A 115343-nucleotide genomic window follows, 5' to 3' on the forward strand; every position below is an offset into this window, starting at 1 on the left:
CTGATACTTTTTTGTGTCAGGAATGATACTGACTTTACAATTAAAAGGAAACGAAAAGGAAAGGTTAAGATTGCGTTAGATCAGGCTCCAGGAGAAAGCAGATGTTTCTCATACCACATACTGAAGATTCGGCGGTGAAAGGCAGGTAAGGGCAGTGAAAAAAAGTGACTTAACCCAAAGGGATAGCCATTGAGTTACTCCAGCCATACTCAAAACCCAGCCCATCACACATCGCACTGCCGTCGATGATTTTTCCGACATTTCCCAGGGGATCGGCAACGAATGTCGGCGATGTCAGGTCAAGATGATTGCGGAAGTACTGCGTGGCCAGGCGGAACGTTTGATGCCTTCGCCAGATTGCCTCCCCTGCCCTTTCCGGGCGGCAGACGTTTTAAAATCCCCCTGACGGCGATGGGTGCGGCCTGGGATACGTTAAAAGGACAGATTGGGAGTGTAAAAAAGGGAGCGGGAGCTCCCTCAGCCTCAAGTGACCCCATGCACCTTGGTGAAATGATAACCTGCATTAACAACCCCTTGCTTCAGTTCCAGGCAAGTGTAAAGATCTGCACCTCACTTGCTACAGAACATTGCCATGCTGAAACTCTTTGCAAGATACACATCGGTAGGTGTGATCAACACGTTAATCCACTGGATCACCTTCGCCATCTGCGTCGAACGGGGTCTCCAGCAATCTTTGTCCAACTTCATTGCATTTCTCGTTGCTGTAACCTTCTCATTTTTCGCTAATGCCAAATGGACGTTCGGCTCAAATGCGACCACCATTCGCTACATCATGTATGTGTTCTTCATGGGAATGGTCGCCGTGATGATAGGTTCATATGCTGACAGAATGAAAATTAACCCGGTGGTGACGCTAGTCGTCTTCTCCGCAACAAGTCTGGTATGTGGATTTATCTATTCTAAATATATTATTTTCAGAGAACATAAATGAAAATATCTCTTGTTGTTCCTGTTCTTAACGAAGAGGAAGCACTGCCAGTTTTTTACCATGCCATCCGCAATTTTCAGGGATTTGGCCATGATGATGTTGAAATAATCTTTGTCAATGATGGCAGCACCGACAATACCGAGACGTTACTTCAGCAAATTGAAAAGACCGACCCCCTCGTTAAACATATCTGCTTTACACGTAACTTTGGTAAAGAACCTGCATTATTTGCCGGACTTGAATCATCAACGGGTGACGTGGTTATTCCTATCGATGTGGATCTCCAGGATCCGATCGATGTCATACCTCGTCTCATCGCAAAGTGGCAAGAAGGGGCTAACGTCGTTCTGGCAAAACGTGTTGATCGTTCGTCCGATAGCCACCTGAAGCGCAAAAGTGCTGAATACTTTTATAAATTGCACAACATGATTAGCAAGCCGAAGATTGAAGAGAATGTGGGTGATTTCCGCCTTATGTCTCGTGAAATCGTTGATAATATAAAACTGCTGTCTGAGAAGAATTTGTTCATGAAGGGCATTCTTTCATGGGTCGGTGGTCGAACTGCAGTCGTGGAATATACCCGTGCCGAGCGGATTGCCGGTGTGACAAAGTTTAATGGCTGGAAGCTATGGAATCTAGCGCTTGAAGGGATTACCTCGTTCTCCACTTTCCCTTTACGTATGTGGACATATATTGGCTTCTTCGTCGCCGGATTATCATTCCTTTATGGCATATGGATGATTATTGACAAACTGGTTTGGGGCAACCCTGTGGCGGGTTATCCCTCCATCCTCGTGTCGATTTTGTTTCTTGGTGGCGTTCAGTTAATTGGTATTGGGGTACTAGGTGAGTACATCGGAAGAATTTATGTCGAGGTTAAGCAAAGACCGAGATATATTATTAAAAATAAAAATAACAACTCATGAAAATATGTTCACGTGTCACACGCTGAAAAATCGGCGGCGACACGTCAAGGAAGACCGTGAAATAAAGTGACTTAACCCAAAGGCATCGTCATGGGGTCACTCCAGCTATATTCGAAACCGAGCTCATCGCAAATTGCCCTGCCGTCGATGCTTTTTCCGACATTCCCCTGGGTCTCGGCCACAAATGTCGGCGGTATCAGGCCTAGCTGACGTGCCACAGTGGGGTAAAACTCACTTCGCGTCGGATGCTTCGGCGCACACAAGTTGTAAATATGCCCACCTTTCGGTGTCTGCAACAACAGCACAATGGCATCCACCACATCATCCAGGTGCACCAGATTGACCACGTGGGCACCATCGCGTAAGTCGGTTTTTCCGGCGAGAAATCGCCCCGGATGCCGATTTGGCCCCACCAGCCCGGCAAGACGAACGATATCTACCGATGTTCCCGGTAAATCGTGTAGCCAGTTTTCCAGCGCCACCAGCGTGTTACCCGCCACAGTTTCTGGTCGTAACGGGCTATGTTCCTTCATCACCCCCGGGCCAGAACCATACACCGAGGTCGAACTGGTGAAAATGATCCGCGGCACTTTAAAAGCCAGCGCGGTATCCACCACGTTTTGTACCGCCTGCATATAATCTTCACCGCCCTGCACCGTTCGACTGGCAGGTAAGGTCACCACCAACGCGTCTACCGACATCAGCGCCTCCAGATCCTCAGCCTCACACTCCAACTCAGGTGTCAGCACCAGCTGGCATGCTTCGATGCCACAGCGACGTGCCGCATCCACACCGTCTGGAGAGGTTTTGCTACCCTTCACCTGCCAGCCGCGTGCTGCCAGCGCCATCGCCAGCGGCATGCCCAGCCATCCCAGCCCTACAATCGCGACCTTTTTCATATCGACTCCTGGCTTCGCTACTCAAAGACACTTCATTTTAGTGCTGTCGCAGGTGTCAAACCAGCGCTAACTGTTGCGGGAGATTCTGGAAACTGACATTAAAAAAGGCTTGCCACAGGGCGCTATCTTCGCTAGGTTAATCAGCACGCAAATGAATACCCATTCAGCAACGGAATTTTTTATGACACGCGTTCAGTTCAACCACCATCATCACCATCATCCTGACTAGTCTTTCAGGCGATGTGTGCTGGAAGACGTTTAGGATCTTCCAGTGGTGCGAGCGCAAAGAAAGCCCCCGGAAGATCATCTTCCGGGGGTTTTTTTATGGGCTAACGCAACCCAACTGAGTTCAGACAGGAATGAATAAGAGGACAGGAATCATGTTAGATAACACCCGTTTACGCATAGCTATGCAGAAATCTGGCCGTTTAAGTGATGAATCACGCGAACTGCTGGCCCGCTGTGGCATCAAAATCAACCTTCAGCAGCAGCGTCTGATTGCGTTTGCGGAAAACATGCCGATCGACATCCTGCGGGTACGCGATGACGATATTCCTGGCCTGGTGATGGATGGCGTGGTGGATCTTGGCATCGTGGGCGAAAACGTGCTGGAAGAAGAACTGCTGACACGCCGTGCCCAGGGCGAAGACCCGCGTTACTTCACCCTGCGTCGCCTCGATTTTGGTGGTTGCCGTCTGTCGCTGGCGATGCCGGTTGATGCCGAATACACCGGCCCACAATGCCTTGATAAATCCCGTATCGCTACCTCTTACCCTCACCTGCTGAAAAAGTACCTCGATAAACAAGGTGTTGCTTTCAAATCCTGTCTGCTGAATGGCTCAGTGGAAGTCGCACCGCGTGCCGGTCTGGCCGACGCCATCTGTGACCTGGTGTCCACCGGTGCCACACTGGAGGCCAATGGCCTGCGCGAAGTTGAAGTGATCTATCGCTCCAAAGCGGTATTGATCCAACGTGACGGCGAGCTGTCCGGTGCCAAACAAGAGCTGGTCGACAAACTGATGACGCGTATTCAGGGTGTCATCAAAGCGCGTGAGTCCAAATACATCATGCTGCACGCGCCGAGCGAGCGTCTGGAAGAAGTGATTGCCCTGCTGCCGGGTGCGGAGCGTCCGACCGTCCTGCCACTGGCCGGTGAAGTGAGCCGTGTGGCGATGCACATGGTAAGCAGCGAGACGCTGTTCTGGGAAACGATGGAAAAACTGAAAGCCCTGGGTGCCAGCTCAATTCTGGTGCTGCCGATTGAAAAAATGCTGGAGTGACCAAATGAGCACCCTGATGACCCCGATTGACTGGCAGCAATGCAGCACCGAGCAGCAACAGGCGTTACTGATGCGTCCGGCGATTTCCGCCTCCGACAGCATCAGCCAGGTGGTGCGTGATGTGCTGGCACAAGTAAAAGAAAACGGTGACGCGGCGCTGCGTGAATTCAGCGCGCGTTTTGATAAAGCGCAGGTGGAAAACCTGCGTGTGACCGCCGAGCAGATGCAAGCCGCCAGCGGCCGCCTGAGTGATACGCTTAAGCAAGCCATGGCCGTCGCCGTGGGCAATATCGAAACCTTCCACAACGCGCAGATTTTGGGGACGGTGGATGTGGAGACCCAGCCCGGCGTGCGCTGCCAACAGATTACGCGCCCGGTGCAATCGGTTGGCCTGTATATTCCAGGCGGTTCTGCACCGCTGTTCTCCACCGTATTAATGTTGGCAACCCCGGCACGCATCGCCGGTTGTGGTCGTGTGGTACTGTGCTCGCCGCCGCCGATTGCTGATGAAATCCTCTATGCTGCGCAGCTGTGTGGCGTGCAGGAAGTGTTCCAGGTGGGTGGCGCGCAGGCGATTGCTGCGCTGGCCTTCGGTACGGACACCGTGCCGAAAGTGGACAAGATTTTTGGCCCGGGCAACGCGTATGTCACCGAGGCCAAACGCCAGGTCAGCCAACGTCTCGATGGCGCAGCGATTGATATGCCTGCCGGTCCGTCTGAAGTGTTGGTGATTGCCGATGAAGGGGCAACGCCAGCCTTCGTGGCATCGGATTTGCTGTCCCAGGCGGAGCACGGCCCGGATTCTCAGGTGATTCTGCTGACACCCTCGCTGGAACTGGCAAACGGGGTCGCAGCCGCCGTTGAGGAGCAATTGGCACAATTACCGCGTGCGGCGACGGCACGCCAGGCGTTGGAAAGCAGCCGCCTGATTGTGGCACGCGATTTGGCACAGTGCATAGCCATCTCTAACCAATATGGCCCTGAGCACCTGATAATCCAAACCCGTACCCCGCGCGATCTGGTGGATAGTATCAGCAGCGCCGGTTCGGTGTTCCTCGGTGACTGGTCGCCAGAATCAGCCGGTGATTATGCCTCCGGCACCAACCACGTGCTGCCGACCTACGGCTACACGGCAACCTGCTCCAGCCTTGGTCTGGCCGATTTTCAGAAGCGCATGACCGTGCAGGAATTGACGCCACAGGGTTTCCTTAACCTCGCGGCCACTATCGAAATCCTGGCCGCCGCTGAACAGCTGGAAGCCCACAAAAATGCCGTTACCCTGCGTGTTGCGGCCCTGAAGGAGCAAGCATGAGCCTGAATGTTGAAGATTTGGCCCGCGCCAATGTGCGTGCGCTGACGCCGTATCAGTCTGCCCGTCGTCTGGGGGGGAATGGTGATGTGTGGTTGAACGCCAACGAATTCCCGCTGCCGGTGCCGTTTGAGCTTTCACAGCAAACCCTGAACCGTTACCCGGAATGTCAGCCGAAGTTGGTGATCGAACGTTACGCCGGTTATGCCGGTGTCAGCCCGGAGCAGGTACTGGTAAGCCGTGGCGCGGATGAAGGTATTGAACTGGTGATGCGCGCTTTCTGCGAGCCTGGCAAAGACGCGATTCTGTTCTGCCCGCCAACTTATGGCATGTACAGCGTCAGCGCCGAAACCATCGGCATTGAATATCGCACCGTGTCAGCCCTGGACAACTGGCAACTGAATCTGCCCGCCATTGCGGATCAGCTGGACGGGGTGAAAGTGGTGTATATGTGCAGCCCGAACAACCCAACCGGAAACCTGATCAACCCGGATGATATCCGCGCCTTGCTGGAGATGACTGCCGGTAAAGCGTTGGTGGTGGCGGATGAAGCCTATATCGAATTTTGCCCGCAAGCGACACTGGCAGGCTGGTTGAAAGATTATCCACATCTGGTGATCCTGCGTACCCTGTCTAAAGCCTTTGCACTGGCGGGCCTGCGCTGCGGCTTTACGCTGGCGAATAAACCCGTGATCGATCTGCTGCTGAAAGTGATTGCGCCTTACCCGCTCGCCACTCCGGTGGCCGATGTGGCGGCCCAGGCGCTGAGCGATCAGGGACTGGCGCTGATGCGTGAGCACGCGCTGCAACTAAATGCCAACCGTAGCTGGCTACTGGAACAGCTGCCGCAGATCGCTTGTGTGGAAGCGGTCTTCCCGAGCGAGACCAACTATATTCTGGCGCGCTTCACCGATTCACCGAAAGTGTTTAAAACCCTGTGGGATGAAGGCATTATCCTGCGTGACCAGAATAAAAACCCCGGCCTGGCGGGATGTCTGCGCATCTCTATTGGCACCCGTGAAGAGTGCGAGCGCTTGATCGCCGCGCTGCAAGCCTTACCTGTGGAGCAAGCATGAGTCAGAAGACCCTTTTTATCGACCGCGACGGCACCATCATCTCTGAACCCCCGGTGGATTTTCAGGTGGATCGCATGGACAAGCTGGCCTTCGAGCCAAACGTGATCCCTGCCCTGCTGGCGCTGCAAAGCGCCGGTTACCAGCTGGTGATGATCACCAATCAGGATGGTCTCGGCACCGACAGCTTCCCGCAGGCCGATTTTGACGGGCCGCACGACCTGATGATGCAGATCCTGACGTCGCAGGGCATCCGTTTCAGTGACATTCTGATCTGCCCACACAAACCGGAAGACAACTGCGATTGCCGTAAGCCTAAAACCAAAATGGTTGAAGCCTGGCTGTCAGAAGGCGCGCTGGATGTGGCTAACAGCTATGTGATCGGTGATCGTCACACCGATATCCAACTGGCGCAAAATATGGGTATTCAGGGCCTGCGCTACGGAGCGGAAGGCGAGGACTGGAACGCCATCCAGCAACGTCTGACCAAGCGCGATCGCTATGCACTGGTTAATCGCAACACCAAAGAGACGCAGATTAAAGTTGAAGTGTGGCTGGATCGTGAAGGCGGCAGCAAGATCAACACTGGCGTCGGCTTCTTTGACCATATGCTGGACCAGATTGCGGTACACGGTGGCTTACGCATGAATATTGATGTGAAAGGCGACCTGTATATCGACGATCATCACACGGTAGAAGATACCGGACTGGCGCTGGGTGAAGCCCTGTTAAAGGCGTTGGGTGACAAACGTGGCATTGGTCGTTTCGGCTTTGTGCTGCCGATGGACGAATGTCTGGCACGTTGTGCGCTGGATATTTCGGGCCGTCCTCACCTCGAATACAAAGCCGAGTTCAGCTATCAGCGTGTCGGCGATCTCAGCACGGAGATGGTCGAGCACTTCTTTAGCTCACTCTCCTACGCCATGATGAGTACCTTGCATCTGAAAACGAAAGGTCGCAACGATCACCATCGCGTGGAAAGCCTGTTCAAAGCCTTTGGCCGCACCCTGCGCCAGGCGATTCGCGTGGACGGTAACACCCTGCCGAGCTCGAAAGGAGTGCTGTGATGAACGTGGTGATTCTCGACACCGGCTGCGCCAACCTGTCGTCGGTAAAGTGGGCGGTTGAGCGCCTCGGTTATACCCCGGAAGTCAGTCGTGACCCTGATGTGGTACTGCGCGCAGATAAACTGTTTCTGCCTGGTGTCGGCACCGCTCAGGCGGCCATGAACCAGCTACAGGAACGCGATCTGATCGAGCTGGTAAAAGCCTGTACGCAGCCGGTGCTGGGCATTTGCCTCGGTATGCAGTTGCTGGGACGCGGCAGCGATGAAAATGGCGGCATCACCACTCTCGGTATACTCGATGAACCGGTAACCCTGATGGATACCAAAGGTTTACCTCTGCCGCATATGGGCTGGAATCAGATCACCTCGCAGGCCGGAAACCACCTGTTTCGCGGTATCGACGACGGCAGCTATTTCTACTTCGTGCACAGCTACGCTATGCCGGTCAACGCCAATACCATCGCTCAGTGCGAGTACGGCTTGCCGTTCACTGCCGCATTGCAAAAAGATAACTTCTTCGGCGTGCAGTTCCACCCGGAGCGTTCCGGTAAAGCGGGTGCGCAACTGCTGAAAAATTTCCTGGAGATGTAATGATTATTCCCGCTTTAGATTTAATCGATGGCAAAGTGGTGCGTCTGCATCAGGGCGATTATGGCCAGCAGCGTGACTATGGCAGCGATCCGCTGCCACGTTTACAGGATTATGAACGCCAGGGAGCACAGGTACTGCATCTGGTGGATTTGACCGGCGCAAAAGATCCGGCTAAACGTCAGATCCCCTTGCTGCAAACCTTGCTGCGCGGCGTCAGCGTACCGGTGCAAGTGGGTGGCGGTATCCGTAATCGTGAAGATGTCGCGGCGCTGCTGGCGGCAGGTGCCAGCCGCGTGGTGGTGGGTTCCACTGCTGTGAAGCAACCGGAAGAGGTAAAAAGCTGGTTCCGCGAGTTTGGCGCGGATGCCATCGTGCTGGCGCTGGATGTGCGTATTGATGCCGACAATCGCAAAGAAGTGGCGATCAGCGGCTGGCAGGAAGCGGCAGGCGTGACGCTGGAAGAGGTGATTGGCTGGTATCAGCCGGTTGGTCTGAAGCATGTGCTGTGCACCGATATCTCGCGTGATGGCACGCTGAGCGGTTCCAATGTCGCCCTGTATCAGGAAGTGTCTGATGCGTTCCCGGATATCGCGTTTCAGTCATCCGGCGGCATTGGTTCGCTGGACGATATCGCCGCCCTGCGCGGTAGCGGTGCCCAGGGTGTGATTGTCGGTCGCGCACTGCTGGAAGATAAATTTACGGTTTCGGAGGCCATTGCATGCTGGCAAAACGGATAATTCCCTGTCTCGATGTGCGTGACGGGCAGGTGGTGAAAGGGGTGCAGTTCCGCAATCACGAAATCATCGGCGACATCGTGCCACTGGCGCAACGTTATGCGCAGGAAGGGGCCGATGAACTGGTGTTCTACGATATCACCGCCTCGTCTGATGGCCGTGTGGTGGATAAAAGTTGGGTATCGCGCGTGGCAGAAGTGATTGATATTCCCTTCTGTGTGGCGGGTGGTATCAAGAGTGAAGCGGATGCCGCACGCATTCTGGAATTCGGTGCCGATAAAATCTCCATCAACTCACCTGCACTGGCCGATCCCTCGCTGATTACCCGTCTGGCTGACCGCTTCGGTGTGCAATGTATTGTGGTGGGAATCGATACCTGGTTTGATGAAGCGACCGGTAAATATCACGTGAATCAGTACACCGGCGATGAATCCCGCACCCGCGTCACCCAATGGGAAACGCTGGACTGGGTGCAGGAAGTGCAGAAGCTGGGTGCAGGCGAGATCGTGCTTAATATGATGAACCAGGACGGCGTACGTAACGGCTATGACTTGGTGCAGCTGAAGAAAGTTCGTGATGTCTGTAAGGTGCCGTTGATTGCTTCCGGCGGTGCCGGCACCATGGCACACTTCCTCGAAGCCTTTGAACAAGCTAATGTCGATGGCGCGCTGGCGGCGTCGGTGTTTCACAAACAGATTATTAATATCGGCGAGCTGAAAAGCTTCCTGATTGACAACGGTGTGGAGATTCGCGCGTGTTAACTGCAGAACAACTGACCCGTCTGGATTGGGTCAAAACCGCGGGCATGATGCCCGTTATCGTCCAGCACAACGTCTCTGGCGAAGTGCTGATGCACGGTTATATGAACGAGGAAGCGTTGCAGAAAACCCTTGCGGAGGGCAACGTCACCTTTTTCTCACGCACCAAAAATCGTCTGTGGACCAAAGGCGAAACCTCTGGTCATTTCCTGCAAGTCGTGAGCATTACGCCAGATTGCGACAACGATACGCTGCTGGTGTTGGCGAACCCGATTGGCCCCACCTGCCATCTCGGTACTTCCAGCTGTTTCTCTCCGGCAGCACCGGACTGGACTTTCCTGTATCAACTGGAGCAACTGCTGGCTGAACGCAAGAATGCAGACCCGGCCAGTTCCTATACCGCGAATCTGTATGCCAGTGGCACCAAGCGTATCGCGCAGAAAGTCGGTGAAGAAGGCGTAGAGACTGCACTGGCTGCGACCGTCAATGACCGCCATGAGCTGACCAACGAAGCCTCGGATTTGATCTATCACCTGTTGGTACTGTTGCAGGATCAGGATCTTGATCTGAGCACTATTATCAACAACCTGCGCGCACGTCATAAGTAAGCGACTGTGCAGTATGCTGCTCAAAATCATCAATGATGAATAAAATTGAGCAGCATACTTCTCAAAAATAATAAAGCTGACTAAAATTGAGCACTATACTGCTCAATTGAGACTCGGCATGTTAACTATTCAAATACACATCGATGGTCGCTGGCAGGATGCTGCCATACTGGATGTGAAAACGCCGCGTAAAGGTCGTGAGAGCGCAGCATTGCTCGCTTATGATTTTAACTACGCTACGCAGTATCTCGACCGAGATGATCTCGCCAGTTGCAGTCTGAATGCCGCAGTGATGCTGATTGGCAGCCACTTTTCCCAGCCCTGGTTTAGTTTTCTTGACGATATCATGCCAGCAGGTGCCAGCCGACGTTACTGGGTTGCACAACTGGGTCTGCAATCAACGTCTCCCGCAGAGCAGGACTATGACTTACTAAAAGCAGGCACGATTGCGCCTGTCGGCAATCTGAGAGTGAAAGAATCGTTATCTCCACTCCCAGAGGGAAGCCAGCTCAAAACTCGTCGCTTCCCTGCTGAATGGGCAATTGAGCGAGATACTGATTTTCTCGAATACGCTCAACAAATGGGAGCGGCCAGCGGTGGTGCAACCGGGGCTGGTGGTGAAGCACCGAAACTGCTATTGCGGCGTACAGAAAATAGCGAAGTGTGGATTGATACCTGGCAAGATGATTTACACACGCAGGATACGCATTATCTGGTGAAATATCCGCGTGGTTCTCGCAGTGCGATAGATTGCGATATTCTGCGGGCTGAATATCATTTCTACCATGAGATACATTCCCTTGGTATAGACACCATCAGCACCGATAAAATGCTGCTATGCGAAGGTGAACGCTATCCCTCTTTGTGGCTTCCACGCTTTGATGTGGACTTTGTTGCAGGGACCAAGGTGCTATTTGGCCTTGAGTCTGTCTATTCAATTATGCAAAAACCGCCTGGCAGTTATCTCAACCACTTTAACGTGATTCGCGCATTGTTTGATAAGCTGAAACTCACTGGTGCCGAACGTAAGCGACTGGTTATCGAATGGGTGCAACGTGACATGCTCAATATTGTTTTTGGCAATTCGGATAATCATGGCCGTAACAGCGCGATAATCAAAAAGCCTGAGGGTATGTGGCTGGCGCCAGTATATGATTTTGCACCGATGAAGGCTGATCCGGAAGGTGTAGTCCGTACTACCCAATGGGGATCACCTTATGAAGAGGGAGGGAATTTTCAATGGCACTTGATTGCCATGCAGCTTGACGAATTTATCCCTCAGGAAGAATTACTGCAAGCAATGAAAACGCTGGCAGATAAGTTGCGAGGACTAAAAACACGGTTGGCCGCACGCGGTGTGCCCGAATCGATACTGGAAATGCCGGGAATGGGTTTTAACTTTCTTGATCAACGTATTGCAGGGTGGCAGCTATGAAAGCAAACATTTCGCCATTCGAACGTGAAGCCATGTTACTCAACCTGGTGCAGAAATTTATCGAAGAGCAAATGACGCAGGGAGAATTACTGATGCAATTGCGTAAAAAGGTTCTTGGTTTCTCTCAGGAACGCTATGCAGCCTTGGCGGGCATCAGTCGGCGCACTCTCTCTGACGTTGAACAGAATAAAGAGGGCATCACTCTGACGACGTTAAATCGCGTATTTAAACCATTAGGGCTAAAGGTTGGCGTGTTACCGCGCCAACACCATATGATGCAAACGCTGTTAACTCAACTCGCTCGTCACGGAGATAGCCATGACCACCCATGAAAAACTGCTCGCCCTGCTCGATCAACATGGTGCCCGCTACCAGTTGATGGTGCATGAAGCGACCGGGAAGTGTGAAGCAGTGGCCGCCATCCGCGGCACTGAAGTTGGTCAGGGCGCGAAAGCGCTGGTGTGTCATGTTAAAGGGAATGGCATCAAGCAGCATGTGCTGGCCGTTCTCCCTGCTGACCAACAAGCAGACCTGAGTAAGGTTGCGGAGGCCGCAGGGGGGCGCCGCGCCTCACTCGCCAGCCCGGCAGAAGTCGATGTGCTCACCGGTTGTGTGTTTGGCGCTATTCCGCCGTTCAGCTTTCATACCGACTTAATGCTGGTGGTTGATCCCTTGCTGTTTGAACGCTACGACGAAATTGCGTTTAATGCCGGGGTGTTGGAGAAATCAGTGGTATTGAATACCGAGGACTATAAAGCGATACATAATGGTAACGTGATGAAAATAATCCAGTAATTGATATAACTTTCTCTGGACGGTACTCTGCGTGATTCCACATCACGAAAAAAGAAGACCGTTTTATGGCAAGTTCACGTTTTACCGCCCGTTTGCGTCAGACGCTGGCAATGGCTGTGCTGGCAAGCTGCGCGTTCGGCGCACAGGCAAAAATTGACCAGGTTCGTTTCGCCGTCGATCCCACCTACCCTCCTTTTGAATCCAAAACCCCGCAGGGTAAGCTGGTCGGTTTTGATATCGATCTGGGCAATGCGCTTTGCGAACAGATGAAAACCAAGTGTGTGTGGGTAGAAAGTCAGTTTGACGGCATGATCCCGGCCCTGAAAGCACGAAAATTTGATGCCATCCTTTCTGATATGGGTGTGACTGAAGAACGTCTGAAGCAGATCGATTTCACCGTGCCGCTTTACGACACCAAGACTCAGCTCATCGCGCGTAAAGGTTCTGGCTTGTTGCCAACCGCTGAATCGCTGAAAGGCAAGACTGTCGGTGTCGAGCAAGGCACAGTGCAGGAACGCTATGCGCGTGCAAAATGGCAACCTAATGGTGTCAACGTCGTCCCTTATGGCGACCAGGCACAAGTTGAAAGCGATCTGGTTTCTGGTCGTCTTGATGCCGTGTTTACCGATGCAGCACAAGCCGCTATCGGCTTCCTGAAGCAACCGCAAGGTAAAGATTTTGAACTGGCTGGACCGACTGTACAGGACCCTATTATCGGTCCGGGAACGGCAATTGGCCTGCGTAAGGGTGACGCTGAGCTGAAAACTGCACTGGATGACGCCTTTGCTGAAATCAAAAAGAACGGCACCTTCGATAAGATCCAGAAAAAATACTTCGCGACAGACATCTCCATTCAGCAGTAAATCTGGGGCGGCATTAGCCGCCCTTCTTTTCAGTCGCACTATAATAATTGCCATTCGAAACACGATTGCCTGCATAGAGATCATGCGAGGCCGATAACAGGACATCATTAACGCCATGCAACAACAACATCACCCTCTCTTGAGCGCTTCGCTGGGTACACAGCGTGAAATCTATAGTTTTCACTTCAGCGGTGGCGACACACACAAACGTGTCTATATTCAGGCTGCTTTACATGGTGATGAACTGCCGGGCATGGCGGTGGCCTGGTATTTGAAACAGAAGTTGCTGGAGTTGGAATCCGCCGGACAGCTCAAGGCTTCCTTTACGCTGGTGCCGGTGGCTAATCCGCTGGCATTGGGACAGCACTGGCATGGCACCCACCTGGGCCGATTTCATACGCTTTCCGGACAGGACTTTAACCGTCGCTTCCCAGCTCTGGGGGAGACGTTAGTCTCAGAATTAGCCGGTTCACTGACGCAAAGTGAGTATGAAAACAAACGGCTGATTCGGGATGCCATCGACCGCCACTACCGCGATAGAATTGCCAAAAATGAACTGGATGCACAACGTTTCACCTTGATGCGTATGGCAAGCCAGGCCGATTTGATGATTGACCTGCATTGCGACTGGGATGCCGTCCCCCATCTTTACACCACGCCTCACGCATGGCCGGATATTGAACCGCTGGCACGCTGGCTGGGAAGTGAAGTGCAACTGCTGGCACAAATTTCCGGCGGCGAACCCTTTGATGAAGCCTGCTGCGAGCCGTGGCTAACGCTGGCAGCACGTTACGGTGATGAATTTCCCATGCCACGTGGATTATTGCCCGTGACACTCGAATTGCGCGGTGTGGCTGATGTATCGCCAGAACAGGCGGAGAAAGATGCAGACGCGATTATTCATGCGCTGATTGAAGGTGGTTATATTGCGGGTGAGATTGGCGAGTCCCCTGCCCTGATCAATCCGGCAACAGAGTTGGCGGGTTGTGAGTATATTTTTGCACCGCATTCGGGGCTGATTCTCAATCGTCGGAAGATTGGGGAGAAGATTGCAGCGGGTGAGGTAGTCGCGGAGATTATTGATCCCATCACGGATCAGGTGACACCACTGCTGGCCGAATTCGGCGGCATTTTATATGCACGTAATCTGCTGAAATTTGCGACGGCAGGGATGTTGGTGGTGAGGCTGGCAGGTGAAAATGCCGGGCGTGAAGGTGATTTACTGGTAGGGTAAAGAATTAAGGCTTCCCGCAGGAAGCCTTATGACTATTAGTCCAGCCACTCGGTGTGGAACACACCGTCTTTATCGATACGCTTATAAGTGTGCGCACCGAAGTAGTCACGCTGAGCCTGGATCAGGTTCGCAGGCAGCACTTCTGAACGATAGCTGTCGTAGTAAGCGATAGCTGCTGAGAAGGTCGGTGTAGGGATACCGTTCTGTACAGCGTAAGCCACGACATCACGCAGCGCTTGTTGATATTCATCAGCGATGTTTTTGAAGTACGGTGCCAGCAACAGGTTAGCAATGTTCGCGTTTTCAGCGTAAGCATCGGTGATCTTCTGCAGGAACTGAGCACGAATGATACAACCCGCACGGAAGATCTTCGCAATCTCACCGTACTGCAGATCCCAGTTGTACTGCTCAGAAGCAGCACGCAGCTGAGAAAAGCCCTGGGCGTAAGAAACGATTTTACCCAGATACAATGCGCGACGCACTTTCTCAACAAACTCGGCTTTATCACCGCTGAAGGCTTTTGCCTGCGGACCGCTAAGCACTTTAGAAGCGGCGACACGCTGTGTTTTCAGAGAAGAGAGGTAACGAGCAAAGACTGACTCGGTGATCAGCGACAGCGGCTCACCCAGGTCCAGCGAGCTTTGGCTGGTCCATTTACCTGTACCTTTGTTGGCCGCTTCATCCAGAATCACATCAACCAGGTATTTACCGTCTTCATCTTTTTTGGTGAAGATATCTTTGGTGATGTCGATCAGGTAACTGCTCAGCTCACCGTTGTTCCAGTCGGTGAAGGTTTTCGCCAATTCTTCGTTGGTCAGACCCAGCGCGCCTTTCAACAGTGCATAGGCTTCTGCAATCAGCTGCATATCACCGTATTCAATGCCGTTGTGCACCATTTTAACGTAGTGACCAGCACCGTCCGGACCAATGTAAGTCACACAGGCTTCACCATCTTCGGCACGTGCTGCAATTTTATCCAAAATCGGCGCAACCAGTTCATACGCTTCTTTCTGGCCGCCAGGCATGATAGATGGGCCTTTCAGTGCCCCCTCTTCACCACCTGAAACACCGGTGCCGATAAAGTTAAAGCCCTGATCAGACAGTTCTTTGTTACGACGGATGGTATCTTTGTAGAAAGTGTTACCACCATCGATCAGGATATCGCCCTTATCCAGATGCGGGGTCAGCGAAGCAATGGTTTTATCAGTCGCTTCACCAGCCTGTACCATCAGCAGGATACGACGGGGTTTTTCCAGTGAGTCAACAAACTCTTCAATGGTGTAGTAAGGCGCGAGTTTCTTGCCCTGATTCTCAGCAATGACTTCGTCAGTCTTTTCGCGAGAACGGTTGAAGATAGATACAGTGTAGCCGCGGCTCTCAATGTTAAGCGCAAGGTTACGGCCCATTACCGCCATACCAACAACACCGATTTGTTGCTTGGACATTTATTACTCCTGTCTGGATATAAAAGCTCTAACAGCTTTGGCCTTATCTAAGGGAAGTATCGATTACATTATCAATGACTGCACCATCATACATCACCAATGATGCTAAGTGCTCTCCCAAAAAACACGAATCGATAATTTCAAATCACTGATAAAAATGAGGTTTTAATTTGTACAATCTTGACCATCATGAGATTTTATCGTCCATACAACCTCTTATTATCAGGATGACTTGTCAAACATTTCGTGCCTGAGGAAGCTCTGATAAACAACGCGTGTTCAACGCATCGCGGTCAGTATCCAGGAACCATCCCCACTTATTAAAGTAGCGAACAGCAGAAAAAACATGGTACATCAGGAACTTGATATCACGATATGAGCGTCGCTGCGATTCATGCACCACGGTTGAACCAGGGTAATATTCAACCGGCAATGCCGATGTACAGACCCGACGGCTGAGATCAACATCTTCCAGATAGAGGAAAAAACGTTCATCGAAGCCACCGGTCTTTTGCAGGGCGTGCCGACTGATCAGCATAAAGCAACCTGACAATGAGGGTGCAAAAAAAGAGCAGCTGTAATCAGCCTGGCGCAGTTCGTAATCCTGATTCATTTTGTCAGCAAGTGACGAACCAAAGCGACGAACAAAAAGCTGCCATGGTGTAGGCAACAGCTTACAACCGTGTTGCAAACTGCCATCGGGATAGACAACTTTAGGTATGGATAGCCCTGTTTGTCGCTGCATGCTGAAACTATAGAGCTTATCAACCTGCCCGGTAGTAAACGAGATGTCTGGATTACATACCAGAATGTAGTCGCAGTCCTGGTTGAACTTTTGGAATACCGCATTGTGACCGCTACCAAACCCACGATTGACCGCCAGCTTGATCACTTCAATTTTAGGGTGGGTTAAACCTTCCAGCCAGCTGCAATGACCACCATTATCGACTATGCAAATCTTATCGATACTTTGCTCGGAAGATAACGATTTCAGCGTTTTTTCGATATCGGCCTGGCTATGGCGATATAAAACTAAGGAGGCAATAATTTTCACTCAAACACCAGTTGGTTACATACGGTTCAATAGTGTGTAAGACACAGTGGTTAGCGTACCAGCCAACTGTTGGTGATAGACACCAGACTTCCTGAGCAAACATAAACGCTGCATTACTGAGCTATCGCGGATAGCGAAAAAATCATTCAGTCTGCGTTGGTTGTCAGCAGTCATCTGCCCACCTATTAACCTCATCATGGCAATATTAGTATCATTCCAGGCGGCCTTTCGACCATGGTGTGCTTTCCGAAAATTAGCCATACGCGTCATAAGGCCCATGCCATTACCAATGACGTTGTTATCGTGCTGACGGTACAAAACGGTTGGTTCACGATCAAAGAAAACGCGGCCACCGCAGGCTGTCACGACGAGGTACAATGCCCAGTCATGAATCACCATCTCGCCACCAGCTGCCTGCCTCAACAATTCGCGTGCCTTATTATTAAACACCATGGTATTACCGCTGGCGATATTCTGCAGTAAAGCATTAGAGAATGAAGGGGGTTTAGCATAATCAGGAGAAAAGCCAATTTTTTCCCCGTCAGTGTTGATAAGTTCTGTCCGACTGCAATAGAACGCTGGAATCTCTGGATCAACTGCATCAAGCCAGTTCACGGCCCGTTCTAACTTATCATTTATCCAGATATCGTCCTGATCAGAAAAAGCATAATAGGACGCATTAATATTTTTATTATTAATTAATGAAACAAAATTGCGACAAACGCCTTGCCGGGGACCTTCCAGCAGGTTAATAGGCTGCGGCACAGACAGGGAAAAATCTTTAATAGCACCTAAGCCCTGATCTGTGGATCCATCGTCTGAAGCCCATAAAGACCAGTTGCTGTACGTCTGTCGCTTATAGGAATTCAGTTGCTGATTGATGAAATGGGCACCATTATAGGTGCCCAGCAGAATAGCAACAGAAGATGAAGAGTTATTCATCATTAATATTTATGGCTTCTTGAAATAATCTGCAAATTTCACGGTTTGATTGCGAGAACTCCCCCAGGAATCAAAATTCTCAACCTGCTGAAAAAGTGGATTCTGGCGCCAGCTATCTTTAGTTACCAGCTCGACGAGAGGAGAAGATAACTGCAATGGAGTCAGGCTGACCTGAAGTTTGCCAATCAGATTATGGTAACCGTTGCAAAAGGCATCGACACCAATATTGAGCTTATCATTAATAAGGTTATGATCTTTTGCCTTGGAACGCCCCACATCGGTAACAGGAATTACACACTTCCCAACCGGTTTATAACCAATAACTGTATTATGTGGTGCAGAGAAGAAGAGTTCCACTGCAACGCGGTTTTCATAGACTTTATCAATAACGGCCTGTGGGAATGATTCGGCATTAATCAATGCCTTCATATTCATATGTGAATCACGGCGTCTACGTTCAATGGTATTGGCAAGGCAAAAATAATAACCCACCACATTAATATTGAGGAAGGACTTCACTGTTTGCTCAAATGCTTCCTGAGTCGTGCCACTCCAACCCACGTCTACAAGGGCAACTGTATCGCCTGGTTTAATGCCAAGATTATTGAGATAAATAAAGAGCCCACGGCGATTACGCTGACAAACTTTTAAAATCTCAGCCTTATAACCATGAAGGAATTTTTGGACTAAGGCATAATTCTCTGGTTTTATGATCATTTGTGGCGGCACACCGAGGGAATACATCACATTATCGGTGGGCGGCTCAATCCCAATACGTTCCAATAACTCACCAGGTGACAAGCCATCGGAGCCTGACATCAGAAAATTGATATGTTGGCCAAAATTATCTTCTGTCATCAGTGCCAGATTGAACGCAATGCGAGACCCCATGAAATAAGAAAAATCAGGGAGCCGATCGCTAAAATAGTTCCGGGCCAGACGTTCGAGTGAAAACCCATCGCGGGAGACGAACAGAAGGTTATCAACTTCGTCTTTAATACATTGTTTTCTAATCCACTCAAGAAAACCTAGCGTTGCAGACCCCTGATAGACATATCCTAACTGCTGAAAAGTATGATTGGGCACTTCTTCAGGCGCACTTGTCCGATAGAGTCCCTCGATCAAAGAGGTGCCAAGCGACTGGCCTTTGAGCTTAGAACGCAGATGTTTAGTACGAAGATGTTCAGGTTGGTAATGCCAGACCTTTAAGCCCTTCTCGCGCGGACGAACCACATCGGCAAGTTCATTGTCGCCGATATGCAAAATGTCCTCTGGCGCGACTTCGCACTCCTGAATAATGAAGTCGAAAATCTCCCCCGTATCACGTTTGGTTGCATTTCGTGTTGCAGAAATATAAAGAGGAACTTGTGGAATATTATATTTCTCTAATGCCGCACGGAAAAAATCTTCGCCAAGATACATGTCTGAAGTAATGACAACCGTCTTTCCAGCTGCCAGCATGTCGTTAAAAAATGTCAGAAAGAAAGGGTTCGGTTCTACAAGTGCAAGTTCAATATCGTATTCTGCACGAGCTAAAGCACCAAGATCGCTTCTTACGTCAGGAAATTGATTATAGATATTCTCTAATGTAATTTCCTTCCTTCCCTCTTTAACCATTTGTTTGAAAGCAAAAGCCTGGGCCTTCCTGCGTAACTGGCGGAAGTTATCAAGGCCAAATTTACAACCAACAAGGTCAAAAGCATCCTCTGGATCATTAAGAGGCCGAACAAACAGGGTATCAAAAAAATCAAAAGAAATAACTCTGGCCTGCTTAGCCTGGTGGCGTAATGATGCCAATTCCATTTCATCATCCTTAAAGTTTATCGTCTTTAATATGTCTTCATCATTCATTTCATGATCTCAAAATTATAACCATTAGATGAAAAATTGATATTAAAAAATGGATCATACTGATAATACTGCGGGTGTTTATTATTGAGTCGACTTAATTCATTCATCAGTCGATTGTATTTTTCAGCATTCATATGATCCAGGCCACGCGATAACGACTCATGATGAATCAGCGTTACAGCCTGGCACATTACATTGTAATATCCTTCTTCAACCAGAAGCATGCAAAGATCAACATCGTTGTATGCAACCGGGAAAGTCTCATCGAAACCACCGATTTTTTCATATTTAGCTCTCTCAACCATTAAACAGGCACCGGTAACAGCAAGCCAGTTATACTCAATTTGGTTTCGCAGGAAATAGCCTGGATGATCTTTATGCTGACGCAAGTAAGCATGCATCGGACCCGAGTGCAGGTTGATAATGCCAGCATGCTGCATACTATGTCCGTCAGCATAGAGTAACTTAGCACCTACCGCACCAATATGTTTTTGCTGGGCGTAGCCGCCGAGGCGCTCCAGCCAATCGGCCTGCATCACTTCAGTGTCATCATTCAGAAATAGCAACAGTTCGCCTGATGAGTTCGCCACACCAATATTATTGAGTTCAGAAAAATTGAATGGTACATCATGACGAATGACTTTTACACCTTCACGCTTATTCAGTGTTGCTAAATAATCAAGCGCAGCTGGCTGCTGAGAACCGTTATCAACAACCACAATCTCAAAATTATGCCAGCGAGTCTTCTCGAAAATAGAATCGATACAGCGTGCAAGTACTTCATGGTTATCCCGACTAGGAATAATGATCGATACTAGAGTATTATCTTTAATATGATAATTAACGCGAAAATAACCTAAATACCCGTTAAGCTCTTCAACTTCACCTTTGACACCACGACGCTCAAGTGCGGCTTCACGTACTGCCTTCGATGCAGCAAGAACGTAAGGTTTTGCCGTAATATCTGATGCTACAGAAGCAGGAATAATACGCCAGTGATAAAGGATTTTGGGAATATGGCTAATTTTATCGGTAATTTCACTGAGACGTAATATGAAATCCCAATCCTGACAACCATTGTATTCCGAACGCAATCCACCTAACTCGAGCGCTTTACTGCGGCGAACGCAAGCTGCATGGCAGGTATACATCGTGCCCATCATGGTATCAGGTGACCAATCTGGTTTGAAATGAGGTTGTGAGAAATCACCTTCTGGCGTGAATTTATCTTCATCGCTGTAGATAAAGTCGGGATCTTCCTCATTGATGCATTGCACGAACTCGTACAGGCAATCATCGGTCAGTTCATCATCATGATCCAGGAAGACAATATAATCACCCGTAGCGGCCTCAATTGCCACATTTGTCGCGCCCGCAATCCCCTGATTTTCAGGCATATGAATAACCTTAATACGAGGATCATTAAACGCATCTAACGCTGGGGCAATCTCAGGCATCGGACTGCAATCATTGGCTAATACCAGTTCCCAGTTTTCATACCATTGATTTTTTACCGAATTAACCATTAACTCTAGAAGATCTAACGGTGTATTATAAATTGGGACAATGATACTAAAGGTTGGCTTAATTTCCAGCTCAGAAATTAAATCCTCATAATGGTGAGGTTTTCTCGCCGGAATATAAACATACTCATCCGGGCGCTCGGAAAAATAATAAGTCCCATCGTTATGGTGACTTATAAAGACCGGAGGACGGGACGCATCAATCGGATTTTGCAGTTGCTGGTCATAAGCAGCCTGCATGAAAGATGGATGGTGAGCGAACCAGCTCGGGCGAATTTTCATTGCTAGCGTTAGCGCTTTCGCCTTGTAACGCTCAGGTAAACGATAATAGAGGGAACGGGCGCTGCTCCGTAAATTACGCTTCAGTTCAGCTACTGCTGAATGTTGTAATGCTCTTCTCAGCATTTGTCCGGCCTTAACTTTAATACGTTGACCAAGATAAAAACAGCGGAAAAATATCCGTTTGACAGGTCCGCGCACAGCAAATGGGACGTGTCGACCCAACACACGGAAAGGTGCTGATATTTTCCAACTGGCAGAGGTCAGAAGACTATCCATATCATGCTTGTACTGCGCCAGTAAATTGACATCATGCAGATGAGCAGCCTGAATTGCCTGCAGTTGTTGACGTAATTCAGCCGAAATTGCTTCTTCGCGGTTCAGTGATGTCTTTAATTCGTCAATTTGTGTACTATCATTATTATGCGTAGTTTGAGCATGTCCTTGTAATGAAGCGAAGTCTTCAGCACTTATCCAATATTCAGCACGTACTGTAAGATTTAATGCCTTCAGCGTAGTATAAATTTCTTGTTCATCTTTATGTTGCACCTGAGAAAGAAAGGAGGCCTCTTCTTTCAAATATTTTCTCAGATCTTCACCATCTACCTGAAAACCTACCGCTTTTAACACTGCGAGACACAGTTCTGATATATTGTTGGTCAAACAATAGCGGCTATTACCTACCGATGTGATACGCAGGAATGAATGGAAAACACCACGGAATGCCAAATAACCTAATGTGACCTTATCAGCAGCCTCCCATTCCTGATCAAAAAATACATAATTGCCAGAACTATCCAGAATAATATTAAATGGTAGTGCATCTAAATATTCTACGGGCAATGAGATCGCAGGATCAAGCTCTAATGATTTTCCAGTACGAAGCAAAACCTGATTAATCCACCCTCTCGCCCAGTCGGCAACCTCTTCAATTCGCCAATGTGGACGATTGATTATATGCACGAAGTCGACCCATAATGACTGACCTTTAATAAAGACCTCTGAATGTTTAACAGGCACAATATCGGTGGTTAAATGACCACTATCCTGAATAATGCTTGTCGTTAATTCATTATCATTACTAACAAAAGCAATGGTTTTTCGCAGCGCGACCTGGCGGCTGTCAGAGTAATGGAAAGCCGCAACACCCTGATTCAATTCTGGCTGAATCTGAACACTTGCTACCATAAGAAATGAGCTTGACATATCTGCAGCCAGCCCGTTATCCCAGATATTTTTAATACCCTGTTCAAGAGAAAACAAATGCTCAGGTACAGCCTGCTTATCTTTGTGTGCACTTTCAAGCGCCAACTGACTTAACTCTCTGGAATACTTTTTCCATCCAAGTGGCGTTACGACAGTGCAAGGTAACTTATAATCCGGTAACGGAATATACTCTTCCTGGTGAGAAAAACCACAATCACCCAGCAGCCTGATTAACTCCTGACGACCAAAGGTTACTACCCCTTTTTCATTATAACTATTGTTAATGCCAAACATGGGCAAATTAACATGGTCTTCGCATGCGCCAGAAAAATACTTAATCCCTAATTTGTTTTCGATAGCAACAAATAATTTTCCGTCACTATTTAAGCGCTTACGGCAATCTTCCAGCAGAGCATATTCACCATTTTCAGCCACAAAGACTCTGGCATACTCAAGTACACCAATCAAAAGAACCGCATCAAATTCGCCCAAGTCAGGCAAAGTATCAGCAGGTGCACAAATCACTGTTACATTCGGAAGGTCGCGGCTGCGTGAACGTGCTATTGATGCACGTCGCAGGCTCCCTTCAACAGAAACCACCTGTGCTCCGCATTCCCCCAAAAATCGGGTTATCGCGCCGCAACCGCAGCCAATCTCTAAAACACGCTTGTTTTTGAACCATGAACTAAAGGGTTTGAGCAAGTTGGAACGAGATGAACTCAAATGATAAATCGATGGCCAGTCAACCATCTTTGCCTCAAGTTCTTCAGAATTGATGCTCAAATCACTGACGCTTGCAATGGCTTCAGCAATATAATTTTCTGCATCATCGCCATCACTGTAGCCAAATTCATTGTGCTCAGCCGGATACCAGAGTTGATTATCTTCATGTTGCCTGAAGCCTGAAGTTGACAATATTTCAATCAAATTAGTCTTGTTCAATTTTAATTCTCGCGTTCAAATCGGCCAAACCAGTAAAAGTACCAACCGTGCCTACAGCTAAATGAATGGAATCATATCTGCGATCATGCGGTATTACTTCTCCATGAATATTGCTACTGGCAATTCCCACTGATAAGAAGTAGTCACCTTCGAAGAGAAGATTTGGTAGAGAAACAGAGACTATTATTTCCTGTCCCTTTTTCCCTTCATCGATTAACGCAACAGACTGCCATTCGCTGTTGGTGTTATAGATGGTTACCCCCTCTTTGGTTTTAACAGCGAAACCCAAAATGGGTCGAAATACCGTATCCTGAAATTCAATTTTAAAATAACAGTCAATCTGCTTGCGTGGTTCTAAACTACCTGGAAATGCTTCACCAGCTTGCTCAAGATAAAAGTCTGTAATTTTCGCCGCCCCATCACCCCATCGATACTCGGCGGGGTTATAGTTTGGTCGCTGGTCATATATACCGTGTAGTTTTGCATGAGAAGATGTTTCGCCATCTTTTTCAGTTGCTACACCCGATTCACGTTCGAGGCGTTCTTTTTCACCTGCGGATGCCTGCTCAATTTGACGATCAACTTCATCACGCTCGCTGTCATTATTCTTTTTCTTACCAAAAAGAATATCCAGATAACGGTTAACAATATCGCGCGGTTTGCCGTTAGCCTGACATACCCCGCCATCCAGTAAAATTGCACGATCGCAGTGCGTGACGATTTGCTCTGTTGCATGGGAAACAAAAAGTATTGACGTCCCATTTTCCTTCAATTTTTTCAGTCTGGCGAAACATTTAGCCTGAAATTTGGCATCGCCCACAGCCAATGCCTCATCAACAATTAAAATTTCAGGGTCGATTTGTGCCTGAACGGCAAAGGCCAGACGTACCAGCATACCACTTGAATACGAACGGACAGGTGAATCAATAAAACGTCCAATATCGGCAAAGGAAAGAATATCGTCTAATTTCGCATCCGTTTCTTCACGAGAAAGGCCAAGAAGTGAGGCATTCAGATAAACGTTTTCCAGACCTGAAAAGTCACTATTAAATCCAGCACCAAGTTCCAGCAACGCTGCAACGCGCCCATTAACCACCACATGGCCTGCAGTTGGCGTTAACGTACCAGCAATAATTTGCAGAAGCGTGGATTTACCCGAACCATTTCGCCCTACAATGCCCATCGTTTCACCCTTGGGTAAAACAAAGGACACATCATTAAGTGCCCAGAAATCCTCATGATAGACACGCGCTTCACGCCCAACCAGATTATCTAAACGGGGCATAATGAACTGTTTTAGGCGGCGTGTGGGATTCTCATACACCTGGTAGCACTTGCTGACATTGTGAATTTCAATTGCATTGTCTTTAGAGGACATCAGCAAATCCTTTTCTTGTTTTCTGGAACCATGCATAGCACAACCACATAATCACCAATGAAATTAAAGTATAAATACCTAGCCCGGAAAACGAGGGAAGTTTACCCCAAATAAGTACAGCGCGAGCTTGTTCAATAATGAAGGTCAGTGGATTTAACATGATAACTGGTTGAAGATTTTTCGGCAGTGAACTAATAGGATAGAACACCGGCGACAGAAACATCATAACCGTCATGATAATTGTGATTGTTTGTCCAACATCGCGCAAATACACACCTAATGATGCGAGGAACCATGAAAGTCCCAGAATCAGCAGAACCAAAGGAAGCAACACTAAAGGAATAAAGACCATAGTCCAATGAATAAAACCATTGAAAATAAAGAATGCAATCAATAAAACCAGAAGGCTAATAAAACTGTGGAACAGTACGGAGCCAAGGTTAATAATCGGCAGTATTTCTAATGGGAAAACAACTTTCTTAACATAGTTTACATTAGCAAGAATCAACGTGGGTGCCCGGTTTAACGTCTCTGCAAATAGACTATGGACAATCAACCCAACAAATAAAATTACGGCAAAGTCTGTTCTCGATTCCTGAACAGCTGAAGCTCCCCAGCGTGCTTTAAATACCACGGAGAAGACAAACGTGTAGACGGTCAGCATAAACACAGGGTTAATAAATGACCACAGCAGTCCCATTGCTGACCCGCGATATCGTCCAACAATTTCACGCTTAGTCATCTGGTAGATAAGATTTCTATTTCTCCAGGAATGAACGATCAATGAGCGCAAGGATGAGGGTTTCGAAATATGAGGATCCATGAATAGTCTCTTATAAACACTGGCACCATTAGGTTAAAGATACGTGCGGTACCATCTGGATTTTACGCAAACACTTCCGTAAGCAATACAAAAATAAAAGCCTCAACTTCTGAGGCTAATTAACATATCAAACTAATTCAGACAATAGTTTGCCCTGAATATCCTTTGCAGATAGCAGAGGTTCAGTAATCGGCCACTCAATTCCGACTTCTGGATCGTTCCACAGTAAGCAACCTTCGCTGCCTGGGTCATAATAGTTCGTACATTTATATTCAAAGTCAGCGAAGTCAGAGATCACCACAAAACCATGCGCCAGGCCCGGTGGAATCCAGAATTGTGTTTTATTCTCTTCAGAGAGATACACTCCAACCCACTGTTTAAAGGTAGGTGATTCAGGGCGAATATCAACTGCTACATCAAATACTTCGCCTCGCACCACTCTCACCAGTTTTCCCTGCGGATTTTCACGCTGGAAATGTAGTCCGCGCAAAACACCTTTAGCGGACCGCGAATGGTTATCCTGAACAAAATCACCCTCAATATTCAGAGCTGACAGGTAACGTTCTTTCTGAAAGGTTTCCAGAAAAAATCCACGCTCATCGCCAAATACTTTCGGCTCAATAATTTTTACATCCGCAATTTTCGTGTCGATAATTTTCATACTAACTTACCTTCATATAGCGCCATCAGATATTGGCCATATTTATTTTTCATCATAGGTTCGGCCAATGCTTTTAGCTTATCTCTTTCAATAAACCCCATGCGATAGGCAATCTCCTCCGGACATGCAACCTTCAATCCTTGACGTGTCTCGATGGTTTGAATAAAGTTATTTGCCTCAATCAAGCTTTCATGCGTCCCCGTATCTAACCAGGCATGTCCACGTCCCATGATGGAAACCTGTAGCTCACCTTTTTCAAGATAAAGATTGTTGATATCGGTAATTTCCAGCTCGCCACGCGGTGACGGTTTGAGATTTTTAGCCATCTCGACAACACTGTTATCATAGAAATACAGACCGGTTACCGCATAATTACTTTTTGGCTCTTTGGGTTTTTCAACCAGTGAGATTGCCTTGCCGGTTTTATCAAACTCAACAACGCCATAACGCTCAGGATCATGAACGTGATAAGCAAACACCGTTGCGCCTTTCTCTTTATTAGATGCTTCTTCGAGCTGCTTATAAAGATCATGTCCGTAAAAAATATTGTCGCCAAGAATCAACGCACAATTATCTTCACCCACAAAGTCTTCACCCAGGATGAAAGCTTGAGCAAGACCATCAGGGCTTTCCTGTACTTTGTATTGCAGATTTAAGCCCCACTGGGAACCATCGCCAAGCAGACTTTCAAAACGAGGAGTATCTTGCGGAGTACTGATAATTAAAATATCCCGAATTCCCGCTAACATCAGGGTGCTGAGCGGGTAATAGATCATCGGTTTATCATATATAGGCAATAACTGTTTACTTACGGCCATTGTCACAGGATAAAGGCGTGTTCCTGATCCACCAGCAAGAATTATTCCTTTTTTACTTTTCACTACGTTTACCCTTCATTTTGTTAATCTGATTTCATTCGTCTCAGTTGTATAGCTCGTCAAGCATACGTATCACACCAAGTTTCCAATCCGGCAGGTTAAGCTTAAATGCTGAAGTGAACTTTTCAGTGTTGAGTCTTGAATTTGATGGTCGTTTTGCGGGGGTCGGGAAAGCCGACGTTGCAACTTTGTTCACGACCTCAACTTTTAACGGCAACCCTTTTTGCTTTACGTAGTCAATCACGGTTTCCGCATAGGCGTGCCAGGTGGTAATTCCCGAAGCAATAAGGTTATAGACACCTGATTTTTCGGGAGCAGCTAATGTGAGTTGAATGGCATGAGCCGTGCAATCTGCAATTAGCTCAGCACCGGTTGGTGCACCATACTGATCATCAATAACCGATAACGCCTCGCGATCCTGGGCGAGTCTAATCATGGTTTTCGCAAAGTTATTACCCTTTGCGGCATACACCCAACTGGTACGGAAGATAAGATATTTTTTTGCTGTCGCAATAATCGCCTCTTCACCTTCACGCTTGGTCAATCCGTAGGTGTTCAATGGCGCGGTGGGATCCGTTTCCTTCCAGGGCGAATTACCACTGCCATCGAAGACGTAGTCTGTTGAGTAGTGAACCACCAGCGCATTAATTTTATCGGCCGCTTCAGCCAGCGCTTTCACACTGGTCGCGTTAACCAGGCGCGCTTTCTCAACTTCGCTCTCAGCTTTATCTACGGCGGTATAAGCTGTCGCGTTGACGATCACATCAGGCTTAATTTTCAGAATACTTTCGGCAATACCTGCTGGATTTTCAAAATCGCCACAGTAATCAACAGAATGGCGGTCAAGCACGATAACATTGCCCAAGGGCGCAAGCGAACGTTGTAACTCCCAGCCGACCTGACCATTTCTACCAAATAGCAAAATATTCATTATTTGCGATTCTCATAGTTTTCTTTTAACCAATTCTGATAAGAGCCGCTTTTGACATGCTCAACCCAGGTTTGATTATTCAGATACCACTCAACCGTTTTTCTCAAACCACTCTCAAAAGTTTCCTCAGGTGACCATCCCAGCTCTTTCTTGATCTTATCGGCATCGATTGCATAACGACGATCATGGCCCGGGCGATCCTGAACATAGACAATCTGTTCAGCATAGGCCGTATCTTTTGGACGCAACTCATCAAGCAACTCACACACCTTCAATACCACATCGAGATTTTTCTTTTCGTTATGCCCACCGATGTTATAGGTCGTGCCTGTCGCCGCTTTGGTTACTACGGTATAGAGCGCGCGGGCGTGGTCTTCCACATACAGCCAGTCGCGAATCTGGTCACCCTTGCCATAAATTGGCAACGGTTTGCCTTCCAGCGCATTGCTGATAATCAGGGGGATCAACTTTTCCGGGAAGTGATAAGGACCATAGTTGTTTGAGCAGTTGGTGACGATTACCGGCAAACCATAAGTACGGCCCCAGGCTCGCACTAAATGATCGCTGGCGGCTTTGGTCGATGAGTATGGGCTGCTTGGTGCATAAGGGGTGGTTTCGGTGAAAAGCGGCAGTTCACCCGCCATTTCATCGGGGTGCGGCAGATCGCCATAAACTTCATCCGTCGAAATATGATGGAAGCGGAAGGCGGCCTTCTTATCAGCAGGTAATGCGGACCAGTACTGACGGCTGGCTTCCAGTAACGCATATGTCCCGACGACATTGGTCTGGACGAACTCCGCCGGTCCGGTAATGGAGCGGTCGACATGACTCTCGGCCGCCAGATGCATTACCGCATCCGGTGCAAATTCGTTAAATACCGCCTGTAACGCAACCCCATCACAAATATCAACTTTTCTAAAGTTATAACGCTCGCTCTGGCTGATTGCATCAAGAGATTCGAGATTGCCGGCATAGGTTAATTTATCAACGTTAATCACTTCATCATTCGTATTGTCGATAATGTGGCGAACCACAGCTGAACCGATAAACCCTGCACCACCTGTAATTAAGATTTTCATAATGTCTCGTTTATCCCGACTTACTCAGTAAGACTTACACCAATTGAAATGGAAAATTCCTGTGCAACAGGCATGCTACCGCCCCTGGGTTTACAGCTCCCACGTAGCTGAGACAGAGTCAAAATGTCGAGACGGCGCTTCTAACTTATTCAAAGCTATCTTTCTGAATAATCGCTCATTTATCAATGAAATTAATAAAGGAGGATTATCATTAAACAGTTATGAATTCTACCACCCACGCAGATCAATGACGAATAAATTGCAATTTTCAGCGGGTAGTTAGTGTAAATATTGACCGTTGCACAGGGAGCAAGATGGTTACTGAGTCACAAAACCAACTCAATCAGATTTTGATGAAAGAGGGATTAATAAGACACTGCGGGGAAAATGGGAGATGGGCGGGCTAAAAGCCCGCCAGCATGAAGGGATTACTTAAACCCATTAGGGTTTTTTGACTGCCAGTTCCAGGTATCGCGCATCATCTCATCGATACCCCGCGTCACACGCCAGTCCAGCTCGGTATTCGCCAGTGATGCATCAGCCCAGAATGCAGGCAGGTCGCCATCACGACGCGGCTTAAACTCAAAAGGAATTTGTTTACCGGAAGCTTTCTCAAAAGCGTTGATCATCTCCAGCACCGAGAAACCTTTCCCGCCGCCCAGATTGTAAGCTTTATAGCCGGTCACTTTTGGCAGATGGTCCAGCGCTTTCAGATGGCCTTCGGCCAGATCCACAACGTGAATGTAATCACGCAGGCAGGTGCCATCCGGTGTATCGTAGTCATCACCAAACACGCCCAGCTTGTCGAGACGGCCAATGGCGACCTGAGCAATGTACGGCAGTAAGTTGTTTGGAATACCGGTGGGATCTTCACCAATCTCACCCGATTCATGCGCGCCTACCGGGTTAAAATAACGCAGAGCAATCGCATTAAAACGATTATCCGCTTTAGCGAAATCGCGCATCACCAGCTCAATCATCAGCTTTGACGTACCGTACGGGCTGGTGGTGCCACCAATCGGTGTCGTTTCCACATAAGGAACCGGCGCATCAGCGCCATAAACGGTGGCAGAGGAACTGAAGATAAAGTTCCATACGCCCGCGCTGCGCATCTCTTCCAGCAACACCACGGTGCCCGCTACGTTATTCTCGTAGTACTCCAGCGGCATACGGGTGGATTCACCCACCGCCTTCAGCGCGGCAAAATGGATGACAGCTGAGATGTCATTGGCGGCGAACAGATCGCGCAGGCAAGCACGATCGCGGATATCGCCCTCAACAAATACCGCCTTTTTACCCGCCAGTTTTTCCACGCGATTAATCGCTTCACGCGAAGCGTTGCAGAGGTTATCAAGCACCACAACATCGTCACCACGCTGCAACAGCGCCAGCACCGTGTGAGAACCGATGTACCCTGCCCCACCCGTTACCAAAATAGCCATGCGTACTCCTTTAAGCCGCGCAACGGCGCGGCGCATCATGAGAAAAGTTATTTCGCCAGGATTTTCTGAATAGCTGCACGGAAGTCACGGCCCTGGCTGTTGTTACGCAGGCCATAAGAAACGAATGCCTGCATATAGCCAAGTTTACGGCCACAGTCGTAGCTGGTGCCAGTGAGCAGCGTCGCATCAACCGGTTTTTTCTTGCCGAGTGCAGCGATGGCATCTGTCAGTTGGATACGACCCCAGGCGCCCGGTTCGGTACGCTCCAGTTCTGCCCAGATATCCGCAGAGAGCACATAGCGGCCTACCGCTGCGAGGTCAGAATCCAGCGTGTTCGGCTCGTCTGGCTTCTCGACAAAATTGGTGATGGTGCTAACGTCGCCCGGGTTATCCAACGGCTGTTCCGTGGTAATCACCGAGTATTCAGAGAGATCGGCACCCGGCATATGTTTTGCCAGTACCTGGCTACGACCGGTTTCCTCAAAGCGTGCCACCATCGCGGCAAGATTGTAGCGCAGGTGATCGGCGGTGGAGTCGTCCAGCAGCACATCCGGCAGCACGACGACAAACGGGTTATCACCAATCATCGGACGCGCGCACAGAACCGAGTGGCCCAATCCCAGCGGGTTAGCCTGACGCACGTTCATGATGGTCACGCCCGGAGGACAGATTGATTGCACTTCGCTCAGCAGTTGACGTTTCACACGCGCTTCAAGCAAGGCTTCAAGCTCATACGTGGTGTCAAAGTGGTTTTCCACTGCATTTTTGGAAGCATGAGTGACCAGCACAATCTCCTTGATGCCTGCAGCCACGCACTCATCAACGATATATTGGATCATCGGTTTGTCGACGACAGGCAGCATCTCTTTCGGAATGGCTTTCGTCGCAGGGAGCATATGCATACCGAGACCCGCAACCGGGATTACAGCTTTAAGCTTGGTCATATTTATTCCATTTCATGAAGTGAATACGTGGGTCGATTATGCAGGATCGGCCGGAACAGCAAGTATAATCTTTATCTGAAAAACCGGCACTAACTCTCTGTCACAGCATCAAAAATCGCTTTTTTCGGCACCCACCGATGCGCCAGTTGGCAGGAAAATTAAAACGCTAAACCACTGTAAAACAGCAGAAGGGATCAGAGAAAGTCAGATTTAATAAGACCAGTCATTTTCAGACAGATCGTGAGGTCGCGGCGCGAAAAATCGCGCCGCCAGATTACAGCCAACCTGCAAACCATTCTGGCATCACGAACAGGTTGAAATGGTTTACCAACAACATCAGACCCACAAATACCACCGAAACCGAGACCCACTGGCGGGCATAAGGCATAAAGCGGATGCCAATCACCGGTTTGATGAAGAATGGGTGGGCAAAGGCTGAAATCAACACCTGAGAAATCGATAACGTCAGCGCTACATAGATTACGTTCGGCCAGATCAGGGTAGTTGCCAGGACTGCCACCACCACCAAACTGGCGACAATATTCCAGTAAAACTCGACGTTGGTACGTCCATTAGCCTGAGAAATCGCGCCGGTCAGGCCGCCCATGGGACGCAACATGCCGAACAACAGCATCAGTGGGATCAGATGGTAAACCTGTTCATGGGCAGCACCGTACAGCACGCGGACAATCACTGGTGACAGAATGCCAATCGCCAGATACATCACGCTGCTAAACAGCATGATGACGAATGTGCCTTTCAGGAACAGTTTCTTCAGTTGTTCAGGATCATGCTGCTTCTCGGCAAAGCGCGGCAACGCCAGACGGTTGATCACCGGTGAAACCAACTTCAGCGGTTGCAGAATCAGTTCTTTAGCCAGCGAGTAGATCCCCAGCATATCGGCCCCCATCACCTTGCCGACAATCAACGCATCCGCCTGTGTACGCAGTTGGTTGATGGTTTGCGATCCCAGCTGATAAATACCGTAGCGCACCGCTGCAATGAAGGTTGCCCGGTCAAACTCCCAGGTTGGACGCCAGGATTTCTCCCCGAAGCCAATCATGCAGAGAATACGCGTGAAGGCGTTGATAAACAGGCCGAGGATTGCCGCCGCAACTGTCAGGGTGGTGAAGTACAGCATCAACACGGTGCAGAGGAAGGCAAACAGCTTGGTCACCATCTCAATCTTCGCCAGCGTCACCATGCGTTTGGTTTTGACAAAATGGGCCTGATATTGCGAGAGATGCCCCAGCACGAGGAAGTTAAGGCTGGTTAGCATAATCAGCCCGGTCAGTTCCGGCAGATGGTAGAACCAGGAAACCGGCCAGGCAATCATCAGCATGATTAAACCGGTACAGAAACTGAGCGAGACGTTGACCCAATAGATGGTGCTCTGCTCACGGCGCGTGATGTTCTGACGATGCACGATGTAGCTGCTCATCCCCATGTCCTGTAGCACCGAAGCAACCGCCAGAATCGCGTTAATAATTGCCAACAACCCCAGCTCATGCGCCTCCAGCTTCCGCGCCAGAACGCTGAGCTGTAACACCTGTAACACCGCAGCAAAACAGGTGCTGCCAAATAACCAAATGGCCTGTGACTTTAATCCACTCACACCATGCGCTCCAGAATTTTTGCCAGCTCACCATAGGCGATATGCTGATTGAACTCGGTTTCCACTTTGCGGCGGGCAGCGGCGACAACCGGTGCAATGTCCACATCACCGCGTGACAGGCGCAATAAGGTTTGCGCCAGTTCATCGGGGTTGTTCTCAGCAACCAACCAGCCACTCACGTTATTCTGGATCAGCTCAGGGATACCGCTGTGGAAGGTAGAAACCACCGGTAAACCCACCGCCATCGCCTCCATCAGTGCGACCGGAATCCCCTCCATATCGCCATCGGCTGCGGTTTTGGATGGCAGCAAAAAGATGTCGGCTTCATTCAACGCCTGGCGAATCTCCTCCTGAGGTTTGAAGCCCGGCATACTGACGCAATCTTCCAGACCGGCACGGGCAATATGTTCACGCATCATGCCGTCCTGCTCTCCGTTGCCGATGATGGTGAACTGGAACTGACCGCCCTGATCGCGCAGGATTTCACTGGCTTTCACCGCCACATCCAGTCCTTTTTTCTCGGTCAGACGCGCCACAGACACGATGCGCAGCGGCGAATGGAAAGCAGCGCGCGGGCGGAAATTAAACTTTTCTGGTTCAATGCCCATGCGCGTGACGTGGATCTTCTCCGCCGGGCAGCCCATCTCAATCAGCTTGTTTTCCCACAGATGGCTAATCGGTAACATCAGTTCGCTCTGGCGGAACAGGTTGACGTAATCCAGCTTGTGCTCTTCGAGGATATGACGACGCGAGATATCAGCACCGTGGAACACCGTGGCCTGCTTGCCCTTCAGTACACCAAGTTCGCGCAGTTTATTCGCCAGCGCCCCGGCATAACCGAAGTGCACCAGGAACACGTCGGCGACAAAGGGTTGTTTGGCATTGGCGACAATTGCCGGTAGCAGCAGCTTGCTGGACTGTGCGCCATAGCGGCGCACATTGAGGGATTTGATCAGCGAGGGTTTAGCAATTTTGGGCAGCATTAAGCCAATGCGCTGCGTGAGCTTATCAAGATTCGATACTTTCTCTTCCGGCAGCAGATAGTGGGTTTTCGCGGCCAGATTGTAATCATCGAACGCGGCATGACGATTAATCATGTCACCCGGAAACACGGAGATCACCTCCACGTCATAACCGGCATCAATAAAATGCGTCACCTGATTGAGGACAAACGTCTCAGAGGCAACCGGGAAACGCATGGTGAAAAAGGTTAGCTTCATCACTTCACCCTAAGACGTTGAGAATTTCTTCAGTGATTCGGTTACCAATCTCACGTTCCTGCGCCACCGCTGCGTCAACTTTCTGTTTCACGTTGTCGTAATCCGCCAGTACCGTCTGCACTTTATCGATGAGCGAGCCATCCATCAGGCTTTTCACATCGCTCGCCATTTGCGGCAAGCCAAGCTGGTTCATTACCCCCAGCGACTTGTGCTCATAGTTGATAGCAACGGCAGGTGTACCGAAATTCATCGAGATAATGGCGGAATGCAGGCGAGTGCCGATCGTCAGATGGCAATGACTTAATAAGATACCGAGTTCGAGGTCGTTAAACTCGTCCATAATCACATGATAATGCTCGGGATGATCGACACGATCGCGCAGTTGCAGCGCAACCATACGGTCATCTTTGGCATAGCTGTCGATACCGGTACAGGTCGAGAAGGCCACCACCTGATAACCCTCGGCGATCATCGCGTTGATCACCCGACCAAACGCAGCTTCATACTCTTTCTGCGTTACGCCAAGGCGTTTGTCGAACGGTGCCAGCTCACGCACGGTGATGGCGATAGTTTTGCGCGCACTGATAATTTCTTTCCAGTGCAGCAGGTTATGGCTGGGATTCGCCACTTCGCGGGCCTTGACCAGAAAGGCCGTGTCGACGCCCTTTTTCACTTTGCTGGTGGTCACACCATCCTGCTTCAGGCGGTCGTGGCTCACCTCTTCGCGCAGCACCAAGCTATCAACACGATCAAACACAAAGTTGGCCAGCGCATTGACGCGCGGATTTTCAAACGGCCCGACCGAGTGTCCGATCATGTGCAGCGGTTTTTTTGCCATCAGCGCACACAGCGCATGGTCGAACTGCGTCACTCCATACAGATCAACAAAGAAAGAACCGCCAACCTGAATAATGGCGTCATAAGAGGCAAGGCTTTTGGTGAATTCCGCCAGATGTGGCGGAACGGAGAAGGATTTATATAATCCGCCCTTCCCGAGGTGCGCCATCATGATATCCGGCATCAGCCGGTTAGCCACTTTACGCTTTACACTGCCCACCAACCCTTTCGCTGATTTGCTGTTGTGCAGAAACAGGGAATCCTGTTGAATTTCCTGCTGTAATAAGTACCCGGAGCTGGTTGGATAACGACTGATAACGTCAATATCCAGATCACCACGCGCAGACTGAAGTGAATCGATCAGCCCACGTAAAATCGCGCCATCCCCACGATTTCCACAGGTATGGTTACCCACCAATAAAATCTTCATAAAAACTCCAGATAAATTTTTGTAATTCTACAAGCCGCCATTTCCTGAACTGGCAAGGTGAACTCTGTATAAAAAAGACTGCAATAGAGGCGAAACGCCTGGAAAAGACCTGCTCCTGATAGCCCGGCCGCGTCCCGGTGCGGCCGGTTTGATCATGACGACTTAATAGCGAAATACGGCAGTGCGCACGGCTCCCCATTAATCACCACGGAGACATAACCTTTTGGCTCGCGCGTATCGACCTGCTCAGGCTTGAGCGGGCGTGATGCCATCAGCAGATCGCCTTGTTCATTACCACCAATCCCGGCTTTGCCGTTATGCAGGCTGAAACGCTGTGGAGCGGGCGTGCTAGCACTGGTTGGCTTGCCCTGCGTCATGGTGGCATCCACCCGCGCACAGCGACCGGCGAGGAAGCGATCTTTGCCGGTGCTTTTGATCAGCACGGCGGTGGTCGGTGTCCAACCCGCCAGTTTGACGAACACTTTGGTGTCCGTGTCGGTACGCGGTTCAAAGCGCACCTCCACCACGGGCGAGCTGCCTTCCGCCGACCAACTGGCCTCGGCCTTGCTGGTCTTGCGTTGCAGATGGATAACCGCCCTGCCACCGGTCCCTTTGCCGTCGATGGGGTTCATCAGCGGTTGATTGTCAGTACCATTGTTAAACTGCGACTGACCAAAGACTTCAATTTCCCAGCTGTCCCCCACCGTGGGTGAATAGAAGTTACCCAGCTCAAACCAGGTCTCCTGGTTAGTGTTGTTAGTCAGGCGAAAGCGTGACGTGATGTAGTTGTATTTCAGGCTGCCGTCGATGGCGACGCCGTAGGATTCCACCCGCGTGGAACCCATCTCCCAGATATTCAGCCAACGCTCGCCTTGCAGCGAATTATCGATCCAGCTACCGGCCTGCAAATTGGTCTGACGCATATTGAGGCGCGAGTTATGGGCAATCAGCGGATTTTTACAATCCTCAAGGCTCAGCGCATCAATGATCCACTGCCCATTGGAGATATCTCCGGGGTGTTCAGTGTGCTCGATCCAGCCGTTATGAATAATCGATTGGCTACAACGCGGCAGATTCAGCACCATGCCGCCTTTACAATGTTGAGCATTGAAGTTGGAAAGCTCGATCGCAGTGCTGTGATCCCAGTTACCGGCCTTCTGTCCTGACCAGCTAGCTTTAATCACATCACCGGTACAAGCGTTGGCGTACCACTGGTCGATTTTGCAATCCAGCGTATCGAGCAGGCTAATCGAGACACCACCTACCTGATTAAAGCGCAAACAGGCCCCACGAAAGAACTGGCCGCCAGGACAGGTATTGCGGAACAAACCCTGCTTATTCGGCCGCTTATCGGTGTTGCCGTTAAAAATCAGGTTCGAGATTTCGGTCCAGCGCGCATTCACCTGGAACAAAAAGTCGGAACGCCCGTCAGACACCAGGGTGGTGGCCGGAAAATAGCCGAAGTTGACCATCGCACCGGAAATACGGAAGAAGCGCTGCTGCTGGTCACCAAAATCGCAGCCAGAAACGAAGAACGTGCCTGCCGGGAACTGCACACATATTGGTTGTTTCGCATCCTGCGACCATTGATACATCGCTTTGATGGCGGGTGCGGCATCGGTTTTACCGTCGGCAATTGCGCCGAAATCAAACAACGTCAGGCGGTTAACATCGTCCACTACGCGACGCCAGGTGAAACCCTCACCGGCAAACATCACGCCGTTATCGTCTTTACCCGCGCCAAACGCACCGACAAACTCACCGCCTCCCACTTCCAGCCCCTCATGCCAGCTTTTCAGCTTGATTTTGGCACCGGCAAACAATGGACGGGTTTTGCGCAGCTCCTCCACCGAAGGGATCTCGCCAATCAGCTGATAACCGTTCGGCTGTGCCAGACGCTGGCTGAAATTGCTTTGGTTCGGGCGGCTGACGTCATTGATGGAAAACAGCGTGTTACCGCTGCTGTCTTCCACCGCCATCGAATGGGCAGGATCGGCAATTAATGCCGCATTATCGTGAATAAATTGCGCAAAGTTGCCCTTATTCAACGCAATCGGCTGACTAATTTGTGACACTTTGCCACTGGCATCGCGCAGATATACCGGGATTTGATTTCCCGCTTTACTGGCATCGCTCCCGGCTTTACCAATCCACAATTTACCCTCGAAGTTCTGCCAGAACTGTGGCGGCATGGTGTAAACATTTTCCGGGGTGAGAATCGGCACATCCCCCTGCGGCACGCTGGAGGGATCTACTGTTTTCAGTGCCGGCTGGCCATTTTTTGCTGCGTAACTGGAGAACGCACTCACCGAGAGTGCGGCAACAATGGAGGAGGCTGCGGTTTGCAAGACTTCTCTTCTTTTCATGCGTCAAATCCCGTGGTCAATGGGCGGTGAAGGTATCCCTGAGGCACGACAATCGTTACGGCTTGCTAAACAAGCGCCAGCCAACTTTGTTTGATCTGTTTACCGTCAAACTTCAGCGCTGTGTCTTTGGTTTTCTCGCTCATGGCATAGAACAGGGCATCATCGCTGGCAAGCTGTTCCATGCGTGCGAGGAAAGCGGCCTTGTCATTCATCGGCACCAGAAAACCATCTTCACCTTGATTGATGATCTCCTGCGGTCCGGTCGGGCAGTCATAAGCCACCACCGGTAACGACCAGGATTTCGCTTCCAGCAGCACCAATGGCAATCCTTCATAGCGCGAGGTCATCAGCGCCATGTCACTGTCGCGGTAGTAATCATTGATATTGCTGACTCTGCCGACAAAATTGACGCTGTCGTTGAGACCAAGCTGTGTGGCCTGATCCTGCAACGGCTGACGCAGTTCGCCATCACCGGCAATCACCAGCTTCCACTCCGGGTGGGTTTTGCTGAAGTCAGCCCAGATATCCAGCAGCAAATCGAAACCTTTCTGGTGTTCGAGACGCCCAATCGCCAGTGCCTGGCGGCTGCGCACGTTACGCTGGAATGATTTGTACACCACCGGATTTGGGATTTGCTGGCTGGGGATGTTCCAGCGACTGAAGACCTGATGATCTTTGTCTGTCAGCACAATCACCTGGTCGTAGAAGCGCAACAACAGCCATTTCAGCAGTTTGATCGGTTTACTGAATGAGTTAATGGCGATGTGTTCACAGGCATAGGCTTTGAAGGTTTTTTTCTTCAGCGACATCAGATTCCAGAACGCAAACATCACGCTGAGGCGACCCATGCTGATCAGGAAAACGCTGTCGAATCCTTCCTGTTGAATACGTGCCACTGCGCTTTTAATCGGGTTGCTATGCCCGGCAAAGCTGACGATGTCTTTAGCATGGGTGAACGGATAGAACGGCTTACCACTCCCTTCCAGCGAATAAACGGTGACATCATGCTGCTCGCCGAGACACTCGGACATAAAATTGCAGATGTTTTCCGTCCCCGCGTACGAATAAGCATCCTTAATCACCAGAACAATTTTTTTCATGAAATGCTTTCCACCTCAAGGAGACCGGTTAATCAAAATCCAAACCCTTCGCGTTGCAGCAAGGCGGCAAGGACGCCCATCCCTGGGAGCTTACTGAAGTAAGTGACCTGGGTGGACGTACGCAGCCAACGAAGCTGCGGCGTGAAGGGTGCCGGATTTCAACGATGTTTCAGGGTGAAAAGCACACCATTCACCATATACCAGCCGTAATAGTAATAAATTTTTAACGGATTGTTTTTATAGATAATTCTTAATAATTCCAGATGCCATTTCGCCGCTTTGTTTTTATTACGAGACAACGAATCACCCAACTCGTAATAGTTGACCAGCGTTTTTTGGATCACCCTGGCTTGCTTGTAGCGGAGAAACAGTTCGTAGAGGAACAGGAAATCTTCATGGCCTTTACGCTGGAAGAAGATGCCCTGCGGGGGACGGCGAAAACAGACGGAAGAAAAGCAGACGCGATACTGCTTCTTTACGAAGTTTTCCTGTTGCAGATAGGGCTTGCTGTAGTTGATATCGTGATCAGCACTTTGGGTTTTGTAGTGGTAATGGGTAATAACGAAATCATCACCTGTCGCCAGCGCTGCGGCCTGTTCGGCCAGTTTTTCCGGGTGCCACTCATCATCACTGTCGAGAAAGGCAATGATCTCTTCCTGCGCGGCACGCAATCCGACATTACGGGTTTCAGCTGCCCCGAGGTTCATCTCATTATCCAGCAGCGTAATGCGTGCGTCCTGGCAGTGTTCACGCACCAGCGCCAGTGAGTCGTCGGTCGACTTATCGTTGATGAGGTAGATGTGCCAGTCGCTATAGCTTTGATTGATTACCGACTGCACTGCACGCAGTATGGTCTGACGTGCGTTATACATCGGCATGACAATGCCGATGGTGCCAACATGATTTTTCATCTGAATACCCGTGAGAGGAGATGACAGGAACCAAAAAATGCTCCAGAGATCGGAGCCAATAAATACGCAATCAAGAAACGGCCCTGCTGCCGAAAAAACGGGCTTTTACTTTATCCAGCAAACGGCTCATAAAGTAGGCCTGGTTGTCCTTGTTGGTCAGGAAGAAATAACGCGCAAAACTGAGGCTCGCCTGCAATGAGTTGCCATCCATTTTGTAGCGCAATGGCAACTTAAACGCTTTGTAAGTGTGGATATCACGCGCCGTCAGATAGGGTTTCATGGTGTCGAGCCAGAAGAAGGAGTATTTCACTGACTCCCCTTTATGCTTCGAACCGAATTTGGTCACCAGATGATAGGTCGCCAGTGGTTTATCAATCATTACAAAGGCGTAACCCATACGGTCGGCGCGAATGCAAAAGTCATAATCCTGGTGACGGATATAACGGGCATCAAACTTGATCTTTTCAGCATCGGCACGTTTCAGCACGATGGTGCTGGTCTGAATAAAGCCATAACAACCAAACAAATATTCAGCTACCGTCTCGTTTTTACCGGGCGGCTGCATCGGCATCACTTTCAGGAAACTGTCATCCTGATGGATGTTTACCTGGCTGAAGATGACATAGCGGGATTTTCCCTGTGCCTCAAGGTTGGCGATGGTGCCACTGACTTCCAGCAGTTTGTCCGGATGCCATTCATCATCCGCATCAAGGAAGCTGATAAAATCACCGGTGGCGAGTTCAATGCCCTTATTGCGTGCACCTGCGCCGTTCAGTTTGACGTCAGACAATTCCAGCCTGATGTCCAGATCCTGATAGCGATCGCTACGTACCACCTGTGCCAGTTCGGTCGCATCAGCCGATTTGTCATCCACGATGATGACTTCAAAATTGCGATAGCTTTGCGCATTGACGCAATCCAGCGTGGTCACAATCGACTTCGACGCGTTATAAGCGGGAATTACAATTGAGAAACGGATGTCCTGCATTGCCAGCACCTCTTAAACAGCTGTTCCTGGTTTAACGGTAATCTCCGCAGGCTGAAGGGGGGAATCGGCTTTATTCCTAAAAAACATACCGTTAGTCCCATTCTTCATTAAGCAGATGCGTACCATTACGGAATTACCTAAGCCTGTGCTGTGTGTAAATGACATGCCAAAACGGCATCAAAAAATTGGGTGCTCTGCACCAGTGCCACGATAAAAACGGGGCGGTTAAACCGCCCCGGAATTTTTGTTTTAATTAACTTTTCGTTTCTTTGCCGTATTCATAGTTGTAGTAGTCGTAACCATATCCATAGGCATTCGACGCTTTACGTACCACGGCATTGAGGATGACGCCTTTGATTTCGATACCGTTCTGTGCGAAGCGACGGTAGCTGACATCCAGCTCCTTGGTGGTATTGGTTTCGAAACGCGCCACCATCAGTGAAGTACCAGCCAGCTTACCGATAATGGAAGCATCGGTGACGGCCAGAATCGGTGGGGTATCGATCAGCACCAGGTCATAGTTCTTGCCAGCCCACTCCAGCAGCTCGCTCATGCGACGGTGCATCAGCAATTCAGACGGGTTCGGCGGCACCTGACCACGCGGCAGGAAGTCGAAGCCATACACGCCCTTCTGAATCATGGCTGGCGAGAATTCGCTCTTACCCGACAACACGTTAGAGAGGCCAACTTTATTCTCCGCGCCCAGCAGTTCATGCGTATAACCACGACGCATATCACCATCGATGAACAGTACGCGCTGACCGGCTTTTGACACCAGGGTCGCCAGGTTGGCACAGATAAAGGTTTTACCTATACCGGGACTGGCACCGGTGATCATCAGGATGCTGTTCTTCGCTTCCATCATGGCGAAGTGCAGGCTGGTGCGCAGGCTACGAATCGCTTCAATGGAGAGGTCGGTTGGGTTACCCAGTGCCAGCAGCGTATTGTGTGGGTCGCTTTTCTCTTTGTGACCACGACGCGCCAGCGCTTCGGTGTCCTTTTTACGCTGCCAGTCTGACAAGGGCACGCTGGCGTAGACATTCATGCCCAGCTCTTCCAGCTGTTCCGGGTTCTCGATACCGTGGTGGAACAACGCTTTGAGCAGTACCAGACCGACCGACAACATCAGCCCCAAAATCAGGCTGGCGGCAATAATCAACAGCTTCTTCGGTGCCACGGGTGAAGCGGCCGTTTCTGCCTGGTCAATGATGCGCACATCGCCGACGGTGCTGGCTTTACTGATCCCCAGTTCTTGCTGACGGTTCAGTAACTGCATGTAGATTTCCTGCCCTGCCTGCACATCGCGGGTCAGACGCAGAATCTCCTGCTGGGTTTGCGGCATCTGGGCAATTTTCTTGTTCAGATTGGCCTGCTCATTTTCCAGCGTCTTGCGTTTCTCCAGCAACGCGCGGTACGTCGGGTGATCTTTGGTATACAGCTGCGATACTTCTGCTTCACGGAAGGTCAGCTCGTTGAGCTGGCTCTGCACGCTGACCGAAGAATCCAACGCGGATTTCGCTTCCAGCGACATATCAACCGATTCGTTTTCACGACGGTAGGCGTTCAACTTATCTTCTGCCACATTCAGGCTATCACGCACTTCCGGCAGTTGGTTCTTCAGGAACTCGAGACTCTTCGCCGCCTGCTCTGATTTGCGATCAACGTTCTGTAACAGATAGTTGTTCACAATCTGGTTCAGTACACGGCTGGCCTGATCCTGATCTTCATTCTGGTATTCCAGACCCAGCACACCGGTATCTTTCCCTTTGTCAGCCACGGTCAGGTTAGCCAGCACCGCTTTGATCGCCTGCAGATCGCTCAGCTTGGTGACATCAAAGCTGGTGCCGGTATCAGCCTCAATACCGCTTACCAACATGGTCACTTCGCCGTGCTGCTCCAGCTGGCCCACGCGGCCTTTGAATAACTCATCGCCATCACTGGTCACGGTGTAGGTCTGAGGACCGGTCACTTCCAGCTGTACGGTGCGTTTTTCAATTGAACGCGGGATTTCCAGACGGGTAATGGCGATTTGCGCCGGTTTGTTGCCCATCAGGCGCGACAAACCTTTACCAATAATCGGGAAATAGTTTTGCTGTACCACGGTATCAAGACCGAGGTCATTCACCGTCTTACCCAGCACCATCCGAGATTCAAGAATCTGAATCTCGGTATCCGAAGCGGGGGTTGAAGGAATAATGTCCTGTAGGTCATTCAATACCGAGTTGGTATTTTTTTGCTCGACCTGCACCATGGCATCGGCGCTATAGATCGGTGTCGCGAACAGTGTGTAAAGGGTGCCCGCGAGCATGAAGAAGGCGGTGACCGCAACAATGATCCAGCGATGATCAATGAGCTGTCCCACAAGATGCGCCAGATCCCATCCATTCGAATCCTCTTTCGGCGCTGTCATAACCTTGTTTTTTATATTCATGGATAATCCCAACTATCGGCTTAGTACGTTGACCCATTTCTGGGTAGCGTTTTCCAGTAACCCGTAAACCTCTTCGAAAGCCTCACGGCTTTTTTTGTACGGGTCCGCTATTTCCTGTTGGTTGAGCCAGTGCCCAAGCAGCATGGTTTTACCGCGAGCGGCCGGATCGATGCGATTTACCTGTTCAACATGACGCTTTTCCATCACCAGGATCAGATCATAGTCACGGCACATATCGGCCGTTAACTGCTGAGCATGATGCCCCGCCAGGGAGAGGCCGTGTTTGGCGGCCACATCGCTGGCGGTCTGATCTGCCGGGGAGCCACGCAAGGCACCCAACCCGGCAGACGCTACCCGGGTTTCAGGTAAAGCGCGTTGGAACAATCGCTCCCCGGTAGGGGAGCGGCAAATGTTGCCGACACAGACGACTAACACGGACGTAATCATGGTTAAACCTTAGTCTGACCAGTTGCGGAAACGCAGTGCTGCGGAGCTGGCATCGTCGATACCCACAATGGTCGGTAACAGCGCGGAAATCACACGGTTCCAGCGGGTGAGCGGAGTGGAGGTGACATACACAATGTCATACGGCTCCAGTTGGAATTCGGTTCCCATCACCATTGATGCCGCATCTTTGGTATTCAACTGATAGATGTTGGCAATCTTGGTGCGGTTGGTGCCGCGAATTGGACGAATCACAAACACGCCGGTGGCATCGGATGTGGTCTGATCCATACCCTGCGCATTACCCAGGGCTTCAGCCAGCGTCATACCGCTGCGGTCCATCTTCAGCGTGGTTTGTTGCTTCACTTCGCCCATCACGAAAATCTTCAGATCATCGTTACGCGGTACGTAGAGAATATCGCCCGGATACAGCAGATGGTTCTGACTCAAGTCACCATTTTGCATCAACGCCTGCAACGAAATACGCTGCTCGCGGCCATTGTGGGTCAGCACCACGTTGCGCCAGTCAGCATCCGCTGTCAGGCCACCGGCGGCATTGACGGCATCGAGGACGGTAAGCGGTACGTTGGTGATCGCCTGCTGACCTGAGGTGGTTACGGAACCACTGATGTAGGTTTTTTGTGAGCGGAAGGCGGCGACGTTCACATCCACCTGCGGACTTTCGATGTACTGCGCCAGACGGCGCGCGATTTCCGCACGGATTTCGGTCACGGTTCGACCGGCGACGCGCACCTTGCCAATATACGGGTAGAAGATAGTACCGTCGGCCTGCACCCAGTTACCGGTGTCGCTGGCGCTACGATACTGACCCGCCGGGGTGGTCAATTCCGGGTGATCCCAGACGGTCACGTTAAGCACATCGCCAATGCCGACACGATATTCATAGCTCTGAATTTCGTTCTGCAACATCGGGTTGGCCTGCGCAACCAGCGGTTTCGGACGCATCTGTTCAACCAGACGCGGTGTTAAAGGAAAGACGTTAACGTATTTGTCGATGTCAAAATTGCTATCCTGTTGTTCAATGACATCTTTTCCGCTAGTGGAAAGGCGCTGACCTGGTTCGATCGTGCACCCGGAGAGAATAGTGGCGGATACCAGTAACGGTATCATTTTAATTTTCATTGTAATCATCTGGATCTTCGCTATCAGTTAATGATTGATAGAGGCGAAAACGCCGCTGTGTAAGCGTCTTACAAAACAAAGTCTGACGGGTTAAACACCGAAACTGTGGGTCATTATCATTTGCTCCCTATGCTTTCTGTTGTCACCCTGCCCTCGCGTCTATCAATAGGCGCCATCGCGCTTGAGCACTACGCCAACGGTCTTAAACAAAATCGCGATGTCATTCCACAGCGACCAGTTTTTGACGTACCACGAATCGAAATAGACACGCGTTTCATAGTCAACGTCGTTACGACCGCTGACCTGCCACAATCCCGTCATGCCTGGTTTCGCCATCAGGTAATAATCAACGTCACCGGCATAACGGCAGAGTTCATCTTCGATAACCGGACGTGGCCCTACCAGGCTCATATCGCCACGGACCACGTTCCACAACTGCGGCAGCTCATCCAGGCTGGTTTTGCGAATAAAGTGACCGACTTTGGTAATACGCGGGTCATTTTTCAGTTTGAAATCTTTGTCCCACTCAGCTCGGGCCACCGGGTCAGTGCGTAGCACCTCCTCCAGCACCTCTTTCGAGTTGATCACCATTGAGCGGAATTTCAGACATTTGAATTTGCGACCATTAAAACCCACACGCTCATGACCGTAAATTGGATTGCCCCCATCACGTCCGACAAGGAAACCCAACACCAGCAAGGCTGGCGACAGCGCAAGGATAATGCTGAGCGCACCGACAATATCGAACGCGCGTTTCAGGCAGCGTGACGTGCGTTTTGCCAGGTTGTTGTTAACCCGTAAAATCATCACTTCGTGGCTGAAGATATACGCCATATCCGTGCCGTAGAGCGGGACGCCACGCAGGGTCGGGATGACCGACACCGAACGACAGTTATGCATGGCAAGCCGTTTCAGCCAATTATCGCGATGCTGACTCTGCTCAAACTCAACCGCGACAATAAACTGCGTTTCATTATTGGTCAGTTGCCAGAGTTCTTGTTCACTGCGCAGTACCGGCACGCCTTCAAGACTGGCTTGCGGGCAGCTGCCATCAACATCGAAAAAGGCAATGACATCAAATCCCATCACCTCTTCGCTTTGCAGCGCCTGCCAGGCTTCTACAGCATTCTTGCTGCTGCCGATGATGATGGTCTGCTTTTTCCACAGCCCAAAACGGTTCAATACACGTTTTGCCATGGCACGTCCCAGCGGGATCAGTATTAACGCCATCAGCCAGGTCAACATCCAGACAAAACGCGACATTTGCCATTGTGACAGCGCGGTAATGGACAAATCGATGACAGAGAAAATAAGAATGGTACGAAAGATCTCTTTCAACTCGAACCAAAAAGGTTTGCGATAGGTGAAATGACGCAGCCGCACCCAGAACCAGCCAACACAAATAACCGACAGGCAGATGTGCGTGACGACTTTTAAATTGAGGTCTTTTTCAGAAATATCTGCCAGTGGGGAATTCGTGAGCGAATTAATGAGCGCCAGAGCAATAAACAACGCCGCGTTGAAAAAAATTAAATCCGAGCACGCCAGTAAAATTTTAGTGAGAAGACTTTTATAGGTAAATTCGTTATCGCGCATAATTAACTCTTTATTTTATTTCCCTAATCCTTAACGCCTCAAGCTTGTGTAATAAACGAGCAATATTGAAACTATCTAAGAACAAGCAATCTGCGGGGGAAATCTTCGGCGTTTATGTCAATCCTCTTACGCGCCATGCAAGAAAATTGTGATAAACACCAACAGATTAGTCTGACTTCCTTCAACATATCTGTAGACCAGATTCCCGGTAAAAAAACCACTTCGGACACGCTACCGCCCTTGGCTGTCGCTGCCAATACCGCTTTACTTGCCCTAATTCCCTGTCTGTGGTTACCGGTTTGCCATGACAATAACTGGCCTTAACCGGGACACGATCACAATTCTCAACATTAAGATGCTAAACAAGACGCTATTAACTACATAAGCGCAGACATTTACTAACACGTTGCTATACTAGTTATTACTGGCTTGTTTACAAGTAGACCCCGTGTTCCCTGCTCTATTTTAGGAAAAAGACTACCAGTCATTAGTATTGATGCCATCCCTTTCAGGCCATTCCCACCTAAAATTCAGAAAAGTTCGATATTCAAATTCTGAGCTATCCGCATTAAAAACGAACGCTGTCATGCATCAGAAACAATTAATCCCAGCAAATTCAGATGAGGCGTGTTTATCCATACATTCAACTTATCCGTCAAAAGAACCTCTCGGATTATTCCTTATTACGTTGCGGCCCCAGATAACACCGCAACTTCTGGGTATTTGTTCCCCTCGCAGGATTAACTATGATAAGACTAAGCTCATTCTCAGACATTCAGGTGATGAAAGCATGTTGGAGTGGATCGCTGATCCCTCGCTCTGGGCAGGATTAGTCACGCTAATCGTTCTTGAGCTGGTACTTGGCATTGATAACCTGGTTTTCATTGCTATTCTGGTGGAAAAATTACCACCTGTGATGCGCGATCGCGCCCGTGTGATTGGCCTGCTGCTGGCGTTGCTGCTACGTCTGGTCCTGCTGGCATCGCTTTCATGGCTGGTTACCCTGACACAGCCACTGTTTACCCTGTGGCAACACAGCTTCAGCGCACGCGATTTACTGCTGTTCTCCGGTGGGGTTTTTCTCCTGTATAAAGCCACCACCGAACTGAATGACCGTCTTGAAGGCAGCGATGAGGACAACGGTCAAACTAAAAACGGCGCTAAGTTCTGGCCGGTGGTCGCGCAAATTGTGGTGCTGGATGCCATCTTCTCACTGGATGCAGTGATTACCGCCGTGGGGATGGTAAATGAATTACCGGTGATGATGACAGCGGTAACCATTGCCATCCTGCTGATGTTGCTGGCCAGCAAGGCGTTGACGCGCTTCGTGAATAGCCACCCTACCATCGTGATCCTCTGCCTCAGTTTTCTGCTCATGATTGGCTTCAGTCTGGTCGCTGAAGGGCTTGGTTTTATCATTCCGAAAGGTTACCTGTACGCAGCCATCGGCTTCTCGATTCTGATCGAGATGTTTAACCAACTGGCGATGTTTAACCGTCGCCGTTTCCTCACCGCAGGCCGCCCCTTGCGCCAGCGCACCGCTGAAGCGGTGTTGCGCATCCTGCGTGGTGAAGCACAGCGTGCAGAGCTGGATGCCGATACCGCCTCATTACTCAGTGATAGTGAGGAAGGCGCGCTGTTTAACCGTCAAGAGCGGCGCATGATCGCGCGCGTACTGGGGCTGGGACAGCGTCAAATCAGCAGCATCATGACCTCGCGTCACGATATCGAGCATATTGATCTGAGTGAAGATCCGGCTGAAATCATGGCGAAGCTCGATCGTAATCAACACACACGTATTCTGATTACCGAAAAGGGCAACGAACCACTTGGTGTCGTCCATGTGATTGATTTAATGCATCAGTCGCTGCATGCAAAATCGCTGGATTTGCGTTCACTGATCCGCCAGCCGCTGGTATTTCCCGAGCGTGTCACGTTATTACAGGCACTGGAACAATTCCGTCAGGCGCGAACCCATTTTGCCTTTGTGGTGGATGAATTTGGCTCCGTGGAAGGGGTAGTCACCCTGAGCGATGTGATGGAAACCATTGCCGGCAATCTGCCTAATGAAGGGGAAGAGATTGATCCCCGCTACGACATCCAACCTCGTCCACAGGGCGGTTGGATTGCCAACGGACATATACCGCTGGAAGATCTGGCGGTCTACGTGCGTCTGCCGTTGGATGAAAAACGCAGTTATCACACGCTAGCCGGGTTGCTGATGGATAGCCTACAACATGTGCCACAGGAAGGTGAGGAGTTACAGGTGGGGGATTACTTATTGCGAACATTGCGGGTGGAAAATCATCGCGTACAGAAGGTCGAGATTGTACCGCTGGACAGAATTACTGACCCACTTTCGTAGCGGCGCGATTTATCGCGCGCCTTCTACAAAAAAACAGCGCGATAAATCGCGCCGCTTGTATGTTTGGAGGGTCAGATTATGATTTCCCTGAAATCAGTTCTGATAACCGGGAAGCCGTGCGCCGCTGGAAGCAGCTTTTACAGTGACTTCGTACGTAGAGTGGCTCCCGCCTCCTTGTTCAGGCCGAAGAGTACCAGGAAGCTTTCTCTCGCGAGACTGACTTCGCATTACAAGGCAGGCTGAACAATCTCAGATGACGAGGTCGGGAACCGGTTAACAGTTTACGCTATTTTGCCTTCCGGAGGCCACATGACCTGTTTTGCCGGGATCGATATTTCTGCCAGAACCTTTACCTTTGCCGTACGCGTTAACGGTAAAACAACGCTGGTTTCTGAGCTTAATCAGACACCTGAGGACTATCAGGCTTTTGCGAAAAAGCTGATATCGCTGTCCCCCGAACGCATCGTTATGGAAGCAACCGGTGTCTACCATTTTGACCTTGCGGTGGCTCTTGTCCGTGCCGGGCTGCCCGTCTGCGTCATTAATCCCGCCAGTTATCACCACTATGCCGCCATGCGCCTGAACGCTGCCAAAACTGACGCCCGTGATGCGGTACTGCTGGCTGAATATGGAGAAAGCATGAGGCCTGCACTCTGGCAGGCTCCGGATGATGACTGCATGGCGTTGCGCGATATCGCCCGCATGATGACGCGAGCCGTTCAGTCCCGGACACGTTCAAAAAACCGTCTTCATGCGCTGGAAACCCGCGCCGGAACTGCCGATGTCCTGCTGGAGCTGGAAGAAGAAGACGTGGAATATTACAGCCGTAAGGTAGAGAAGCTGCACGCGCTGGCGCTGAAAATCATCGCGAAAAATAGCGCCCTGAAAGCGGCGTTCATGTGCCTGTGTTCAGCCAAAGGCGTCGGAGAGACAACGGCCATTACTGTACTGGGCGAGCTGAGCCTGCTGCCCCGGGATATGAAGGCAAATCAGGTAAGCCGTCATGCGGGCCTGCATGTGAGGCAGAGCCAGTCGGGCAGCAGCGTGAACCGTCCGGGACGTCTGGGTAAAGCGGGCAACGGTCATCTGCGTAGGGCGCTGTATATGGCCGCGCTGAGTGCTGCGCAGCATGAACCCCGCGCCGCGATGTTTTATCAGGGGCTGATAAAAAGAGGTAAGAAGAAAATCCAGGCGATATGCGCAGTAATGCGGAAATACCTGACCGGCTTATGGAGCTGTATAAAGCACGGTCAGGATTTTGATTCAGCGAGACTTTTTAGTACCAAGCATCGGGAAAGTGTTGATGCTTAACAGAGTATCTACGTTGGCTTAAGGTTTTGATTTAGAGGATTGCTGCCGATCCAGCCACTGCTCCAGTCGGCTTTTCGCCTCACTTTGCAACTGCTGACGCAATACCTGATCCACCGGCAGCGAATACTGCAAATTATCCCACCGTCCGTACATGCGTAACGGGATGGTCTGCTCATTCATCACCGCAGCCAGCTTCTCATCGCCTTTCCAACCACGCAGCATCATATTGATGGTCACGTCCAGTTGACGGGTGAGCAGATTAATATTGCCCTGGCTTTGCACCGCCAGATGATTGCTCCCACCTTGTAAATCAGGCAGCGTAACAACACCTTTATTCAGGCTGACACGTCCGCTTAATTGCTGGATGCCTTGATCCTCACTCTCATCGTTGCTGACCCGATTGCTGACGCGCGCCACAGCACGGCTAATCATCTGTTGCAGATTAAGTTGCGCCAGTTGCAGGTTATTGGCCGTCAGCTCTGCACTCCCCTGCCACTTCTGCTTAGCATCATCAAGGCTTAAACCGCTACCGCTCAAATCTCCTTGCAGCGATATCGTCCCCTGTAGCGCCTCCGGCAATTGAAACGCTTTCAGCAATGGCGCAATCGCCACCTGTTGGAGTTCTGGTTGTAGCGCCACCGTGGTGATCGGATGACGAATATCTACCGTGCCCGGAATAGAAAACTGTCCATCGCCCAACTTACCCTGTAGCTGGCTCAGCGTCATTAAACCTTCCTGATTGCTGGCCTTAATTTGCAGGTTGTTGAGTGTCAGGCCACGCCATACCGCCTGCTCCGCCGTGAGATTAAGTGTCAAATCCATCATATTCAGCGGCGAATCACTGTTATCCCGCTCACGAGGTTCTGCAATCACCGGAGTACGAATCACGCTGGCATGTTGCGGAGCGCTGCTGTCACTGACCGGGGCGCTCGCCATCAGGTTATCGAGGTTAAGTGCCGTCGCGTGCAGTTGCAAATTGAGCTGCTGTGGCAGCATCAAACTCCCTGCGGCACTGCCATCAAGCACGCTGTCATTCGCACTCAGTTGCAGTTTGTTTAACGCAAATTGCTGGCGGTCGTTGTTCCACTCGCCATCGCCACTTAAGGTGCCTTTGATCCCCTGCGTCGGCAGATTCGCGCCATCAATAGTATAATCCAGCGCATCAATGCGGCCTTTGAGACGGTGCGGATACTGCGCCGCATCAAGCTGGCCCTTCAGACCGACCGTGAGATTACGTTGATTACGTGAAATGCGCGTGCTGAGATCAATGCTGGCTTGCTTGCTGGCATCCTGATTCAGGCTGAGGTTGAGATCGCGAAAGTTGTACTCGTCACCACCCTGCTGTTGCCAGATGAGCAGGCTATCAGCAAGCCGCAGTTTACCGATATCTAACGACCAGCCATTGCTGCTGGCCGGCGGTTCGGCATCACGTGGCCCCACCGGCGATCCACTGGGCCTTTGCGCATCACTCTCAGGGGTCACTCGAAGGATGGCGTTCTTCAGCATCACCTGACTGACGCTAAGTTGATGAGACAGTAACGGCCAGAGGTTCACGTCAAGACGCATATTCTCGGCGGTAATCACCGGCTGGCTGGCACCTGGTGCGGTCAGGCTCATGCGACCCGCCAGAATACTGAGCTGCGGCCAAACATGCCAACGCAAATCACCGTTAACCTGAAGCCGATAACCACTGCGTTGTTCCACCTGTTGTACCATGTAGGTACGAAAGTCGTTGGGATTCACCAGCAACACCAGTGCGGTCATTCCCGCGACGACCACCACTAACAGGATGGCCAGCGTGGTTATCAATCTTCTCATTACATCCTCAAAGTTTGACGATCAATCTTTGTCGATACGACTGGCATCAGCACCCTGCTGACCACGATATTTCGCATCTTCACGGCGATTATACGGGCGAGCTGCCGGACCGGAGAGCGGTTCAAAGCTCAATGCGCCAATCAGCATACCGGGACGCAGTGCCAGCGGCAGCTTACCGGAGTTGTAAAACTCCAGCACAATACGCCCCTGCCAGCCAGGGTCAATACGGTGCGCGGTCACGTGCACCATCAAACCCAAACGCGCCAGTGATGAACGCCCATCCAGCCAGCCAACCAGATCATCTGGCAGCGTCACCGACTCCAGCGTGACTGCCAGCGCCAGTTCACCTGGATGCAGGAAGAAGGCTTCCCCTTCCGGCAACACAATTTCATCGCTCATCACGCGGTCCAGCGCAGCACTGACTTCATGCTTTGGACCACTTAAATCGATAAATGCAGCGGTGTGACCACGAAAAGTGCGGAACTGATTACCCAGGCGCACATCCACGGTGGCCCCATTAATACGCTCAACCGGTGGGCGCGGCGAAATTGCCAGCTTACCGCTGTCCAGCCAAGTTTCTATATCGCGATCGCATAATCTCATCGCTGTGACTCCATGATTTAAGTGTAGCGAAAGGTTGCCGCTGTTGTGACAACCTCAGGCGCGCACGCCCATCCGGACGCGGTTTATTCGAAGAACTGGTTAATTTTTGCCTTGAGGATATCAATAGCAATACGATTTTTCCCACCGCGCGGCACAATAATGTCGGCGTACTGCTTGGAAGGCTCGATAAATTGCAGGAACATCGGACGCACCGTTTTCTGATACTGGCTCATCACCGAATCCATCGAACGGCCACGCTCGTTGACATCACGCTTCATACGACGCATCAGGCAAATATCCAGCGGGGTATCGACAAAGATGGAGAAATTCATCTCCTGACGCAAGCGCGCATCGGTAAGTAACAAAATCCCTTCCAGAATGATCACTTTCTTTGGTTTCAGGTGGATGCATTCGGTGGTACGGGTGTGTTCAACATAACTATAAACTGGCAGATCAATGTTTTGCCCCGCCTTCAGCGCCTGCAAATGTTGCAGCAGCAGGTCATGATCCATCGCACTGGGATGGTCATAATTGGTTTTTACCCTCTCTTCCATGGTGAGGTGACTTTGATCTTTGTAGTAAGCATCTTCCGGGATCACCCCGATATGCTCGTCACCGACCTGGTCACGGATTTCACGATAGAGCGTGCTGGCAATAAGACTTTTTCCGGATGCGGATGCACCTGCAATGCCAACGATCACGCACTGATGAGACTTGTCAGTCATACTTTTTTAAGACCTGATAACTGGAGCCTGTTGAAGCATATGCTTCGACCGGCCGATAATGAGAGGGTTTGGTTGGCGGCAATTATAGGGATTTCACCGGTTTGATGCCAGAGAAATGCAGCCGACGCCTTTTCAGATTATCCCCTTTTGCAGCGGGACAGTTAATCGATACACTGTAATCTGGCGACTCTGTATCCAGAGTTGTGCCTGTTCGATAGTCATCCCGCAAGGAGAAGTATGAGCTGGAAAACCCTGACCTATTTTGGTGACAGTATGTTGCTGATCCCCACTGCGGTGATCATCGCACTGGTGTTGCCGTGGAAAAGCGACAACCAACGTACCGTCTGGTATTGGTTGTTGGCGTTTGGCCTTGCGGGTTTGCTGGTCAGTATTTCTAAAATCCTGTTTCTCGGCTTTGGCATTGGCAGCGCAAGATTTAACTTCACCGGATTTAGCGGCCACAGTGCGATGTCAGCCACGCTCTGGCCGGTCATGATGTGGCTGGTTTCCGGCCGCTGGTCTACCCTCTGGCGGCTATTTACCATCGGTATCGGCTATTTGATCCCGCTGATGGTCGGGTTTTCGCGCCTGGTGATCCACGCGCATTCGCTCAGTGAAGTGCTTGCCGGTCTGATGCTTGGCTTTACCCTTAGCAGCGCGTTCCTGCTGAGCCAGCGCGACACCGCGCTGAAAGGCTTTAGTCTGGCGCAACTGGGTGTCGCCTTTCTGGTACCACTGTTACTGATGAGCCACGGTCGTGTTGCCACCACCCAGCAATTTCTTGAGCGCTTCTCCGCTGACCTCGCCGGACTGGAAAAACCCTATACCCGCGCGGACCTGTTTCGTCAGTGATCAGTCAGCCCTTTGTTAACAAAGGGCAATTCAATGCATTGAATAAGGTACAAAAGTGAATTCGCGGCAGACATCTTTGTCAGATGTGCTAGCATGCCAGTTAGAGAATGACTGGCGCATTTTTCGTCGTGTTGCGGATGCGCGCTGCTGGATTCGTGCATGACCCTCGAAATATTGACCTCGCAGGATGGCTCAAAGAAACATTGGCTCAATACCCTCTACCTGGGGGTTATTTCGTTTCTGCTGACGCTGTTTTGTCTGGAACTGATCATCGTCAGTGGGCGTATTTCCCCGTTGTGGTTTTCCACCGCGTTAATGACCATTGTGGTGTTCCGCGCCCCGGTGCAACGCGTGCCGCTGCTGCTGTTGGGTTGCCTGGTGGGCACGGCGCTAGCCAATCTGCTGGTGATTGGCCCGGCGATCAGCAACCTCAAATTTGCCCTGCTTAACATGTTACAGGCGCTGATGGGCGGCATCATGCTGCGTTTGCTGCTCGATCGTCGTGCCCCCCTCAATTCATTACTTGATTGGGGTCGCTATGTGATCAGTGCCGGTATCATCGCCCCTTTTGCCGGTGGTTTGCTGGCACTGTGGTTGTTACACGTCAGTGGCACCGCTTCGCTGCCATTTTTCTCCACGTGGGTGATTTCCGAGGTCATCGGTATGCTGGCACTTGGCCCGGTATTGCTGCTGTGGCCGTTAGGCAAGCAGGAAAACCCGGTGGCCCGCCATCGCAGTATCGAGACCATTCTGACCCTGGCGTTTACCCTGTTCGCCAGCTACTTTATCCTGCGCTATCTGCCGTGGCCCTTTACGTTTATTGTAGTGATCCTGTTTTGGTGCGCGATCCGCCTGCCGAAGTTTGAAGCCTTTTTACTTTTCCTGCTCAACTCCAGCTTTATTTCGCTACTGCTGGCATTCAACCTGGTCAACCTCGGCCATGATGACCGGATGCTGAGTCAGGCCGGCACCTGGCTTCCTTTTCTGTTGGTGTTAATCCCGAGCCATGTCATGGCCCTGGTGATGGATGCGTTCCAGCGCGAAAAAAATCATATCGCGGAGAGCGAAACCCGCTTCCGTAATGCCATGGAATATTCCGCCATTGGTATGGCCCTGGTTTCACCACAGGGTAATTGGTTGCAGGTCAACCAATCGTTGTGTCGGACCCTGGGTTTTCCGGCGGAGGAATTGTGCAAGCTGACGTTTCAGCAAATTACCCACCCTGACGATCTGAACAACGATTTGCAGCAACTCAAGCGGCTGTTAGGCGGGGAAATCATGACTTACACCCTCGAAAAACGGTATTTCCGCAAAGATGGCGAAACCGTCTGGGCGCGTCTCACGGTCTCCGTGGTACGCGATGCCCAGCAACAGCCACTCTATTTCATTTCGCAAATCGTCGATATTTCTGAACTAAAGCAGAGCGAGCAGGTGAATCGACGCCTGATGGAGCGAATCACGCTTGCCAATGAAGCCGGTGGCATTGGCGTATGGGAATGGAACCTGGTGACGGGCGAGTTGATGTGGGACAAACGCATGTATGAGTTGTTTGCACTGGCACCGCATGAAGTCCCTACCTACGATCTCTGGTTACAGCGAGTGCACCCGACAGACCAGGAATACGTTGCCCTGACGGTGCAGCAGGCCATTGAACGCCGCAGCGCGTTTCATATGGAATATCGCATTGGCGTGCCAGGCAGCATCCGTTATGTCCGTACCGAAGCCAACCGCATCCTCAGCCAGGATGGACAAATCGAACGTATGCTGGGTATCAGCCAGGATATCACCCACTTGCGCGCCCTCAACGATGCGTTATTCCAGGAAAAGGAACGCATGGCCATTACCCTGGATTCGATTGGTGAAGCGGTGATCAGCACCAACGATGAAATGCAGGTCACCTTTATGAATCCAGTGGCGGAAAAGATGACCGGCTGGACGCAGGATGCGGCGGCAGGGATGGCGATCTCCGAGCTGCTCAACATCACACACGGTCCGGACGGGCCAAGAATCCAGAATCTGCTGCTGTGCCAGCTGCCTGCGGAAAAAACCACGCCAGATCTCGAAGAGGAGCTGGTGCTGCACACCGCCGACGGCGGGGTATTCGAGGTCCACTACAGCATCACGCCATTGAAAACGCTGACCGGCGAAAGCATCGGTGCGGTGATGGTCATTCAGGATGTCAGCGAATCACGTAAAATGATGAAGCGCCTGAGCTACAGTGCGTCTCACGATATGCTGACACGCCTGCCCAACCGACTCAGCTTTGAAAGGCAATTGAAGCGTCTGCTCAGTGATGCGGCCGTGAATCAACACCAGCACGTGCTGGTGTTTATCGACCTCGATAAATTTAAAGCGGTCAATGATACCGCAGGCCATGCAGCAGGCGATGCGCTGTTGCGCGAGCTTAGCGAACTGATGCAGCACCATATCCGCAGCAGTGATTTCCTTGCCCGCCTCGGTGGTGACGAATTTGGCTTGCTGTTGCCTGACTGTGACGTTGATGACGTGCGCGAGGTGGTACAACGGCTGGTGACGGCGATCAATCAGTATCGTTTTATGTGGCTGGATGGCATCTATCAGGTCGGTGCCAGTGCCGGTATCACGCAGATCGACGAGCATAACTGCATCAGCAATCTGGTGATGTCACAAGCCGACGTTGCCTGCTACAGCGCCAAACACGCCGGGCGTGGTCAATATCATGTGTATCAGGAAATACAGATGTAATCTGCCTTGCCTGCCCGCGCGAGCTGCGCTAAAGTCGCCCCCTTTTTTCCGGCATGGGGGACAATGATGTTTATCGGATTCGATTATGGCACCGCCAACTGTTCCATCGCAGTCAGCGATGCGGGCACACCACGGCTGCTGACGCTGGAGAATGGCCAGCGCCTGCTTCCCTCCATGATTTGCGCGCCAACGCGCGAAGCCATCAGCGAATGGCTTTATCGCCACCATCAGGTGCCGACCCCCGATAGCGAAGGCCAGGCGTTGCTGCAACGCGCGCTGCGTTTTAACCGCGAAGAAGACATTGATGTGACCGCCAGCAGCGTCCAGTTTGGCCTTACCGCGCTGCAAAATTACATGGTCGATCCCGAAGAGGTGTGGTTTGTTAAATCACCCAAATCCTTTCTCGGTGCCAGCGGCCTGAAACCCCAGCAGATCGCGCTATTTGAAGACCTGGTGTGCGCCATGATGCTGCATATCCGCCAGCAAGGTGAAAGCCAACTGGACCAGCCGATTGAGCAGGCGGTGATTGGCCGTCCGATCAACTTCCAGGGACTGGGCGGCGATGAGGCGAATGAGCAGGCGCAGGGAATTCTGTTGCGTGCAGCCAAACGCGCGGGCTTCCGCGATGTGGAATTTCAGTTTGAACCGGTCGCCGCTGGGCTGGATTTTGAAGCCACCCTGACCAAAGAGACACGGGTGCTGGTGGTCGATATTGGCGGCGGCACCACCGACTGCTCCATGCTGTTGATGGGGCCAGAGTGGCGCAATAAAGCCGATCGCCGCGCCAGTTTACTGGGCCATAGTGGCTGCCGTGTGGGCGGAAACGATCTGGATATTATGCTGGCGTTCAAAACCCTGATGCCGCTGCTCGGTCTTGGTGGTAGCACGCAGAAAGGCATCGCCCTCCCCGCCCTGCCGTGGTGGAACGCAGTGGCGATCAACGATGTCCCGGCACAAAGCGAGTTCTACTCAACCGCCTGCGGCAAGCTACTGCGTGATTTAATACGCGACGCTCAGGATCCTGAACAGGTCGCACACTTGCTGAAGGTTTGGCAGCAGAAGCTGAGCTATCGTCTGGTGCGTGCCGCAGAAGAGAGCAAAATCGCGCTTTCCGATCAACCTGTCACCTCCGCCTCGCTGGCATTTATCGCCGCGCAATTGCAGACGGAAACCAGCGCAGCACAGTTGGAAGAAGCGATCAATCAGCCGCTGGAACGCATTCTTGAACAGGTTCATCTGGCACTGGCGACCTGCGCCACCAAACCAGAAGTGATCTATCTGACTGGCGGCAGCGCCCGTTCACCGGTGCTCCGTGCGGCCTTACAACAGGCTTTACCGGATACGCCGATTGCCAGCGGCGACGACTTTGGCTCGGTCACCGCCGGTCTGGCCCGCTGGGCTGAAATTATGTTCAGTTAACCGAATATAAATCCGTAGCGGCGCGATTTATCGCGCGGAATGTGAGGCGTCCCTCAGGACGCCTCATTGGCAAGCTATCAATCAGAAATTGATATTCGCCGCAATACCGCCGATAAACGCATCTTTCACTTCGCTTACCGCCCCCGGAGCCACAACATATTGCAGGTTCGGACGCAGTTGCAGCCATTTGGTCAGCTGAGCGTTGTAATAGATTTCATAGTTATATTCAGAGCCATCCTGAATCGGCAGATAAGTTGGGCTGTTGTAGTCCGTTTCACCATTCGCGGCATTCTGCTGACGTAAAGCTGTGGTATAAGAGCTGTTCACATGAATTCGTGCCGCACCAATACCAATTTCATCGGCAGGACGTGCATCAAACGGCCCTTTCCAGGTAAAACTGATAGATTGATAGTTATCGGTTTTCGAGGTTTTATGGTCGTTCATCACCGCCTGCACCGTAACACCCAGACCACGGCTGGCATCGCCGCCCTGCGCAGTCAGCTGTTGTTGCAACAGCACATAACCACCGTAGGCGTGAGCCTGATCCTGGTAAGCTCCGTTACGCCAGCTGCCGTACACATCGCCATCAACCGATGAGTAGTAATAACCGATACGGTAGTTACCCGGCAGTTTGTCCGATCCAAAGGTCGGTTTCCAGCCCAATTCCACCGGCACCATGTTGCCGAGTGAGTTGTTCATATCAAGACGGAAGCCATTGCCGGTATCGTAGTTTTTCGGGTTATCGTTATAGAAGCCCACCAGGAAGAACACTTCCGGCGTAAAGTTAACTTTGATGCGGCCGCCCCATTGGGAAACTGGCCAGTTGTACCAACGGTCACCACGCCAGTTACCGGCCTGCCCGCTACCGAACGCCAGGTTCTGGAACTTACTGTCGAAGTTATCGAAATCTTCACCGACGGTGACACGACCCGCTTTGATATCGACCACATCATTAAACAATCCCTGACGTAACCAGAACTGAGTTAAACGCCAGGTCTGACCGCGACCGTATACTTCCTGAACAGACGAGAGCATGCCGCTGCGTGGGTCGCCGACCTGATCGGAGATGTTGCGGCCATTACGGTCGGTAATGGTCATCTGGAATTCAGCATCCTGCCAGTTCAGCAGTTTTTCCAGGTCGAGATTGACGCCAAATGCCCACTGGTCGCTGTAACGCATTGAAGTGTTTTTGTCATAGCCGCCGCCAAGGTTGGAGGCACTTTCCATCGTATAGTTAACATCGAATTTGACGCCGTCATTCTCAAGCTGCGTTCGGTAACCGCCCCAGTCGCCAAACATATAGGGTGAATCGTAGCTGAATGCATCCGCTGCCACGGCAGATGCACTCAGCAGAGCGAACATAAGGGTACCCGCGGCCAGACGGCTCGGGATGCGCTGCACTGCTTCTTTTCTGTTCATGATGATTATTCTTTTGTGAGTTACTGGAAAGATCGAGCAGAGAATAGTGCTGAGGCGGGGGTGGTTTTTGCAAATATGTGCTCAGAGTTCCGTGAGGTGACAGTTAATTAACTCAATTGTGACAGCGATCGATGAATGAATATCTTTTGATGAAAATGGCATTTTTTGACTGGCAGAAATTATGCGCCAGTTATAATGCGCAACTGACTGTAGCGGCGCGATTTATCGCGCGGTTTTTAACAGACGCGCGATAAATCGCGCCGCTACCAAAAACAATTATCACTCGGCACTGGCGCGAGACAGTTCTTCAATCTCTTGCTTACTTAACGTGAGTTGGGTGGCTTTAACCAGCTCATCAATCTGCGCCAACGAGGTCGCACTGACAATCGGTGCGGTAATACTCGGGCGGGCAATCTGCCATGCCAGGGCTACCTGAGCGGGCGAAACATCATGGGAATCGGCTACAGTGTCCAGGGCTTCAAGAATGCGCACGCCACGCGGATTAAGGTATTTTGCGACCACTCCCTGACCACGCGCACTTTTGCTGGCATCCGCCGCGGTGCGATATTTTCCGCTGAGGAAGCCACTCGCCAGTGAATAGTAGTTAATCACCCCTAAACCCTGTTCCACCGCCACTTGCTCAAGGCCGTTTTCATAGCCCTGACGATCGTACAGGTTGTACTCCGGCTGTAACGTTTCATAACGTGCCAGCCCCTGCTGCTCACTGATACTCAGCGCTTCCTGCAAACGTTCGGCGCTGTAGTTAGAGGCACCAATCGCCCGCACCTTGCCCTCTTTAATCAGGGAATCAAACGCGGCCAGCGTCTCGGCCAGCGGGGTGTCCTGGTCATCGCGGTGTGCCTGATACAGGTCGATATAATCGGTTTGCAGACGGCGCAGTGAATCCTCCACCGCCTGACGAATATATTGCGGTTTCAGGCCCTTTTTGTCCGGCGACAGTTCCATACCGACCTTAGTCGCCAGTACGATGCTGTCGCGCTTGCCGGTTTTTTTCAGCCAGTTACCGATAATAGTTTCCGATTCACCGCCCTGATTGCCGGGCGCCCAACGCGAATACACATCGGCAGTGTCGATAAACCACAACCCCTTCTCCACCAAGGCATCCAGCAGGGAAAAGGACGTTTTCTCATCCACGGTCCAGCCAAACACATTCCCACCAAAAGTAAGAACCGGCACTGCAATACCCGTGTCGCCAAGCTGGCGAGTTGATTGTTGACTCATTTTATTTCTCCTTAATTGAAACGAGACGGCTCAGCTACCCAGCTTAGCAAAGGGGATAAACGGCTTATGAAAAAATCCTGATAAAATTCGTACAGAATATGAATACTTAGCGTGCACAGGACGATATCCTTATTTCCTTCAATTTTCGCCCATGCCAGGCGACTACAATTCTTTCGTTTGCGCTCCGGCAGGTTGGGCGGCGCATTTTGGGGAAAACGAATTCGCTGGAGAGCATATAACTTCATGAACACCCGACGTCCATTGTTAAAAAAAAGCCTTATTACTCTGGCGATCGTCGCTGTACTGGCGGGCGGTTATTACTGGTGGCAACATCCGGCAGAACCGAATAAACAACCGCAGGCTGAAGGGCAACGCCATCATGGGCGCGGTGCGGGAGGGGCTAATGGTGCCAACCGCCGCCCATTAGCCCCGGTACAAGCTGCCACCGCCGTATTGCAAAGCGTGCCCCATTATCTCAGCGGATTAGGCACCGTGACTGCGGCGAACACCGTCACGGTGCGCAGCCGGGTTGATGGTCAGCTAATGGCGCTACATTTCAATGAAGGGCAACAGGTCGACGCTGGCGCATTGCTGGCGGAGATCGATCCGCGACCTTATCAGGTCGCACTGATCCAGGCACAAGGTCAGTTGGCAAAAGATCAGGCGACGCTCGCCAACGCCAAACGTGACCTCGCCCGTTATGAAAAGCTGGCGAAAACCTCACTGGTTTCGCAGCAGGAGTTGGATACCCAACGTTCGCTGGTGAGTGAAACCCTCGGTACCATCAAAGCGGATGAAGGTAACGTCGCCAGCGCACAACTGAACCTGACCTACAGCCGGATTACCGCCCCCATATCCGGTCGTGTAGGCCTGAAGCAGGTCGATGTCGGCAACTACATCACCTCTGGCGACACTACCGGCCTGGTGGTGATCACCCAAACGCACCCGATTGATGTGGTATTCAGCGTGGCCGAGAACAACATCAGCCAAATCCTCAAGGCGCAGAAAAGTGGCCAGCCGTTGGTGGTAGATGCCTGGGATCGCAGCAACACCACCCTGCTCACCTCCGGTTCATTGCTGAGTATCGATAACCAGATCGATGCCACCACCGGCACCATCAAATTAAAAGCGCGCTTCAGCAACCAAGATGACTCGCTATTTCCCAACCAGTTTGTTAATGCACGGCTGAAAGTCGATACCTTGCAGGATGCTGTGGTGATCCCGACCGCTGCGTTGCAAATGAGCAACGACGGACATTTTGTCTGGGTGGTGAACAGCGAGAACAAGGTCAGCAAAAAGCGCGTCACCGCTGGATTGCAGGATAGCCAGAAAGTGGTGATCAGTGCCGGGCTGGAAGCGGGTGAACGCGTCGTGACCGACGGTCTGGACCGCCTGACCGAAGGCGCAACCGTTGAGATTGTCGCACCGCAAAGCACCGCCACCCACAGCAGTCGTGCTACACAACCGGCACGTGGAGATCGTCAATAATGCAGGTTATGCCTCCTGACGCCAGCGGCGGACCGTCGCGCCTGTTTATTCTGCGCCCGGTCGCCACCACCCTGTTGATGATCGCTATTTTGCTGGCCGGGATCCTCGGTTACCGCTTCCTGCCGGTTTCAGCGTTGCCGGAAGTGGATTATCCAACGATTCAGGTTGTCACCCTTTACCCTGGCGCCAGCCCGGATGTGGTGACTTCCTCAATCACCGCACCGCTTGAACGCCAGTTCGGCCAAATGTCCGGGCTGAAGCAGATGGCTTCGCAAAGTTCCGGCGGCGCTTCGGTGATTACGCTGCAATTCCAGCTGACGCTGTCGCTTGATGTCGCCGAGCAGGAAGTGCAGGCCGCAATCAACTCCGCCACCAATCTTTTGCCGAGCGATCTGCCCAATCCTCCGGTCTACAGCAAAGTTAACCCGGCCGATCCACCGATCATGACCCTCGCCGTCACCACCACCAGCATGCCGCTGACTCAGGTACAGGACATGGTGGAAACCCGCGTGGCGCAGAAGATTTCCCAGGTCAGCGGCGTGGGTTTGGTTACCCTCTCCGGTGGACAACGCCCCGCCGTGCGCGTGCAGATGAACGCCCAGGCGCTGGCGGCGTTAGGGCTAAGCAGCGAAACGGTACGCACCGCCATCAGCAACGCTAACGTCAATTCGGCGAAAGGTAGTCTTGACGGTCCGACCCGCTCGATCACCCTGTCGGCCAACGATCAGATGACCTCTGCCGAGGATTATCGCCAACTGATCATCAGTTATAACAACGGTGCACCGGTACGTTTAGGTGATGTCGCCACCATCGAACAGGGTGCTGAAAATAGCTGGCTCGGGGCCTGGGCCAACCGTCAGGCGGCCATTGTGCTTAACGTGCAACGACAGCCAGGCGCCAACATCATCGCCACCGCCGACAACATTCGGGCGCTGCTGCCGTCGCTGACCGCCGCGCTGCCCAAATCGGTTGAAGTCAAAATGCTCACCGATCGCACCACCAATATCCGCGCCTCAGTAGCCGATACTCAGCACGAACTGATGCTGGCGATTGGCCTGGTGGTGATGATCATCTATCTGTTTCTGCGCAATGTCCCGGCCACCATTATTCCGGCGGTGGCGGTTCCCTTGTCGCTGGTGGGCACCTTTGCGGCAATGTATTTCCTCGGTTTCTCGATCAACAACCTGACGTTAATGGCGCTGACCATCGCCACCGGCTTCGTGGTCGATGACGCCATCGTAGTGATCGAAAACATCTCCCGTTATCTGGAAAAGGGGGAGAAACCGCTCACGGCAGCGCTAAAAGGGGCCGGTGAAATCGGTTTCACCATTATCTCCCTCACCTTCTCCCTGATTGCCGTGCTGATCCCGTTGCTGTTTATGGGCGATGTGATTGGCCGTCTGTTCCGCGAGTTTGCTGTCACCCTGGCGGTCGCGATCCTGATCTCTGCCGTGGTATCACTGACGCTGACGCCAATGATGTGCGCGCGCATGCTCAGCGCGGAGTCACTGCGCAAACAGAACCGCTTTTCACGCGCCAGTGAAGCGATGTTTGACCGGGTAGTTGCGGGTTATGGCCGCTGGCTGACGCGGGTGCTCAAACACCCGTGGTTAACACTATCCGTCGCATTAGGCACCCTGCTGCTTACCGTCCTGTTGTGGATCGTTATCCCCAAAGGGTTCTTTCCGCAGCAAGACAACGGCATCATTCAGGGCACGTTACAGGCGCCACAATCCGTTTCCTATGCCAGTATGGCGCAGCGTACCCGTGATGTGGCTTCCATCATCATGAAAGATCCGGCGGTGCAGAGTCTGACCTCGTTTGTCGGGGTCGATGGCACCAATGCCGCCCTGAACAGCGCACGGTTACAAATCAACCTCAAACCGCTGGCAGAACGTGATGATCGTATTCCGGCGGTACAGAAACGCTTACAGGACGCGGTCGCCAGCGTACCGGGCGTCTCGCTGTGGCTGCAAGCGGTACAGGATCTCACCATCGATACCCAGGCCAGCCGTACCCCTTATCAGTTCACGCTGCAATCCGGTTCGCTCGACTCGCTGAGCACCTGGGTGCCCGCGCTGCTTAACCAGCTAAATACCCTGCCGGAACTGCGTGATGTCAGCAGCGACTGGCAGGACCAGGGGTTGGAAGCCTTTATCCGCGTCGATCGCGACAGCGCCAGCCGTCTGGGTATCACCATGGCGGATGTCGATAACGCGCTGTACAACGCCTTCGGCCAGCGTCTGATCTCCACCATTTACACCCAGGCCAATCAGTATCGCGTGGTACTGGGACAAAATAACGAGGCCACACCAGGTCTTGCCAGCCTTGACGGCATTCGCCTGACCAGCACCGACGGCGGCAGCGTGCCGCTGAGCGCGATTGCTAAAGTGGAAGAACGACATGCGGCGCTGAGCATCAACCATCTCGATCAGTTCCCCTCGGCAACTTTCTCGTTTAACGTGGCCGACGGTTATTCACTGGGCGATGCGGTAAAAGCCGTCAGTGCAGCCGAAGATCAGGTGGGGATGCCTGCCGAGATGATGACCCAGTTCCAGGGCAGCACGCTGGCGTTTGAAGCCGCGCTCACCAGCACGGTATGGCTGATCATTGCCGCCGTGGTGGCGATGTATATCGTGCTGGGCGTGTTGTATGAAAGCTTTATTCATCCGGTCACTATCCTCTCAACACTGCCCACCGCCGGGGTGGGTGCGCTGCTGGCCCTGATGATCAGCGGCAACGAGTTGGACATTGTCTCGATCATCGGCATCATTTTGTTGATCGGTATCGTGAAGAAAAACGCCATCATGATGATCGACTTTGCGCTGGCAGCGGAACGTGAACAGGGCATGGCCCCACGTGAAGCGATTTATCAAGCCTGTCTGCTGCGTTTCCGCCCGATTCTGATGACCACGCTGGCGGCGCTGCTGGGCGCGCTGCCGCTGATGCTGAGCACCGGCGCAGGAGCGGAGTTACGCCGTCCGCTGGGGATTGCCATGGCTGGCGGCCTGATCCTCAGTCAGATCCTGACATTGTTTACCACCCCGGTCATTTACCTGTTGTTTGACCGTCTGGCACAGATCACCCGCCGCCGCTTCCGCCGTTCGGAGGCGCAGCCGTGAAGTTCTTTGCTCTGTTCATCCACCGACCGGTCGCCACCACGCTGCTGACGCTGGCGATTGCGCTGGCGGGCATTCTCGGTTTTCGCCTGCTGCCGGTCGCTCCCCTGCCGCAGGTCGATTTTCCGGTGATCGTTATCTCCGCGTCGCTGCCAGGCGCCTCACCGGAAACCATGGCCTCATCGGTTGCCACCCCACTCGAGCGCTCACTCGGACGCATCGCCGGGGTGAGTGAGATGACCTCCACCAGCTCGCTGGGCAGCACGCGTATTATCCTGGTGTTTGATTTTAATCGCGACATCAACGGTGCCGCACGTGATGTGCAGGCGGCAATCAACGCCGCGCAAAGCCTGTTGCCCACCGGGATGCCAAGTCGTCCGACATACCGTAAAGCCAACCCCTCCGATGCGCCGATTATGATCCTGACGCTAACCTCGGATATTTATAATCCCGGTCAGCTGTATGATTACGCATCAACGCAGCTGGCGCAGAAACTGTCGCAGATTGAAGGGGTCGGCGATGTCACGGTGGGCGGAAGCTCGCTCCCCGCAGTACGCGTCGAGCTGAATCCACAGGCATTGTTTAATCAGGGCGTGTCATTGGACGCGGTGCGCACGGCGATTGCCAACGCCAACCAACGCCGCCCACAAGGCGCAATTGATGATCAGCAGCAACGCTGGCAGCTGCGCACCAACGATGAACTGCAAACCGCCAGCGATTATCAGCCGCTGGTAGTGCATTACAACAACGGTGCGGCGGTACGGTTGCGCGATGTGGCGAGCGTGCAGGATTCAGTGCAGGATGTGCGCAACGCCGGGATGACTAACGGCAAACCGGCGGTGCTGCTGGTGATCCGCAAATCCCCGGAGGCCAATGTGATTGACACGGTTGATCGCATTCGCGCGGAGTTGCCGGAACTCCATGATGTCATTCCCGCCGCCATTGATCTGCAAGTGGCGCAGGATCGCTCACCCACCATCCGCGCTTCTTTGCAGGAAGTGGAGCAGTCGCTGATCATCGCCGTGGCGTTGGTGATTCTGGTGGTGTTTTTCTTCCTGCGCGACGGGCGTGCCACTCTGATCCCTGCCGCCGCCGTACCGGTATCGCTGATTGGCACCTTCGCCGCCATGTATCTGTGCGGCTTTAGTCTGAATAACCTGTCATTGATGGCGCTGACCATTGCCACCGGTTTCGTGGTGGATGATGCCATCGTGGTGCTGGAGAATATCGCTCGCCACGTTGAAGCTGGGATGAAACCATTGCAGGCGGCGTTGCAGGGAGTACGGGAAGTCGGCTTTACCGTGTTGTCGATGAGCCTGTCGCTGATCGCGGTGTTCCTGCCGCTGCTGATGCTCGGTGGCATCATTGGCCGCTTCTTCTCCGAGTTCGCCATTACGCTCTCGGTGGCGATCCTGATTTCGCTGTTCGTCTCCATCACCCTGACGCCGATGATGTGCGCATACCTGTTGAAACCGCACGCACCACGCGCGCAACCGCGCCTGCGCGGTGCCGGACGCCTGTTGATGGCGGTGCAGCATGGCTATGGTCGCTCACTTGGCTGGGTGTTGGATCATGCACGCTGGGTCTTGCTGGTGTTGCTGGCAACGGTCGGGCTGACCATCTGGCTGTTTATCTCGATCCCCAAAACCTTCATGCCGGAGCAGGATACCGGACGCCTGACCGGCTTTATCTCTGCCGACCAGAGCGTCTCCTTCCAGGCGATGCGTGGGAAATTGCAGGACTTTATGAACATCATCAAGGCTGACCCGGCGGTGGATAACGTCACCGGTTTCACTGGAGGCTCGCGCACCAACAGCGGCTCGATGTTTATCTCCCTCAAACCGCTTTCCGAGCGCAGCGAGAACGCCCAACAGGTGATTGCCCGCCTGCGCACCAAGCTGGCGAAGGAGCCAGGCGCCAATCTGTATCTCAACGCGGTGCAGGACATCCGCATTGGCGGACGCGAGTCAAACGCCAGCTACCAGTACAGCCTGCTGTCCGATAACCTTGCGGATCTGCGCAGCTGGGAGCCGCAGATCCGCAAGGCGTTTGCTGCCCTGCCAGAGCTGGCCGACGTAAACTCCGACCAACAGGATAACGGCAGCGAAATGGCGCTGACCTACGACCGCGAAAGCATGGCGCGGCTGGGAATTGATGTTTCCGCTGCGAACGCCTTGCTGAATAACGCCTTTGGGCAACGGCAGATTTCGACCATTTATCAGCCGCTGAACCAATACAAAGTGGTGATGGAAGTGGAACCGCGCTACACCCAGGACATCAGCGCGCTGGAACAAATGTTTGTCATCAACAGCGATGGAAAAGCCATCCCGCTCAGCTGGTTTGCCCGCTGGCAACCGGCCAATGCGCCACTGTCTGTTAACCATCAGGGCTTATCTGCCGCTTCGACTATCTCTTTTAACCTGCCAGAAGGAGTATCCTTGTCGCAGGCATCCGATGCCATTGACCGCACCATGACGGCACTGGGCGTACCAACCAGCGTGCGCGGCAGTTTTGCTGGTACGGCGCAGGTGTTCCAGCAATCGCAATCCAGCCAGCTGTACCTGATCCTGGCGGCGATTGCGGCGGTGTATATCGTGCTGGGGATGTTGTATGAGAGCTACGTCCATCCGCTGACTATTCTCTCTACCCTGCCCTCCGCTGGTGTCGGGGCGCTGCTGGCGCTGGAGCTGTTTAACACGCCGTTCAGCCTGATTGCGCTGATCGGCATTCTGCTGCTGATTGGCATCGTGAAGAAGAACGCAATTATGATGGTCGACTTTGCGCTGGAGGCGGAACGGAACGGCAACCTGACGGCACGTGAAGCGATATTCCAGGCGTGCCAGCTGCGTTTTCGCCCGATTCTGATGACCACGCTGGCCGCGCTGTTTGGCGCACTGCCGCTGGTGCTGACCAGCGGTGACGGCGCGGAACTACGCCAGCCGCTCGGTATTACCATTGCTGGCGGCCTGGTGATGAGCCAACTGCTGACGCTGTATACCACGCCAGTGGTGTATCTGATGATGGATAAGCTGCGACGCAGGAAGCGGCCCGGCGCTGATCAATATTCAGGAGAATTAACGGGATGAAGAGACCATGACCACTCAGAACGCGACCGTTCGCTGGCAACTGTGGATTGTCGCTTTTGGCTTTTTTATGCAGTCGCTGGATACCACCATCGTCAATACCGCCATTCCCTCCATGGCACGTGACCTCGGCGTTAGCCCACTGCATATGCATTCGGTGATTGTCTCCTACGTCCTGACGGTGGCTGTCACCCTGCCACTGAGCGGCTGGCTGGCAGACCGTTTTGGCGTGCGTAATATCTTCTTCACCGCCATCGTGTTGTTCAGCATCGGTTCGGTGTTCTGCGCCTTCTCCAGCACGCTGGATCAGCTGGTGCTGGCGCGCGTGATTCAGGGCGTGGGCGGCGCGATGATGGTGCCCGTTGGGCGCTTAACGGTGATGAAAATCGTGCCGCGTGAGCAATATATGTCGGCGATGACGTTTGTTACCCTGCCCGGCCAGGTCGGTCCGCTGCTCGGTCCGGCTTTGGGTGGTATCCTGGTGCAGTACGCCAGCTGGCACTGGATCTTTCTGATCAATATCCCGGTCGGCATTGTGGGTGCCATTGCGACCCTGGCGATCATGCCCAACTACACCATGCAAACCCGGCGCTTCGATTTTCTCGGCTTCGGTTTACTCGCCGTGGGCATGGCAACCCTGACGCTGGCGCTCGATGGGCAGCGCAGCACCGATGGCTCCGCGCTGCTGCTCGGCATGCTGATTCTGATTGGCGTCTTTTCCCTGTTGTTTTATTTGATGCACGGTCGTCACAACGACAATGCGTTGTTTAGTCTGAAATTATTTGATAACCGTATCTACTCCATTGGCCTGCTCGGCAGTTTTACCGGCCGTATCGGCAGCGGCATGCTGCCGTTTATGACACCGATTTTTTTGCAGGTGGGCCTCGGCTTCAGCCCGTTCCATGCGGGTCTGATGATGATCCCGATGGTGCTGGGCAATATGGGGATCAAACGTGTCGTGGTGCGGATCGTGAATATGTTTGGCTATCGCAATGCGCTGGTCGGCGGCACCTGCGCGCTGGCATTGGTGGTGCTGCTGTTCCCGGCGGTGGCGTTGCTGGGCTGGACCTGGCTGCTGCCGGTGGTGTTATTGCTTCAGGGAATGGTCAACGCGATTCGCTTCTCATCAATGAACACCCTGACGCTGAAAGAACTGCCGGATGAGTTAGCCTCCAGCGGTAACAGTTTGCTCTCGATGATCATGCAGCTCTCCACCAGTATTGGTGTCACCATCGCCGGTCTGCTGCTGGGGGCTTTCGGTCATGGTGCCATCGCCAACAGCGCCGCAACCCATCAAACCTTTATTTACGCTTACCTCAGCATGGCGCTGGTGATTATCCTGCCTGCGCTGGTGTTCTGGCGTGTGCCGAAAGATGTGAGCAAAAACGTCGATCTGCGACGCAAAAGGAGTGAAGGATGAAGCGAGCGCTGAAACTCGGCATTGGCCCGAAGCTGTTTATGGCGATTTTCTCCACCTGCATGTTGGTGATCATCATCATGCACTGGGGAGTGCGGCTGAGTTTTGAACACGGCTTTGTCGATTACATCCGTAAAGGTAACGAGCAACGGCTGACCCTGTTGAGTGATGCGCTGGCCGATCAATACGAGCAGCACGGCAACTGGGATTTCCTGCGCAATAATGACCGCCTGATTTTCGCCATCCTGCGTTCGCTGGAGCAAAACCCCGGCAGTGAAAATCAACTGCCGCCACATGGCTGGCGCACCCAGTTCTGGATTATTGACCAACAATACAAGGTACTGTCAGGCCCACGCTCCCCAGTGCCACCCGAAGGCACACGGCGCAATATCACCACCAGCAATGGCAAAGTGGTCGGCTGGGTGATTGGCTCACCGGCTGAGCGCTTAACCCGCAGCACCGACATCAATTTTGACCAGCAACAACGCCGCACCAGCTGGATCATCGTGGCGTTTACCGCGCTGATGGCCGCGCTGGCGACCTGGCTGATGGCGCGGGGTTTATTGGCCCCGGTGAAACGCCTGGTGGACGGTACTCACCATCTGGCGGCGGGCGATTTCGCTACACGGGTTGAGGTGGGCAGCAGTGACGAACTCGGGCAGCTGGCGCGTGACTTTAATCAGCTCGCCAGCTCACTGGAAAAAAACGAGAGCAATCGCCGTGCCTTTATGGCAGATATCTCCCATGAACTGCGCACGCCGCTGGCGATTTTGCGTGGTGAGCTGGAGGCCATGCAGGATGGCGTACGCAAATTGACACCGGAAGCCATCACCTCGCTACAAAGTGAAGTGGTGGTGCTGACCAAACTGGTGGACGATCTGCATCAGCTGTCCCTGTCCGATGCCGGAGCCCTCGCTTACCGCAAACAGGCGGTGGATTTGGGTCATCTGCTGGAGGTGGCGGCGGGTAGCTTTGGCGAGCGCTATCGTAGCCGTCAGTTGACCCTGCAACTGACATTGCCAGCTGAAGCGCCGAGTTTCGGCGATCCGGATCGACTGATGCAGCTGTTCACCAATTTGCTGGAAAACAGCCTGCGTTATACCGATGCCGGTGGTCAGGTGCGCCTGACCATGAAAAACCTCGGCGACAGCTGGCAACTCTGTTTTGCCGACAGCGCCCCCGGTGTCGATCCGGCCCATCAGGCTCGCCTGTTTGAGCGCTTCTTCCGCGCTGAAAGTTCGCGTAACCGCGCCAGCGGCGGTTCGGGCCTCGGTCTGGCGATCTGCAAAAATATTGCGGAAGCGCATGGTGGCAGCATTAGTGCAGATCTCTCTGATTTAGGTGGTCTGCAAATCACGCTAAACTTGCCTTATGTTCCCCATTAAGCACAGCCTATGAGCATGGAAAAGCACGACCCTTTAATCCTTGTTGTTGAAGACGAGCCGAAACTGGCGCAGCTGATGATTGATTATCTGCAAGCGTCCAACTATCGCACCCATCACATTGGCGACGGCAGCGACGTGCTGAGCTATGTGCAGCAAACGCCGCCGGATTTGATGCTGCTGGATTTAATGTTACCGGGTCGCGACGGCTTAACCCTGTGTCGCGAAATTCGGCGCTTCTCCGATCTCCCGATCATCATGGTGACGGCGCGCACCGAAGAGATTGATCGTCTGCTTGGCCTTGAGATCGGTGCTGACGACTATATCTGTAAACCCTTCAGCCCACGCGAAGTGGTGGCACGGGTGAAAACCATTCTGCGCCGTGTCAAACGCACGCCGGAAGAGGCTCAGCAAGCCTCGCATTTGCTGATTGACGAAGGCCGCTTCCAGGCCAGCTGGCGTGAACAGCAGCTGGAACTCACCCCGGCTGAGTTTCGGTTGTTGAAAACCCTGGCGTTGGAGCCCGGCAAGGTTTTTTCGCGTGAACAGTTGCTCAACCATCTGTACGACGACTATCGCGTGGTGACGGATCGCACCATCGACAGCCACATCAAAAATTTACGCCGTAAACTGGAAAACCTCGACGCTGAACAACCGTTTATCCGCGCGGTGTATGGGATGGGCTATCGCTGGGAGGCTGATGTGTGCCGCATTCTGTAGCGGACGACGCCTTACCTTGATCCAGGTCAATTTACTCGTGGGTGGGGCTGCCTAAAATTCCCCACCTTTTGCAGGGCCGTCTGATACGGCCTCTGCACCTGCCATCGTCGATGGCATGCTGACCTGACATCAGTGAGATCCCATGTTTAAACCTGAACTGCTTTCTCCAGCGGGAACGCTGAAGAATATGCGTTATGCCTTTGCCTATGGTGCCGATGCGGTGTATGCCGGGCAACCGCGCTACAGCCTACGCGTGCGTAATAACGAATTCACCCATGAAAACCTCGCCAAAGGCATCAATGAAGCCCACCGGCTGGGTAAAAAATTCTATGTGGTGGTGAATATCGCGCCGCATAACGCCAAACTAAAGACCTTTATCCGTGATCTGACGCCCGTGGTCGCGATGCAGCCGGATGCGTTGATCATGTCCGATCCCGGTCTGATTATGCTGGTGCGCGAGGCTTTTCCGGCCATGCCGATTCATCTCTCGGTGCAGGCCAACGCAGTCAACTGGGCGACCGTGAAGTTCTGGCAACAGATGGGGTTAACGCGCGTGATTCTCTCGCGCGAACTGTCACTGGAGGAGATCGCTGAAATCCGTCAGCAGGTGCCGGAAATGGAGATCGAGATCTTCGTACACGGTGCGCTCTGTATGGCCTATTCCGGCCGTTGCCTGCTTTCCGGCTATCTGAACAAACGCGACCCCAATCAGGGCACCTGCACCAACGCCTGCCGCTGGGAATACAATGTGGTAGAGGGCCAGCAGGATGAGGTCGGCAATATCGTCGGTTTCCACCAGCCGGTTGCCGTGCAGGACACTACGCCCACGCTGGGACTCGGCACCCCCACGGATCGCGTTTTTCTGCTGGAAGAAAAAATGAAACCGGGCGAGACCATGAGCGCCTTCGAAGATGAACACGGCACCTATATCATGAACTCAAAAGATCTGCGCGCCGTGGCACATGTCGAACGTTTGAGCCAGATGGGCGTACATTCGCTGAAGATCGAGGGACGTACCAAATCATTTTATTATTGTGCGCGGACCGCCCAGGTATATCGCCGGGCGATTGATGATGCCGCCGCAGGTAAACCTTTCGATCCCTTGTTGCTGGAAACGCTGGAAGGCCTGGCGCATCGTGGCTACACCGAAGGTTTTCTGCGTCGTCATACTCATGACAGCTACCAGAATTACCAGCAAGGCTATTCAGTGTCCGAACGCCAGCAGTTCGTCGGTGAATTTACCGGTGAACGCCGTGGCGAATGGGCGCAGGTGGCGGTGAAAAATAAATTCCTGCTGGGTGATCAGTTGGAGATCATGACGCCCAACGGTAATCTGAATTGTCGTCTGGAAGCGATGCAGAATGACAAAGGCAGCGCGGTCGAGATAGCACCCGGTGATGGTCATCGCGTGTGGTTGCCGGTGCCGGAGCATGTCGACGTTGCTTTCGCCCTGCTGCTGCGTAATTTCACCGACGGTAACAGCACGCGCGACCCGCACGGCAACGACCGCACTTAATGAAAAGAAATGGGCGAAATTAGAACAGGATCACAGACCGCCGTTTCGCCCTGGCGTAAACTCGCTTTCGCTGCTAACGAGTAACAATAATCAGCAGGTAGTACCAGGAACCACCTCATTCACCCGCCCGGCTCCCCCGTGCGGGTTTTCTTTTTTTCATCCCCGCACCGATAAAGTTCCTGTCCCAGCTATGCTATAACCAATTTTCTCTGGAATGCGTCAAGGAACAGATTATGCAAAATCCATCGCTCACGTTATTGATCCTCAATGGTAAAGGTGCCGGAAACGAAGAGTTACGCACCGCGGTAAATAAGCTCCGTGGCGAAGGCGTTAATCTGGCAGTCCGTGTCACCTGGGAAAAAGGTGATGGCGACCGCTATGTGCAGGAGGCCGTCAGCTTGCAAGCGGAGACGGTGGTGGCCGGTGGTGGCGATGGCACCATCAATGAAATTGCTACTGCGCTGGCAGCGTTACCCGCAGCCCAACGTCCGGCACTGGGTATTTTACCTCTGGGTACCGCGAATGATTTTGCCACCAGCGCAGGCATTCCGCTGGAGATGGAACCGGCATTGCGCCTCGCAGTGCTGGGCAAGGCGACAGCCATTGACCTGGCGCGTGTTAATGGCGATCGCTACTTTATCAATATGGCGACCGGGGGTTTTGGCACCCGTATCACCACCGAGACCCCGGAAAAACTCAAATCAGCGCTGGGTGGCGTCTCTTATTTTATTCATGGCCTGATGCGCGTTGATGCGCTCAAACCGGACCGCTGTGAAATCAACGGACCGGGTTTTGACTGGCAGGGCGATGCGCTGGTGATTGGCATTGGTAACGGACGACAAGCGGGTGGCGGCCAGAAGTTGTGCCCGGATGCGCTGATCAACGATGGGCAGCTCAATCTGAGTATCGTGACCGCCCAGGAACTGCTGCCAACCTTGCTGCATTCGCTAACGCGCGATGATGAAAACCCCAATATCGTCTCGGCGAAATTGCAGTCGCTGAGTATTCGCTCCCCGCACGAGATGACCTTTAACCTGGACGGCGAACCGCTAAGCGGCAGCGAGTTCCGGATTGAGATACTGCCGGGCGCATTGAGTTGCCGTTTGCCGCCACAGTGCCCGCTGCTGGCGTAACCCAGGCCCCTTCCCCGTAGATACTCTGTTAAGCATCAACACTTTCCCGATGCTTGGTACTAAAAAGTCTCGCTGAATCAAAATCCTGACCGTGCTTTATACAGCTCCATAAGCCGGTCAGGTATTTCCGCATTACTGCGCATATCGCCTGGATTTTCTTCTTACCTCTTTTTATCAGCCCCTGATAAAACATCGCGGCGCGGGGTTCATGCTGCGCAGCACTCAGCGCGGCCATATACAGCGCCCTACGCAGATGACCGTTGCCCGCTTTACCCAGACGTCCCGGACGGTTCACGCTGCTGCCCGACTGGCTCTGCCTCACATGCAGGCCCGCATGACGGCTTACCTGATTTGCCTTCATATCCCGGGGCAGCAGGCTCAGCTCGCCCAGTACAGTAATGGCCGTTGTCTCTCCGACGCCTTTGGCTGAACACAGGCACATGAACGCCGCTTTCAGGGCGCTATTTTTCGCGATGATTTTCAGCGCCAGCGCGTGCAGCTTCTCTACCTTACGGCTGTAATATTCCACGTCTTCTTCTTCCAGCTCCAGCAGGACATCGGCAGTTCCGGCGCGGGTTTCCAGCGCATGAAGACGGTTTTTTGAACGTGTCCGGGACTGAACGGCTCGCGTCATCATGCGGGCGATATCGCGCAACGCCATGCAGTCATCATCCGGAGCCTGCCAGAGTGCAGGCCTCATGCTTTCTCCATATTCAGCCAGCAGTACCGCATCACGGGCGTCAGTTTTGGCAGCGTTCAGGCGCATGGCGGCATAGTGGTGATAACTGGCGGGATTAATGACGCAGACGGGCAGCCCGGCACGGACAAGAGCCACCGCAAGGTCAAAATGGTAGACACCGGTTGCTTCCATAACGATGCGTTCGGGGGACAGCGATATCAGCTTTTTCGCAAAAGCCTGATAGTCCTCAGGTGTCTGATTAAGCTCAGAAACCAGCGTTGTTTTACCGTTAACGCGTACGGCAAAGGTAAAGGTTCTGGCAGAAATATCGATCCCGGCAAAACAGGTCATGTGGCCTCCGGAAGGCAAAATAGCGTAAACTGTTAACCGGTTCCCGACCTCGTCATCTGAGATTGTTCAGCCTGCCTTGTAATGCGAAGTCAGTCTCGCGAGAGAAAGCTTCCTGGTACTCTTCGGCCTGAACAAGGAGGCGGGAGCCACTCTACGTACGAAGTCACTGTAAAAGCTGCTTCCAGCGGCGCACGGCTTCCCGGTTATCAGAACTGATTTCAGGGAAATCATAATCTGACCCTCCAAACATACAAGCGGCGCGATAAATCGCGCCGCTACACCTCGATCCATCCTTTCCCGACCTGTGACCTTGTTCACAACTCCGTAACGTCGACTTGTATGGTAGTATTTGCAAGCGTATTTTTTCATCATTGATTTCCCGATTAAGGCCTCTCGAGCGCGAACAGCGTCAGAGAGCAAGGAGCTATGATGAAAAGTGTGGTGATTGAACAACCGGGTGAGTTGGTGTTGGCAGATCGTCCCTTATCGCAACCCGCTGCCGGTGAAGTCCGTGTGAAAGTCCAGTTTGCCAGCATCTGTGGTTCAGATGTGCATATCTGGCACGGCCACAATCCTTTCGCCAAATATCCCCGTGTTATCGGCCACGAATTCTTTGGCTTAATCGATGCCGTCGGCGAAGGCGTGGATAAACAGCGTATTGGTGAACGCGTCGCGGTCGATCCGGTGGTCAGTTGCGGTCACTGCTATCCCTGCTCAATTGGTCGCCCCAATGTTTGCAAAGCGCTTCAGGTGATTGGCGTTCATCGTGATGGTGGTTTCAGCGAGTTCGCTGTCGCCCCGGCGAAAAACGCCTTCCGTCTGCCTGACACGATTCCCGATAAGTTCGCCAGCATGGTTGAACCCTTCACCATCGCCGCCAACATCACCGCGTTCCTTAAACCACAACCACAGGATGTGGCGCTGATATACGGTGCCGGTCCGATGGGCCTGACCGCGATTCAGGTGCTGAAAGGCGTCTATGGCGTTGAACACGTGTTGGTGGTTGATCGTCTGCCGGAACGACTGCTGCTGGCACAACAAAATGGTGCCGACCAGGTATTCAACAACAGCGAGATCCCACTGGCTGCGCAGCTGGAAGGCGTACAGCCAACACTGATCATCGATGCCGCCTGCCATCCCAGCATTTTGGCAGAAGCGGCCGCCCTCGCCTCGCCAGCCGCGCGCATCGGCTTGCTGGGTTTCTCCGGCGAACCGTGCAGCATCACGCAGCAAAGCCTGACCAGTAAAGAGCTGTCGCTGTTCACCTCGCGTCTGAACAGCAACCGTTTCCCGCAGGTGATTGAGTGGATGGAGAGAGGCCAGATCCAGCCAGAGAAGTTGGTGACGCACTACTTCCCGCTGGTGGAGATTGAGCGAGCCATGACGTTGTTCGAAAAAGACCCACGCACCTGCTGCAAAGTCATTCTGCACATGGGTTGAGTTAACCTTCACACCAGGTGTCCTCGTGCCGGTGCGTACCCGCCGGCAACAATACAATAAAGTAAGATGTCGGAGTTTCTATGTTAAAGAATCTGCGCTGGACCCTCGTACTGCTGTTATTTCTGGTTTATATGATCAACTACCTCGATCGTATTGCCCTGTCCCTGACCGTACCGCTGGTGGAAAAAGATCTGATGATCAATGCTGAACAGTTCGGCATGATTTTCGGCAGCTTCTTCTTCGGCTATGCGCTGTTTAACTTTATTGGTGGTCTCGCCACCGATAAATTTGGCCCGACCATCGTGCTCGGCACTGCCGTCGGCATGTGGTCGCTGTTCTGTGGCATGACGGCGCTCGCCACTGGCTTCTGGTCGATGATGATTCTGCGCGTGCTGTTCGGTATGGCTGAAGGCCCGATCTGCGCCTCGGCCAACAAAGCCATCAACGGCTGGTTCCCGAAAAAACAGGCTGCCACCGCTATGGGCCTGCTGAGTGCCGGTTCGCCACTGGGTGGCGCAGTCGCCGGTCCGATTGTCGGTTATCTGGCGCTGTCATTCGGCTGGCGTCCCGCTTTCGTGGCAATTTGCCTGATTGGCCTGGTGTGGATGGCAATCTGGTTCTTCTTTGCCGCTGACAACCCGGCGAAAAGCAAACGCGTATCACCTGAAGAACGCGCGCTGGTGGAACAACTGAAAGCGGAGCAGCCCAGAGAAGAAACCGATCTGTCCGGTGCCGCCCACGGTATGGGTTACTACCTGCGTCAACCGATCATCCTGGTCACCGCCTTCGCTTTCTTCTGCTACAACTACATCCTGTTCTTCTTCCTGAGCTGGTTCCCGGCTTATCTGGTGCAGGCGCATGGTCTGGATATTAAAGCCATGAGTATCACCACCATGATCCCGTGGATTGTCGGTTTCGTCGGCCTGGCGTTAGGGGGTTGGATCTCCGATAAGATCTTCAATATTACCGGTAAGTTACTGTTGTCGCGTAAAATTGTGCTGGTGGTCTCACTGCTGGCAGCGGCAATTTGTGTCGCGCTAGCCGGTACGATAAAAGAGGTGAATTCAGCGGTGATCATGATGTCGATCTCTATCTTCTTCCTCTACATCACCGGCGCAATTTACTGGGCGATTATTCAGGATGTGGTGCACAAAAGCCGTGTCGGCAGCATCAGCGGCTTTATTCATCTGGTGGGTAGCCTGTCGGGCATCATCGGCCCCATCGTCACTGGTTTTATCGTCCAGCATACTGGCAAGTTTGATAGCGCCTTCATTCTGGCAGGCATTGTCGCCGGTGTTGGCGCGTTGCTGGTAATGTTTGTTATCCGCAGCCCAAAAACCAGTAACAAACCGGTCTCTGCCTAAAAATTGACCATTACGGGGTGGCTCCCCACCCTGTTTGCTAAAAGGAATAATTATGTTAGAGATTGGCAGGCTTCCCGCCGAGGTACAGCGACCAAAATATGATCGCAGCCAGTTGAAAACCCGCATGGTCCACATCGGCTTTGGTGCCTTTCATCGTGCTCATCAGGCACTGGCGACTGACAAGCTGGCGGATCAGGGCAGCGACTGGGGCTATTGCGAGGTGAACCTCAACAGCGGCGCGCTGATTCAGGCACTGCGCCAACAGGATTTGCTCTACACCCTGACTGAAATGGCTGACGATAGCCTGCACACACGAGTGATTGGTGTGGTGACTGCCGCGCTGCACGGTAAAGGGGACGGGATTGACGCGGTCATTGAAGCGATGAGTCAGCCAGATGTGGCGATTGTCTCAATGACCGTCACCGAAAAAGGCTACTGCCACCTGCCCGCCAGCGGTAATCTCAACCCGGATCATCCCGATATCGTGCACGACCTGGCACATCCGCAGGATCCGCACTCTTTACCCGGCCTGATTCTGGCCGCAATTATTCGCCGTCGCGAACGCCATCTGCCGCCCTTTAGCGTGATGTCCTGCGACAACATGCCAGAGAATGGCCATGTGACACGCAACGTGATCGTCCAGCTGGCGGAGCGGCACAGCGCTGAACTGGCGGAGTGGATCAAGGGCCATATCACCTTCCCTTCCACCATGGTGGACCGTATCGTCCCGGCGATGACCGATGAGGCCTTTGCTACGTTGGCGGCTCGGCTGGGCAGTCAGGATCCGGTGGCGGTGGAAGCCGAACCCTTTTTCCAGTGGGTGATCGAGGATAACTTTGTCAGTGGCCGCCCGGCATGGGAAAACGCCGGGGCTGAGCTGGTGCGAGATGTGCTACCGTTCGAAGAGATGAAGTTGCGTATGCTGAATGGCAGCCACTCTTTCCTCGCTTACCTCGGTTATCTGGCGGGCTATGAACATATCAGCGATTGCATGGCGGATGCCCATTACCGCCGCGCCGCCCGCGCACTGATGATGCAGGATCAGGCACCGACGCTGCGTACCACAGGGGTTGATCTGGCTGCCTATGCCGATTCGTTGATCGCCCGTTACGAAAACCGCGCCATCAAGCATCGTACGTATCAGATCGCCACTGACGGCACGCAAAAGCTGCCGCAGCGCATGCTGGATAGTGTGCGCTGGCATCTGCGTAATGGCTCCGACTGTGACTTTTTGCTATTGGGGGTGGCAGGCTGGATGCGCTATGTCAGCGGCATTGATGAACACGGCCAGCCGATTGAGATTCGCGACCCGCTGAAAGAGGAACTGGCGCGCATTGTGGCGACCAGTGATGAGGGCGCACCACGCGTTCGCGCCTTGCTGGGACTGCAAGCCGTGTTCGGCGATGATTTACTGCAACACGCGGGCTTCGTGACACGGGTGACGCAACTTTATCAGCAACTGTGTGCCGAAGGGGCACGTGCCACGGTGCAGGCTCTCACCCGTCAGGGTTAACGCCTGCAACAAACTGGTAGCGCAGATGCAGCGTGCTGATTAGACTGAATCTTTCCCATAAGGGCTGGTGCATACCAGCCATAAATACGGATATTGCTGCATGTCGATTGCCTATACCATCACCACCAGCGAACCGGTGAACCAGCAGATTTATCGCTATCTGCGCCGGGACATCGTCACCTGCGCCATTCATCCTGGCTCGCTGCTGTCGGAAAAAGAGGTTTCTGCGCGCTTTAACGTCTCACGTCAGCCGGTGCGCGAAGCCTTTATTAAGCTGGCTGAAGCCGGCCTGGTGCAGGTATTGCCGCAGCGTGGCACCTTTGTGCGTAAGATCTCTGCTCAGCGCGTCGCCGATGGCCGTTTTATCCGCGAAGCGGTGGAAATTGCCGTGGTACGCCGAGCCGCGCAGGAGATTGCTCCGGTCGCCCTGATGGCGCTGGAGCATAATCTCCAGTTGCAACGTTTAGCGGCGGAACGCCATGACAGCCAGGCATTTCTGGCCCTCGACGATGAATTCCATCGCCTGATTGCGGAAAGTATTAACTGTCTGCTGGCCTGGGAGACGGTGGAAAACATCAAAGCGACCATGGACCGCGTGCGCTTCCTGACGCTGAGTGAAGTTTCTCCACCGGAGAATTTGATTCAACAACATGAAGAGATTTATGCGGCACTGAAGGCGCATGACGTCGAAGCCGCTGAATCAGCGATGCGCCGCCATTTGCAGGAGATGATTATGACCATCACGCCGATTGCGGAACGCAATAGCGAGTGGTTTGAATCACCTTAAGCCACGTGATGTACCGTAGCGGCGCGATTTATCGCGCTGTTTTTTGCGGCATCGCACACGGGATTGCGCGATAAATCGCGCCGCTACGGATTTAATTATGCAATCGTCACATCCTTGGACAGATACACATCCTGCACCGCATTAATCAACTCCACGCCCTCTTTCAGCGATTTCTTGAATGCCTTACGTCCCAGAATCAGCCCCATGCCACCCGCGCGTTTGTTAATCACCGCCGTGCGCACCGACTCGGCCACATCGGTCGCTCCTGCCGCCGCACCGCCAGAGTTAATTAACCCGGCACGGCCCATATAGCAGTTTGCCAGTTGGTAGCGCACCAGGTCGATGGGGTTTTCCGTGGTCAACTTGCTGTAGACACGCTCATCGGTGTGGCCGAAGTTCACTGCGGTGTAACCGCCATTATTCTCCGCCATTTTCTGCTTCACGATATCTGCGCCAATGGTGGCGGCCAGATGGTTGGCCTGGCCGGTTAAATCGGCACTGGCATGGTAATCCACGCCATCTTTCTTAAAGCCGTTATTGCGCAGGTAGGCCCACAGCACCGTCACCATGCCCAGTTCATGCGCACGTTCAAACGCGGCGGAGATTTCTTCAATCTGCCGACGCGATTGCTCAGAGCCAAAGTAGATGGTAGCCCCGACCGCAATGGCACCCATATTGAACGCCTGCTCGACGCTGGCGTACAGCGTCTGGTCGTATTGCGTCGGATAGCTCAGCGTCTCATTGTGGTTCAGCTTCACCATAAATGGGATTCTGTGCGCATAACGCCGCGCAACCGAGGCCAGTACGCCATAGGTCGAGGCAACGCAGTTGCAGCCCGCTTCAATTGCCAGCTCAACAATATTTTTCGGGTCGAAGTAGTGGGGATTGGCAGCAAACGAGGCCCCAGCGGAATGCTCGACACCCTGATCCACTGGCAGAATCGACAGATAACCGGTGCCCGCCAGGCGGCCGGTGTTGTACAGCGTTTGCATATTACGTAATACCACAGGAGAACGATTGTTATCGGTCATAACGCGATCAACATAATCCGCGCCCGGTAAATAAAGGCTTTCCGCTGGAATGGTCATACAGCGATGTTGAAGAAGGCTATCCGCTTCTTTGCCCAATAACTGAACGATGTCCGTCATACTGACTCCTGATAAATGGCTGGATTGGAACCGGCACCTGCCGATTCGCCCCCAACAGCCTGGACCGGGATCCGCCAGGCTGGCAAATTGCTGACTCCATTTTTCAGACAGATGCGCAGGCAAAAAATGGCAATTCGGCGTTACGCCCTACCACCACCGATGAAAATGGTGCACCGGCCCAATACCTTTCCCTACCTCCAGAGAATCCGCATGCAATAGCGCCTGTTGCAACCACGCTTTGGCCTCGGACAATGTCGCCGCCCAGTCATCATGGCGCGGACGCAATGCCGCCAGCGCGGCCGACAGTGAACAACCGGTGCCGTGCGTGTGGCGAGTGTTGACGCGCGGTGCGGTAAAACGCTGGCGTCCGTTGCGAGTGATAAGCCAGTCGGGACTTTCCGCATCACTCAGATGTCCCCCCTTCATCAGTACCGCTTCACAGCCGAGATCGAGCAACGCATCACCCTGCATCAGCATCGTCTTCTCATCCTGCGCCACGCTGCGGCCAAGCAGTGCCGCCGCTTCCGGCAAGTTTGGCGTGATCAGCGAAACCTGTGGCAACAACAGCTCGCGCAGACTGGCGATAGCGTCGGGTGACAACAAAGCATCACCACTTTTCGCAATCATCACGGTATCCAAAACCACGAACGGCAGGCTGGCACGCTTCAGCTTGTCAGCAACAATTTCCACCACCGCCGTTTCCGCCAGCATGCCGATTTTCGCGCTGTCGATACGCACATCGTCGAGTACCGAATCCAGCTGCGCCCCGACAAAATCAGGTTCGATACGATAGACCGACTGCACGCCACAGGTATTCTGGGCCACCAGCGCAGTGATCACGCTGGTGCCGTAGGCGCCCAGCGCGGAGAAAGCTTTGAGATCAGCCTGAATCCCTGCGCCACCGCTCGGATCGGTTCCGGCAATGGTCAACGCGTTGATGCGTTTCATGGTGCCACCTCCAGCGTCCACAACGCATCAAGAAAAGCGGCCACAAAGCTGCCTGGCCCCGGCGCCTGACGCGCCGCCCTTTCGCCAGCCAGCGACATGACACGACAGGCGGCCGCCACATGTTGCAGACGTTCTCCCGGCAGGCTGGCAAACGCCGCTACCACTGCCGACAACGCGCAGCCTGTCCCCACCACGCGTGTCATCAGCGGACTACCACCGGGGATGGCAAAAGTTTGCTGGCCATCGGTGACGTAATCCACTTCTCCGGTGACCGCCACAATGCTGTGGTATTCACGTGCCAGTTGTTGTGCGGCACTGATCGCGGCATCGGCCTGATGCACACTGTCCACACCACGCCCGCCTGCCGCCTGATTCGCGAGGGCAAGGATCTCCGACGCATTGCCACGAATCGCCGCCGGTTGCTGATTTAATAGTTGCTGGCAAAATTCGGTGCGCAGGGTTAATGCACCGACTGCGACCGGGTCGAGCGTCCAGGGGGTAGCGGCACGATTTGCCACCTCAACCGCAGCCAGCATGGCGATGCTGCGCTCGCGTGTCAGGGTGCCAACGTTAATCAGCAGCGCATCGGCAAAACTGCTGAACTGCGCGGCCTCGTCAGCGTCGATCACCATGGCAGGTGAGGCCCGCAGCGCCAACAACACATTGGCGGTAAAGGTCTGCACCACGTCATTGGTCATGCAGTGCACTAACGGTGCATGCTGATGAAGTAATTGAAGCGATTGCGCGAGCTGCGCGGGGGAAAGAAGGTCAGGTTGTTTCATAAGGCTCCCAACCGGCGATCAAGAAGGCGAATGCGGTCAGGCATCTGACTTCCCTACGCTGGCATTAATCCAGATCAGGTTCGAAGGGTATTTCTCAGCCGTGAACGGCACCCCTAGTCATTGATAAATCGTTAACGTACCCATCGTGCAGGTCGCTCACCGGATCATAAGGGAGTTGCTCAGCACTGTAAACCGTCGGACCTACAGCAATAAAAAACCCCGCAGAACGGGGTTAGTCAGATACCGGGTACAGGCAATTTATTTACGCAGATACTGATTCAGATACTGCTTAACTTTCTCAGTGCCATTACCTACGTTGGCAACGGCAGTGCGTAATTGTGTCGCGCTGACCTCCAGGGTATGCGTCCAATACTCAACTTCCCAGGTTTCACTGAGACTAATAAAGCGTTTGTCTTCCGGTTGTTTTCTCTTTAAATCATCAGCCATTTTGCAGCTCCTGAGGTTAATTCTGAAAACATGACTATCGCTTCTTAAGGAGAGTAACTGGTTAGCTTTACCGAAGGACGTTAGTAGTTCGATGACAGCGTACCGCCTCCCGCTTAAGTCCAGGAGCCAGCACAATGCTGGCTACCGGAAAAAATCCTAGCCAAATTGGTTGATGAGATCAAGGTATAGTGACTATACCAAAGAACAACAGAGTAAAACTTTTCAACCACACTTCATGGCTGAACGTTGTCTTACCTTTTTTGTAAATCAGCAGGATTAATGACTGAGCAACAAATAATCACCAAAAAAACAACAAACATAAATATATGATATAAAACAATAAAATTCTTATTTTGCGTTCTGCATCATAAATCGTACTCAACAAGATTGATAATTCGCGCCGCAAAAAATAGCATCTCACCACTGGTTACATGAAGTAACAGTTACAAATACGCATCATCATAACTGGAATTATCACGGAGGATTCATTATGCATCGGACTGTGCGCACGTCTTTATCTTCAGCTATTGCGGCTACGTTGCTCGCCACATCGTTTGTCCCTGTCGCCCCAGCTCTGGCAGCAGGCTTCATTGATGATTCATCCCTCACCGGTGGCCTCTATTACTGGCAACGCCAGCGTGATCGTAAAGAGATGGACCCACAACACGGTCAGTACGGCCAATATGATGCCAATCTGCATCATGCGACAGGCAATGCCAGCCTCGATTTTTCGTCTGGCTACCTGGCAAACTTTATCGGTCTTGACCTCGCTGCTTTTGGTGCGTTGGAGCTGACTAACGGCGGCCCGGCCGCACCCAACGAAATTGGTTTCAGTGACGCCAGCAACCGCTGGGATGAAAAATGGACCGGCGACAAAAGCGGTGTCAGCCTGTACAAAGCCGCGCTAAAAACCCAATGGCAGGATTACTGGCTGCGTGCCGGTTATCTGCAACCCACCGGTCAGACGCTACTGGCACCACACTGGAGCTTCCTGCCGGGAACGTATCGGGGAGTGGAAGCCGGAACTACTTATGATTTTAATGATGCAGGAGCACTCTCCTTCTCATGGATGTGGACCGATCATTACAAAGCCCCCTGGTATCAGCATATGTACAACTTCCGTAAAGCGGACGGCACCACGAGTATTCCGTGGCTGCAATCTTTCGGCGCGAAGTACGATTTTAAAAACAGCCTGGTGTTGGAGGGGGCGTACGGCCAGGCCGCTGATTACATGGACCAATACTTCGCAAAAGCGTCGTATCAACTGCCGTTGGCGGGTTCACCGCTACGCACCAGTTATCAATTTTATGGTGCGCAGGATCGCGAAGGTGGAGGCACCGGCAACGTCAATAACGTCTATGACGGTTTAGCCTGGCTACAGGCGATGACGCTCGGCTATACCCTTGGTGCATTTGATTTCCGCCTGGAAGGTACTTGGGTGAAAGCCGAAGGTAATCAGGGCTTCTTTTTACAACGTATGACCCCCTCTTACGCCAGCTCCAATGGCCGTATGGACGTATGGTGGGATTCACGTTCGGACTGGAATGCCAACGGCGAAAAAGCGGTGTTTGCCGGTGTGATGGTAGACCTCGGCAACTGGCAATTGCCAGGCTGGCAAGCGGGTGGCTCCTATGCTTATGGCTGGGATGCCAGGCCTTCCACTAATCCCATATACAACCAGCAGCAGCGGCTGACAGAATCCGCCTGGAGCCTTGACCTGGTGTACACCTTGCAGGAAACACGCGCCAAAGGTACGCAGTTTAAATTGCATTACACCCAATATGACAACCACAGCAACCTGCCCAGCTACAGCGGTGGCTACGGCAACATCTTTCAGGATGAGAAAGACATCAAATTTATGGTCATCGCACCCTTTACCATTTTCTGACCCTGAGTGGGCTGCCACCCGCATTTGCCATCCATGCATAAGGATAACCGCATGAAAAAGTTTCAGTTAAGCCTGCTGGCACTCAGCATGATGGGCATCACCGCCTGTAGTGCCGTGCCACAAAACCAGCAACAGGTCGTGGATCAAATCAGCCAGTTTGGCGTGCAGTACCAGGTCACGGATAACCAGGCCGCCAGCCACGGCGTGGATTGCGCCCAGCTTGGCGCTGACTGGGCATCGTGTAACCGGGCAACGATCAAGCTAACTAACCATGGCCCGGCGATTACCAGCAAAAACTGGGCAATTTATATGAGCAACGTGCACGAGACCCTGCGCGTTGATAACGACCAGTTTAAGATGACGCACATCGTCGGTGATTTAACCCGTCTGGAACCCACCGACAAATTCACCGGCTTTGCCGCCGGGGCAACGGTGGAGATTCCTATCGTTAATGAATACTGGCAGCTGTTTATCACCGATGTGATGCCACGCTGGTACGTCACCGCAGAAGGCGCATCACCCAAGATTATCACCAGCACCAACACAGAAAATTTAACTGATTTTGTGCTGCCGTTTGGCGACCAATGGAAACGTACCGCAGAAGACAAAAACGTGCTGATGCAGCCAGTCAGTCGCTTTGAGAAAAATGCCGATATTAACCTGCTGGCTGCGGCTTCGCTGCGTGGGCAAATTACGCCTACACCACGCTCAGTGAAAATCCATGCCGCTGATGTCGATCTGAGCCAGGGTGTTACCCTCCGGCTTGATGCCCTGACGGTGAACCAGGCTGCAGCGGTTCAGCAACGCTTTGCCCTGTTGGGTATTAAGTCGAATCCAACAGGCTATGACATAGCGACACACATTGAGACCCGTCACTTTGGAGGGGAGGAGGCGGTGTCGGGGGCTTATCAGTTAAACATCACTCCACGTGGCACCGATATTATCGGCTATGATGCTGCGGGTGTTTTCTATGGACTGATGTCGCTGTTATCGCTGGTGCCCGCTGAAGGTAAACCCGTCATCGCCACCCTGGAAGCACAGGATGCGCCGCGCTTTGCCTACCGTGGCGCATTCCTCGATGTCGCGCGTAACTTCCACAGTAAAGAAGCGGTACTGGCTATGCTGGACCAGATGGCCGCATGGAAGATGAACAAGTTCCATTTCCATCTGAGTGACGATGAAGGGTGGCGCATTGAAATCCCCGGTCTGCCGGAGCTGACCGACGTCGGCAGTAAACGCTGCCACGATCTGGACGAGCAACGCTGCCTGGTGCCGCAACTGGGGTCCGGTCCATTTAGCGATAATAGTGGCAGCGGTTATTTCAGCCGTGCCGACTATATCGACATCGTGAGGTACGCCCAGGCACGCAATATCGAGGTCATCCCGGAAATTGATATGCCTGCCCATGCCCGTGCCGCAGTGATCGCCATGGAAGCACGCTATAACACCCTGATGAAAGCAGGGAAACCCCGTGAGGCAAGCGAATTCCGCCTGGTTGACCCTACAGACACCTCCAACACCACGTCAGTACAGCTGTACGATCGCACCAGTTATCTCAATCCTTGCCTCGACTCTTCCCAGCGTTTTGTTGATAAGGTGATCGGCGAGATCCAGCGGATGCATCGCGAAGCCGGCCAACCGCTGACCACCTGGCATTTTGGCGGCGATGAAGCGAAAAACATTCGCCTTGGCGCGGGTTATACCGACAGCAAAAATCCGGAAACCGGTAAAGGCATTCTCGACCAGAGCAAAGAGGATAAACCCTGGGCGAAATCTCAGGTTTGCCAGGCACTGGTGAAATCCGGCAAGGTGCAGGATCTGGAACATCTGCCGAGCCACTTCGCGCTGGAGGTCAGCCAGTTGGTGAAAGCGCACGGTATCCCGGTGATGCAGGCATGGCAGGATGGACTGAAAGACGCGGCCAACGCCCAGGCCTTTGCCACTTCCCGCACCCGCGTGAATTTCTGGGATACCCTGTACTGGGGTGGATTCGATAGCGCCAACGACTGGACGCAGAAAAATTACGATGTGATCATCTCCAATCCGGATTACGTCTACATGGATTTCCCGTATGAGGTCAATCCGCTGGAACGCGGCTATTACTGGGGCACCCGTTTCAGTGATGAGCGCAAGATGTTCAGTTTTGCACCTGATAATCTACCGCAAAATGCCGAAACCTCGGTTGACCGCGACGGCAACGCTTTCGCCACCACCTCGGAGAAACCCTGGGGTGGTGCATATGGCCTCTCTGCCCAGTTGTGGAGTGAAACCGTACGTACCGATCAGCAGATGGAATATATGATTTTTCCACGTCTGTTATCGGTGGCCGAGCGGGGCTGGCATCGCGCCAACTGGGAGCTGGATTATCAGCAAGGCCGCAACTTTAAAGGCGGCGAAACCCATCACGTTAACCAGCGGCAACTCAATCGCGACTGGCAACGCTTTGCCAACCTGCTGGGACAACGTGAACTGGGCAAAATGGATAAGGCCGGTATTCATTACCGTCTGCCGGTGCCCGGTGCAAGAATTGTCGAGGGTAAGCTGGAAATGAATGTCGCCCTACCCGGTTTGCCGCTGCAATACAGCCTTGATAACGGCAACAACTGGCTGGATTATCACCCACAAGTGCATCCTGAGGTTGCCGTTAACGACAAGGTGATGGTTCGTAGCCTGAGTCCGGACGGTAAGCGGACAAGTCGCGAAGAAGCGCTGTAATCATCAAATTGCGCTGGATCAATTCAGGCCAGAAATCAACAGATCTGCCATAACTGTTCCAGCGCAAATTATCTCTCATTCCATAATAAATAGTAAAAGATGTAGCGCAATAAATTAACCAATAAGGGTTAGATAAATTAAATAATTAAAATAGCGAAGATCAAAATAGTTCGCAGGCACAAACCAGACCGACTGCTATATTTTTATTTTTAAATAACAAATAATAACGAAATGAGATCGACATCACTGTAAGTTGATTAATATCAAATCACCACAGGGTAAAAAACGGCCTAATTTCGCTCCGGACTAATGACTTATAATTCCGGCAGATAATATGAAAATAAAATTATTCAGTTTTATTCCGCATGCACATAAATGGCGCAATATTACGGTTTCGCGTAAAGGCGCAGTTTCACCCTCTGGTCGTCATTACCATTCAACCCATATCCAGGCACACTGCAAAGGATGTGGCGAACGTATTCACCGTATTTATTATCGCGATATTAGCGATGCGGAAGCGCGCCGCTGGCTGGGATAAAAAAAGCCCCACAACACAGGTTGCGGGGCGGTTGCGTGGCTATCGCAAGAAAACTTATTCAGCCGGTTTAGTACGGATCAGATAATCAAAAGCGCTCAGTGACGCTTTCGCCCCTTCACCGCTGGCAATGATGATCTGCTTGTACGGCACCGTGGTGCAGTCGCCCGCAGCGAATACGCCTTTCAGGCTGGTTTCGCATTTGGCATCGATAATAATCTCACCCATACGGTTGCGTTCAACCGCACCTTCCAGCCAGGTGGTATTGGGCAGCAGACCGATCTGGACAAAGATGCCGCTGAGGGCAATTTCATGGCTGGTCTGAGTGTTACGATCAATATACGTCAGGCCGGTCACTTTGCTGCCATCGCCTTTCACTTCGGTGGTCTGTGCGTTAAGGATCACATCCACGTTTTTCAGGCTGCGCAGTTTGTCCTGCAACACTTTGTCAGCACGCATCTCGCTGGCGAATTCCAGCAGCGTTACATGTTCCACGATACCTGCAAGGTCAATCGCCGCTTCAACACCGGAGTTACCCCCGCCGATGACTGCAGTGCGCTTACCTTTAAACAACGGGCCGTCACAGTGCGGGCAATAAGTTACGCCTTTGGTGCGATACGCTTCTTCACCCGGCACGCCCATGTTGCGCCAACGGGCACCGGTGGCCAGGATAATGCTGCGTGATTTCAGCACTGCGCCGGATGCGGTTTCAATCGCATGCAGGCCACCTTCTTTGGCGGCAGGGATCAGCTTGATCGCGCTCTGCGTGTCGATAACATCCACATCGTAATCATCAACGTGAGCACGCAACGAACCGGCCAGTTTCGCACCTTCGGTTTTCGGCACAGAAATGTAGTTTTCGATGTCGACAGTATCCAACACCTGACCACCAAAACGCTCACCCATCAGGCCTGTGCGGATGCCTTTACGCGCCGAGTAAATCGCCGCCGCTGCACCCGCCGGACCGCTACCAATGATCAGCACTTCATAGGCATCACGTTTGTTCAGTTCTTCCGCTGCGCGTTTATCAGCGTTGATATCAACTTTGCCAACGATCTCCGCCAGGCTCATGCGACCCTGACCGAACTCTTTGCCGTTCAGGTAAACAGCCGGTACGCCCATCACGTTGCGATCGGTGATTTCATTCTGGAACATGCCACCGTCAATCGCGGTGTGGCTGACGTTCGGGTTGAGAATCGCCATCAGGTTCAGCGCCTGCACCACGTCCGGGCAGTTGTGGCATGACAGAGAATAATAAGTTTCGAAATGGAACTCGCCTTCCAGAGTGGCAACCTGATCCAGCAGGCTTTGCGCTTCTTTGGAAGGGTGTCCACCGGTCTGGAGTAAAGCCAGTACCAGTGAAGTAAATTCGTGGCCCATCGGTGAACCGGCAAAACGCGGTCCGCTGTGGCTGCCAGGGTTAGTAATCAGGAACGACGGTTTGCGTACCGGACGATCGTTCTCTTCGCGGAAACTGACTTTATCAGACAGGCTCGCGATATCTGCCAGCAGGGTCCGAATCTCTGTAGATTTGGCGCCATCATCCAGTGTGGCAATTAACTCAACCGGTTTCGTTAATTTCTCAAGGTACGCCTTGAGTTGGGTTTTTAAATTGGTGTCGAGCATAATAAGTTCCTGTTGCTGGTCGAAAAATCGGGTGCCGTAGCACCCGATTGGAGAAAAATCGAAGAGCTGGAGGGTTGCTTAGATTTTGCCAACCAGGTCCAGTGACGGAGCCAGAGTCGCGTCGCCTTCTTGCCATTTAGCCGGGCACACTTCACCTGGGTGAGAAGCGACGTACTGAGCCGCTTTCACTTTACGCAGCAGGTCAGATGCATCACGACCAATGCCTTCTGCGGTGATTTCGATAGCCTGGATGATACCTTCCGGGTCAACGATGAAGGTACCGCGATCTGCCAGACCTTCTGCTTCACGCATGATTTCGAAGTTACGGGTCAGTGCGCCAGTCGGATCGCCGATCATCGCGTATTTGATTTTCGCGATGGTTTCAGAAGAACCGTGCCAGGCTTTGTGGGTAAAGTGGGTGTCGGTAGAAACAGAGTAGATATCTACGCCCAGTTTCTGGAATTCTTCGTGATGATCAGCCACGTCGCCCAGTTCGGTCGGGCAAACGAAGGTAAAGTCAGCTGGGTAGAAGAAGAAAACACTCCATTTACCCTCAACGTCTTTCTCGGTTACGTCGATAAATTCGCCGTTTTTGAATGCTGCGTTTTTGAACGGTTTAATTTTGGTGTTAATGATAGACATCGGGTGACCTCCGTTAAAAGATGTGATGCAGGTTACATAATTTTCGGGCCAACATCTAATATGCAGCCGTTATCAATTGGATAAACAAAAGCTATCAAACGCGGTAAGGCCCGAAGGATGCGGCCTGCCGCGGCATTCTACACAGAAATTACCTTGATTTAACGTGGTTTATCTTTTTACCGCATCGCTGCTACTTTTGAGGTAATCGCCTGCTGGAGTTTATCTGTGCTTATTCGATTTTTTCAGGAAGCTGATCGTCCTTTTCTGCGCACGCTATTTCTCGCGGCACGCCGGTCCAACTGGACCTGGCTCAAGGGCGATGACTGGCAATTGGAAGATTTTGACCGGGTGATCCTCGGTGAGACCGTGCTGGTGGCCGAGGTGGATGGTCATCGCGCAGGTTTTGCCGGGATACTGGATAATGATAATTTCCTGCACAGCCTGTATGTCGACCCAGCCTTTCAGGGGATGGGTGTAGGCAGTGCGCTGCTGAAAGCGGCACAGGCGCGTTTTACCGGCACCGGTGCGTTGAAATGTCTGCTGTTGAATCTGCCCGCGCAACGTTTTTATCTGCAACATGGCTGGCAAAAGGTGGCGCAGGGTGAAAGCGAACAGGGGAAATACCTGTTGATGCACTATCCGCTGGCGACACGCACCAGCGGATCCTAAGCGATCACACAGCGCGGAAGGCAATATCAGCGGGGATCACTTCTCCCTGCCAATAAAGCTGGGCGGCAACACGGCCTGCCAGTTGACGATACAATAGGGTAAATTCGCTGTTGGGACGACGAATCACCGTGGGTTCACCATCATCCAAATCCTCGCGCAAATTAATATGCAGTGGCAACTGGGCCAGCAGACGGGTGTTGTAGTCCTGCGCCAGCTTTTGCGCACCGCCAGTGCCAAAGATCGGCTCATGATGACCGCATTCGCTACAAATATGAATGCTCATATTCTCCACCACGCCAAGTACCGGCACGTTGACCTTTTCGAACATTACAATCCCTTTACGTGCATCAATCAGCGCAATGTCCTGCGGCGTAGTGACCACCAGCGCGCCAGTGACGGGCACGTTTTGCGCCAGCGTCAGCTGGATGTCGCCAGTGCCGGGTGGCATATCAAGCACCAAATAATCCAGATCCGGCCACAGGGTTTCATTCAACAGCTGCATCAGCGCCTTGCTGGCCATTGGGCCACGCCACACCATCGCGTTATCATCCGTCACCAGATAGCCAATGGAGTTGGTTGCCAGCCCGTACGCCATAATCGGTGCCATATGGGTGCCGTCTGGAGAGGTAGGCCGTTGGTTTTCGGTGCCGAGCATATTGGGAATCGACGGACCGTAAATATCCGCATCCAGGATACCGACGCGCGCCCCTTCTGCCGCCAGTGCCAGCGCCATATTCACCGCTGTGCTTGATTTGCCCACCCCCCCTTTACCAGAGCTGACGGCAATGATGTTTTTCACTCCGGTGGCACCGGGATGATTCTTCACCCGCTTCAGTGTGGCGATATCGTGACGCAGCCGCCAGTCAATGGCGCTGGCATGAGTCAGCCGCAACAATTCGCCACTGGTTTGTGCTTTTAACTCTTCGAACGCGCTGACCCAGGCGAAAGGCATCACCAGCTCAAGATGAAGTTTGCCATCCAATAAGGCCACGTGGCGCAGCGCTTTCAGCGTCGTAAGATTGTGTTGCAATGTCGGGTGTTCAAAACCACTCAGCACGCCCATCACCACGGCGCGCAGGGCCTCGGGTGAATATTGTTCCTGGGATAGTGAAGTCATCCCCGCTCCTTACTCTTTATTCTGGCGCTGAATTTCAGCGATGTGTTTTCAATAATATCAGATGGGCGCTAAATGTGACCGTAGTTGTCCCCAGAGAGTGCTTCGGTTAACATCTTAAGCCCGATTTTTCATTTACAGAAAGCTACGCAAATTATGACTCAAGTCGCTAAAAAAATTCTGGTAACGTGCGCGCTGCCATACGCGAACGGATCAATCCATCTCGGCCACATGCTCGAGCATATCCAGGCAGACATTTGGGTGCGTTACCAGCGAATGCGTGGCAATCAGGTTTACTTCATCTGCGCAGACGACGCGCACGGCACGCCGATCATGCTGAAAGCGCAGCAGCTCGGTATTGCGCCTGAGCAGATGATTGCTGAGATGAAGCAGGAGCACGAAACCGACTTTGCCGGCTTCGACATCAGCTATGACAACTATCACTCGACGCACGGTGATGAGAACCGCCAGCTGTCGGAGCTGATTTATGGCCGTCTGAAAGAGAACGGCTTCATTAAAAACCGCACCATTTCCCAACTGTACGATCCGGAAAAAGGCATGTTTTTGCCCGATCGTTTCGTCAAAGGCACCTGCCCGAAATGTAAATCGCCGGATCAGTATGGCGACAACTGTGAAGTGTGTGGCGCGACCTATAGCCCGACGGAATTGATCGAGCCGAAATCCGTGGTCTCAGGTGCGACACCGGTGATGCGTGATTCCGAGCACTTCTTCTTTGATCTGCCGTCGTTCAGCGAAATGTTGCAGGCATGGACCCGTTCTGGCGCATTGCAGGAACAGGTGGCGAACAAAATGCAGGAGTGGTTCGAATCTGGCCTGCAACAATGGGACATCTCGCGCGATGCGCCGTATTTCGGCTTCGAAATTCCCGATGCACCAGGTAAATACTTCTACGTGTGGCTTGATGCGCCCATCGGCTATATGGGTTCATTTAAAAACCTGTGTGACAAGCGCGGCAATATCGATTTTGACGAGTTCTGGAAGAAAGATTCCACCACCGAGCTGTATCACTTTATCGGCAAAGACATCGTCTATTTCCACAGCCTGTTCTGGCCAGCGATGCTGGAAGGTAGCCAGTACCGCAAGCCAACCAACCTGTTCGTGCACGGCTATGTGACGGTGAATGGTGCGAAGATGTCGAAATCACGCGGCACCTTTATCAAAGCCAGCACCTGGTTGCAGCACCTGGATGCCGACAGCCTGCGTTATTACTATGCAGCGAAGCTCTCGTCACGTATCGACGATATCGACCTGAACCTGGAAGATTTCGTGCAGCGCGTCAACGCAGACATCGTCAACAAGGTGGTGAACCTGGCGTCACGCAATGCGGGCTTCCTGACCAAACGCTTTGGTGGAAAACTGTCGGCTGAACTGGCCGATCCGGCCCTGTATCAAACCTTTGTCGATGCCTCTGAGAAGATCGGCGAAGCCTGGGCCAGCCGCGAATATAACCGCGCGATCCGTGAAATCATGGCGCTGGCCGATCTCGCCAACCGTTATGTGGATGAGCAGGCCCCGTGGGTGGTGGCGAAAGAGGAAGGTCGTGATGCTGACCTGCAAGCCATCTGCTCAATGGGTATCAACCTGTTCCGCGTACTGATGACCTGGCTGAAACCGGTGCTGCCGTCGCTGAGTGCACGCGCAGAGGCCTTCCTGCAAAGCGAACTGAGCTGGGATGCGATCCAGCGACCGTTGTTGGATCACAACGTGGCACCGTTCAAAGCGCTGTACGGCCGCATTGAGATGGCAAAAGTTGACGCGTTGGTAGAAGCATCAAAAGAAGACGCTGCTGCAGCCAACAAACCGGCTGTAACGGGTCCCCTGGCGGATGCACCGATTGGTGAGGCCATCACCATTGATGATTTCGCCAAAGTCGATATGCGCGTGGCGTTGATCGAGAAGGCCGAGCTGGTAGAAGGTTCGGATAAACTGCTACGCCTGGAGCTGGATCTCGGTGGTGAGAAGCGCCAGATTTTCTCGGGCATTCGCGCCGCCTATCCGGATCCGTCGGTACTGGTCGGCAAGATGACCATCATCGTTGCTAACCTGGCACCACGTAAGATGCGCTTTGGTGTATCGGAAGGGATGGTGCTGTCAGCCGGACCGGGCGGCAAAGACCTGTTTGTGTTGTCGGTGGATAGTGGCGCACAACCAGGCATGCCGGTGAAATAAAACACTGAACCGCCCTCTTGGGCGGTTCTTCCCCACTGTAGCCGCGCGATTTATCGCGCGGCTACACACTCCATTATGTGATCGCTGGCACGCTAAGCGCTTAATGCGTATGATGAAGCCCTGAGAAAACAGGAGCCTGTCATGCCCACCGTGCTGTCTGTCTGCTGGCGCTATTTACGTGCCTTTGTCATTATTTACGCTGCTCTTTATGCCGGAATCGGCATTGCTGCCCTTCTCCCGATCACCATTCCCGGTAGCATCATTGGCATGCTGCTATTATTTGTCTTGCTGGCACTGCAAATTTTGCCGGTTGACTGGGTCAAACCCGGCTGCCATTTAATGATTCGCTACATGGCGTTGTTGTTTGTACCGATCAGCGTTGGCGTAATGGGCTATACCGATATCCTGACTGCCCAATTCGGTCCGATTGTTGTTTCCTGTCTGATCAGTACCTTCCTGGTGTTGGTGGTGGTGAGTTTGAGCGCTGAACGGATGCAACGCCCGAAAGCGTTGAAGGGGTCGGACGATGAGTGATATCTGGTGGTCACTGCCCCTCACCCTCGCAGCCTATTTCATGGCTCGCAAGCTGGCGGCGAAAATCAACATTTCCATCATCAACCCCCTGCTGGTGGCGATGGCGATTGTCATCCCTATTTTGTTACTCACCCATATGCCCTATGCGCGTTACTTCGCAGGCAGTGCCCTGCTGAATCAACTGTTACAACCGGCCGTGGTTGCGCTGGCGTTGCCGTTGTATGAGCAGATGCATCAAATCCGCGCACGCTGGAAAACCATTATCAGCGTCTGTTTTATTGGCAGTTTGACTGCCATGATTTCCGGTACAGCCATTGCCTTATGGCTGGGAGCCACACCGGAAATCGCTGCCACCATTATGCCGAAATCGGTCACCACGCCGATTGCCATGGCGGTTTCCGGCTCATTGCATGGCATTCCCGCCATCAGCGCCATCTGCGTACTTATCGCTGGCGTGCTGGGTGCGGTGTTCGGCCATATGCTGCTGAATGTGTTAAAGGTAAAAAGCAAGGCATCACGGGGGCTCGCCATCGGCAATGCCTCGCATGCGCTGGGCACCGCACGGGCGGCAGAAATTGACTATCAGGAGGGTGCCTTCAGTTCTCTGGCGTTGGTGATCTGCGGCATTATTACCTCATTACTGGCACCGTTCCTGTACCCGGTCCTGATGCACTGGCTGGGATGAAACTTGCGAGAGATCTCGCAAAGTTGAAACAAGCAAATTGCCTTACATTGTCATAGCGATACAGATCACATATAAACCTTCAGGCGGCGTGCTGCCGCTGACAAGGTAACGAGGCCATCATGCATCCAAGATTCACTTCCGCTTTCTCTGCCCTGCCACACGATCTCCAGCAGGCGCTGCAACCCTTGCTGGACGCAGCCGATTTTCACGGCGTATTGCAGGCCCATGAAGTGACGCAAATCCAACAGGCAACCGGTCTGGACGCTGATGCCCTTGCCCTCGCCTTGCTGCCGCTGGCAGCGTCATGTGCGTTAGCACCAGTATCGAATTTTAATGTAGGTGCTATCGCGCGCGGCATCAGTGGCAACTGGTATTTCGGGGCCAATATGGAATTCCGCGATGCGCCGTTGCAGCAGACGGTACATGCCGAGCAGAGCGCCATCACCCATGCATGGCTGCGCGATGAAGCCCGGCTGGAGACCATCACCGTCAACTACACGCCCTGCGGTCACTGCCGTCAGTTTATGAATGAACTCAACAGCGGCACCACCATTCGCATCAGCCTGCCGGGTCGGGCAGTCAGCACACTGGAACATTATCTGCCGGACGCTTTTGGCCCGGCGGATCTGAATATTGATGAACGCCTGCTCACGCCAGTTAATCACGGCTTTACTTTACACGGCGACACCCTGCAACAAGCCGCGATTGAAGCGGCAAATCACAGCCATGCGCCTTACAGCCAAAGCTACAGCGGCGTGGCCCTGCGCAGCCGCAGCGGGCAGATTTTTACCGGACGCTATGCCGAAAATGCCGCGTTCAATCCCAGCCTGCCACCGTTACAGGCGGCACTGATTCTGATGAATATGCATAACGAGGCGCTGGAGAACGTGCAACAGGCGGTGTTGGCAGAGTGTCAGACGGCGCCCCTTAGCCAGCAGGATGCCACGCGCGCCACCCTGGCGGCACTGGGGTGCCATACGCTTGCAACAGAAATCTTGTCAGCCATCGCAGTTAAGTGATCCTTTTACCGCTTTTGTGACCTTTTATTAACAAAAGCTGTACATCTGCAGGAAATTTCATAGGATCGGGCGCCAGAAATCACTTCACAATAAGAAAGGCTGGCGTTACCTTTCCCGGCGACACGCCAGAAAACACTGCAACCGGAGCAAACATTGCATGGAACTCGAGTACGAAAGTAAACGTCCGCTGTATATTCCTTACGCGGGCCCGATCCTGCTGGAATTTCCGCTGTTAAACAAAGGCAGCGCCTTCTCCCTCGAAGAACGTAATGAATTCAACCTTAATGGCCTGCTGCCCGAAGCAGTTGAAACCATTGAAGAACAGGCAGAACGTGCCTGGCGTCAATTCCAGGATTTCAAGAACAATAACGACAAGCACGTTTATCTGCGCAATATCCAGGACACCAACGAAACCCTGTTCTACCGTTTGCTGGACAATCATCTGGAAGAGATGATGCCGATTATTTACACCCCGACGGTCGGTGCCGCCTGTGAACACTTCTCCGAAATTTATCGTCGCGCACGCGGCGTATTTATTTCCTATAACAACCGCGACCGCATTGAAGACATGCTGCAAAACGCCACCAAGCAGAATGTGAAGGTGATCGTGGTCACTGACGGCGAGCGTATTTTGGGTCTCGGCGACCTCGGCATCGGCGGCATGGGCATTCCGATTGGTAAACTGTCACTGTATACCGCCTGTGGCGGCATCAGCCCGGCCTATACCCTGCCGGTAGTGCTGGACGTAGGCACCAATAACCAGCAATTGCTGAATGACCCGCTGTACATGGGCTGGCGTCATCCACGTATTTCTGGCGAAGAGTACGAAGGATTCGTCAATGACTTTATCCAGGCGGTTAAACGTCGCTGGCCTAAAGTACTGCTGCAATTCGAAGACTTCGCGCAGAAAAACGCCATGCCGTTGCTGGAGCGCTATCGCGATGAAATCTGCTGCTTCAACGATGATATCCAGGGCACCGCAGCGGTGACCGTGGGAACGTTAATTGCCGCCAGCCGTGCCGCAGGTAGCCGCCTGTGTGAACAGAAAGTGGTCTTCCTCGGTGCAGGTTCAGCGGGTTGTGGTATCGCTGAACAGATTATCGCGCAGATGAAATCGGAAGGACTGAGCGACGATGAAGCGCGTGCCCGTGTACTGATGGTTGATCGCTTTGGTCTGCTGACCGACAAATTGCCGAACCTGCTCGATTTCCAAAGCCGTCTGGTACAGAAGAGTGACAACCTGCAAGGCTGGGACATCACCAGTGACTCCATTTCTCTACTGGATGTGGTGCGTAACGCCAAACCGGACATCCTGATTGGCGTTTCCGGGCAGCCAGGCTTGTTCACTGAAGAGATCATCCGTGAGATGAACAAGCACTGCAAACGTCCGATTGTGATGCCGTTGTCGAACCCGACTTCACGTGTCGAAGCGACCCCGGCCGATATTATCGCCTGGACCGACGGTGCCGCGCTGGTTGCAACCGGCAGCCCGTTTGCACCGGTGAACTGGAAAGGCAAGACCTATCCGATTGCGCAGTGCAACAACTCCTATATATTCCCGGGTATTGGTCTGGGCGTGATTGCCGCAGGTGCTTCACGTGTTACCGATTCGATGCTGATGACCGCCAGCCGTGCATTGGCTGATTGTTCACCGCTGGTGAATGACGGCGAAGGCCCGGTGCTGCCGGAGATCAAAGATATTCAGGGCGTATCGAAAATTATTGCGATGGAAGTAGGTAAAGCCGCGCAACTGGCGGGAGTTGCCGTGGTGACCTCGGAAGATGTGCTGTCGCTGGCCGTAAATAACAACTTCTGGCTACCGCAGTACCGTCACTATCGCCGTACCTCTATCTGATGCAGCTCCCTTGCCGGGCTGTGATACAGGCCCGGCAATGCTTAAAAAAACGCCAGCCAACAGGCGTTAACTTGCTTCCCGCTGATGGCTAAAGTAGCCTTGAACCATTCTTTTTTCCGCTAACCGAGTGCCTGCGTGCATGATTAAACGCATTTTCATTGGTCTGTTTTTCATCATCTTACTGATGATGGCGACCGCGCTTGGTCTCGATCGCTGGATTAGCTGGAGAACGGCTCCCTTCATCTATGAAAATGTTGCTGCACTACCCCATCGCCAGGTCGGTGTGGTGCTGGGCACCGCCAAGTATTACCGCACCGGCGTCATTAACCAGTATTACCTGTATCGAATTCAGGGTGCACTTAATGCTTACAACAGCGGCAAGGTCAATTACCTGCTGTTAAGTGGCGACAATGCGCTGCAAAGTTACAACGAACCGATGACCATGCGGCGCGATTTGATTAAAGCGGGTGTCGATCCAGCAGATATCGTGCTCGATTATGCTGGCTTTCGTACACTGGACTCGATCGTGCGCACGCGTAAAGTTTTCGATACCAACGATTTCATCATTATCACGCAACGCTTCCACTGTGAGCGTGCGCTGTTTATTGCCCAGCATCTGGGGATTCAGGCGCAGTGCTATGCAGTGCCCTCGCCGAAAAATATGCTGACAGTGCGTATCCGTGAGGTAGGTGCGCGCCTCGGCGCGCTGGCGGATCTTTATCTGATGAAGCGTGAACCACGCTTTTTAGGGCCGCTGGTGCCGATCCCGGCGGTGCATGAGGTGCCGGACGATGCGCAAAGTTATCCGGCGGTGACACCGGAACAGTTGCTGGAACTGGAACAGAAGCTGAAGAAATAATTGTTTAATAACGCGCGATAAATGCCCCCATCGTAGCGGTGCGATTTATCGCGCTTTTGTAGCCATAAAAAAAGGGCTGCAAAAAATTGCAGCCCTCGTTTCAAACCAAAAATATTACTTCTTACGCGCGTATTTCAGTGAGTCCAGCGCCACGGCGAAGATAATGATGCCGCCCTTAATGATGTATTGCCAGTAAGGGTTAACACCGATATAGGTCAGACCGTAGTTGATCACGGTAAAGATGATCACACCGGTCACCACACCCGCTACCGTACCGACACCACCGGCAAACGAGACACCACCGACCACACAGGCCGCGATCGCATCCAGCTCATACATAAAGCCGAGGTTGTTGGTGGCACTACCGATACGACCGGCTTCCAGCATCCCACCGAAGGCATAAAACACACCCGACAGCGCATACACCAGAATCAGGTTCAAGGGTACGTTTACGCCAGAGACTTTGGCGGCTTCCGGGTTCCCGCCGATAGCGAAGATGTTTTTACCGAAACGCGTTTTATTCCACAAAATCCACACGAACACGATAGCAATAATTGCGTAGAACGTGATGTACGACAGTTTGAAATCGCCAAAGCGGAAGAAGCCTTGGGCAAATTTCGAGAAGCCTGCATCAAAACCGGCGATCGGCGATGCACCCACAAAGTCGTAATACAGCGAGTTAATACCGTAAACGATGATCATGGTACCGAGGGTGGTGATAAACGGGGTCACCTTCAGGTAAGCGATGATGACGCCGTTTACCAGGCCGATGATGCCGCCAATCACGCACACGGTGAGGATCACCAGCGGAATCGGTACGGTGTCGAGATGCGGGAACACCTTGTTGGCGTTATCCATGGCCTGCAACAGGGTTGCCGCCACCACCGCCGCCAGACCGACCTGACGACCTGCCGACAGGTCGGTACCCTGAGTGACAATTAGCCCGGCGACACCAAGTGCAATAATAATACGCACGGATGACTGGGTCAGAATATTACTCAGGTTCATTAAACTTAAAAATGTCGGATCCTGGAAAATAATAATAGCCAGCAGTACCAACAGGACAACGTAAATGCCGCCCTCTTTTAACCAGGTTAGCGCATTCTTTTTAGTAGTCGCTTTCATGTTAAAGCCCTTGCTTCATTAAAGGTGTAATGACGCTAAACGCAGGATTTCATTCTGCGAGGTCGTTTTAGTATCAACAATGCCCGCTACCTGTCCATTACTCATCACCAGAATGCGATCGGTAATGCCCAACAGTTCTGGCATTTCAGAAGAGATAATAATGATGCCCTTTTCTTTCTTCGCCAGCTCAGCAATCAGCTGGTAAATTTCGAATTTCGCACCGACGTCAATACCACGAGTCGGCTCATCCAGCATCAGAATTTCCGGCTGAGTTAATAACCAGCGACCGATAATGACCTTTTGCTGGTTACCGCCAGACAGCGATCCAATTTGGGTATGATGGCCAGGCGTTTTTACCCGCATCGCATCAATCACCCATTGGGTGTCGCTTTTCATGCGTTTATTGTCCAACAGCCCCATATTGTTTTTATACTTTCTGATATTAGAAATAAGCGAGTTAAAACCAATATCAAGGTAAGCATAAATACCGGTCGAGCGACGTTCTTCCGTTACCAGGGCAAAACCGTGGTTAATCGCTTCGTTGGCACTGTGGTTGTTAATTGCTTTGCCATGCAATTTGATGGTACCACCCGATTTTTCGCGAATCCCAAACAGGGTCTCGACAATATCGGTACGTTTCGCCCCCACCAGCCCGGCAATACCGAGAATTTCACCTTTATGCAAATCGAATGTGATATCGCGAATCGACGGCTGGCGCAGTGACGTCAGATGACGTACTTCCAGAATCACTTCGCCCGGCACGTTGCTTTTGTCCGGGAAGCGCTGGTTAAGCGAACGCCCCACCATCATGGCGATGATCTTATCCATATCCAGCCCTTCCAGCGGCTGGGTGGCAATCCATTGTCCGTCACGCAGAATGGTGATTTCATCACACAGCTGGAAAATCTCTTCCATCTTATGCGAGATATACACGATGCCGCAGCCACGATCTTTTAACTTACGGATAATGGTAAAAAGATGATTAACCTCTTTTTCTGTCAGCGATGAGGTTGGCTCATCCATAATAACGATTTTGGCGTCATAGGAGAAAGCCTTGGCAATTTCAATCATCTGCATTTGCGAAACAGAAAGATTGGCCACTTTATCGCGTGGATCAATATCAATATCCAGTTCTTCAAAGATCGCTTTGGTATCGCGATACATTTTATCCTGATCAACAAACACGCCTTTGCGTGGATAACGGCCCAGCCACATGTTATCCATCACGCTGCGTTGCAGAACCAGGTTTAACTCCTGATGCACCATCGACACGCCGTTTTCCAGCGCCTCTTTGGAACTTTTGTAATCAATTTCTTCACCCTGAAACAGGATGCTCCCCGTATCCTTTTTATAAATCCCAAACAGGCATTTTAATAATGTGGATTTCCCGGCACCGTTTTCACCCATTAATGCGTGAACCGAGTGAGGACGCACTTTTAAATTCACATTATCTAAGGCTTTAACCCCTGGAAATGATTTTGAGACATTCGTCATTTCCAGCAGATATTCACGCTGTGTGGTCGGATTATCACTGGCCATAATTTACCTGGCTAAAAAAAGCGTTGGTCAGATGCAATAAGGCGCGGCGAAATGCCGCGCCCGGAACGGATTACTTCACAAACTGAGACAGATTTTCTTTATCTACCGGCACATAAGGAACACGGACGATCTTATCAACCATCTTGAAGTTAGTCCCTTCGGTGGCAGGTTTACCGTCAGCCAGGTTTTTCGCCATATCCAGCGTGGCTTTTGCCTGGTTTTCCGCATCGTTCAGCACGGTACCGGCCAGCGCACCAGATTTGACCAGCGCCAGGGCTTCCGGCAGGGCATCAACACCAAACACCGGGATGGAGGTCATGTTGTGTGCTTTCAGCGCTTCAACCGCACCCATCGCCATCGCATCGTTATTGGCGATCACCACTTCGATTTTCTTGGCGTTCGGGCCAGACAACCAGGCGTCCATCTTATCTTTCGCCTGTGCGGTATCCCACATGGCGGTATCCATGGCTAACTGCTGAGTTTTGATACCGTCTTTGTTCAGGGTATCGATAACGTATTTAGTACGGGCTTCTGCATCCGGATGGCCCGGTTCGCCTTTCAGCAGCACGAACTGGATTTCGCCGTCTTTATTCAGATCCCATGCCGGGGTAGATTTCCAATGTTTCTCAATCAGTTTGCCCTGGATAACGCCAGACTCTTTGGAGTCAGTACCCACGTAGTAGGCTTTGTCATAGCTGGCCAGCACTTTGGCGTTAGGCTCTTTGTTGAAGAACACAATCGGTACATCGTTGGCTTTCGCTTTATCAATCACCACCGCAGCAGCAGCCGGGTCTACCAGGTTGATCGCCAGTGCTTTCACGCCTTTGGCCATCAGTACGTCAATCTGATCGTTCTGTTTTGACTGGTCATTCTGCGAGTCATTCATCAGCAGCTGGACGCCGCCCACTTTCTTCGCTTCGCTCTCAATGTCCTTACGCACCATGGACATAAAGTTGTCGTCATATTTGTAGATAGTGACGCCAATTCGGGTATCGGCGGCATGTGCAGTCGCACCAAACATCATGCTGGCAACCAGTGCTGTGAGCGTGAAAACCTTCTTATTCATGGTATCTCCGGTTTTTTTATGCAGGGTATTTCATCGCGCCGTGCTGCTCTGCGGCAGACAACGCAGTCGGTTGAAACTCTCTGATGGGTGGTTGCATACGCTTAAGCCGAACCCCACCGTTTTCCTGACTTCCCTGTACGTAACCGCTTCCTGAAGAATGTTGTGAACCATTTCAATCGGCTGCTGAAACCAAACCGGGGAAGGAAAACCCGGCGTTACATAATGTTTCAGTCCGGTAAGACGCTGCCATCATAGTGAGCGCCATGTTAATTAACTGTGAATACAATCACAGATTGAAAACGGTTACACTGCGCCATCGCCTGAATTAGTGACGGACTCCACATTTTGCCGCTGGGCCACCGAATGGCGGCGTACCAGCGTTGGCATAAAGCAATGGGTGGCATTGTGATCAAGCTCCCCAGTCGCTCCTTTCAGAGCCAGCTCAGTTGCCAGTTTAGCCATTGAAACAATAGGATAGCGGACAGTTGTCAGTTGCGGATCGGTATAACGCGAGATGGGAATGTCATCGAAACCGATGACAGAGAAATGCTGTGGCACCTGGATGCCATTATCCTTCAACGCGGTGAGCGCACCGGCGGCCATACCGTCGTTATAGGAAAAGACCGCGGTTAAATGTTGGTTACGTCCAAGTAACTCCACCATCGCCGCCTCACCGCCTTGCATATCCGGCTCAGCCTGCGCGATCCAACTCTCTGGTGGGCGTATCCCCTGCTCTGCCAGCGCCTGTAACCAGCCTTCACGGCGTTGCGCGACATCCTCAATCGGGTGACTGGAACTGAGAAAACCAATGCGTTGATGACCTTGCTGTAACAACATGCGCGTCGCGACCAGCGCACCGGTGACATTATCGAGGCAGACGCAGCGGTCCTCATAACCGGGAATAGTGCGATTAATCAACACCATACCCGGAACCTGTTCCAGGAATTGCCCCAGCTCAGCGTCTGAAAGCGTTTTCGCGTGTACCACCAGCGCATTGCAACGCTGGCGGATCAGTACCTCAATGGCATGGCGTTCTTTCTCTTCCTGATGCCATGAATTGCTGATCAGCACGTGTTTGTGCATGCGCTGGGCGACGGTATCCACCGATTTCACCAGCGCGCCAAAGAAGGGATCGGACACGTCCATGACCACCACGCCGATGGTATCACTGACCTGCGTTGCCAACGCCTGAGCGTTCGCGTTGGGCCGATAGCCCAGGTTTTCCACCGCCTGTAGCACGGCGTCGCGGGTATCTGGCGTAACGGCACTGCTGTTATTGAGCACTCGTGAGACGGTGGCTACCGACACACCGGCCTGACGGGCGACATCACGAATCGTTATCATGCAGCTGTTCCACAGAGGAGAAAATGCGCCTGATGCGCGTAACGGCGCTATTCTGTCAGGGCAGCTCTGGGCACAGCGTGAATTACGTCACACGGATGAAAACGGTTACATACAATTCTGCAACCTTTGTGATGGCCGTCATTATCTTTACGGGATTGCGTTACTTGATTTCCCGGCAGCCAGGGCGGTCAGCTTGCGCCATACCCACTCCATCGGCCCCTGGCGGAATGCGCGTAACCACAGAACGGAAAACAGAATATTAACCAACCAGATAGCCGGAACGAAGGCCAGTAAGTGCAGACGGTCAAACTTCATAAACCAGCCGAAACGGTAGAACAGCGTGGTGCAAATCAACGTCTGCAGCAGGTAGTTACTGAGTGCCATGCGTCCGACACATTGAATGGCGAAACTGATGCGCGTGCGGGCGATTTGCGGCCAGAAACCGAGGCAAAGTGCCGCATAGCCGAGACTGATAAACGGGCTGGCAACATCACGAGGCACCTGCAAATAAAAGCCACTCCAGATAAATTCCCAGCCAAGATGCCACTGCGCAACAATGCCGGGAATAGCAATCAGCCAGCCCACGCTCAACAGGATCAGCGCGGCACGCCGATAATGCTGCACGCTGAACTGGCCGCTTAGCCAGCCGCTGCGCATCAGTGCAGCACCAATCAGCATTAGCCCCGCCAGTTGCCAGCCGTATTGCGACGCCAGCGCCATCAGGCTGGATGCCAGATGATCGAGCCGGTTTTGCACCGTCTCCCAGCCACCCAGCAGCTTCCAGTAACGTTCATATTGCAGATCGGCCGCTCCCGGTAACCAGGAGCGACTGGGCTGTGGCGTGGAAATCGCGCCAAACACCAGCAGTACACCGCAGCCTATCAGATAGAGCAGCACGCCTGTTTGTAGCAAAGCACGCTCAGACGGCACTTCTCGCAGCATCCGCCAGATAATCAGCCCGACCAGACCATAATCCAGCAGAATATCGCCTTCCCAGAAAAACACCGCATGGATAAACCCAAGCAGCACCAACAGCGATAAACGGGATGTTATCCAGCGGCTGCCGCGTGGGATCTGCATATGCAGACCCGCCCCAAACAGCAACGCAAACAGCGTGAGAAATTTGAGCTGTGCCAGCCCGTCCATGATCGCCCAGGTCCAGGCGTCAGATAGCGATATCTCACCCTGCCAGGCTGGGTTGAGATAAGCTGCCGACGGCAAACCGAAGCCAACAATATTGAGCAACAGAATGCCCAGAATGGCGCAACCACGAATGAAATCCAGCGCGAGATAGCGTTGCATCGGGTGTCCTGAGAGAAAAATGAAAACGGGCGGCAAACGCCGCCCAAACTGACTTAGTTGTGACGCACCGCGCGCAGAAATTCCTGACGGGTATTCTGGCTGGATTTGAACAGCCCACCGAGTGACGTGGTGGTGGTAGCGCTGGTAGCATCCTTGACGCCGCGTGCTTTCACGCAGTAATGCACCGCATCGATCGACACCGCCACATTATTGGTGCCGAGCAGGGTTTGCAGCGCCACCAGCACCTGCTGGGTCAGACGCTCCTGCACCTGCGGACGCTGGGCAAAGAACTGCACGATACGGTTGATTTTCGACAGGCCAATCACCTTGTCTTTCGGGATGTAAGCCACCGTCGCTTTCCCGTCGATAATCACAAAGTGATGTTCGCAGGTGCTGGTCAGCGTGATATCACGCACCGTCACCATTTCGTCCACCTTCATCTTGTTTTCGATAACGGTGATTTTCGGGAAATTGGCGTAGTCGAGACCGGAAAAAATTTCATCCACATACATCTTGGCGATGCGATGCGGGGTCTCCATCAGGCTGTCATCTTCCAGGTCGAGATTCAGCAGCTGCATAATTTCGGTCATATGACCGGCGATCTGACGCTTACGGGTTTCGTCGTCCATCTCGCGCACCGGGGCGCGTAACGGCGTTTCCAGGCCACGCGCCAGCAGCGCTTCATGAACCAGGGCGGCTTCCTGACTTAAGGTGCTCATCGTACTCTTCTCCGGCAGGTGATGCGCCCGCAGGTGGGTGCCTGCGGGGGAAATTCTGAGCGCGTATTGTGAAACACTCCGCGCCCTTAATCCAGCAATCAATCCGATTGGAGATGAAAGCTTTTCATGGTGCCGCACGACGCAGCACCAGCGCCCCGGCCAGTAGTAAACCCACTCCGGCAACCCACAACGCCGGTTCCAGTTGATGCCATAGCAGCGAGGAGATCCACGACAACAGCGGCCCGCCAAGTTGCCCGACGGCATAACCGGTGGTTAGCAGTCCGGCCAGATAACGCGTATGCTGCGGTGCCAGTTCCCGACCATACTGCAACGCCAGCTGTACCACGCACAGGAAACCACCACCAATTAACGCGGCACCGATCATCAGGCCATTCAGTCCCGGCATCACACTTGCCGCGATCACCCCCAGCGCCTGCGCCCACAGCACCAGCGCCAGACGGAGATGGCTGCTGCCCCAGTGGCGGGTCAGAATGCCCAGCACAATGCCCAGCACCGCTGCACCGCCAAATACCGGCCAGACAAACTGTGCAAACGCGCTGTGCGGGAAACGGGCAGCTGCCATTTGCGACAAAAAGGTGGCGGGCAGAATATAGCCAAATCCGGCCAGGCTGTAGCTCAACACCAGCCGTTTCAGGTTGCCATTCAACACCAGCGGGGCCGGTGCCTGATCGGGACGATGCAGCTGGCCTTTGCGCGGTAAAAAACGCGCGATAGCGGCAATCAACAGCAAGGCCAGCAGGCCATAAGCGCCCCATGCCAATGCGGCGCTGGCACCGGTGGCGTGCAGCAATACCGCCAGCATACCGCTGAGGAAAATCCCGGTGCCAGGACCGGCAAACACCGCTGCCGACAAGCCCGGACGGCCATGATGCAGCAGTTGCTCATTACTCCACGCCGCCACCAGCACCATCGCCCAGCCACTGGCGCAGCCAATCAGGAAACGGATCAAGCCATGTAACCACGGGCCGCTGACACAGGCGGAGAGCAGCGTCAGCACCACCGCGCCCCAAACCCCCATCTGCAAACGCCACTCAACGCGTGTACGCGCCCGCATTGCATCAAAGGAACCGCACAGATAGCCGAGATAATTCAGCGCGGCGACCAGGCTGGCACTGGTGAGCGTCAGTTGATGATCCTGAATCATCAACGGCACCTGAGGCGTGAAAGCAAATCGCCCAATCCCCATGGCAACCACTAAACTTAAGAATGCGCTGAGCGCAACACGAAACGGCATAACCAACCCCTGATATTGTTTTATCACTTGCGTCAAGCATGCGCGATGTTTAAACTCACGAAAAGTGAATAATACTAACTAAGTTGTTTACGAGAAGAGAATATGGATTTAGTCCAGTTACGTATGTTCTGTTCTGTAGCCGAAACCGGCTCGCTGGTTCGCGCGGCGGAACAACTACACCGTGTCCCCTCCAACCTCACCACGCGTCTGCGTCAGTTGGAGGAAGAGTTGGGTGTGGATCTGTTTATCCGCGAGAAACAACGTATCCGTTTGTCGCCGATGGGCCATAACTTTCTGAATTACGCCCAGCGTATTCTGGCGCTGAGCGACGAAGCGCTGAGTATGACACGCGCGGGTGAACCTGGCGGTAATTTTGCCCTCGGCTCGATGGAGAGCACCGCCGCCACCCGTCTGCCTGGCCTGCTGGCGGCCTATCACCAGCGCTTCCCTGCTGTGGCGCTGTCGCTGATCACCGGCACCTCAGGGGAGATCATCGATAAAGTGCGCGAAGGTACGCTGGCGGCCGCACTGGTGGATGGTCCGGTGAGCCATGATGACTTAAACGGTTGCATCGCCTTCCGTGAAGAGATGGTGCTGATCACCAGCCTTGAACACAAACCGATTACCAACGCCCGTGATACCCAGGGTGATACGCTGTTTGCCTTCCGCAACAGTTGTTCGTATCGCGTTAAACTTGAATCCTGGTATCGCGACAGCCAAACCGCGCCGGATAGCGTGATGGAAATCCAGTCCTATCACGCCATGATGGCCTGTGTCGCGGGTGGTGCCGGTGTGGCCATGATTCCGGCGTCGGTACTGAATCAGATGCCCGGTAAAGTTCGGGTGCAGGAACACGCACTACCACCAGAATATCGCGACACCGCGACCTGGCTGATGTGGCGGCGCGATGCCTTCACCCCCAATGTTGAAGCCTTAAAGTATTTGATTATTGAACAATTTGACGACCGGCCACTCAATGATGAATTGATGCATCCTTTGCATGCTGCCGAGTAATTTTAACCTTTATCACGACCATCGGGTTTTATAGCCCGCATCTTTACAGGAAGAGGAATTGCATGAACATGATTAAAACCCGTGCCGCCGTTGCCTGGGCAGCTGGTGAACCGCTGAAAATCGAAGAAGTGGATCTGATGCCACCGCAGAAAGGTGAAGTGCTGGTGCGCATCGTGGCGACCGGTGTGTGCCATACCGATGCCTACACGTTGTCGGGTAAAGACCCAGAAGGTGTGTTCCCGGCGATCCTCGGCCATGAAGGCGGCGGCGTGGTGGAAGCGGTTGGCGAGGGCGTGACCAGCGTGGCCGTGGGCGATCACGTGATCCCGCTGTATACCCCGGAGTGTGGCAAATGTAAGTTCTGTCTGTCGGGTAAAACCAACCTGTGTCAGGCAATTCGCGCCACTCAGGGCAAAGGTTTGATGCCGGATGGCACCACCCGTTTCTTTAAAGACGGCCAGCCGATTTTCCACTACATGGGCACCTCGACCTTCTCTGAGTACACCGTCGTGCCGGAAATTTCGCTGGCGAAAATCAGCAAAGAAGCGCCGCTGGAAGAAGTGTGCCTGCTGGGTTGTGGCGTCACCACCGGTATGGGGGCCGTGATGAACACCGCCAAAGTGAAAGAAGGCGATACCGTGGCGATCTTTGGCCTCGGCGGCATCGGTCTGTCGGCAATTATCGGTGCGAAAATGGCGAAAGCCGGTCGCATCATCGGTATCGATCTCAACACCAGCAAGTTCGATCTGGCACGCAAGCTGGGTGCCACCGATCTGATCAACCCGAAAGATTATGACAAGCCGATTCAGGACGTAATCGTTGAGCTGACGGATGGCGGTGTGGATTACTCATTCGAGTGTATCGGTAACGTCAACGTGATGCGTTCCGCGCTGGAATGCTGTCACAAGGGATGGGGCGAATCGGTGATTATTGGTGTGGCCGGTGCCGGTGAAGAGATCTCTACCCGTCCGTTCCAACTGGTGACCGGTCGCGTGTGGCGTGGTTCCGCGTTCGGCGGCGTGAAAGGCCGTACTCAGTTGCCAGGTATCGTGCAGGATTACCTCGACGGTAAATTCGCGCTCAACGATTTCATCACCCATACCATGCCGCTGGAAGAGATTAACGACGCCTTTGAGTTGATGCATGAAGGAAAATCCATCCGCTCGGTAGTGCACTTCAACAAATAAGCAGGAGGCGTTATGGCATCCACTCTGGAATTGCTGGAAGAACATCGCATGTTTGGCGGCTGGCAACAGCGCTGGCGGCATCATTCAGCGGTGCTGAACTGCCCGATGATCTTCAGTATTTTTCTGCCACCGCCGCAGGACGACACACCGCCACCGGTGGTGTGGTTCCTCGCCGGACTGACCTGTACCGACGAAAACTTCACCACCAAAGCGGGCGCGCAGCGCGTGGCGGCGGAGTTGGGTCTGGTGCTGATTATGCCGGACACCAGCCCACGCGGTGATGATGTGGCGAATGACAGCGCTTACGATCTGGGCCAGGGGGCAGGATTCTATCTCAACGCCACCCAGCAACCGTGGGCGGCGCATTACCGCATGTTTGACTATCTCAGTAAGGAGTTACCGGCGCTGGTCTCCGATAATTTCAAACTGAGCGAGCGTCAGTCGATCATGGGGCATTCGATGGGTGGTCACGGCGCATTGCTGCTGGCATTGCGCCTGGGCGGGCGTTTCTCTTCGGTCTCCGCTTTTGCGCCGATCGTCAACCCGACGGAAGTGCCGTGGGGACAGAAGGCATTCAGCGCCTATCTGGGAGAAGATCGTGCGGCCTGGCGTGAATACGATAGCTGTCTGTTGATGAGTGAGGTGGAAAATCGTCTGCCAATTCTGATCGATCAGGGCGATAGCGATCAGTTCCTTGCCGATCAACTCCGTCCGGAGCGTCTGGCAGAAGTGGCGCGTGAGCAGGGTTTCCCGCTGGAATTACGTATCCAGCCGGGCTACGACCACAGCTACTTCTTTATCGCCAGCTTTGTTGAAGACCATCTGCATTTTCACGCGAAGCATTTGCTGGTGTAACTGACAAAACCTACACGTAGCGGCGCGATTTATCGCACGAGTCTTGAGAAAAAACCGCGCGATAAATCGCGCCGCTACGCATTTCTTACACGATTGACTCGGCTACCAGCCCATCAATCATCACCTGCGGCATACCACGCGAGCAGCATTCAATCCGCCCACGCACGCCGTAAACCTGCGCCAGCGTCTCCGGGGTAATCACCTGAACCGGTTCGCCGTCGGCCAACAGGTTGCCATCCTTCAGCATCAACGCATGATCAGCGTGACGCAGCGCGATGTTGATATCATGCACCACCACCACGGTGACGATATTGCGCAGTTGCGTTTCACGGCGCACCAGATCCATCACGTGGAACTGATAGTTAAGATCCAGCGCGCTGAGCGGCTCATCCAGCAGCAACAGCTCCGGGCGACGAATCAACGACTGCGCCAAACCAACCAGTTGCTTTTGCCCGCCCGAGAGTTGATCGAGATAACGCATCGCCAGGTGGGAGATACCCAACTGCTCCAGCAGATGCATAATTTCCGCTTCACTGGCTGCGCTGTGCAAACCACCCGAGGCGCGCTGCGCCACAATGATCGACTCCAGCACATGCAGATGCACCCCGGCTGGCAACGTTTGCGGCAGATACACCACACGCTGGGCACGGCGGGCAAACGGTTGACTCATCAACTCTTCACCGTTCAGCCACAGCTCACCCTCCCCTTTGCTTAAGCCTGCCAGTGCACGCAGCAACGTCGATTTGCCGCAGCCGTTTGGCCCCAGCAGCACGGTGATTTTACCTCGTGGCAGTTGGGGGACATTGAGGTCTTCAATGACTTTGCGTTTGGGGTAGCCCGCGTAAAAGTGGCTGAGACGTAATCCTTGTTCCATCACACATTCCCCCGATGACGCAAAATAATACTCAGGAAGAATGGCACGCCAACCAGCGAGGTCACGATGCCAACCGGAATGATGACGCCGGGGATCAGGTTTTTCGATGCCACAGAAGCCAGCGACAGCACCAGCGCGCCAGTCAGCGCACTAGCTGGCAGATAATAACGGTGGTCTTCACCAAACATCATGCGGGCGATATGCGGTGCCACCAGGCCGATAAAACCGATCGGCCCGACAAACGCCACCGCCAGCGCGGAAAGGATACTGATGCGCAACAGCGTGGCGAGACGCAGGCGACGCACATCGATACCAAAGCTGATGGCACGATCTTCGCCGAGGCGGAGTGCAGTCAGCTTCCAGCTACTGAGCATCGAGAAGGGCAGCAGAATGGCAAACGCGGCGGTCAGCACACCCAGTTTCTCCCACGACGCGCGCACCAGGCTGCCCATGGTCCAGAACACCAATCCCTGTAATGTGTCTTCGCTGGCGATAAACTGCATCATCGATACCAGCGCATTAAAGGTGAACACCAGCGCAATACCAAACAACACCACGCCCGAGGTGGAAACCCGTGTCCAGCGTGTCACGCCATCCAACATCAGGGCGGCAAACAGCGCGAAGATAAAGGCATTCGCCGAGATAAACCACTGGTCCGGCACGCCGGGAATACCAATGCCGAGAATAATCGCCAGCGCCGCGCCAAAGGCCGCCGCAGATGAGACACCGAGGGTAAAGGGACTGGCCAGCGGGTTATTGAGAATAGTTTGCATCTCCGCACCGGCGAGACCGAGCGAAAAACCCACCACAATCGCCATCAGCGCATAAGGCAGGCGAATATCCCAGACAATCACCCGTGTCCCCGCATCAACGCTGTCAGGCTGGGTCAGGGTCTGCCAGAGGGTGTCTAATGAAAGACCGGCCGGGCCAAGGGTAAAGTCGAGAATTAATGATGCCAGAATCGCCAGCACCAGTACGCCAATCAGCAACATCCGCTGACGCAGCACCTGCCGATAGCGCGTCATGGTATCGATATCGTTGCTGTTTTCCGCCACCAGCGCGGCTTCCGTGGTACGCATTGATCTACCTGTTCCCCGTTGCAATCATAACGGCTGCCACAATAGAGCAGGTGATAATAATTATCAATTTTATCTCTGTTACAAAGAGGCAAAAAAAAGCGCGGACATTGCCGCGCTTTTCTCTTTATTACCGTCACTCTTTAAAGGTCGGGAAATCCATTTCGCTGTACTTCACAAAACGGGTGCCACGCACCAACTTGTAACCCAACCAAATCACCAGGAACAACGGAATACCGATATAGGTTGCCGCCACACCGTACCAGTCAATACGGTCTGCCAGGAACGCCTGATAGTTCTGACCCAGGGTGATGATCAGACACAGCACAAACGCGAAAATCGGTCCAAGCGGGAAGAAGCCTGAGCGATAGGGTAAATCTGCCAGATCCCTGCCCTGCGCCATATAGCCACGACGGAAACGATAGTGGCTGATAGCAATGCCCAGCCAGGCGATAAAGCCGGTCATACCTGAGGTATTCAGCAGCCACAGATAGACCTCCTGGTTGCCAAATTTCGAGGACAGGAAGCACAGCCCGGCCACCACGGTGGTGGCGTACAACGCATTACGCGGCACACCGCCTTTGGACAGTTTGGCAAAAATACGCGGGGCTTTGCCTTCACGTGCCAGGTTGAACAACATACGGGTGGAGGCATACATGCCAGAGTTTCCTGCCGACAGCACCGCCGTCAGAATCACCGCATTCATTACCGCCGCCGCAGACAGCAAACCGGCATTCTGGAACACCAGGGTGAACGGGCTGATGCTGATATCAGTGATATCATTGTGCAGCAGTTTGGGATCGGTATACGGCAGAATCAGACTAATGATCAGAATGGCGAATACGTAGAACAGCAGGATACGCCAGAACACCTGACGAACCG

The 115343-nt window shown here is 52.6% G+C and carries 94 protein-coding genes, 1 pseudogene, 1 riboswitch and 1 other annotated feature (1 of these 97 running past the window's edge); of the genes and pseudogenes, 47 read left to right on the top strand and 48 right to left on the bottom strand.

Annotated elements, in window-relative coordinates:
• Positions 1–301: 301 nt before the first annotated feature.
• The 3 genes and pseudogenes from AC6I8W_RS13640 to AC6I8W_RS13650 all read left to right on the top strand — a co-directional run.
• Positions 302–450: pseudogene (locus AC6I8W_RS13640) on the top strand (FAD-binding oxidoreductase); the annotation flags it as partial.
• A gap of 142 nt (positions 451–592) precedes the next feature.
• Positions 593–952: a GtrA family protein gene (locus AC6I8W_RS13645; protein WP_167379248.1), complete on the top strand. Its 360-nt coding sequence runs from the start codon at positions 593–595 to the stop codon at positions 950–952.
• Positions 949–1875 (top strand): glycosyltransferase family 2 protein, encoded by a 927-nt coding sequence (locus AC6I8W_RS13650; RefSeq protein WP_497835448.1) that lies wholly within the window; start codon positions 949–951, stop codon positions 1873–1875. The genes AC6I8W_RS13645 and AC6I8W_RS13650 overlap by 4 nt, the downstream gene beginning before the upstream one ends.
• 71 nt (positions 1876–1946) lie before the next feature.
• On the opposite strand, the gene AC6I8W_RS13655 is transcribed toward AC6I8W_RS13650, so the two are convergent.
• The gene (locus AC6I8W_RS13655) at positions 1947–2774 is read right to left on the bottom strand and encodes an SDR family oxidoreductase (protein ID WP_497835449.1); all 828 of its coding nucleotides are present in this window, start codon (positions 2772–2774) and stop codon (positions 1947–1949) included.
• Positions 2775–2955: 181 nt separating this feature from the next.
• Here AC6I8W_RS13655 and hisL point away from each other — a divergent pair, with 181 nt between their 5' ends.
• The 14 genes from hisL to AC6I8W_RS13725 all read left to right on the top strand — a co-directional run bounded on the left by hisL (position 2956) and on the right by AC6I8W_RS13725 (position 14520).
• The gene (gene hisL, locus AC6I8W_RS13660; RefSeq protein WP_100396937.1) at positions 2956–3003 is read left to right on the top strand and encodes a his operon leader peptide; all 48 of its coding nucleotides are present in this window, start codon (positions 2956–2958) and stop codon (positions 3001–3003) included.
• Positions 2979–3100, top strand: a sequence feature (His leader region). (Overlaps the previous gene by 25 nt.)
• Positions 3101–3154: 54 nt before the next feature.
• Entirely contained in the window at positions 3155–4054 is a 900-nt protein-coding gene (gene hisG / locus AC6I8W_RS13665) for an ATP phosphoribosyltransferase (RefSeq protein ID WP_013509717.1), read from the top strand.
• 4 nt (positions 4055–4058) lie between these two features.
• A complete protein-coding gene (gene hisD, locus AC6I8W_RS13670; protein WP_497835450.1) occupies positions 4059–5366 on the top strand; it encodes a histidinol dehydrogenase in 1308 nt (435 codons plus the stop codon).
• On the top strand, positions 5363–6439 hold the full coding sequence (gene hisC, locus AC6I8W_RS13675; protein ID WP_497835451.1) for a histidinol-phosphate transaminase: 1077 nt from the start codon (positions 5363–5365) through the stop codon (positions 6437–6439). Before hisD ends, hisC begins: the two co-directional genes overlap by 4 nt.
• On the top strand, positions 6436–7503 hold the full coding sequence (gene hisB, locus AC6I8W_RS13680) for a bifunctional histidinol-phosphatase/imidazoleglycerol-phosphate dehydratase HisB (RefSeq protein WP_497835452.1): 1068 nt from the start codon (positions 6436–6438) through the stop codon (positions 7501–7503). Before hisC ends, hisB begins: the two co-directional genes overlap by 4 nt.
• On the top strand, positions 7503–8093 hold the full coding sequence (gene hisH, locus AC6I8W_RS13685; RefSeq protein ID WP_013509721.1) for an imidazole glycerol phosphate synthase subunit HisH: 591 nt from the start codon (positions 7503–7505) through the stop codon (positions 8091–8093). The genes hisB and hisH overlap by 1 nt, the downstream gene beginning before the upstream one ends.
• On the top strand, positions 8093–8830 hold the full coding sequence (hisA, locus tag AC6I8W_RS13690; RefSeq protein ID WP_208724006.1) for a 1-(5-phosphoribosyl)-5-[(5-phosphoribosylamino)methylideneamino]imidazole-4-carboxamide isomerase: 738 nt from the start codon (positions 8093–8095) through the stop codon (positions 8828–8830). The genes hisH and hisA overlap by 1 nt, the downstream gene beginning before the upstream one ends.
• Entirely contained in the window at positions 8812–9588 is a 777-nt protein-coding gene (gene hisF / locus AC6I8W_RS13695; RefSeq protein WP_021185951.1) for an imidazole glycerol phosphate synthase subunit HisF, read from the top strand. Before hisA ends, hisF begins: the two co-directional genes overlap by 19 nt.
• Positions 9582–10193: a bifunctional phosphoribosyl-AMP cyclohydrolase/phosphoribosyl-ATP diphosphatase HisIE gene (gene hisIE, locus AC6I8W_RS13700; protein ID WP_497835453.1), complete on the top strand. Its 612-nt coding sequence runs from the start codon at positions 9582–9584 to the stop codon at positions 10191–10193. The genes hisF and hisIE overlap by 7 nt, the downstream gene beginning before the upstream one ends.
• 118 nt (positions 10194–10311) lie before the next feature.
• Positions 10312–11628: a type II toxin-antitoxin system HipA family toxin gene (locus AC6I8W_RS13705; RefSeq protein ID WP_497835454.1), complete on the top strand. Its 1317-nt coding sequence runs from the start codon at positions 10312–10314 to the stop codon at positions 11626–11628.
• Complete coding sequence (locus AC6I8W_RS13710; protein WP_497835455.1) at positions 11625–11960, top strand: helix-turn-helix domain-containing protein; 336 nt, start codon at positions 11625–11627, stop codon at positions 11958–11960. The genes AC6I8W_RS13705 and AC6I8W_RS13710 overlap by 4 nt, the downstream gene beginning before the upstream one ends.
• Complete coding sequence (locus AC6I8W_RS13715; protein WP_497835456.1) at positions 11947–12423, top strand: YbaK/prolyl-tRNA synthetase associated domain-containing protein; 477 nt, start codon at positions 11947–11949, stop codon at positions 12421–12423. Before AC6I8W_RS13710 ends, AC6I8W_RS13715 begins: the two co-directional genes overlap by 14 nt.
• A gap of 65 nt (positions 12424–12488) precedes the next feature.
• Complete coding sequence (locus AC6I8W_RS13720; protein WP_497835457.1) at positions 12489–13286, top strand: ABC transporter substrate-binding protein; 798 nt, start codon at positions 12489–12491, stop codon at positions 13284–13286.
• Positions 13287–13401: 115 nt separating this feature from the next.
• Entirely contained in the window at positions 13402–14520 is a 1119-nt protein-coding gene (locus AC6I8W_RS13725) for a succinylglutamate desuccinylase/aspartoacylase family protein (protein ID WP_497835458.1), read from the top strand.
• A gap of 35 nt (positions 14521–14555) precedes the next feature.
• On the opposite strand, the gene gnd is transcribed toward AC6I8W_RS13725, so the two are convergent.
• The 24 genes from gnd to wbaP all read right to left on the bottom strand — a co-directional run bounded on the left by gnd (position 14556) and on the right by wbaP (position 46979).
• Positions 14556–15965, bottom strand: coding sequence for an NADP-dependent phosphogluconate dehydrogenase (gene gnd / locus AC6I8W_RS13730; protein ID WP_497835459.1), 1410 nt, complete (start codon positions 15963–15965; stop codon positions 14556–14558).
• A 235-nt stretch (positions 15966–16200) separates the two neighbouring features.
• Positions 16201–17019, bottom strand: coding sequence for a glycosyltransferase (locus tag AC6I8W_RS13735; RefSeq protein ID WP_497835460.1), 819 nt, complete (start codon positions 17017–17019; stop codon positions 16201–16203).
• Between the two features lie 15 nt (positions 17020–17034).
• The gene (locus AC6I8W_RS13740) at positions 17035–17964 is read right to left on the bottom strand and encodes a glycosyltransferase family 2 protein (RefSeq protein ID WP_497835461.1); all 930 of its coding nucleotides are present in this window, start codon (positions 17962–17964) and stop codon (positions 17035–17037) included.
• Positions 17965–17970: 6 nt separating this feature from the next.
• The gene (locus AC6I8W_RS13745; protein ID WP_497835462.1) at positions 17971–19812 is read right to left on the bottom strand and encodes an HAD family hydrolase; all 1842 of its coding nucleotides are present in this window, start codon (positions 19810–19812) and stop codon (positions 17971–17973) included.
• Positions 19809–23762, bottom strand: a complete 3954-nt coding sequence (locus AC6I8W_RS13750; RefSeq protein ID WP_497835463.1) for a glycosyltransferase — start codon at positions 23760–23762, stop codon at positions 19809–19811. Before AC6I8W_RS13750 ends, AC6I8W_RS13745 begins: the two co-directional genes overlap by 4 nt.
• Complete coding sequence (locus tag AC6I8W_RS13755) at positions 23749–25140, bottom strand: ABC transporter ATP-binding protein (RefSeq protein ID WP_497835464.1); 1392 nt, start codon at positions 25138–25140, stop codon at positions 23749–23751. Before AC6I8W_RS13755 ends, AC6I8W_RS13750 begins: the two co-directional genes overlap by 14 nt.
• Positions 25130–25963 (bottom strand): ABC transporter permease, encoded by an 834-nt coding sequence (locus tag AC6I8W_RS13760; protein WP_497835465.1) that lies wholly within the window; start codon positions 25961–25963, stop codon positions 25130–25132. Before AC6I8W_RS13760 ends, AC6I8W_RS13755 begins: the two co-directional genes overlap by 11 nt.
• A gap of 127 nt (positions 25964–26090) precedes the next feature.
• Positions 26091–26624 carry a dTDP-4-dehydrorhamnose 3,5-epimerase gene (rfbC, locus tag AC6I8W_RS13765; RefSeq protein ID WP_497835466.1) on the bottom strand — a complete coding sequence of 178 codons (534 nt, stop codon included), beginning with the start codon at positions 26622–26624 and terminating at the stop codon, positions 26091–26093.
• Positions 26621–27505: a glucose-1-phosphate thymidylyltransferase RfbA gene (rfbA, locus tag AC6I8W_RS13770; protein WP_497835467.1), complete on the bottom strand. Its 885-nt coding sequence runs from the start codon at positions 27503–27505 to the stop codon at positions 26621–26623. The genes rfbC and rfbA overlap by 4 nt, the downstream gene beginning before the upstream one ends.
• Positions 27506–27545: 40 nt before the next feature.
• Positions 27546–28433 (bottom strand): dTDP-4-dehydrorhamnose reductase, encoded by an 888-nt coding sequence (rfbD, locus tag AC6I8W_RS13775; protein WP_497835468.1) that lies wholly within the window; start codon positions 28431–28433, stop codon positions 27546–27548.
• Complete coding sequence (rfbB, locus tag AC6I8W_RS13780) at positions 28433–29512, bottom strand: dTDP-glucose 4,6-dehydratase (RefSeq protein ID WP_497835469.1); 1080 nt, start codon at positions 29510–29512, stop codon at positions 28433–28435. Before rfbB ends, rfbD begins: the two co-directional genes overlap by 1 nt.
• A gap of 428 nt (positions 29513–29940) precedes the next feature.
• On the bottom strand, positions 29941–30954 hold the full coding sequence (galE, locus tag AC6I8W_RS13785) for a UDP-glucose 4-epimerase GalE (protein WP_497835470.1): 1014 nt from the start codon (positions 30952–30954) through the stop codon (positions 29941–29943).
• A gap of 47 nt (positions 30955–31001) precedes the next feature.
• The gene (galF, locus tag AC6I8W_RS13790; RefSeq protein WP_497835471.1) at positions 31002–31898 is read right to left on the bottom strand and encodes a UTP--glucose-1-phosphate uridylyltransferase GalF; all 897 of its coding nucleotides are present in this window, start codon (positions 31896–31898) and stop codon (positions 31002–31004) included.
• A gap of 274 nt (positions 31899–32172) precedes the next feature.
• A complete protein-coding gene (locus AC6I8W_RS13795) occupies positions 32173–33513 on the bottom strand; it encodes a lipopolysaccharide biosynthesis protein (RefSeq protein WP_497835472.1) in 1341 nt (446 codons plus the stop codon).
• Positions 33510–34733 (bottom strand): glycosyltransferase, encoded by a 1224-nt coding sequence (locus AC6I8W_RS13800; protein ID WP_497835473.1) that lies wholly within the window; start codon positions 34731–34733, stop codon positions 33510–33512. Before AC6I8W_RS13800 ends, AC6I8W_RS13795 begins: the two co-directional genes overlap by 4 nt.
• Positions 34734–34737: 4 nt before the next feature.
• The gene (gene wcaK, locus AC6I8W_RS13805) at positions 34738–36000 is read right to left on the bottom strand and encodes a colanic acid biosynthesis pyruvyl transferase WcaK (protein WP_497835474.1); all 1263 of its coding nucleotides are present in this window, start codon (positions 35998–36000) and stop codon (positions 34738–34740) included.
• Between the two features lie 152 nt (positions 36001–36152).
• A complete protein-coding gene (locus AC6I8W_RS13810; protein ID WP_497835475.1) occupies positions 36153–38366 on the bottom strand; it encodes a phage tailspike protein in 2214 nt (737 codons plus the stop codon).
• A gap of 65 nt (positions 38367–38431) precedes the next feature.
• Positions 38432–39466, bottom strand: a complete 1035-nt coding sequence (locus AC6I8W_RS13815; RefSeq protein ID WP_497835476.1) for a glycosyltransferase family 4 protein — start codon at positions 39464–39466, stop codon at positions 38432–38434.
• A gap of 158 nt (positions 39467–39624) precedes the next feature.
• Positions 39625–40377 carry a glycosyltransferase family 2 protein gene (locus AC6I8W_RS13820; RefSeq protein WP_497835477.1) on the bottom strand — a complete coding sequence of 251 codons (753 nt, stop codon included), beginning with the start codon at positions 40375–40377 and terminating at the stop codon, positions 39625–39627.
• Between the two features lie 70 nt (positions 40378–40447).
• Complete coding sequence (locus tag AC6I8W_RS13825; RefSeq protein ID WP_497835478.1) at positions 40448–41365, bottom strand: glycosyltransferase family 2 protein; 918 nt, start codon at positions 41363–41365, stop codon at positions 40448–40450.
• Between the two features lie 253 nt (positions 41366–41618).
• On the bottom strand, positions 41619–43796 hold the full coding sequence (gene wzc, locus AC6I8W_RS13830) for a tyrosine-protein kinase Wzc (protein ID WP_497835479.1): 2178 nt from the start codon (positions 43794–43796) through the stop codon (positions 41619–41621).
• A gap of 12 nt (positions 43797–43808) precedes the next feature.
• Complete coding sequence (locus AC6I8W_RS13835; protein WP_480364521.1) at positions 43809–44243, bottom strand: arsenate reductase/protein-tyrosine-phosphatase family protein; 435 nt, start codon at positions 44241–44243, stop codon at positions 43809–43811.
• A 9-nt stretch (positions 44244–44252) separates the two neighbouring features.
• The gene (locus tag AC6I8W_RS13840; RefSeq protein WP_497835480.1) at positions 44253–45392 is read right to left on the bottom strand and encodes a polysaccharide export protein; all 1140 of its coding nucleotides are present in this window, start codon (positions 45390–45392) and stop codon (positions 44253–44255) included.
• Between the two features lie 153 nt (positions 45393–45545).
• On the bottom strand, positions 45546–46979 hold the full coding sequence (wbaP, locus tag AC6I8W_RS13845; protein WP_497835481.1) for an undecaprenyl-phosphate galactose phosphotransferase WbaP: 1434 nt from the start codon (positions 46977–46979) through the stop codon (positions 45546–45548).
• A gap of 790 nt (positions 46980–47769) precedes the next feature.
• On the opposite strand from wbaP, the gene AC6I8W_RS13850 reads away from it, so the two are divergent.
• Together AC6I8W_RS13850 and AC6I8W_RS13855 are read left to right on the top strand one after the other, a co-directional pair.
• Positions 47770–49344 (top strand): TerC family protein, encoded by a 1575-nt coding sequence (locus AC6I8W_RS13850; protein WP_497835482.1) that lies wholly within the window; start codon positions 47770–47772, stop codon positions 49342–49344.
• A 309-nt stretch (positions 49345–49653) separates the two neighbouring features.
• A complete protein-coding gene (locus AC6I8W_RS13855; RefSeq protein ID WP_497835483.1) occupies positions 49654–50655 on the top strand; it encodes an IS110 family RNA-guided transposase in 1002 nt (333 codons plus the stop codon).
• 18 nt (positions 50656–50673) lie between these two features.
• Here the strand turns inward: AC6I8W_RS13855 and asmA are convergent, their stop codons facing one another.
• The 3 genes from asmA to udk all read right to left on the bottom strand — a co-directional run bounded on the left by asmA (position 50674) and on the right by udk (position 53801).
• A complete protein-coding gene (gene asmA, locus AC6I8W_RS13860; protein ID WP_497835484.1) occupies positions 50674–52473 on the bottom strand; it encodes an outer membrane assembly protein AsmA in 1800 nt (599 codons plus the stop codon).
• Positions 52474–52494: 21 nt separating this feature from the next.
• On the bottom strand, positions 52495–53076 hold the full coding sequence (gene dcd, locus AC6I8W_RS13865) for a dCTP deaminase (RefSeq protein WP_013509754.1): 582 nt from the start codon (positions 53074–53076) through the stop codon (positions 52495–52497).
• 83 nt (positions 53077–53159) lie between these two features.
• Positions 53160–53801 carry a uridine kinase gene (udk, locus tag AC6I8W_RS13870; protein ID WP_480364529.1) on the bottom strand — a complete coding sequence of 214 codons (642 nt, stop codon included), beginning with the start codon at positions 53799–53801 and terminating at the stop codon, positions 53160–53162.
• A gap of 237 nt (positions 53802–54038) precedes the next feature.
• Here udk and AC6I8W_RS13875 point away from each other — a divergent pair, with 237 nt between their 5' ends.
• The 3 genes from AC6I8W_RS13875 (at position 54039) to yegD (ending at position 58796) form a co-directional block, all read left to right on the top strand.
• Positions 54039–54653, top strand: a complete 615-nt coding sequence (locus tag AC6I8W_RS13875) for a phosphatase PAP2 family protein (protein WP_497835485.1) — start codon at positions 54039–54041, stop codon at positions 54651–54653.
• A 159-nt stretch (positions 54654–54812) separates the two neighbouring features.
• Positions 54813–57377: a diguanylate cyclase gene (locus AC6I8W_RS13880; RefSeq protein ID WP_497835486.1), complete on the top strand. Its 2565-nt coding sequence runs from the start codon at positions 54813–54815 to the stop codon at positions 57375–57377.
• 66 nt (positions 57378–57443) lie between these two features.
• A complete protein-coding gene (yegD, locus tag AC6I8W_RS13885) occupies positions 57444–58796 on the top strand; it encodes a molecular chaperone (protein ID WP_497838192.1) in 1353 nt (450 codons plus the stop codon).
• Between the two features lie 81 nt (positions 58797–58877).
• On the opposite strand, the gene AC6I8W_RS13890 is transcribed toward yegD, so the two are convergent.
• Both AC6I8W_RS13890 and AC6I8W_RS13895 read right to left on the bottom strand, forming a co-directional pair.
• Positions 58878–60215, bottom strand: coding sequence for a carbohydrate porin (locus AC6I8W_RS13890; protein WP_497835487.1), 1338 nt, complete (start codon positions 60213–60215; stop codon positions 58878–58880).
• Between the two features lie 279 nt (positions 60216–60494).
• Positions 60495–61457, bottom strand: a complete 963-nt coding sequence (locus tag AC6I8W_RS13895) for an aldo/keto reductase (protein ID WP_497835488.1) — start codon at positions 61455–61457, stop codon at positions 60495–60497.
• Between the two features lie 243 nt (positions 61458–61700).
• On the opposite strand from AC6I8W_RS13895, the gene AC6I8W_RS13900 reads away from it, so the two are divergent.
• From AC6I8W_RS13900 to yegS, 8 genes are all read left to right on the top strand, one after another.
• On the top strand, positions 61701–62945 hold the full coding sequence (locus AC6I8W_RS13900; protein WP_497835489.1) for an MdtA/MuxA family multidrug efflux RND transporter periplasmic adaptor subunit: 1245 nt from the start codon (positions 61701–61703) through the stop codon (positions 62943–62945).
• Positions 62945–66067, top strand: coding sequence for an MdtB/MuxB family multidrug efflux RND transporter permease subunit (locus tag AC6I8W_RS13905; protein ID WP_497835490.1), 3123 nt, complete (start codon positions 62945–62947; stop codon positions 66065–66067). Before AC6I8W_RS13900 ends, AC6I8W_RS13905 begins: the two co-directional genes overlap by 1 nt.
• Positions 66064–69150, top strand: coding sequence for a multidrug efflux RND transporter permease subunit MdtC (gene mdtC, locus AC6I8W_RS13910; RefSeq protein ID WP_497835491.1), 3087 nt, complete (start codon positions 66064–66066; stop codon positions 69148–69150). Before AC6I8W_RS13905 ends, mdtC begins: the two co-directional genes overlap by 4 nt.
• A 7-nt stretch (positions 69151–69157) precedes the next feature.
• Positions 69158–70567, top strand: coding sequence for an MFS transporter (locus AC6I8W_RS13915; RefSeq protein ID WP_497835492.1), 1410 nt, complete (start codon positions 69158–69160; stop codon positions 70565–70567).
• Positions 70564–71949, top strand: coding sequence for an envelope stress sensor histidine kinase BaeS (gene baeS, locus AC6I8W_RS13920; RefSeq protein ID WP_497835493.1), 1386 nt, complete (start codon positions 70564–70566; stop codon positions 71947–71949). Before AC6I8W_RS13915 ends, baeS begins: the two co-directional genes overlap by 4 nt.
• 9 nt (positions 71950–71958) lie before the next feature.
• Positions 71959–72666, top strand: coding sequence for an envelope stress response regulator BaeR (gene baeR, locus AC6I8W_RS13925; RefSeq protein WP_497835494.1), 708 nt, complete (start codon positions 71959–71961; stop codon positions 72664–72666).
• 142 nt (positions 72667–72808) lie between these two features.
• Positions 72809–74182: a prephenate-dependent tRNA uridine(34) hydroxylase TrhP gene (gene trhP, locus AC6I8W_RS13930; protein ID WP_497835495.1), complete on the top strand. Its 1374-nt coding sequence runs from the start codon at positions 72809–72811 to the stop codon at positions 74180–74182.
• A 233-nt stretch (positions 74183–74415) separates the two neighbouring features.
• Positions 74416–75315, top strand: a complete 900-nt coding sequence (yegS, locus tag AC6I8W_RS13935) for a lipid kinase YegS (RefSeq protein ID WP_497835496.1) — start codon at positions 74416–74418, stop codon at positions 75313–75315.
• 28 nt (positions 75316–75343) lie between these two features.
• Here the strand turns inward: yegS and AC6I8W_RS13940 are convergent, their stop codons facing one another.
• Positions 75344–76345 carry an IS110 family RNA-guided transposase gene (locus AC6I8W_RS13940; RefSeq protein ID WP_497835483.1) on the bottom strand — a complete coding sequence of 334 codons (1002 nt, stop codon included), beginning with the start codon at positions 76343–76345 and terminating at the stop codon, positions 75344–75346.
• Between the two features lie 429 nt (positions 76346–76774).
• On the opposite strand from AC6I8W_RS13940, the gene AC6I8W_RS13945 reads away from it, so the two are divergent.
• The 4 genes from AC6I8W_RS13945 to AC6I8W_RS13960 all read left to right on the top strand — a co-directional run bounded on the left by AC6I8W_RS13945 (position 76775) and on the right by AC6I8W_RS13960 (position 81449).
• On the top strand, positions 76775–77785 hold the full coding sequence (locus AC6I8W_RS13945; RefSeq protein WP_497838193.1) for a Zn-dependent oxidoreductase: 1011 nt from the start codon (positions 76775–76777) through the stop codon (positions 77783–77785).
• An 80-nt stretch (positions 77786–77865) separates the two neighbouring features.
• Positions 77866–79149 carry an MFS transporter gene (locus tag AC6I8W_RS13950; protein ID WP_497835497.1) on the top strand — a complete coding sequence of 428 codons (1284 nt, stop codon included), beginning with the start codon at positions 77866–77868 and terminating at the stop codon, positions 79147–79149.
• Between the two features lie 52 nt (positions 79150–79201).
• Positions 79202–80662, top strand: coding sequence for a mannitol dehydrogenase family protein (locus tag AC6I8W_RS13955; RefSeq protein WP_497835498.1), 1461 nt, complete (start codon positions 79202–79204; stop codon positions 80660–80662).
• A gap of 100 nt (positions 80663–80762) precedes the next feature.
• A complete protein-coding gene (locus tag AC6I8W_RS13960) occupies positions 80763–81449 on the top strand; it encodes a GntR family transcriptional regulator (protein WP_497835499.1) in 687 nt (228 codons plus the stop codon).
• Positions 81450–81544: 95 nt separating this feature from the next.
• On the opposite strand, the gene fbaB is transcribed toward AC6I8W_RS13960, so the two are convergent.
• The 4 genes from fbaB to AC6I8W_RS13980 all read right to left on the bottom strand — a co-directional run bounded on the left by fbaB (position 81545) and on the right by AC6I8W_RS13980 (position 84774).
• Positions 81545–82597, bottom strand: a complete 1053-nt coding sequence (fbaB, locus tag AC6I8W_RS13965) for a class I fructose-bisphosphate aldolase (protein ID WP_013509773.1) — start codon at positions 82595–82597, stop codon at positions 81545–81547.
• A 147-nt stretch (positions 82598–82744) separates the two neighbouring features.
• Positions 82745–83545 carry a bifunctional hydroxymethylpyrimidine kinase/phosphomethylpyrimidine kinase gene (gene thiD / locus AC6I8W_RS13970; protein ID WP_480364546.1) on the bottom strand — a complete coding sequence of 267 codons (801 nt, stop codon included), beginning with the start codon at positions 83543–83545 and terminating at the stop codon, positions 82745–82747.
• The gene (gene thiM / locus AC6I8W_RS13975; RefSeq protein ID WP_497835500.1) at positions 83542–84327 is read right to left on the bottom strand and encodes a hydroxyethylthiazole kinase; all 786 of its coding nucleotides are present in this window, start codon (positions 84325–84327) and stop codon (positions 83542–83544) included. Before thiM ends, thiD begins: the two co-directional genes overlap by 4 nt.
• 33 nt (positions 84328–84360) lie before the next feature.
• A riboswitch (TPP riboswitch) is annotated at positions 84361–84452 on the bottom strand.
• Between the two features lie 133 nt (positions 84453–84585).
• The gene (locus tag AC6I8W_RS13980) at positions 84586–84774 is read right to left on the bottom strand and encodes a DUF3606 domain-containing protein (protein ID WP_497835501.1); all 189 of its coding nucleotides are present in this window, start codon (positions 84772–84774) and stop codon (positions 84586–84588) included.
• A gap of 490 nt (positions 84775–85264) precedes the next feature.
• On the opposite strand from AC6I8W_RS13980, the gene chiP reads away from it, so the two are divergent.
• The 3 genes from chiP to AC6I8W_RS13995 all read left to right on the top strand — a co-directional run bounded on the left by chiP (position 85265) and on the right by AC6I8W_RS13995 (position 89915).
• The gene (gene chiP / locus AC6I8W_RS13985) at positions 85265–86662 is read left to right on the top strand and encodes a chitoporin ChiP (RefSeq protein WP_497835502.1); all 1398 of its coding nucleotides are present in this window, start codon (positions 85265–85267) and stop codon (positions 86660–86662) included.
• 51 nt (positions 86663–86713) lie between these two features.
• A complete protein-coding gene (locus tag AC6I8W_RS13990) occupies positions 86714–89377 on the top strand; it encodes a beta-N-acetylhexosaminidase (protein WP_497835503.1) in 2664 nt (887 codons plus the stop codon).
• 334 nt (positions 89378–89711) lie between these two features.
• Positions 89712–89915, top strand: coding sequence for a hypothetical protein (locus AC6I8W_RS13995; protein WP_480364568.1), 204 nt, complete (start codon positions 89712–89714; stop codon positions 89913–89915).
• Between the two features lie 54 nt (positions 89916–89969).
• Here AC6I8W_RS13995 and ahpF read toward each other — a convergent pair whose 3' ends face one another.
• Together ahpF and ahpC are read right to left on the bottom strand one after the other, a co-directional pair.
• Complete coding sequence (gene ahpF, locus AC6I8W_RS14000; protein WP_497835504.1) at positions 89970–91538, bottom strand: alkyl hydroperoxide reductase subunit F; 1569 nt, start codon at positions 91536–91538, stop codon at positions 89970–89972.
• A 78-nt stretch (positions 91539–91616) separates the two neighbouring features.
• Positions 91617–92180 (bottom strand): alkyl hydroperoxide reductase subunit C, encoded by a 564-nt coding sequence (gene ahpC / locus AC6I8W_RS14005; RefSeq protein WP_013509781.1) that lies wholly within the window; start codon positions 92178–92180, stop codon positions 91617–91619.
• 225 nt (positions 92181–92405) lie between these two features.
• Between ahpC and AC6I8W_RS14010 the strand changes: the two genes are divergently transcribed.
• A complete protein-coding gene (locus AC6I8W_RS14010) occupies positions 92406–92849 on the top strand; it encodes a GNAT family N-acetyltransferase (RefSeq protein WP_497835505.1) in 444 nt (147 codons plus the stop codon).
• Positions 92850–92853: 4 nt separating this feature from the next.
• On the opposite strand, the gene apbC is transcribed toward AC6I8W_RS14010, so the two are convergent.
• A complete protein-coding gene (gene apbC / locus AC6I8W_RS14015; protein ID WP_497835506.1) occupies positions 92854–93966 on the bottom strand; it encodes an iron-sulfur cluster carrier protein ApbC in 1113 nt (370 codons plus the stop codon).
• 153 nt (positions 93967–94119) lie between these two features.
• On the opposite strand from apbC, the gene metG reads away from it, so the two are divergent.
• The 6 genes from metG to sanA all read left to right on the top strand — a co-directional run bounded on the left by metG (position 94120) and on the right by sanA (position 101105).
• The gene (gene metG, locus AC6I8W_RS14020; protein WP_497835507.1) at positions 94120–96153 is read left to right on the top strand and encodes a methionine--tRNA ligase; all 2034 of its coding nucleotides are present in this window, start codon (positions 94120–94122) and stop codon (positions 96151–96153) included.
• A 141-nt stretch (positions 96154–96294) separates the two neighbouring features.
• Positions 96295–96687, top strand: a complete 393-nt coding sequence (locus tag AC6I8W_RS14025; protein WP_497835508.1) for a CidA/LrgA family protein — start codon at positions 96295–96297, stop codon at positions 96685–96687.
• Positions 96680–97372 carry a CidB/LrgB family autolysis modulator gene (locus tag AC6I8W_RS14030; protein ID WP_497835509.1) on the top strand — a complete coding sequence of 231 codons (693 nt, stop codon included), beginning with the start codon at positions 96680–96682 and terminating at the stop codon, positions 97370–97372. Before AC6I8W_RS14025 ends, AC6I8W_RS14030 begins: the two co-directional genes overlap by 8 nt.
• Positions 97373–97491: 119 nt before the next feature.
• A complete protein-coding gene (cdd, locus tag AC6I8W_RS14035) occupies positions 97492–98391 on the top strand; it encodes a cytidine deaminase (RefSeq protein WP_497835510.1) in 900 nt (299 codons plus the stop codon).
• 157 nt (positions 98392–98548) lie between these two features.
• A complete protein-coding gene (locus AC6I8W_RS14040; protein WP_497835511.1) occupies positions 98549–100246 on the top strand; it encodes an NAD-dependent malic enzyme in 1698 nt (565 codons plus the stop codon).
• A gap of 139 nt (positions 100247–100385) precedes the next feature.
• Positions 100386–101105, top strand: a complete 720-nt coding sequence (gene sanA, locus AC6I8W_RS14045; protein ID WP_497835512.1) for an outer membrane permeability protein SanA — start codon at positions 100386–100388, stop codon at positions 101103–101105.
• Between the two features lie 114 nt (positions 101106–101219).
• Here the strand turns inward: sanA and mglC are convergent, their stop codons facing one another.
• From mglC to AC6I8W_RS14080, 7 genes are all read right to left on the bottom strand, one after another.
• Positions 101220–102230 carry a galactose/methyl galactoside ABC transporter permease MglC gene (gene mglC, locus AC6I8W_RS14050; RefSeq protein ID WP_013509791.1) on the bottom strand — a complete coding sequence of 337 codons (1011 nt, stop codon included), beginning with the start codon at positions 102228–102230 and terminating at the stop codon, positions 101220–101222.
• An 18-nt stretch (positions 102231–102248) separates the two neighbouring features.
• Positions 102249–103769, bottom strand: coding sequence for a galactose/methyl galactoside ABC transporter ATP-binding protein MglA (mglA, locus tag AC6I8W_RS14055; RefSeq protein WP_497835513.1), 1521 nt, complete (start codon positions 103767–103769; stop codon positions 102249–102251).
• Positions 103770–103839: 70 nt separating this feature from the next.
• A complete protein-coding gene (gene mglB, locus AC6I8W_RS14060) occupies positions 103840–104835 on the bottom strand; it encodes a galactose/glucose ABC transporter substrate-binding protein MglB (protein ID WP_497835514.1) in 996 nt (331 codons plus the stop codon).
• Positions 104836–105138: 303 nt separating this feature from the next.
• Complete coding sequence (gene galS, locus AC6I8W_RS14065) at positions 105139–106179, bottom strand: HTH-type transcriptional regulator GalS (RefSeq protein WP_497835515.1); 1041 nt, start codon at positions 106177–106179, stop codon at positions 105139–105141.
• A 147-nt stretch (positions 106180–106326) separates the two neighbouring features.
• Complete coding sequence (yeiB, locus tag AC6I8W_RS14070; protein WP_497835516.1) at positions 106327–107481, bottom strand: DUF418 domain-containing protein YeiB; 1155 nt, start codon at positions 107479–107481, stop codon at positions 106327–106329.
• Between the two features lie 53 nt (positions 107482–107534).
• On the bottom strand, positions 107535–108200 hold the full coding sequence (gene folE / locus AC6I8W_RS14075; RefSeq protein WP_013509796.1) for a GTP cyclohydrolase I FolE: 666 nt from the start codon (positions 108198–108200) through the stop codon (positions 107535–107537).
• A gap of 124 nt (positions 108201–108324) precedes the next feature.
• Positions 108325–109455, bottom strand: a complete 1131-nt coding sequence (locus AC6I8W_RS14080) for a YbfB/YjiJ family MFS transporter (RefSeq protein WP_497835517.1) — start codon at positions 109453–109455, stop codon at positions 108325–108327.
• Positions 109456–109557: 102 nt separating this feature from the next.
• Here AC6I8W_RS14080 and ptrR point away from each other — a divergent pair, with 102 nt between their 5' ends.
• The 3 genes from ptrR (at position 109558) to fghA (ending at position 112511) form a co-directional block, all read left to right on the top strand.
• Entirely contained in the window at positions 109558–110469 is a 912-nt protein-coding gene (gene ptrR, locus AC6I8W_RS14085; RefSeq protein WP_497835518.1) for a putrescine utilization regulator PtrR, read from the top strand.
• A gap of 62 nt (positions 110470–110531) precedes the next feature.
• Positions 110532–111656 (top strand): S-(hydroxymethyl)glutathione dehydrogenase/class III alcohol dehydrogenase, encoded by a 1125-nt coding sequence (locus AC6I8W_RS14090; protein ID WP_480364586.1) that lies wholly within the window; start codon positions 110532–110534, stop codon positions 111654–111656.
• 12 nt (positions 111657–111668) lie between these two features.
• Entirely contained in the window at positions 111669–112511 is an 843-nt protein-coding gene (gene fghA, locus AC6I8W_RS14095; protein WP_497835519.1) for an S-formylglutathione hydrolase, read from the top strand.
• Between the two features lie 85 nt (positions 112512–112596).
• Here the strand turns inward: fghA and AC6I8W_RS14100 are convergent, their stop codons facing one another.
• From AC6I8W_RS14100 to AC6I8W_RS14110, 3 genes are all read right to left on the bottom strand, one after another.
• Positions 112597–113385, bottom strand: coding sequence for an ABC transporter ATP-binding protein (locus AC6I8W_RS14100; protein ID WP_497835520.1), 789 nt, complete (start codon positions 113383–113385; stop codon positions 112597–112599).
• Positions 113385–114464: a FecCD family ABC transporter permease gene (locus tag AC6I8W_RS14105; protein ID WP_497835521.1), complete on the bottom strand. Its 1080-nt coding sequence runs from the start codon at positions 114462–114464 to the stop codon at positions 113385–113387. Before AC6I8W_RS14105 ends, AC6I8W_RS14100 begins: the two co-directional genes overlap by 1 nt.
• A 133-nt stretch (positions 114465–114597) precedes the next feature.
• A protein-coding gene (locus AC6I8W_RS14110; RefSeq protein ID WP_497835522.1) for an amino acid permease crosses the window boundary here: on the bottom strand, positions 114598–115343 show its 3' portion. It continues 721 nt past the right edge of the window; the window shows 746 of its 1467 coding nt (coding positions 722–1467); its start codon lies beyond the right edge, outside the window — the gene reads right to left on this strand; its stop codon occupies positions 114598–114600.

It is taken from the genome of Pantoea sp. X-Soil-TKNS-1211 (genome assembly GCF_059730495.1).

What these genes read in the sequence shown, in the direction of transcription:
- AC6I8W_RS13645 (WP_167379248.1), top strand. Translation starts at nt 593, where the DNA reads ATGCTGAAACTCTTTGCAAGATACACATCGGTAGGTGTGATCAACACG.
- AC6I8W_RS13650 (WP_497835448.1), top strand. Translation starts at nt 949, where the DNA reads ATGAAAATATCTCTTGTTGTTCCTGTTCTTAACGAAGAGGAAGCACTG.
- AC6I8W_RS13655 (WP_497835449.1), bottom strand. Translation starts at nt 2,774, where the DNA reads ATGAAAAAGGTCGCGATTGTAGGGCTGGGATGGCTGGGCATGCCGCTG.
- hisG (WP_013509717.1), top strand. Translation starts at nt 3,155, where the DNA reads ATGTTAGATAACACCCGTTTACGCATAGCTATGCAGAAATCTGGCCGT.
- hisD (WP_497835450.1), top strand. Translation starts at nt 4,059, where the DNA reads ATGAGCACCCTGATGACCCCGATTGACTGGCAGCAATGCAGCACCGAG.
- hisC (WP_497835451.1), top strand. Translation starts at nt 5,363, where the DNA reads ATGAGCCTGAATGTTGAAGATTTGGCCCGCGCCAATGTGCGTGCGCTG.
- hisB (WP_497835452.1), top strand. Translation starts at nt 6,436, where the DNA reads ATGAGTCAGAAGACCCTTTTTATCGACCGCGACGGCACCATCATCTCT.
- hisH (WP_013509721.1), top strand. Translation starts at nt 7,503, where the DNA reads ATGAACGTGGTGATTCTCGACACCGGCTGCGCCAACCTGTCGTCGGTA.
- hisA (WP_208724006.1), top strand. Translation starts at nt 8,093, where the DNA reads ATGATTATTCCCGCTTTAGATTTAATCGATGGCAAAGTGGTGCGTCTG.
- hisF (WP_021185951.1), top strand. Translation starts at nt 8,812, where the DNA reads ATGCTGGCAAAACGGATAATTCCCTGTCTCGATGTGCGTGACGGGCAG.
- AC6I8W_RS13705 (WP_497835454.1), top strand. Translation starts at nt 10,312, where the DNA reads ATGTTAACTATTCAAATACACATCGATGGTCGCTGGCAGGATGCTGCC.
- AC6I8W_RS13710 (WP_497835455.1), top strand. Translation starts at nt 11,625, where the DNA reads ATGAAAGCAAACATTTCGCCATTCGAACGTGAAGCCATGTTACTCAAC.
- AC6I8W_RS13715 (WP_497835456.1), top strand. Translation starts at nt 11,947, where the DNA reads ATGACCACCCATGAAAAACTGCTCGCCCTGCTCGATCAACATGGTGCC.
- AC6I8W_RS13720 (WP_497835457.1), top strand. Translation starts at nt 12,489, where the DNA reads ATGGCAAGTTCACGTTTTACCGCCCGTTTGCGTCAGACGCTGGCAATG.
- AC6I8W_RS13725 (WP_497835458.1), top strand. Translation starts at nt 13,402, where the DNA reads ATGCAACAACAACATCACCCTCTCTTGAGCGCTTCGCTGGGTACACAG.
- gnd (WP_497835459.1), bottom strand. Translation starts at nt 15,965, where the DNA reads ATGTCCAAGCAACAAATCGGTGTTGTTGGTATGGCGGTAATGGGCCGT.
- AC6I8W_RS13740 (WP_497835461.1), bottom strand. Translation starts at nt 17,964, where the DNA reads ATGATGAATAACTCTTCATCTTCTGTTGCTATTCTGCTGGGCACCTAT.
- AC6I8W_RS13745 (WP_497835462.1), bottom strand. Translation starts at nt 19,812, where the DNA reads ATGAATGATGAAGACATATTAAAGACGATAAACTTTAAGGATGATGAA.
- AC6I8W_RS13755 (WP_497835464.1), bottom strand. Translation starts at nt 25,140, where the DNA reads ATGTCCTCTAAAGACAATGCAATTGAAATTCACAATGTCAGCAAGTGC.
- AC6I8W_RS13760 (WP_497835465.1), bottom strand. Translation starts at nt 25,963, where the DNA reads ATGGATCCTCATATTTCGAAACCCTCATCCTTGCGCTCATTGATCGTT.
- rfbC (WP_497835466.1), bottom strand. Translation starts at nt 26,624, where the DNA reads ATGAAAATTATCGACACGAAAATTGCGGATGTAAAAATTATTGAGCCG.
- rfbD (WP_497835468.1), bottom strand. Translation starts at nt 28,433, where the DNA reads ATGAATATTTTGCTATTTGGTAGAAATGGTCAGGTCGGCTGGGAGTTA.
- rfbB (WP_497835469.1), bottom strand. Translation starts at nt 29,512, where the DNA reads ATGAAAATCTTAATTACAGGTGGTGCAGGGTTTATCGGTTCAGCTGTG.
- galE (WP_497835470.1), bottom strand. Translation starts at nt 30,954, where the DNA reads ATGGCTATTTTGGTAACGGGTGGGGCAGGGTACATCGGTTCTCACACG.
- galF (WP_497835471.1), bottom strand. Translation starts at nt 31,898, where the DNA reads ATGACCAAGCTTAAAGCTGTAATCCCGGTTGCGGGTCTCGGTATGCAT.
- AC6I8W_RS13800 (WP_497835473.1), bottom strand. Translation starts at nt 34,733, where the DNA reads ATGAAGCTAACCTTTTTCACCATGCGTTTCCCGGTTGCCTCTGAGACG.
- wcaK (WP_497835474.1), bottom strand. Translation starts at nt 36,000, where the DNA reads ATGAAGATTTTATTGGTGGGTAACCATACCTGTGGAAATCGTGGGGAT.
- AC6I8W_RS13810 (WP_497835475.1), bottom strand. Translation starts at nt 38,366, where the DNA reads ATGAAAAGAAGAGAAGTCTTGCAAACCGCAGCCTCCTCCATTGTTGCC.
- AC6I8W_RS13815 (WP_497835476.1), bottom strand. Translation starts at nt 39,466, where the DNA reads ATGAAAAAAATTGTTCTGGTGATTAAGGATGCTTATTCGTACGCGGGG.
- AC6I8W_RS13820 (WP_497835477.1), bottom strand. Translation starts at nt 40,377, where the DNA reads ATGAAAAATCATGTTGGCACCATCGGCATTGTCATGCCGATGTATAAC.
- AC6I8W_RS13825 (WP_497835478.1), bottom strand. Translation starts at nt 41,365, where the DNA reads ATGCAGGACATCCGTTTCTCAATTGTAATTCCCGCTTATAACGCGTCG.
- wzc (WP_497835479.1), bottom strand. Translation starts at nt 43,796, where the DNA reads ATGAATATAAAAAACAAGGTTATGACAGCGCCGAAAGAGGATTCGAAT.
- AC6I8W_RS13835 (WP_480364521.1), bottom strand. Translation starts at nt 44,243, where the DNA reads ATGATTACGTCCGTGTTAGTCGTCTGTGTCGGCAACATTTGCCGCTCC.
- AC6I8W_RS13840 (WP_497835480.1), bottom strand. Translation starts at nt 45,392, where the DNA reads ATGATTACAATGAAAATTAAAATGATACCGTTACTGGTATCCGCCACT.
- wbaP (WP_497835481.1), bottom strand. Translation starts at nt 46,979, where the DNA reads ATGCGCGATAACGAATTTACCTATAAAAGTCTTCTCACTAAAATTTTA.
- AC6I8W_RS13850 (WP_497835482.1), top strand. Translation starts at nt 47,770, where the DNA reads ATGTTGGAGTGGATCGCTGATCCCTCGCTCTGGGCAGGATTAGTCACG.
- AC6I8W_RS13855 (WP_497835483.1), top strand. Translation starts at nt 49,654, where the DNA reads ATGACCTGTTTTGCCGGGATCGATATTTCTGCCAGAACCTTTACCTTT.
- asmA (WP_497835484.1), bottom strand. Translation starts at nt 52,473, where the DNA reads ATGAGAAGATTGATAACCACGCTGGCCATCCTGTTAGTGGTGGTCGTC.
- dcd (WP_013509754.1), bottom strand. Translation starts at nt 53,076, where the DNA reads ATGAGATTATGCGATCGCGATATAGAAACTTGGCTGGACAGCGGTAAG.
- udk (WP_480364529.1), bottom strand. Translation starts at nt 53,801, where the DNA reads ATGACTGACAAGTCTCATCAGTGCGTGATCGTTGGCATTGCAGGTGCA.
- AC6I8W_RS13875 (WP_497835485.1), top strand. Translation starts at nt 54,039, where the DNA reads ATGAGCTGGAAAACCCTGACCTATTTTGGTGACAGTATGTTGCTGATC.
- AC6I8W_RS13880 (WP_497835486.1), top strand. Translation starts at nt 54,813, where the DNA reads ATGACCCTCGAAATATTGACCTCGCAGGATGGCTCAAAGAAACATTGG.
- yegD (WP_497838192.1), top strand. Translation starts at nt 57,444, where the DNA reads ATGTTTATCGGATTCGATTATGGCACCGCCAACTGTTCCATCGCAGTC.
- AC6I8W_RS13890 (WP_497835487.1), bottom strand. Translation starts at nt 60,215, where the DNA reads ATGAACAGAAAAGAAGCAGTGCAGCGCATCCCGAGCCGTCTGGCCGCG.
- AC6I8W_RS13895 (WP_497835488.1), bottom strand. Translation starts at nt 61,457, where the DNA reads ATGAGTCAACAATCAACTCGCCAGCTTGGCGACACGGGTATTGCAGTG.
- AC6I8W_RS13900 (WP_497835489.1), top strand. Translation starts at nt 61,701, where the DNA reads ATGAACACCCGACGTCCATTGTTAAAAAAAAGCCTTATTACTCTGGCG.
- AC6I8W_RS13905 (WP_497835490.1), top strand. Translation starts at nt 62,945, where the DNA reads ATGCAGGTTATGCCTCCTGACGCCAGCGGCGGACCGTCGCGCCTGTTT.
- AC6I8W_RS13915 (WP_497835492.1), top strand. Translation starts at nt 69,158, where the DNA reads ATGACCACTCAGAACGCGACCGTTCGCTGGCAACTGTGGATTGTCGCT.
- baeS (WP_497835493.1), top strand. Translation starts at nt 70,564, where the DNA reads ATGAAGCGAGCGCTGAAACTCGGCATTGGCCCGAAGCTGTTTATGGCG.
- baeR (WP_497835494.1), top strand. Translation starts at nt 71,959, where the DNA reads ATGAGCATGGAAAAGCACGACCCTTTAATCCTTGTTGTTGAAGACGAG.
- trhP (WP_497835495.1), top strand. Translation starts at nt 72,809, where the DNA reads ATGTTTAAACCTGAACTGCTTTCTCCAGCGGGAACGCTGAAGAATATG.
- yegS (WP_497835496.1), top strand. Translation starts at nt 74,416, where the DNA reads ATGCAAAATCCATCGCTCACGTTATTGATCCTCAATGGTAAAGGTGCC.
- AC6I8W_RS13940 (WP_497835483.1), bottom strand. Translation starts at nt 76,345, where the DNA reads ATGACCTGTTTTGCCGGGATCGATATTTCTGCCAGAACCTTTACCTTT.
- AC6I8W_RS13945 (WP_497838193.1), top strand. Translation starts at nt 76,775, where the DNA reads ATGAAAAGTGTGGTGATTGAACAACCGGGTGAGTTGGTGTTGGCAGAT.
- AC6I8W_RS13950 (WP_497835497.1), top strand. Translation starts at nt 77,866, where the DNA reads ATGTTAAAGAATCTGCGCTGGACCCTCGTACTGCTGTTATTTCTGGTT.
- AC6I8W_RS13955 (WP_497835498.1), top strand. Translation starts at nt 79,202, where the DNA reads ATGTTAGAGATTGGCAGGCTTCCCGCCGAGGTACAGCGACCAAAATAT.
- AC6I8W_RS13960 (WP_497835499.1), top strand. Translation starts at nt 80,763, where the DNA reads ATGTCGATTGCCTATACCATCACCACCAGCGAACCGGTGAACCAGCAG.
- fbaB (WP_013509773.1), bottom strand. Translation starts at nt 82,597, where the DNA reads ATGACGGACATCGTTCAGTTATTGGGCAAAGAAGCGGATAGCCTTCTT.
- thiD (WP_480364546.1), bottom strand. Translation starts at nt 83,545, where the DNA reads ATGAAACGCATCAACGCGTTGACCATTGCCGGAACCGATCCGAGCGGT.
- thiM (WP_497835500.1), bottom strand. Translation starts at nt 84,327, where the DNA reads ATGAAACAACCTGACCTTCTTTCCCCCGCGCAGCTCGCGCAATCGCTT.
- AC6I8W_RS13980 (WP_497835501.1), bottom strand. Translation starts at nt 84,774, where the DNA reads ATGGCTGATGATTTAAAGAGAAAACAACCGGAAGACAAACGCTTTATT.
- chiP (WP_497835502.1), top strand. Translation starts at nt 85,265, where the DNA reads ATGCATCGGACTGTGCGCACGTCTTTATCTTCAGCTATTGCGGCTACG.
- AC6I8W_RS13990 (WP_497835503.1), top strand. Translation starts at nt 86,714, where the DNA reads ATGAAAAAGTTTCAGTTAAGCCTGCTGGCACTCAGCATGATGGGCATC.
- AC6I8W_RS13995 (WP_480364568.1), top strand. Translation starts at nt 89,712, where the DNA reads ATGAAAATAAAATTATTCAGTTTTATTCCGCATGCACATAAATGGCGC.
- ahpF (WP_497835504.1), bottom strand. Translation starts at nt 91,538, where the DNA reads ATGCTCGACACCAATTTAAAAACCCAACTCAAGGCGTACCTTGAGAAA.
- ahpC (WP_013509781.1), bottom strand. Translation starts at nt 92,180, where the DNA reads ATGTCTATCATTAACACCAAAATTAAACCGTTCAAAAACGCAGCATTC.
- apbC (WP_497835506.1), bottom strand. Translation starts at nt 93,966, where the DNA reads ATGACTTCACTATCCCAGGAACAATATTCACCCGAGGCCCTGCGCGCC.
- metG (WP_497835507.1), top strand. Translation starts at nt 94,120, where the DNA reads ATGACTCAAGTCGCTAAAAAAATTCTGGTAACGTGCGCGCTGCCATAC.
- AC6I8W_RS14025 (WP_497835508.1), top strand. Translation starts at nt 96,295, where the DNA reads ATGCCCACCGTGCTGTCTGTCTGCTGGCGCTATTTACGTGCCTTTGTC.
- AC6I8W_RS14030 (WP_497835509.1), top strand. Translation starts at nt 96,680, where the DNA reads ATGAGTGATATCTGGTGGTCACTGCCCCTCACCCTCGCAGCCTATTTC.
- cdd (WP_497835510.1), top strand. Translation starts at nt 97,492, where the DNA reads ATGCATCCAAGATTCACTTCCGCTTTCTCTGCCCTGCCACACGATCTC.
- AC6I8W_RS14040 (WP_497835511.1), top strand. Translation starts at nt 98,549, where the DNA reads ATGGAACTCGAGTACGAAAGTAAACGTCCGCTGTATATTCCTTACGCG.
- sanA (WP_497835512.1), top strand. Translation starts at nt 100,386, where the DNA reads ATGATTAAACGCATTTTCATTGGTCTGTTTTTCATCATCTTACTGATG.
- mglC (WP_013509791.1), bottom strand. Translation starts at nt 102,230, where the DNA reads ATGAAAGCGACTACTAAAAAGAATGCGCTAACCTGGTTAAAAGAGGGC.
- mglA (WP_497835513.1), bottom strand. Translation starts at nt 103,769, where the DNA reads ATGGCCAGTGATAATCCGACCACACAGCGTGAATATCTGCTGGAAATG.
- mglB (WP_497835514.1), bottom strand. Translation starts at nt 104,835, where the DNA reads ATGAATAAGAAGGTTTTCACGCTCACAGCACTGGTTGCCAGCATGATG.
- galS (WP_497835515.1), bottom strand. Translation starts at nt 106,179, where the DNA reads ATGATAACGATTCGTGATGTCGCCCGTCAGGCCGGTGTGTCGGTAGCC.
- yeiB (WP_497835516.1), bottom strand. Translation starts at nt 107,481, where the DNA reads ATGCAACGCTATCTCGCGCTGGATTTCATTCGTGGTTGCGCCATTCTG.
- folE (WP_013509796.1), bottom strand. Translation starts at nt 108,200, where the DNA reads ATGAGCACCTTAAGTCAGGAAGCCGCCCTGGTTCATGAAGCGCTGCTG.
- AC6I8W_RS14080 (WP_497835517.1), bottom strand. Translation starts at nt 109,455, where the DNA reads ATGCCGTTTCGTGTTGCGCTCAGCGCATTCTTAAGTTTAGTGGTTGCC.
- ptrR (WP_497835518.1), top strand. Translation starts at nt 109,558, where the DNA reads ATGGATTTAGTCCAGTTACGTATGTTCTGTTCTGTAGCCGAAACCGGC.
- AC6I8W_RS14090 (WP_480364586.1), top strand. Translation starts at nt 110,532, where the DNA reads ATGAACATGATTAAAACCCGTGCCGCCGTTGCCTGGGCAGCTGGTGAA.
- fghA (WP_497835519.1), top strand. Translation starts at nt 111,669, where the DNA reads ATGGCATCCACTCTGGAATTGCTGGAAGAACATCGCATGTTTGGCGGC.
- AC6I8W_RS14100 (WP_497835520.1), bottom strand. Translation starts at nt 113,385, where the DNA reads ATGGAACAAGGATTACGTCTCAGCCACTTTTACGCGGGCTACCCCAAA.
- AC6I8W_RS14105 (WP_497835521.1), bottom strand. Translation starts at nt 114,464, where the DNA reads ATGCGTACCACGGAAGCCGCGCTGGTGGCGGAAAACAGCAACGATATC.